This is a genomic window from Halomonas sp. AOP13-D3-9 (assembly GCF_052379125.1).
Taxonomy (GTDB): domain Bacteria; phylum Pseudomonadota; class Gammaproteobacteria; order Pseudomonadales; family Halomonadaceae; genus Vreelandella.
The window spans coordinates 56655-171997 of the sequence record NZ_JBQSYH010000004.1 but is presented as its reverse complement, the minus strand read 5'-3'; the positions used below and the strand labels follow the sequence as shown (position 1 = coordinate 171997).

Genomic DNA, 115343 nt, shown 5'->3' with positions numbered 1-115343 from the left:
GTGCGCGACCGGCTGGATAACGACGCCCTGGGCCGTGCAGTTAACGCCCTGGCGATGGCCAACCGGGTTGAGTTCTACGGCTTTGGTGCCTCTGGTGCTGTAGCCTTTGATGCCCAGCACAAGTTTTTCCGCCTGCAGATTTCCACCTCCGCCTACGCCGACCCACATATGCAGAATATGTCGGCAGTGACGTTGAATGATGGCGACGTGGTGGTGGCAATTTCACAAACAGGCCGTACCAAAGCATTAGTCGCCAGTGTGCGCCTGGCTCGTGAAGCGGGCGCGACAGTCATTGGCCTGTGCCCCAGCGGCTCACCGCTCGCCGAAGAGGTTAGCCTGCCGCTATATATCGATGTCCATGAAGACACCGAGATTTACACCCCGCTTAGCTCGCGCATTGCCCATCTAGTGTTGATTGACGTACTTGCCGTCGGCGTGGCCAAAACCCGCGGGCCGAAACTCGCCGAGCAGCTCAAAGCAGTTAAAAAGAGCCTTAATACGCTGCGCTTTCCTGAAGAGTCTTAGTCTTTGCCTATAAGTTTTGGATAAACGGGTCGAGGGCAGGTTGAAGCGAGGGTCTTTTGACAGGGATGTCAAAAGTAGCGCCCATGGATGGGTTCACAGCGCCCTCGCGGAAACCTGCCCTCGCACAGAGGCGAGAAGATTGCCGTACCTGTATACACAGCCAGTTCGCTGGCTGTGCTAGACTAGCCGCCTATTTTTTGATCCGGCAGCGGCTACTATGGACGACGTCACGGCGATTCTCGATCAGCTCAACTCCGCCCAGCGCGAAGCAGTGAGCGCCCCTCAAGGTAATCTGTTGGTGCTCGCAGGCGCAGGCTCCGGTAAAACCCGCGTGCTGGTTCATCGCATCGCCTGGCTGATGCAGGCGGAAGGGCTGTCCCCTTATGCCCTGCTGGCAGTGACCTTTACCAACAAAGCCGCCAAAGAGATGCGCACCCGCCTTGAGGCACTGCTTAGCATCTCGATGCGCCATGTATGGGTGGGCACCTTTCACTCCATCGCCCACCGTCTGCTGCGCACCCACTGGCAGGATGCAAGACTCCCTCAGCACTTCCAGATTATCGACTCCGACGACCAACTACGCCTGGTTAAACGGCTGCTGAAAGACTACTCCATCGACGACGAACGCTACCCGCCACGCCAAGTGCAGCACTTTATTTCCGGCTGTAAAGAAGAGGGGCTGCGTCCGCATCAGGTCAATGTCGATGGCGATGCCTACATGGGCCAGATGGTCGAGCTCTACGAGCGCTACCAGCTCACCTGTGAGCGCGGCGGCCTGGTCGATTTCGGTGAACTGCTGCTGAGAAGCCTGGAACTACTGCGCGACAACCCCGCGTTGCTAAAACACTACCAAGAGCGCTTTGGCCACGTGCTAGTGGATGAATTTCAGGATACCAATACCCTGCAATACGCCTGGCTAAAGCTGCTTACCGGCATGAAGACGCCGATGACCGCGGTGGGTGATGACGACCAGTCGATCTACGGCTGGCGCGGTGCCAAAGTAGAGAACATCAGCCGCTTTGAGCAGGAGTTCCCGCAGACCCATACCGTGCGGCTTGAGCAGAACTATCGCTCCACCAGCGCCATTCTGGAAGCCGCCAATACGCTGATCAGCCACAACAGCGAGCGGATGGGTAAAAACCTGTGGACCGACGGCATCGAAGGCGAGCCGATCTCGATTTACGCAGGGTTTAACGACCTGGAAGAAGCGCGCTATATCGTCGACACCATCAAGGAGAAGGTCGACGAAGGCTTTAACCGCCGCGATATCGCCATTCTTTACCGCTCAAACGCCCAGTCCCGGCTGATGGAAGAGACGCTGATTCGCCAAGGCATGCCCTACCGTATTTACGGCGGTCACCGCTTCTACGAGCGCCTGGAAATTAAAAATGCCCTGGCCTACCTGCGCCTGATGCTCAACCGCGATGATGACGCCTCGCTGGAGCGGGTGATCAATGTGCCCACCCGTGGCATCGGCACCCGCACCGTGGAGATTGTTCGCCTGCGCGCCCGTGAACAAGGCATTCAGCTGTGGCAGGCGCTCCACGATGCGATTAACGATGGCACCTTGAAAGGCCGCGCGGCCAATGCGGTGCAAACCTTTGCCAACCTGATTGAGCAGCTCGATAACGATGCTTCCGGCATGGCGCTGCACGAGATTATCGATCACGTTACCGTGCATACCGGCTTGATAGAGCACCACAAGAGTGAGCGCGGCGAGAAAGGCCAGGCGCGGGTGGAAAACCTGGAAGAGCTGGTCACTGCTGCCCGCGCCTTTACCCAGGGCGATGTGTTTGAAGCCCCCGAAGCGGGCGAAGGCATGGCAGCGCTGGAAGCGTTTCTCTCAGAAGCCGCGCTTAACGCTGGCGACCACGAGGCCGAAGAGTTTGAGGACAGTGTACAGCTAATGACGCTGCACTCCGCCAAAGGTCTGGAGTTCCCCGTGGTGTTTATTGCCGGTGTCGAAGAGGGGCTGTTTCCTCATAAGATGTCCATTGAGGAACCGGGCAGGCTCGAAGAGGAACGCAGACTGTGTTACGTCGGTGTGACCCGCGCCATGCAGAAGCTCTACCTGACCCACGCCGAAACCCGCCGCCTGCACGGTAAAGAGGTGTTTCCACGTCCATCGCGCTTTTTGCGCGAGCTGCCGCCGCACCTGCTGGAAGAAGTCCGCCTTCGCGGGCATATTTCCCGCCCGGTTACCGCCTCGCGTACCTCCTTTGCTCAGCAAAGCGTCGAGAGTAGCGGCGATATGCCTAGCCTACACGTCGGCCAAGGCGTTGAGCACCCGGTGTTCGGCGAAGGGATTATCCTTAACGCGGAAGGCGAAGGCGCGCGTGCCCGGGTTCAGGTCAGCTTTGAAGGCGAAGGCGTCAAATGGCTAGTGCTTGGTTTTGCTAAGTTGACGCCGCTTTAAGCCCAACGCTGTCACTCAACAGGTAGATGATCATGAAACAACGCTTAAAACGCCTATTCCCCGAAGTTAGTAACGGCTGGCAGACACTCAGTGGTTACCAGCGTTTTGAACGCTTGGTATCGATGGTGCTGACGCTCGCCATTGGCGGCGCTGTGCTCGTCGCCATGTATTATCTGGTCATTCATGTGGTGCAACTGCTGTTCATTCAAAGCCGCGACCCGTTTGACTACCGGGTGTTTCAAGCTTTATTCGACATGATTCTTACCGTCTTGATTGCAATGGAATTCAACAACTCCATCATCCGCACGATGACCAGTGGTAAAGGTTTCATTCACGTTGAGATCGTCGTACTCATTGCCATTATGGCGCTGGTGCGTAAGTTTATGGTGTTGGATATGGAAGTCATCGACCCCTGGCAAATTGGCGCGCTTTCGATGGCGGTCTTAGCGTTAGGCGGCTGCTATTGGCTGGTACGCCATGGCAACAGCATGAAAGACGCAGCAGATGATTAATCAAGCTTGCGGGCTAAATTCGCTATACAGCATACTAACTAGCGGATACCGCGCACTCGGCGCCAGATAACAACGCACTCAGCGCCCTATAACAACACTATTTTTAACTCTGGAGTTTCGCTCACTATGCAACGCCGTAACTTTCTTAAATCCGTCGGCCTGGGTGCCGCCGGTGTCGCTGCAGCCCCTTTTGTCACTACCTCTAGCGCACGCGCTCAAGAGACCTATACCTGGGACATGGTCACCTCGTGGCCGAAAAACTTCCCTGCCCTGGGCACTGGTGCGAATGATTTCGCCCGCCGGGTAGAGCAGCTTTCCAATGGCCGCATGCAGATTCGCGTCCACGGTGCGGGTGAATTGGTTCCCGCCCTGGAAGTGTTCGACGCGGTGGCTGCTGGCACCGCTGAAATGGGCCACTCTGCCTCTTACTACTGGCGCGGCAAAGTGGCTGCCTCGCAGTTCTTTACCGCCGTGCCGTTCGGCATGACCACCACCGAAATGAACGCCTGGTTGTACCATGGTGGCGGTCAGGAGCTGTGGGATGAGATCTACGCCAATCACAACCTGAAACCGTTTGCCGTGGGCAATACCGGCACCCAAATGGCGGGCTGGTTCAAGAAAGAGATCAACTCGCTAGACGATATGCAGGGGCTGAAACTTCGCTTGCCTGGCTTGGCCGGTGAAGCGATGAATGGAATCGGCGTCAGTACCGTGAATATGCCGGGTTCGGAAATCTTTACCTCGCTGCAAACCGGTGCGCTGGATGCCGCTGACTGGGTAGGGCCCTATAACGACTTGGCGTTTGGTTTGCACCAGGTGGCTGACTACTATTACACCTCGGCGTGGAACGAGCCCTCTGCCGTACTGGAAGGTACGATCAACCTGGATGCCTGGAACGCGCTACCGGAAGACCTGCAAGACGTAATCCGCGAGGCTGCACGGGCATCTAACATAGCCATGATCAGCGAATTTGCCTTCCGCAACGCCCAGGCACTGGAAGCGCTGGTCGATGAACATGGCGTTCAGTTGCGTACTTTCCCCGAGGACGTGATGGCAGCGCTTTACACTTCATCGCTGGAAGCGATTCAGCGTCAGGTCGATAGCGACGAAGAGTCACGCCGTGTGTACGAATCTTATTCTGCTTTCCAGAAGCTGCTACGCCCGTTCAGCGATGTGGGTGAATTCGCCTACCTCAAGAACCGCGATAACGTCGATGGCTAAAGCGCTAGGCTAAACGACAAGCACGGCAAAAGGGCGCACTAAGCGCCCTTTTGCTATTCGCGGCAGGATCTTGATGGATAAACTAGTCGCTATGCACCGCACGAATGCGTCCGTTATCGTCCAGGGCGACCATCACAAAACGTGCTTCAGTCACTTTTTGTCGCTCCTCTATGCGCTGCCCATGGGGCGGGCGCACCCAGACTTCTACGTCAATTTTGATTGAGCTATGGCCAATCTCTTGTACCTGGGTGTAAACGCTGACCATCGAGCCCACGCGTACCGGGCTTAGAAAGTCCATGGCTTCAATCGCCACGGTCGCCGTGCGGCCACCCGCTTCACGACCGGCCGCCAGCTCGGCCGCTTGATCCATTTGATTAACCAGCCATCCCCCAGGTATATCACCATAAAAATTGGTATCTTGGCGGGAAGCCAGTAATTTTAAAGTAAGCTGCCCTTGTGGGGCCGGTGCGTCGTCCAAATCGGTTTCCAGAAGAGTCATGAGTTCGTCGCTTAGTCAGTTTATTGTTGTAAACGTTGCAGGGCGCCACGTTGCGAATGTGTGTTGCTGCATCGCAACACCAGAGAATGGATTCAGTTAACCATAAGAGGACGCTTGTTTGAATACTCCTTTGCATACTCTTTCAACTCACAGGGGCGCCTCTTTACCGCTACAGCGCCTCTTATTGCGCTGGGCAATGGTCATTCTGGTGCTGGTAGCACCCCTGGCCTGGGGACAACCTGCCGCGATTAGTGGCACCTTGGGTGCGGTGGGCTCCGATACCATGGCGGGGCTAATGCTGCGCTGGGGCGAAACCCTCACCACCCGCTACCCCGAGGTAAAGCTGCAATTTCAAGCCAGCGGCTCGGCCAGTGCGCCAACAGCCCTGGTGGCAGGGACCTCCCGGCTTGGCCCGATGTCTCGCCCGATGACGGCTGACGAGCGTGATAACTTTATTGAGCGCTATGGTTACCCGCCGCTGGAATTAAAGGTCGCCCGTGACGCGCTTATCGTTGTCGTACACCGCCATAACCCACTGCGTGCGCTAACCCGCCAGCAGGTCGATGCCATCTTCTCCACCTCCCGCGCCTGCGGTGGCGAAACAGCGATCAGGCGCTGGGAGCAACTGCCAGCAACCCGTGACTGGTCATTTGGCCGTATCGCGCTGCATGGGCGTAACCTTGCCTCGGGTACCCACGGACTATTTCAAGAGCGGGCATTATGCGACGGTCAATTTCGCAACGATATCAGCGAACACCCAGGCTCATCGGCGGTGGTCGCCGCTGTCGGAGAATCTGCCAATGCGATGGGCTACGCCGGGTTTAACCACCTCACCCCAGCCGTGCACGCGGTGAGCCTCTATAACGATGACGGCACCGCCATACCGCCCGATGAAGCGGCGATTCAAAGCGGTGATTACCCGCTGTCGCGCTACCTTTATCTCTACGTAAACCTGCCGCCGGGCGAGGCATTGCCGCCACCCGAGCGGGCACTCTTGACGCTGATTCTATCCGAGGAAGGTCAGCAGATTGCTCGTGCGTCCGGCTTTGTTCCGTTAACTCAGAAGGTACTTCGCGAGCAGCAACAGCGCCCTTAACGCTCAACAAAAGGTGGGAATCCACTGTCATCTAACTGACACATAATTGTCTTAGGGTAGGGGGTCATCTATGCACTGTTTTCAAGGCGCTTTTTTTTCACAACTGGCTTTTTCACGACTCGCTTTTTCACGCCACACTCGTTCAATACCTATAGACTCATTCTGTGATCACCTCGGTTTTGCCATGATATCGACATGACCCTACCTCGGTTCAACTCTTCTCGCCAGCCGCTACGGCTGCTGCAGGATCGCGTGGCTACCGGTTTAATTACCGCGGGCGGCGTGGGCGTGCTGCTGGCAATTCTGGCAATCGGCATCTTTTTGGTGTGGGAAACCCTACCGCTGCTGGCGATTGGCGATACCTTCGCCCTGGCTAAGCTCTCGCCCCTGGCCTGGGGCACGCTCAAAGCCGCCCTAGCTGCGCTGTTATTCGCCATTCCCGTGGCCTTAGGGGCGGCGATCTACTCCGCACTATTTATGTCAGCGCGCCTACGCTCGCGCATCAAACCCGCGCTCGAAATGATGGAAGCTGTGCCCGGCGTGGTGGTGGGTTTTATTGCCGGGCTTATTTTGGCACCTTGGGTCGAGCGTCATCTCGCCAGCGCTTTGGTGCTGGTCATTTGGCTGCCGCTCAGTGCTGGTTTGGCAGGTTTATTCTGGCAACTGGCTAAAACACGCCTGCAGCGCCGCTTACCGCTTTCCTGGGCGGGCCTGTGGTTAGTGCCCTGGCTTGTCATAATGGTGGTGTTAGCGCTATGGCTCGCCCCCTGGATAGAGCAGTGGTTAGGCGGTGATCTACGCCAATTACTCGATCAGCGCTACGGCATGGATTACGCCACCCGTAACGCGCTGATTGTCGGTATTGCCATGGGCTTTGCCGTTATCCCCAGCATCTACTCACTGGCAGAAGACGCGCTGGCAGATGTGCCCCCTACCCTAATAGAGGGCGCCCAGGCGTTGGGAGCCAGCCGCTGGCAGGCACTGTGGAGAGTGGCGCTGGTGGCGGCGGGCCCAGGTATTTTCTCGGCGGTAATGATTGGTGCTGGCCGGGCGGTGGGCGAAACCATGATCGTGCTGATGGCCAGCGGCAATACCGCCCTGTTTAGCGCCAGCCCCTTCGAAGGTATGCGCTCCATGGCCGCGGCTATCGCCATTGAGTTGCCCGAAGCGTCACCCGGTGGCCAGACCTACCACCTGCTGATTTTGGCCGCACTGGTGCTGTTCATTTTCACCTTTCTGGTTAACACCCTCGCCGAGATGGTTCGCCAGCGCTTGCGCCGACGCTACCGCCAGATAGGAGGCACATTATGACCCCTGCCTCACACAACACCGTTTCTCCCCGCACTCGTTTTAGCCGGATCAATGAGCTATGGCCCTGGCTATGTGCAGCCAGCGTAGCACTTTCCCTACTGATGCTGGGCGCCCTATTAACGCTCCTACTGGTGCGCGGGCTTGGGCACTTCTGGCCCGCCACGCTGGAAGAGGTCACCCTTAGCTCGGGTGAATCCTTTGCTGGTCAACCCGTGCGCGAGGTCGCATTGCCCCAGCAGACCGGGGATGAACGTCTCTATTTCACCGGCAACCAGGATATCGATGGCGTTCGCTGGCGCTGGGTGGCGATTGATGACATTGTCGAGCGCACCCAGCCAGCCGACTTGATTCGTCTTGATCGCAGCCCTTGGGGGGATTTTATCGGCCGTTTGGTGGCCATTGAGCAAGGCGACCAGCGCTGGGCGGGCGATGCTGCTTGGCAGCAGCTGACGGCTCTCTTGGCGCTTCCCGCTGACCAGCACCAGGAGAGTCAACTACTGCTCACCACCGTGGATGGCCAAACCCTGCGTCAACCACTGGCCAGCGTGGTGAGCGCTCAGGCCCCCAATGCCATGAGCGGTTGGCAGAAGATGCTCGCCTGGGGGGATGCGGCTTGGCGGTTTTTGAGCGAGGGTCCAAGGGCAGCCAATACCGGCGGCGGCGTCTGGCCAGCGATATTTGGCACGGTGCTGATGGTGATTTTAATGTCAGTGATCGTCACGCCATTTGGCGTGTTAGCCGCCATTTATCTTAATGAAATCGCCCATCAGGGGCGACTGACTCGCTTGGTACGCATTGGCGTGCGCAATCTGGCTGGCGTTCCGTCGATTGTGTATGGGGTATTTGGTTTGGGGGTGTTCGTTTACGGCATCGGCGGCTCGCTGGATGAGTGGTTTTTCAGCGATACGCTGCCCTCGCCTACTTTTGGTACCGGCGGCCTGCTATGGGCGTCACTCACCCTGGCGCTGCTGACCCTGCCGGTGGTGATTGTGGCAACCGAGGAGGGGCTGGCGCGCATCCCCGATGCTCAACGGGAAGGTGCTGTAGCGCTCGGCGCAACGCGCCTAGAGATGCTCACCCGCATCGTACTGCCCATGGCCACCCCCGCCATGCTGACAGGGGTGATTTTAGCGGTCGCTCGCGCGGCCGGGGAAGTGGCGCCATTGATGCTCGTGGGGGTCGCCAAGCTAGCGCCTCAAATGCCCATCGATGATGAGTTTCCTTACCTGCATTTAGAGCGCAAGTTCATGCACCTTGGCTATCATTTATTTGATACCGCCTTTCACGGCGAAGATGTGCAGGCCGCCATACCACTGGTTTATGCCACGGCGCTACTTTTAGTGTTAATTGTGCTGGTGCTTAACCTAACTGCCATATTTCTACGTCATTATCTTAGGCGTCAACGGGGAAACGAATGCTAGCGTCATTACATTCAGCCAATGCTTCTCAGGCACCAGTGGCGCATTTTTCGTCTGAACACAGCTGCCTGAGTATCGATCACTTTAGCCTCGCCTACGCGGGGAAAGAGGCGTTGCGCGACTTAACCCTGAGCGTTCCGCGTCATCGTGTGACCGCCTTCATTGGCCCGTCGGGTTGCGGTAAGTCTACGCTATTACGAGCGATTAACCGGTTGCACGATCTTAATGAGTCGGTCACCCATAGCGGTCAGGTAACGCTGGAAGGGCAAGATATTCATGACCCGCAAATGAATGTAACCGAGCTGCGGCGGCGTGTCGGAATGGTGTTTCAGACGCCCAACCCCTTCCCCATGTCGATTTATGAAAACGTAGCCTTTGGCCTGCGGCTGCAGCAGCGCCTTCCCAAGCGCAAAAGGGACGACATTATTGAGTGGGCGTTAACCTCCGCCGCGTTATGGGATGAAGTAAAGGATCGCCTGCACCGCTCCGCCTGGCAGCTTTCTGGTGGTCAGCAGCAGCGCCTAGTGATCGCCCGCACCTTAGCCGTACAGCCCGATGTGCTGCTGCTAGATGAACCTGCGTCAGCGCTCGACCCCATATCAACACTCAAAATTGAGGAGTTGATCCGTAACCTCAAGTCGGAGCTGACGCTGGTATTGGTCACCCACAATATGCAGCAGGCGGCGCGTGTATCGGATTACACCGCCTTTTTGCATCAAGGTGAGCTGGTTGAATACGGGCCTACCGATCAGGTTTTCACCAATCCCCGTTTGCAACGCACCGAAAACTACATCACCGGCCGCATCACTTAGGCCTTAGCGACTGAACCGTCAGGAGTGCTCCATGGATATTACTAGCGACTCTCACAGCCAGCATATCTCTCGCCAGTTCAACCAAGAGCTGGAAGAGCTGAAAACCCACCTGATGGCCATGGGCGGTCTGGTGGAAAAGCAAGTGCAGGACGCCGTCTTTGCCCTACTGGAAGGCGACACCCGCTTGGCCGAGCAGGTGCGTGACAATGATCGTCAGGTCAACGACCTGCAGCTGCAAATCGACGATGAATGTACCCGCGTATTGGCGCGCCGCCAGCCTGCAGCATCCGATCTGCGCCTGGTACTGGCCGTCATTCGCGCCACTTCAGACCTTGAGCGCATTGGCGATGAAGCCAGCAAAATCGCCCGCAACGCGCTGCTACTCAGCGAAAATTCCAGCACCATTCGCGGCTTGGTGGAAGTACGTCATATCAGCGAGCATGTGCGTAAAATGCTGCGCGATGCGCTAACCGCCTTTGCCCGCTTCGATACCGACCTGGCGATGCAGGTTGTGCGCGAAGACGAGCTGGTGGATGACGAGTACAGCAGCGCTATGCGCTCATTAATGACCTTTATGATGGAAGACTCGCGCTCTATTACCTCGGTACTCAGCATCATGTGGGTACTGCGCGCGCTGGAGCGGGTGGGTGATCACGCCGATAACCTCGCGGAGTACGTGGTTTATCTCGTCAAAGGCCTGGATATTCGCCATAGCGACACCGACGAACTGGATCCGAAGGTACTAAAAAAGTCTTGACCTGATAGGGGTTTCCTCTTGCAATACGTCCAGGCTGCTAAGCAGCCTGGACGTTTGAATCACAAGGAGTTCACCCCACATGCTGGATGCTGTCACTGCGCTTAGCCGAGGTACACGCTGTGTGTATCAGCCGGGTATGCGTCGCTATGTTTTTCTGCCTATTCTGGTCAATCTGATTGTTTACGTAAGCATGTTCAGCTTTGTGCTCAACCGCTTCGATGGCTGGTTAGCTCATTGGATGAGCATGGTACCTGCCTGGCTTGATTGGCTGGCGTGGCTAATCTGGCCCCTGTTTGTGATTTGCCTGCTCGTCGTGGTGTTTTTTACCTTCACGCTGGTGACCAGCTTAATCGCAGCCCCTTTTTACGGCTTCTTAGCCGCGAAAGTTGAAATTCAAGCCACTGGTCGTGAGCCCCTGGATGACCGAAATCTGACCAAAACAGCCATTGATGCCCTGGGTCGCGAATTTGTTAAGCTCGCTTATATTCTGCCCCGTGCTGCGGGCCTGTTTGTGATCAGTTGGATTCCAGGCGTGAATTTAGCGGCCCCGCTACTCTGGGCGCTGTTTTCCGCCTGGGTGATGGCCATCACCTATTTGGATTACCCCATGGATAACAACAAGGTGACGTTTGCCGATATGCGGCAACGACTCGCTAAGCGCTGGTGGCAAAGCCTCAGTTTTGGGGGGCTTGTCACGCTAATCACCTGGATTCCGCTCGCCAATCTATTTCTGATTCCCGGCGCTGTAGCAGGTGCCGTACTGCTTTGGGATGACCACTATAGGGACGGCATGTAATGACGGCATGTAAAGACGCATGTAATGACGCACGTGGCATCACGCCGCAGTAGGTGCTTCTTACCCAGGCTATGCCGCTTTGCTACCTTTACGCTTTGGCTATATTTCCCTTCATTCAATAAACAATAAGGAATAAACGCATGTTAAAACCGATGGCTTGGCTGAGTGGCGTGCTCGTGATTGGCGTCATGTCTATTTCAATGGCGTCTGGGGCACTCGCCCACGACGTCAAAACAGACGCTCTGCGCATTGCGCACCCTTTCGCCACACCCACCCCACCGGGTGCTGAAAACGGCGCTGCCTATGTAGATATCACCGCCTTTTCAGACGCCGTTACCCTGATTGGCGCCAGCAGCCCGGCAAGCAGCAGCGTTGAGCTACACGACATGCAAATGGACGGCGATATGATGCAGATGCGGCATGTGGATGAGATTCGTGTCGAGGCTGGGGAAACCTATAGCATGCGTCCTGGCGGCGGCTTTCACTTAATGCTGCTGGGTTTAACCGAACCACTAAAAGAGGGCGAGCGGTTTCCCCTCACGCTGACTTTTGCTGAACAAGGCGATGTAGAGATTGAGGCCTGGATCCAAAACGCTCAAGAAGGCAGCGAAGCAGCTGATGGACACCACCACTGATAACAGTTGCTTCTAATCACATAGCAAAAACCCCGCCGAAGCGGGGTTTTTTTAACGCGGAACGGCTAAATTAGCAGTTACACTTATTTTATCGGTTACCAGTCAGTGCTATCGCCTTCATCTCGGGTCAGATCTTCTGGGCTGATATTAGCACCACGCTGCACTCTTTCCCCTTGATCAGAAGCACTGCTAGATGGCGAGAAATCCAGGCTATCGCCCTCATCACGGTTCAATTCGTCAGCCGATACGTGAGCTGCATGTGACGTTGCATGCGTTTCAGGCTTGTCGATGACACCTTGACCAGCAGAACGGTCTTGGTTCAATTCAATGGACGAGTTCGCCATTGCCAGCGGGCTCGCGGCTAGACCAAAAGCAGCCGCTACGATAGCAACTTTCTTGCTCATTTCTTTCAATAACATGACGTGCTCCTCAATATTTTTGAATACCGCTCAATAACAATAAGAACGGTCATTACCGCTTTAACAACGCATACTAAATGCCAAAGCTCATATATAAATAATAAGCACATAAAAATCAGACACATAAAAAATAAAGTTGTGCACAAAAAAAAGCAGCGCTAGCTTATTTTGCAAAATATAATTGTGCAATAATTACACATGTGACGATTTATTTATAGCCAATACGGCTGGCTCAGACATGCCTTCCGGCGAGCTGATGGAAAAGCTGATGGAAAAATAGCGACGCTGTTGGAGATAGGAGCCGTTAGCAAACAGCACCCAAACGAAGAAGATAGTAGCTTAAGAACGTTTTGAGTGTCACAAAAAATCAGACCCCGCATCAGCAGGGTCTAAGGACACAAGATTCTGACAATGGCTAGCGCTAGCATCCTTTCCGTTTGCGGGACTCCAACCTTGGAATTTAACCCTGACCAGCGCTCTGATTGTCGTTTGATTCATTCCTTGAATCGACGTGCATCCCTATCGGTGTGACACGCTTTTACGTGTTTAGCTCACACCCTAATCGTAATATATTTTATCGAAATTGCAAATTTTTGTTACCAACCGTTTCCATCGCCTACGTCTTGGGTCAAATCTTTAGCGGTGTAGTCCGCTTGAACACTAGTGCGATGAGACTCTGCCTTAATGACATTAGGGTGGTCGCCTTCGTCGTACATCAGATCAGATGGGCTAAAATCCGCTTGGCCGGATGTGTGATGAGACTGCGCCTTGATGGGCTCGTCATCAACCGTGAAGTCTTGATTGGCATCAATGGAGATATGGGCAAAGGCTAGCGGGCTTGCCAGTAAACCAAATGAAAGACCTACAACGGCTGCTTTTTTAACAAATACGTTAAACATACTATTTACTCCTGGTGACTATTTGATACCGCTGAAGTGAAGTGAGAGGAGCACTGTGGCTGATATCTCACTGCGGTTAGCTTCACTGCCTTGAGATTGCATATGCAATGCCAACTCCATAAATTAAAAATTTAATAACCAAAAATCAAATACTTAAACAATTTAAATTGCGCGCAATAATATGCTACAAAAAACAAAAGCACGCTAATTACATGTGCAATAATGACACATGCGCAAAATTGTCTGTGCCTTTATGGCACTTATTTCACCTCATTTTCGCTTTCCAGCTATGACTTTTATAGAGTTATGAAGCCCATTTAGCTCGTAATCGGCTCTAGAGAACCCGTCTGACCGTTAGGTAGCTCAATCGATTCACACGTGCCAGCGTCAACATAAGCCCAGGCATTACCTTGATAATCTTCAGTCGAAGTGCCTTGGCAGCTCGTGCCCGGGCCTGCTGCGCAATCATTCTGCCCTGCCAGTGATATGCCATAGCACCGTTCCTTCTCGGCACCGGGATCCTGCGCCATAGCAAAAGACGAGAGTGCAACTGAGACTGCACCGACCAGAATAGAGGTGCTGAGAGTAGTTTTTACTGACATTGAGTTTCTCCTGTTAAGGTTTTATCAGCGTGTCGAATATCGATACGCTATTAGGTAATACGTCCCGATGACTTCGGGTGTTACACCTTAATTTAAAAATTGGATCGACGACGCCGGAAACCCTGCCCGGCCCCCTGCTGCGTCAGCGCGAAGCATTTTCGCCCTGAGCCCGAGGAGTGCTCCTGCGTTTAGGCGGAAGCAGAAACACAAACCCAGCGCAAGCGATGACCGCCGCTATACCGCCAATGAAGGCAGGGTCGTTCCATTGCGGTTTCAGCACCATCAGGACGACAACCATCAAGACGACCGCATAGTCGAATTTCGAGACGCGGATCAAGGCAAGCGCTTCTTGGACAGCCTCGTGTTCGCGGCCTTCAGTCTGCAGCGCGAAAACCTTCTCGCCGCGGACTCTCAAGATGAAATGTCCGGTCAGGAATGTCACCGCGAAACCGGCAAGGCTTAGGACGATCCATGCCTGCGTCCAAAGGCCCCCGAGCAACGCCATTAGAAGACCGGACAGCAACGTAAGCGCGCTGCTGGGAAGAAACCAGCGCAGGGCGAGCAAGCCCATGTTTCGCGTCACTTCCAGAACCTCGCGCGGGCCGGCCTCCCTGATTCTGAAGATGGCTTGAGCAATAAGCGTCAAGCCTCCGCCAACCCAGGCCGTGGCAGCAATGACATGCACAAGCTTGAAGCTGCTGTAGAGATCCATTTTCTTCCCCACGTTGAAGCGCGCGCCCTGCAGCGACAGGACGAGCGGCTGATTGATTAGGATTGCTGTGTCTGGAACATTGCCGCTGCATCCTGCAGCACCACACTCCGACGTTGTCAGATCCGATTTACGACCTTGCTGCCTTACAATTCGTAGAAATGCAGGCAGATGTTACAAAGGATCTTCGTTTATTTTGCAGCCTGGTTCATTTGGGAAAGCCCACCGTGGTCAGGCCAACATCAAGCATAGCGGCCCGGGCTTCACCAGAACGTCAGCATCAAGCCGTCGCGGCCTGACTGCGGCCTACATCGGATGGTTATGAAAGATATGGTACGAAAGATATGAAGCTGGCCCGTTCTCGAATAACCGTGGATCGCAGCCGTTGCATTCTAGATCATTCGCTCTAAAATCTATCCGTAGCGAGATGGATGCGCGCCCCGATTCGATCAATTTCCTGCGCGGCGTTAGATCCTGGCAAGAACCAAGCCGGAGCATGAACTCCTAGAGGGGTTGGTACGCCCTGTACTTTCTCTACTCTAGCCAGACAATGAACCGAAACTGGAACTCCTGGCCTGATCAGTTTGACGACAGGGGCTAACACGGAATCTCAATAGATGGCAGCAAATAAAGCGACGGCGACCGGTAACAATACGCGCGGAGGTTACGTAGTAGGAGATACTGGATGAACAATCCGGTACGTGAAGAGGAATGGGCTGCTTGGATGCGCTCCGCCATTGAGGGCGATAGCTACGCTTATCACAAGTTCCTGACCGCCGTCACACCTCATCTACGGGCAATAGCGCGGAGACGCTGTGACCAGTTTGGTGCGTCGGCAAGTGAAGCTGAGGAAGTGGTGCAGGAAGTATTGCTTACAATCCATCTTAAGCGAGGGACTTGGGATTCGTCTCGGCCATTGGGCCCGTGGATATCGGCAATCGTACGCAACAAGGTGGTCGACAGCCTTCGGCGCCGTGGTAGGCAAGTCGTCGTGCCGCTTGAAGATGTCGTCGATACACTCGAATCGCATGAAGGAATTGCGGTCTCTGATCAGATCGATATCAAACACATTCTGGAAAAGCTCAAGGATCCGCAGCGGACCATCGTTCAATCGATATCGATCGAAGGGGCAAGTATCCGAGAAACCGCCGATCAACTGGAAATGACTGAGGTGGCGGTACGTGTTGCTCTTCATAGAGCCTTGAAAAGGTTGGCTACCCTCTATTCAGAGCACGCAACATGAAGACCAACAAGTTAATCGAACTTCTCGTCCAGAAGGATAACTCCAAGATGATTCTTAAAACATATTCTCGAACGATTTGGATCATACGTTGCTGACACTGCAGCGACTTCATGGGCGTGAACCACATCTGCGTTTTCGCCTTGGAGAATGGGATCTAGCCGGCATCGGCGACGGCGACATGTTTATCGTGGCAGGCTCAGACGAAAGCCTTGCGCCGATCCGCGACAGTTACGGGCCGGTCATCGTTTCCGATCTTGATGCCATGCAGAAGGAATTGCTCGCGGCTGAAGCGGTCATCACGCGACCGATTGTTGCCGTCCCCACCGGGCGCATGCTCTTCGCCCGTCACGCCGATGAGCTTCATGTCGAGTATATTGAATGGACTGACGAATTAGTGGAGCGTTTCATCCGCGCCCCACAGCGGGCTGGCCGACTTTCATCTGAGTTGTAACGGTTGGCATACAAGACAGAAACCATGACGACACAACATCTGGTCGCGCCGGAAGCACGCGAGCTGCCGACATGGGACATTCCTTAACCCTCAATCGCGCATGAACAGGCGCTATGTGAATTATCCCTGGGGCTTTAGAAGCGTGAGAACAGACCTGACGATCCCGTTAAACAATGTCTCGTCAGGTTGAACGCGTGCTAGCACCCGCAAACCCATCAAAACTCCGAGTAAGTGGTGCCCGAGGGATTCTGCGGAAAGCGTGCTGTTGATGGTGCCGTCTTTTTGACCGACGTCGACTTGCTGTCGAAAAAAGGTTCCGATTTTAGCCAGCTCCGCCTGGACGACGCTTTGTAGCTCCGGGTTCTGTGGGGTGATTTCCAGCGCTGCATTGACCAGCATACAACCTTTGCAATCGGGATCATTCAGCGAACGTTGAATGATCTCGGAGAAAAAGGTTTCAATCGCCTCGACTGCTGGCAGCTTTTCACAGCGATGTATCCTGTCATGCACGCTGTTGGCGAGGTAACGTCCTAACACGCGTTGATAGAGTGCACGCTTGTTGCCAAACGCATTGTACAAGCTGGCACCTGTCAAGCCTGTCTCGGTAACCAATTCTCGCAGGGATGTCGCGTTGAATCCGCGTGACCAGAAGCACCGCATGGCGGCATCAAGGACTTCCTCTTCATTGAATAATCTTGGTCTGGCCATCTTCTCTACGATAAAAAAGGGAAAGCCTTCATTATGTCAGCTTGATGGTGCCGATGCATTTGATATTGGTCGATTCAGAATCGTGTGGCACGAGATTGCCGACGCTTTTGTCACTCGGACGAGTTGTGCTTTCTTCCTTCCTTGCGCAAAACCGAACAGGTGAGCGCTAGTCTGTCTGTGCTGCCTTGGAAGTGATTACTGTCATGGCAGAGAGATTGATCTTGAGCGTAGCGTCCTGGAAATCAAGTGATCGAGAGACACTACGCCAGGCCCCCAAGCCATGATGCCAAGCGCCATAGCTGCCCACGTCAGATGCAATGGCCACCCTGCAGGAATTGTCAGTTGAATCGCAATTGTCATCAACAGTAGTGCCGTTGCAGCAAAGCGTGTTCCTAATCCCAGAAAGAGTAATGCAGGGAATAGTACTTCCCCAACACCTGAGAGAAAGGCGGTGACTGGAGGAAAGGGAAATGGGAAAGGGCCTCCGGGAAGATGCAACATAAAATCATCGCTGAATAGATAAATCGTGGTACTACTTAATTGGAATAATCCATCCCATTTAAGGATACCTGATTTCCAGAAAGGAATAGCCAATGCAAAACGCATGACAAGTGAAACAAGAGCTGGATGAGAAATTGATTCGATGATTTTAGACAACTTTTCGAACAGCGTCATGTTTAGGGATTGTTTCTTGGAAGCCAGAGAGCCCTTGATTTTGTTATCTATATTCATGGTAATTTTCCGTCGTGAATAGATGTAAATACACCCGCCTTTAATATTTCTCGTAGATTCAGCGAAAGATCAAAATCTGGATATTGCGAGAGTGCCAAAGTAACGGCCTCTTCCAGGTTCTTCCCTGCCAAGAGTTGTTCAATGAACAATGCTCCGTCGGAGGGTAGGTGTCGGACAATCACTTGCTGTTCCGGTCTGGTGATGAGTGCATTTTCGGCATGAGAAGCATCCAGCTTCTCAGTGCTTGTTGAAGCTCCCCTATTTTCTGAAAAGATACTCACTGCTGAATAGCGTGATCGAACAATACGAGTCGCTGGATGCGCCATAAACACGAGTCTCCTTAATTTTTCAGGTAGTACCGACTCAAGTGCTTTGGGATCCAGAGAACGAGCATCCCGGGCATGATAAGCATCTAGCCAGGCTCTTTCGACTCTCGCTGTATCTCCAAGCCAAGGTAAGGAGCGTGCATGCTGATACTCGTCGATAAACTTGGGGAAATCGTAGCCGTATTCAAATAATAAAGGAGACGTGGGCGGAGTCTCACGTATATGAAAACGTGCCATAGCCCTGAAAAAATCATTGCCAACGAGACGTTCCACTGCCGGAAATATCGATGCTAATCCATTGATGAGACTTACCGTGACGTTGTTGCGATAGACGTTGTATCGTTTGTCAGCCAATTTTCCATTCGGACCACAAATGCCGAGTGGTGTTTTCAGGTATGGGTCGGTTAATGCTGACGAAAAGCACGATGCATGGAATGTTTTCGACATACCGTGATGAGGAGACCTTTCATGCAGCATGGTATTGCCCCGGTATTGATGCAACCGCACGTCGATCCAAAACGGCCTGAGCCAAACGCGCTTCGGCTTCTAGGACTGGCCATGCGGGAATGTTGCTATCCCACTCGACAAGTGTGGGTATCGAGCCATATTTATCGATAATAATTTCAAATAACTTCCATACGGCATCTGAGACTGGGCCGTCATGACTGTCGATCAGGAGCAGGTCGCCCTCATCGTCAAATTGTTCGGCATGTGCTGCCAAATGAATTTCAGCTACACGATCCAGGGGAAAACTTCGCAAATAGTCGAGAGCGGAGAAACCCTGATTCTTCGAAGAAACGAATACATTGTTGATGTCTAACAGCAATCCACATCCCGTACGTCGTGAGATATTTTTTATAAAATCGACTTCGTCATAAGTTGAGTCGGTAAATGCCACATAGGTTGACGGGTTTTCCAGAAGAATAGGACGTCGAATGGCTTCCTGAACTTGGTCGATATGCTCACACACTCTTGAGAGTGTGGCTTCAGTGTAAGGAAGCGGTAAAAGATCATTGAAGAACGTGCCGCCATGTGTGGACCAAGCGAGATGCTCAGATACCAGTGCCGGTTCATAGCGTTCCACCAATGATTGAAATCGTCTGAGGTGCTGTGTATCGAGAGGTTGCATACCACCAATGGACATGGCTACCCCATGAAGGGAGACAGGGTATTCTTTACGAATGTCTTCCAGCATGCGATGAGGCGGCCCCCCTGCACCCATGTAATTCTCTGCATGTATCTCGAAGAACCCTTTATAAGATGACGCGGCACCCAGTATTTCTTCAATATGTTCTTGCTTAAAGCTGGTTCCCGATAATCCTGCAATAGGATGTGCCGGAAAGCGATGAGCTGATTCCGTTAGTGCGTCGATTGTTTCGAGTGTCATACTTACTTCACCTCCTTTTCGCTTTCCGGCTATGGACTTTTATAGGGTTACGAAGCCATTTAGCTCTCAATCGGCTCTAGAGAACCCGTCTGACCGTTAGGTAGCTCAATGGATTCACACGTGCCAGCGTCAACGTAAGTCCAGGCATTGCCTTGATAATCTTCAGTCGAAGTGCCTTGGCAGCTCGTGCCCGGACCTGCTGCGCAATCATTCTGTCCTGCCAGGGATACGCCATAGCATCGTTCCTTCTCGGCACCGGAATCGGAATCCTGCGCCATAGCAAAAGACGAGAGTGCAACTGAGACTGCACCGACCAGAATAGAGGTGCTGAGAGTAGTTTTTACTGACATTGAGCTTCTCCTGTAAAGGTTTTGTCAGCGTGTCGAATATCGATACGCTATTGAGTAATACGTCCCGATGGCTTCGGGTGTTACACCTTAATTTGAAAATGGGATCGACGACGTCGTTGTTAGACACTACTAGCTATGATTGTTTTTTTATTAATAAATTGATTTTGAAGGGAAAACCCTCTGCATTTCCGATGGATTGTTTTTTATCGTATGCTATAAAATCTTTGTAGTGCCAAGCGTTCAAAGGGATTGGGCTAGGTAAAGTAAGCCCTTTTATAGTAATAGAAAGGCCGCTACGGGGAGAGGAGTATTGGAGGAGCAATCAAGAGAACAAAAATGGGCAAGCCTCATGCGTGCTGGCCTCGCTGGACAAGAGTCGGCCTATCGTAGTTTCCTTGAGTTGGTAACCCCCCATTTGAGAGCGACAGTGTCAAGCCGATGCCGGAATTTTCGTGCCTCAGAGGGAGATGTCGAAGACATTGTTCAGGAAGTGTTGATAACACTTCATTTGAAGCGTCATACTTGGGATACATCCCGGCCTATTAGTCCGTGGCTCAATGCTATCGCTCATAACAAGATGATTGATGCTTTCAGAAGGCGGTATCGTCAAGACCATATTCCTCTGGATGATGTCGCTGAAGGTCTTTTTTTTGAAGAGACTGGTAATGCTTATGCTGGACAAGATATTGAAAAGATGTTGGAAAAACTGAAAGAAAATGAGCGTGTTATTGTGCGGTCAATTTCACTGGATGGGTTCAGTGTCAGGGAGGTTGCGATCAAGTTGAAAATGAGTGACGGAGCCATTCGTGTTGCACTCCATAGAGCATTGAAGCAACTTGCAAAACACTATCGGTATAACGAGCTATGAAGACAGACGACTTAATTGAACTTCTTTCGCAAGATCAGACGAGTCATTGGAGTTTGGGTAGAACATTTGCTCTGGCTTTGTTGGGTGGTGTTTTGATCTCATCAGCCTTATTCGTGATGGCTGTCGGTGTTCGCTCTGACATTAATGCCGCCATCGAAACGATCCGCGTTATTTTGAAGTTTGTTTTTTCCTTGGCGCTGGCCGTCTGTTCTTTCAAGGCGGTGAAGCATCTGGCTCGTCCGGGCACCTATCCCGTTAATTGGTTATGGGGAGCATTGTCAGCGTATTTGCTTTTGATCCTGGCTGCCGGATTCGAGCTGATGGTTGTGCCGAGAGACTTGTGGGGCGAGCGATTAGTCGGCAATAATGCGCTTGATTGCTTGATGTGGATTCCTGCTCTCTCTCTTGCCCCGCTTATCGCCATCATGATGGCGATTCGCAAGGGGGCGACTACTCGCCCTGGTTTGACAGGGGCTTTGGCCGGTTTTTCCGCTAGCGGTATCGCCACCGTCCTGTACGCCTTGCATTGCCCGGACGATAGCCCTTTGTTTGTGATGACTTGGTATTCCATTGCTACTGTCAGTGTCGCCTGTGTCGGATACTTCGGGGGGCGGTTTTGTCTGAAGTGGTGAAGCTCGACGATTTAGAGATATATGAGGAAAAGTACCCAGTAGAAAGGCAGGGGGGAGGCAAGATAGAGAGAGAAAAGTAGCCAGCAAAAAATTAGGCCCTGCTAGCGCAGAGCCCGATATCAGAATAGGTTATAGGTAATGACTAACGCTAGCTTCCACTCCTTGTGCGGGATTCCAACCCTGGAATTTACCCTGACTAACGTATTGATTTCCTATTGATTCATCCTTGAATCCGAAACACATCCTTATCTGTATAACATCCTGTTGATCACTTCCTCATCCTATGAAAAAGCATTCAGTGATATCTAAAAAATCATCAATAATTAGCTACCGCTATTTTCTTCAATAAGTTCATCTTCATCATATTCAGCGTCATCTGAGTGACTGCTTGATTGGGGTTCCATGTCGCTGGCACCATCGCCTTCGTCATGGGTTAAATCATTAGTCGTGTCTGTTATGCCACTGCCTTCTGAGCTTCCGGTTCCTTGGGAATCCATCGGTTGCTCGTCAGCCGTAATACCTTGATTCTCATCAATCGATGAATTTTCATCAGTTTGAGCAAAAGCTAATGGGCTTGCCATCAGACCAAACGAAACACCTAAAATGCCAGCTTTCTTGAGTAAATCCTTGGACATCATATTCCACCTCCGATAGCTGTTTAATGCTACTTCATTAAGAAAGAAAGGCTTACTAGAAGCCAGCATCTCCTGCGGTCATCTTCCTTAACTTACGAATTGCAGAAGATATGCCAAAAACCGAAATAAAAAATTAAAATCAATTAAATCAATTATTTAATTAATCATCAGCCATACCAAAACGACATTACCGAAGCCATTACCCAACGCTTTAAGCTGTATAAAAATGGCACATGGGTAAGGTTTTACCAACCTTGCATGCCAATATTGCACGCTTCTGAAAATATTGTGCGATGGAGTGGCCTTGCTAGTTTAAACAAGCCGCGAAGAAGGGAAGGCGCAGCGAAACAGCGCGCCCTTGCCAGGGAGGGACTCAATTTGCAGTTGAGCATCGTGGCGTAACAGCACGTGCTTAACAATCGCCAAGCCTAAACCTGTGCCACCGGTCGCCGTGCTGCGCCCCTTATCGACACGGTAAAAGCGCTCGGTTAAGCGGGGAATATGAACGGGATCAATCCCTTCACCATTGTCTTCAACATCTATATAGCCACCGCCATTAGCGCTTGCTTTCCAGCGTAGCGTGATTTGGCTGCCTGCTGGCGTGTAACGCACCGCATTAAAGGCCAGGTTAGAGACGGCGCTACGAATTTCCTGTTCGCTACCTAACAGCCGCGCATCGCTTTCAAGCGCCACGGTGATGGTATGCCGCTGATGCGACAGGGCTAGCGCGTCAGCACAAACGCTTTGCAGCAAAGGCTCAAGTGACAGCGGGTGATGATCTTTACCGCCCTGATCAATCTCCAGGCGCGAGAGCAGCAATAAATCATTGACCAAATTCTGCATACGTTGGGTCTGTTCCTGCATCTGCTGGATACTGCGACCCAAGCGCGGTGGAAGCTGATCGGCGATATCGCTGTAGGTTTCCAAATAGCCGGAGAGAACGGTAAGCGGGGTACGCAGCTCATGGGAGACATTGGCGACAAAGTCGCGCCGCATTTGCTCAAGCCGATGCAAGCGTGTGATATCGCGCGCCATCACCAAGCGTTCGTCGTCGCCATACAGGGTAATTTGATACTGCAGGATTCGCCGTTCATCAATCGGCGAGGTGAGCGTTAACGGCTCACTGTAGTTACGCGCATTAAAGTAGCTGATAAAGCTTGGATCGCGCAGCAGATTGGTAATGTGCTGACCACGGTCATGGGCGGTTTGTAGCCCTAGCATGGCGGTGGCAGCGCTGTTCCACCACTCCAGGTCACCGTGACGGTCAAGCATGACCACGCTGTCGCGCATCGCTTCAGACGACTCTTGAATACGCGCTAAGGTAGCGCGCAGGCGGCTTTGGGTAATACGCTGGCTTTTTTGATAGCGGTATAAGCGGTCAAATAACTCGCCCCACATCCCGCGGGCAGCAGGTGGCTCATCATGTGGGTGAAGGGTGAGCCACTGGTAGAGCTCGCGCAACTGTCGTAAATGGTAAAACAGGCATACCGCGAGCCCTGCCGAAAGTCCTAGCCCAGCCGAGCCCAATAGCCAACCTAAGCAAGTACCCAGCGTGGACAGCCACGCTATTCGCCACAGTTCACGACTCCATAAACGCACATTTACACCCGGGCAGAGAAACGGTAACCGGTACCCCGAACCGTTTGAATCAGGTTTTGATGCACGTCGCCCAGCGCTTTGCGCAAGCGGCGAATATGCACATCGACCGTGCGTTCTTCGACGTAGACGTTGCCGCCCCACACTTGGTCAAGCAGTTGGCTGCGCGTGTAAGCGCGCTCTTGATGGGTCATAAAAAACTGCAGCAAACGGTACTCGGTAGGCCCCATTTCCAGCGCCTTGCCGTGGGCGCTGACCCGGTGGCTCACCGGATCAAGTAGCAAACCGTTAATCTCTATCGGGTCTTCAACCCCACGCGGGGTCGCACGGCGCAGTACCGCCTTTAACCGAGCCACCAGCTCCCGGGGTGAAAAAGGCTTGGTGATATAGTCATCAGCACCGGCTTCGAGCCCTTGAATTTTATTATCCTCTTCGCCTTTAGCGGTAAGCATAATAATGGGAATTTCGGCGGTGGCTTCTTCACGCTTCAAGCGCCTTGCCAGCTCAATTCCGCTAGTGCCGGGCATCATCCAGTCCAGCAACAGTAAATCGGGTTGGTGGTCAACCACCATAGCATGAGCATCTTGGGCATTATCCGCTTCGAGCACGCGATAGTCAGCCATTTCCAGCGCTACCGCGATCATCTCGCGAATCGACGCCTCATCATCGACAATCAGAACGGTCTTGGCGGTCATACCAGAGCCTCACGGTGTTCAAAAAAAACGCTCAAAGAAAACTAGTTTAAAGATAAACAGTTCAATGACATGTCAGTGACGATAACACCATGACTTGATGACAATTATATGACATTCAAAAAAATTAGCCCGCCGTAGGCCACCAACTTAGCGCGATACCGGCAAAAACCAGTAAGCCCGACCAGTGATTGTTGAGAAACGCCTGAAAGCAGGCACCCCGCTCCTGGTAGCGAATTAAGCGCTGCTGATGTAGGAAAGTCGCCGCCATTGCCGCAAGTCCTAACCAGAAGAATCCACCTAAACCGACCCGCCAGCCTACCCATGCCAGCAACCCCAGGGTGGCTAGCTGGAGTAGGCCGATAATCAAACGATCGGCATTTCCAAACAGCACCGCCGTCGATTTAATGCCAATTTTTAAATCGTCGTCACGGTCGACCATGGCGTACTGGGTATCGTAGGCCACTGTCCACAGCACGTTGGCACAAAAAAGCCCCCAGGCTTCCAGCGGCACGTGGCCCAACACGGCGCCAAAGGCCATCGGAATCGCCCAGGAAAACGCCGCCCCCAGGACCACCTGGGGAAAGTGGGTATAGCGCTTCATAAAGGGATAAATAATCGCCAGCAGCACCCCGCCCAGCGAGAGCAGCACCGTAAACCAGTTGGTCAGTAATACCAGAATAAACGCAGCGGCTACCAATGCGATAAACAGTAGCTGGGCTTCAGTTTCGCTGATACGGCCTGTGGCTAGGGGACGATGCTTTGTGCGCTTCACATGGCCATCAAAGTGACGATCCGCGTAATCGTTGACCACGCAGCCCGCGGCGCGCATCACGTAAACGCCAGCCACAAAAATCAGCAGCACACTTCGCCCTGGGACACCTTCCGCAGCTATCCAAAGTGCCCACAGCGTCGGCCACATTAACAGCCAGGTGCCTATCGGCCGATTCAGGCGCATCAGTTGTAAGAAATCTGCCACGCGAATCCATCCCTTTGGCCGCAACAGTGAACGATCCATGCTTACCTCACGAAGAATAAGATGCAGGCGCTAGCCTAGCGCGAAGGCAGGCCAAGATCATCCGCCATCGCACCCAAAAAATACTCTTGAACTAATAACGACAGAGAGCCGTGCTTACCGCCGTAATAAAAAACAGAGCGACGGCCCCAAGCAGAGTTTCCTTGTATACCGCTCTCGCTAGCGAAACTCGGCGCTTGCGTCGTCGCCTCTAATGACCCACGGATTAAACCCGGCTGACGAAATAGCCAACTGCCTAGCGAGCGCTCACCCAGGCGTTCCAACCGCTGCCCCTTTAGCTGCGTGAGCGGGGCGACCGAGCGTGCTACCACCCAAGGCGTTTCATCCAAGCACAGCGCCACTTCCCGCAGCCAGGCGTAGCGCTTGGCGCCAAGGCCCAGCGCTTGAGCCTCATCCTGACGCGGCCAACCGATGCCCTGGCGCAGCAGCCGTACGCGAAACGGTTTATCTCCACCCGCAGCGATTAAGCGTGCGGTTAACGAGTCGGTGGAGGCAACCCACTGCCACCAGGAAGCACTCATCGCCGGGCGCGCCGCATCAATCGGGCGCCAGCGGGAAAATAGAGGAGTTTGCCGAAAAGCAGCAGCCGTCACCGAGTTCTCCAGGGCAATTAACGGGTTGGCTAGTGTAACATGGGCACTGAAAGGCTTTTGTTTCAGCGACTTTTTTAACGACTCGATTTAGCGTCTCTTTATTCGCAACCCTTTTTAGCAACTTTTTTGGTGTCTGCATGCCCGCAACCCAAACACAGAAAACATCTTCGCACGCTGAGCTAGTGATTATTGGCACTGGCATGGCAGGCATTGGCCTAGCCCGGGCCTTGCGCCGCCAGGGGGATCAACGCTCAATCATACTGGTGAGCGCCGACAGCGGCGATGACTACAGCAAGCCGTTGCTCTCCACCGGCTTCGCCAAGGGCCTGGAGCCCGAACAATTAGCCCAGCGCAGCGCCACTGGCCTGGGCGACGAGCTAAATGCCCAAATAGTTATCCACAACCAGGTAACCGCACTGGATGTGGATAACCAAACAATGCTTCTTGAAGACGGCATGGTGCTCGGCTACGAAGCACTAGTGCTGGCCACTGGCGCTGCACCACGGGTACCCTTCAATATCGACGCCAGCGTGGCGTCACGCTGCTTTACGATCAACGACCTAGACGACTACCGCCGCTTTCATACCGCGTTAGGCCACGGCCTCGCACGGGTAGCGATTATTGGCGGGGGGCTAGTGGGCTGTGAGTTTGCCAATGATCTTCACGCTGGCGGTCACCACGTCAGCATCGTCGCTCCCGAGGGAACCCTACTTCCTCGCTTACTGCCACCGCCCTTAGGGAACGCCCTGGGTGATGCCTTTAGCGAAGCGGGTATCCATCTTCACCTTGGCCGCTCAATTGAGTCTATAGCGCTCAGCAGCGATGAAAGTACTGTTCTGCGGTTGGATAGCGGCGACGCCGTCAACGCTGATCTCGTGCTGATGGCCACCGGCCTTGCACCCCGGACAGCGCTTGCCGAGGCTGCTGGTTTAAGCGTGTCGCCTAGCGGTATAGAGGTTGATCGTCAGTTGCGGACTTCGCACCCCAATATTTACGCCCTGGGCGATGTGGCCTGCGTGGACGGGGTTAATGCCATGTACGTACAGCCTCTGCAAGCCAGTGCTAAAGCGCTGGCGGCAACCCTTACGGGCACACCCACCCCGGTTAGCTTTGGCGCTTGGCCGGTGGTGGTTAAAACGCCGCTGCTGCCAGTGGTTGCCTACCCTCCGGCGTCCCCTCCCGAGCGCTGGCGAATTGAAGGTGAAGGCGGTGATATCAGTGCTTTGGCGGAAAATAAAGACGGACGTTTGATTGGTTTTGCGTTGACAGGCGGCTGCGTGAGAAGGAAAGTGGAGCTTTCCAGAGCAGCACCTACGCTGCTAGGCTGATTTTCGTCGCGTTCACGACTAGGCTAGAAAAGCTAACCTAATCGGCTACGCACCCAACAACATGCATTTGTTTGATTTTTTCAAAAGGGGAGATTCCTTATGCGCAAACCTGAACTCGCTGCAGCCATCGCTGAAAATGCCGACCTGACCAAAGATAAAGCTGGCCAGGTACTGAATGTCATTCTAGATGAGATCACCAACAGTTGTGCCAAGGGCGAAGATGTCGCGCTGATTGGTTTTGGCACCTTCACCGTACGTGAGCGCGCAGCGCGTACCGGCAAAAATCCGCAGACCGGTGCCCCTCTGCAGATTCCGGCCAGCAAAAACGTTGCCTTTAAGCCTGGCAAAGCACTTAAGGACGCCGTTTCCTAATGAAGCTCAAGCTGACGCTGTGGCTGCTGGGCGTAATGCTCAAACGCGCCCTGCGCCGCAAACCGCGCTTTCGTGAACAGTTAGAACGCATGCGCGGCCTGGACTGGGGGATTGCCACAGAAGATCTTAGTGTTGCCCGCCACTACCGGATGACGCCGAAAAGTGTCAGTACCGGCAAAGGGCTGCCCGTCGACTTAGATCTAGAGCTACGTTTCCGTGATCAGGATACCGCCCTGAAAGTACTCAAAAAGCCCACTCAACAGGCCTTTCTCGACGGCATGATGGACGGCAGCGTGCGCTTGGTGGGTGACTCCGCCGATATGAATAAGCTGCAAAAGCTACTCAAGTACTTGTAGCGCTTCACTATCGATGGACATACCTCATCAGCGCCTTGTGTACTTTCGCGTTACCCTTGAATCTGGCTCAGTGCGCCGTGCAGCGGCGCGCTTGGACATTGCTCCCTCGGCAGTGAGCAGGCAAATTACGCTGCTGGAAGAAGCCTTGGGAGCGACGCTTATGGAGCGTCAGCGCGATGGCATTTCGCCTACCCCGGTAGGCGAAATGCTACTTGAGTACTGCGAACGGCGCGGTGCCCTTGATGAAGGCTTTATTGCGTCGCTTGAATCCTACCAACGCTTGGAAACCGGCAGAATATCGCTCACCGTAGGCGAAGGGTTTGTCAGTGATTTAGTGGCGTCCCCGCTGCATGAATTCACCCAGCTTTATGCGGGCATCCAGCTCGATATTCATATCGCTGGCACCTCGGGCATTATTGAAGCCGTGGTCGATGATCACAGCCATATCGGTCTAATGTTCCACGAAAGAACCCACCCTCAACTGCGTTTCTGGGCTTCCAGCCCACAGCCATTGATGGCCATCCTGTCACCGCAGCATGCCTTGGCCAACCAGCCTACGCCGCTCTCTCTCGATCAACTGAGCGCCGAGCCCATGGCTATGTGGGATACCAGCCACGGGGTTCGCCAAATGGTCGATCAAGCCTTTCAACAGGCGCGGATTGCCCCGCGCCCGGCAATGAACACTAACTCCATGGTGGTGCTGGCACAGTACGTGCGCAGTGGCATGGGCATTACCCTGCTGCCCGCCTTTGCCGTCGCCCACGATTTAGAGCTCGGCACACTGGTAGCACGCCCGGTGGACAACCCGCTCTTTCAGCGTTCCCATGCACATATGGTCACCCGCGTAGGCCGCCAGCAGCCCAAGGCCTGCATACTGCTACTACGCCATTTACAGCGCTGGATGCAGGCCTTCCGGGAACCGGGCTCGGCGGTAGGCGATCAGCCAACACCGCTACCGTAACCAAACGCGACGCTTGCCTCTGGCGCGGTTTCCACCCAGACGCTTTGCGGCACCGTGTATTCACGCAGGCCATCCAAACCGCTGGAGCGGCCAAAGCCGCTGTCGCCAAATCCGCCAAACGGTGACATCACGCTGATCGCCTTGTAGCTATTGATCCATACCGTTCCTGCCCGTAACTGCCCCGCGACACGATGCGCACGCGCCACGTCCTGGCTCCATACTGCACCGGCCAAACCAAAGCGAGTTTCGTTGGCGAGTTGAATGGCCTGGGCTTCATCATCAAAAGCCATGGCCACCAATACCGGTCCAAACACTTCTTGCTGAGCGATCTCCGTCTCCGGCGTGACATCGACCAGCACGGTAGGGGCGATAAAATACCCTTGGGCTTCGTCAGGCAAGCCTTCAGGACGTTTGCCCCCCGTTAACACTCTCGCGCCTGCCGCTTCGGCGGCCTCAATCATGCGGGTCACCTGCTCAAATTGGCGGCGATTCTGCAGCGGCCCCATGCGGGTTGCCTCATCGCTGGGTAGACCAACCGCAATCTGTTCCGCAGCACGCGCCAAGCGGGTGGTGACCTGCTCAAACACTGAGCGCTCAATCAATAAACGCGAGCCTGCCACACAGCTTTGGCCCGCGGCGGCAAAAATCGCCGCCTGGGCTCCTGCAACAGCCTCATCCAGCTTGGCATCGGCGAACACAATATTGGCCGATTTGCCGCCCAGTTCTAGCACGCTGGGTACCAACCGTCGCGCGCCCGCTTCGGCAATCATACGCCCACTTTGGGGCGAGCCGACAAACACCAGCTTGCTGATGGTGGGGTGATCGGTCAGCGCTGCGCCGGTCGTTTTGCCCAGCCCGTTGACGATATTGATCAGCCCTTTAGGCAGACCTTGAGACGCTTGTCTGCCCCCCTCTTCCAACAGCTTGGCAATCACCACCGAGGTGAACGGCGTTAACTCAGAGGGCTTCAATACGGCGGCGTTGCCTGCGGCAATGGCCGGGGCCAACTGCCAAGCGCAGGTAAACATCGGCGCGTTCCAGGGAGTAATCTGCCCCACTACGCCGTAAGGTACATGGCGCACATAGTTAAGATGCGAGGTGGGTACCGGAATCACTTCGCCGTGCTGCTTGTCGCACCAGCCTGCATAGTATTCAAACATCTCGCGCACTTTGCCCACTTCAGCCCGGCAGTCACGAATCGGCTTACCCGCGACGACACTTTCCAGCTGCGCCAGCGCCTCTTCATGGCCCTCAATACCGCGAAGTGCCGCATTCATGCGTCGCCCTCGCTCGCTGGCGGTTAACGCCATCCATTCACGTTGGCCTCGCTGTGCAGCTTGAGTAGCTCGCTCAATCAACGCAGCGCCCGCGTCGCGGTAGTTCACCAGCGTTTCGCCCGTTGCCGGATTAGTCAGGGTGATAGTTTCACCTTCTCCGGCGACTAATTCACCATCAATCCAGTTGCTAAACAGCGTGGTGGCCGTTAATCCAAAACCGTCGAGCAGCGTGGCAAGGTGACCTTGGGCATGTTGGCTAAGTGCGTTCATTCGTTGCCCTCCACTTGGCTGGCATGCGCTAAAATCGGCGTGGTGATATGGTTAAAGTCATCGCTGTCGGTGGGCTGCTCGGGGCTTTCGTGCCAAGCATCCACCACGGCTTGTAGCAGAGGCAGCGGAATATCCAACTGTTCAGCCGCGTCCCGCGCCAAGCGCAGATCCTTACGCATCAAGCCGGTGGTAAAGCCTGAATCAAAACGCTCGCTCAATATCCACTCGGGGAAATTCACCTCGCTTATCGCGCTGCGCCCCGAGCCGCTATTGATGCCCGCCAAACAGGCAGCGGGATCAACGCCTGCCCTGGCTGCCATAGCAACGGCTTCGGCGGTGGTCAGCAAGTGCGCCGCACACAGGTAATTATTGGCGAGTTTGACCACATGGCCACTGCCTGGGCCGCCCACATGGGTGCGCTTGGCTGACATCGCCTCTAGCATCGGCATCACCCGATCAATAGTGGCCTCATCGCCCCCTAACAGCATGCCCAGCTTGCCGCTGGTAGCCCCTTTCGGGCCGCCGCTTACCGGCGCGTCTAGCCATTGAAGGCCCGCTGCGGATACTCTTTCGGCCAGTTCTCGACTAACCTGAGGATCACTTGTCGACGTATCGACAATCACACTGCCTTTCGGCGCTAGGCTGAGTAAGCCCGGTGATTGCTCGATCACCTCGCGCACATGGGCGGAAGTAGGCAGCGACAGAAGGTACACATCGCTTGCAGGCAGTTCTTCGGGCTGCACTACGGGTAAACCTTGGGCAGCGAGGCGCGACCGTGCCTGCTCAAATAGATCGCTACCCGTTACTTCAAACCCTGCCGCTTTGAGTGTGAGCGCCATATTGCCACCCATCTGCCCCAGCCCGATGACTGTAATGGTTAAAGACATCCTAAAACTCCCTACAGCGCCTTTTGGGTAACGAGACGCCGTGTTCGGTGTTGATCTTTGGCGTAGACGCTCTCCTACCCGTTGGGCATCAGAGAGCGACTAACGCTTGTAGCTAAGAAAACGGTGATGGTTCAGACGAGCAGTGCGCTTACCAGCTCCACCCAGTAGCGTGCGCCTAGCGGCAATAGTGCATCGTTAAAGTCATAGCGCGGGTTGTGCAACGACGCGGACTCCTCGCCGTTGCCCATCCAGATATAAGCGCCTGGGCGCTCGGCAAGTAGAAACGAGAAATCTTCCGAGGCCATACTCGGCGGTGGATTACGCCGCACGTTATCGCTACCGAGTAAGCCTTCCAGCACCGTGGCGCAGTGCTGAGCATGTTCCGGCGTATTGATAGTGGCGGGGTAGCAACGCTGGTAGTCCAGCTCAACGGTTAAGCCGTGGAACTCAGCTAAGCTGGCAATCGCCTGCTTAAAGCGCGCCTCTAAGTGCTCTTTTAGCGCCATATCAAAGCAGCGCAGCGTGCCACGTAACGCCACCTGCTCGGGAATCACATTAAACGTATCCCCTGCGTTAATGCTGGTAAAACTCAGCACCGCTGATTTATCCGGGGGCGTTTCGCGGCTCACTAACCCTTGCAGTTGGCTGATCAATTGACAGCTTGCCAGCACCGTATCAATGCCCAAATGCGGCATCGCCGCGTGGCAGCCTTTACCGGTTAACGTCAGGCTGAAAATATCAAACGCGGCCATCACATCGGTATCGTGTACCGCCGCGACACCCACCGGCAGCCCAGGCCAGTTATGCAGCCCGTACACGGCATCCATCGGGAAGCGCTCAAACAGGCCCTCTTCGACCATCACCCGCCCGCCACCGGCGTTCTCTTCGGCAGGTTGAAAGATAAACACCACACGCCCTTTAAAATCCGGCTGCTGCTTTAGCGCCCAGGCAGCGCCTAACAGCATCGTGGTATGGCCATCATGGCCACAGGCGTGCATTTTTCCAGGCGTTTGCGAAGCGTAGGCAAGCGCCGTCTCTTCGCGGATATCCAGCGCGTCGATATCGGCCCGCAGGCCGATGGTTTTACCTTCACCCTGCTGGCCATCCAAGGCGGCAACCACTCCTGTGCCCGCGATGCCCGTGGTCACCTCAAAGCCCCACTCTGTCAGTAACGCTGCAATACGCGCGCTAGTGCGGTGCTCCTCGAAGGCCGTTTCAGGATGCTGGTGGAAATCGTGGCGCCAGTCGGCGAGCTCAGCGTTGTCCGGTAACTTAACTGAAGCAGTCATCGTCCTATCCTTAAAGCATTATGTGAGCGACAACGGCAGAGCCGATAAAGGTACCGGTGAAGACCAGCAGGGCAACAATCACCAGCTTCCAGCCGGTTTGCTTGAACATGGCAAACTCGCGCCCGGTAAGCGCTAGCCCTGCATAGGCCAACACGGGGGTTACCACAGCCAGGAAATCCACCTCGGCTAATCGCGCAATGATCCAGCCGTTGCCTGGAAAAAACGGCAGCGTGGCGATAATGCTAATCAGCGACACCCACGCCACGCTGGGCAAATAAAAGGGGCAAAAACGCCCGATTACCAAGCCGATGATGACCATGACATACAGAATCAGCATGCCGGGCAGTGCGTCTAACAAGGGCGAACCGTTGACTACGTTACTGAACCACGCCGACACGCACACTGCCGCTAGCACCAAGGCCGTTTTGCCGAGTTGGTTTTCTGGGCGCAGCTCTTTTAAGGCTTCAGCATCAAACTGATCAACGCTGCTTTCATGGGTTTTCATGACGAACCTCCTGACGCGAGCCTTTTAAGCGCTTGTACATCCACTCGGTAACCGGTAGCGCGATAAATAGTGAGATATATAGTCCTGTGGCATAGGTGAGCAGATTACTTGCCCCTGCAAAGGCCAGTAGTTCATCACGGGAACCCGGGACTGCTTCTGCTAACGCCGCCGAACATGCCGCTACCATGCTTCCACTACCCACTCCGCAGGCCATGGCCAGAGCACGAATATCGAGAATATCCAGTGAAGCGATATAGCCCGCCATCAAGGCAAAATAGAGCGTACCGAACATGGTGCCTACCACGTAGACGCCCATAATGCCGATGCCTTCAGGGCTTCGGAGCCCGTAACGGTCTGAGATAATGGCAATATTAGGTTCGCGAGCAATGGAATAGGTCGCGCCAATCGCTTCCCGGCCCATTTTGAGGACCAATACGGCAAAGGGCAGCGCGATCAGCATGGTGCCGAGATTGCCCAGCTCCTGAAGTATCAGCGCAGGGCCTGCGGCAATGATCTGCTCAATGGCGGGGCCAATGGTAGAACCGAACTTGGCAATAAAGGGCAGTATGGCGATGAGAATGATCGGGCCAGCCGCATTGCTGACCGGCTTGGGTATGACCTTACCCATTGCCGAGAAAAGGTGGGGGTTGAAGAGTACGCCAATGATAAAGGCGTAAATTAGAGGTAATAGCAGCAGTGTTCCCGGTCCGAGTGGAATGCGCACAATGCCTATCCACTCGGCAAACATTGACGTCACGATCACCATTAGGTGCAGACGCCAGTCCAGCAGTAGTTTGAGATCCATTGGAGTGTTCCTGTTTTTTTTAGTGTCACTCCGAGTATCGAAAAAGTTAGCGTTCCAATCATAGGGCTTTAGTGCGCTATTTTTTAGAACACGTATGCATCAAACATCGTGTATTGCTCGCCATACTGGCTGGAAGTGGCTAAACGCTTACCTCAAGTGGCGATGAAGAGACTCCACGGTCAAAGCACAGCAACCATACCACCACGGCTACGCCTGCGACGCCGGCAAGCGCTAAAAACGCCGCCTCATAGCTCAACCAACTCGCCACAATGCCCGCAAAACTAGCGCTGAGTGCCGCCCCGACGCCTTGCAGGGTCATTACTGCGCCTAACCCCATGTTCACCCGCCCCGTGCCACGCAGAATTTGTGCAACGATGCCGGGGGTAGCCACGCCTAATAACCCCGCGCCAATACCATCAAGGATTTGCACCGGAACAACGCTCCAAAGACCCGGAATAGTCGCGGCCATGACGCCACGGACAGGGAGCACAAGTAGCGCCACCAAAAACAGTAGCCAATAACCGTTTTTATGGGAGTACCAAGCCGCCAGAAGAGCCATAGGAATCATCGTTGCCTGGGCAATCACAACAGTACCGGCGGTATAGACGGCGGGATTCATCAGTTCGTTAGTCGCCACTCGCTGCCCCAGCAGCGGCAGCATGGCGGCGTTGCCTAGGTGAAATAGCAAGAGCGTAAACCCCACGACGAATAGCATGGGATGGCGACGGAACACCTCGGTAATACCTTCAAACTGGTGAGTATGTTTGCCCTGCCCACGAGCTTCTTTATAGTCGATCTCTTGCGGGTTGATATTTAACACCAAAAACACGGTAATGATGGCCATCAACGCCATCAAGTAAAACACCGCTTCAACGCCATAAAAATAGCCCGTCAATGCCGCCAGAACGGCTGCTGTGGCATTACCTGCATGGTTATAGGCTTGGTTTTGGCCTAATTGATGGGCAAGCCCTGCCTGACCCACCAAACCTAGTGTAAGGCTTAATATCGCGGGACCAATCGCAGCGGCGGCAATACCAGTCGCCACCTGCGAAAAGGTGATAAACCACGTCTGTGGCCATACCAGCAGCACTAAATTCACCACCGCCACAAGTAGCGCGCACCCCACCACCAATAAGCGCTTAAAGCGGGTGGCATCTGCCAACATGCCGGCAGGCGTGGTTGCCAACAGGCTCGCAAACCCGGCAACGGTCATTACAAAACCGATTTCATCCGGCGCCCAGCCAAGCGCCACTAAATAAATACCTAAAAAGGGGCCTAGGCCATCGCGGACATCGGCTAATGAAAAGTTCAAAATCGATAGCATCCGAGCCGAGCGATTAGAGTCAGGCCGTGCATTGTTCATGGAGATGTCCTATCACGTAAAAGCTGTTCAGGATGAGTGGACTAATTAGCCATACAGGCGTGCCGCTGGTAGGTTTTGATTAATATAAAGCTTATAACAAGCGCTTACGTGGATATGACAACAAGCTTTCAACGATGGAGAATGCTTAAAGCATAGTAACTGCTCACATCACCATTTATACTAAAGTCTAACAACCACCCATAAGAGTCTCTATGCCGATTACTTTGCCGCTACGGCGCCTTTGGACGCTGGATAAATTCGCCTATAGCCTGCGCGTTTTTATAGCGTTCAGCGGAGCTCTGTTGTTCAGCGGCTTGATGGGCGATGTAGCGCTAGTGATTCCACTTTTCCTGGGCATTATTGCCTGCGCGCTGTCTGAAACTGACGACAGCTGGCAAGGCCGCTTGCAAGCCCTGTTGGTAACGCTGGTATGTTTTACCTCGGCATCATTTATTGTCCAGTGGCTGTTTCCCTGGCCGTGGCTGTTTGTAGTCGGGCTGGGCCTTTCGACCTTTACCCTGATTATGCTCGGCGCTATCGGCCAGCGGTACGCCACTATTGCCTCTGGCACGCTGATACTGTCGATCTACTCAATGATCAATATCGAGCAGCACGGCGGGGTCGATGAAGACGTGGCGGCACGCCAGCTGCTGCTATTGGCGGGTGCGGCGTGGTACGGGCTAATTTCGGTGGTGTGGTGCGCGCTGTTCTCACGCCAGCCGGTCAAGCAGAGCATGGCGCGGGTGTACAAAGCGCTGGGTGAGTTTCTGATACTCAAATCGGCGCTGTTTGAACCGGTACGCGGTGTGGATGTAGAAGCCCGCCGGGTGGCCCTGGCGCGCCAGAACGGTAAAGTCGTTGATGCGCTCAACCAAGCTAAAGAAATGATTTTCAGGCGTTTAGAGGGCCAGCGCGGCGACCAGAAACTCAACCGCTACCTGCGTATCTACTTTATCGCCCAGGATATTCACGAGCGCGCCAGCTCCACCCACTACCCCTACAGCGCGCTCAGCAAAGCATTCTTTCACCACGATGTACTGTTTCGCTGTCAGCGGCTGCTGGATCAGCAGGGGCGCTCCTGCCGTCAACTGGCCAAATCACTGCTGCTCAACCGACCGTTCGACCACCAGCAGAGCGAAGAGGCGCTGGCTGACTTACACGCTTCCATTGAGAACTTGCGCGACCGGGGCAAGCCCGAATGGCGCCCGCTGCTGTACCCCCTAAGCGCCCTAGCTGACAACCTGGCCACGCTGGAAAACCAGCTCGCCAGCGCCCACAACCCTGGCGTCAGCGATGAACGCCGGGACAGCTCGCTGTTTGATCGCTCGCCGTCGAGCTTGCTGGAAGCGTGGAAGCGAGTGCGCTTGAACTTTACCCTTGGCTCGCCCACCTTTCGTCACGCGGTGCGGCTCTCTATCGCCCTCACTACTGGCTACGGGCTAATGCAGTGGATCGACCCTGAGCAAGGTTTTTGGATTCTGCTCACCACGCTGTTTGTCTGTCGGCCCAATTTTGCGACCACCCGGCGGTTCTTATCCCAGCGGATTATCGGCACGGTACTGGGTTTGGTGGTGGGATGGGCGTCGATCAGCCTCTTTCCGCACCCGCTAGTACAAAGCATAATCGCCGTGGCCGCCGGGGTTTCGTTTTTCGCCAACCGCGAAAAACACTACGTGATTGCCACGGCGTCCATCACCCTGCTGGTGCTGTGCAGCTTCAACCAAGTGGGCGACGGCTATAATCTCATCCTGCCGCGCCTACTCGATACCCTGCTGGGCTCGCTGATTGCGGGCTTGGCGGTGTTTTTTATCCTGCCCGACTGGCAGGGCCGGAGACTTTACCGGGAGGCCGCCAACGCGCTGACCAATCACCGCCGCTATCTGGACGAGATCATCCACCAGTACGAGGAGGGCAAACAGGATGACTTGGCCTATCGCCTAGCGCGGCGCAATGCTCATAACGCCGATGCAGCGCTCTCCACCCTGCTCACTAATATGCTCCATGAGCCGGGGCACTACCGCAAGCTGGACGCGGACAACGGGCTGCGCTTCCTGGTACTCTCCAACACCCTGCTTAGCCACCTCTCTGCGCTGGGCGCCCATCGCCACCAGTTGGCAGACGATGAAGACGACGCCACCCTGGTGCCGGTAGCAAAACGTATCGGTGAGCTGTTGGGCCAGATTGCGGAACGGTTACGCCAGCGCCAGCCGGTTGAGGCGCTAACGGATCAAGCCGCTGAACTGTTAGCCCAGTTAGAAGAGCAGAAAGCGGTAGCAGCAGACGAACAAGCGGTCACCCTCTACCGCCCTATCCAGAGCCAGCTACGTTTTATTACCGAACAACTGGCCCCGCTGGGCGAAGCCGCTAATCGATTGGTGGGAAGCGGCAATGAAGATCACACGCCAACCAGCGCCACCGCTAACGCCTAAACCTGCCCATAACGCCCTGCCGCTTCGCCCAACCAACGGCGCACCAGCACAGCAGTGATGTCTGCGTTGCCCTGTAGCGTTTGAGCGAGCGCTGTGACTCGCTCTAACAAATCGGCATCGCGCTCCAGGTCGGCAATTTTCATCTGTGCCAAACCGGTCTGGCGGGTGCCGAGCACTTCGCCGGGACCGCGAATTTCCAGGTCTTTCTCGGCGATGCGGAAACCATCGGTGGTTTCGCGCATCACCGCTAAGCGCTGGCGGGAGCTTTTCGACAGCGGTGGATGGTAGAGCAGTACGCAGAAGCTTTCTGTGCTGCCACGCCCAACCCGGCCGCGTAGCTGGTGAAGCTGGGAAAGCCCCAGCCGCTCGGGGTTTTCGATAATCATCAGGCTGGCGTTGGGGACATCTACCCCTACCTCAATCACCGTGGTGGCCACCAATAAGTCTAGCTCGCCCGCTTTGAAGGCGGTCATGACTTCGGCTTTCTCGCTTGATTTCATGCGCCCGTGAACCAACCCCACCGCCAGCTCAGGCAAGGCAACAGTTAGCTCGTCGCGGGTGACCTCGGCGGCCTGGCACTGCAACACCTCGGATTCATCAATCAAGGTACACACCCAGTAGGCCTGGCGGCCTTCGCTGCAGGCTAACTGTATGCGTTTCACGACTTCAGGGCGGCGCTCGTCGGGCACTACCACGGTTTTCACCGGTGTACGGCCGGGGGGTAGCTCATCGATCACCGAAACATCCAGATCCGCGTAGGCACTCATGGCCAGAGTGCGGGGGATCGGCGTGGCGGTCATAATCAACTGGTGCGGCGTCAGCCCACCCGCCTCGCCCTTCTCGCGTAGCGCTAAACGCTGATGCACGCCAAAGCGGTGCTGCTCATCAATAATCGCCAGCCCCAAACACTGGAAGTGCACATCGTCTTGAAACAGCGCGTGGGTACCCACCACCATGCGCGCGCGGCCATCGGCGATCGCCGCCTTGGCATCTAGCCGTGCTTTGCCTTTGAGCTTGCCCGCCAGCCACGCCACTTCGATGCCCAGCGGCTCAAACCAGGCTTTAAACGAGCGGTAGTGCTGCTCTGCGAGGATTTCCGTCGGCGCCATGATCGCCGCTTGGCAATTGCCCGCCAGGGCGCTCAGCGCGGCCATGGCGGCCACCACGGTCTTGCCCGAGCCGACATCGCCTTGAATCAGCCGCAACATCGGCGCCGGGCGGCTTAAATCGTGGCCGATCTCTTCCAGCACGCGGCGCTGGGCACCGGTTAAAGCAAAGGGCAACTGGGACAAAAAGCGTGCCTGCAGACTGCGTCCGGAAGGTAGTGTCGGCGCACCGTCCGCCTGAATACGTAGACGCACTTCGCGCAGACTGAGTTGGTGGGCGAGCAACTCTTCCAGCGCCAACCTGCGCGTAGCCGGGTGCTGACCGAAGGTTAACTGTTCGATATTCACATCAGGTGGTGGCTGGTGTAGTAAATGCAGGCTGGCGTGGAGGCCCGGTAGCTGAAAGCGCTGAAGTAGGGCATCGGGTATTACATCGGGCAAAGCTTCAGGGGCGTTGTCCAGTAAACCCAGCGCCTGCTGCGCCAGGGCACGTAGCCGCGGTTGGTTCAAGCCTTCGGTGGTGGGGTAAATGGGGGTGAAATACTCTTCCACCGGGGTTTCACTACCACTCAGACGATACTCGGGATGGTAGATCTCTAAACCGGTCGCCCCGGCCCGCGCTTCACCAAACGCCCGCACCGTGGCGCCGGGGCGCAGCTGTTGCTGCTGAGCGGGGGAGAAGTGAAAAAAGCGCAGGCTCAAAATACCGCTGGCATCGCGCAGGCGCACCAGCAGGCTGCGGCGGCGCCCTTTGACTACGTCGCAGGCGGTCACTTCGCCCTCTATCACCGCCTCCTGACCTGCACGCAGTAGGCCAATCGGTGTCAGCCGCGTGCGATCCTGATAGCGCAGCGGCAGGTGAAACAGTAGATCGCTCACCCGCTCGATCCCCAGCCGGCCCAGCTTCAGCGCCAGCGCTTCGCCCACGCCCTTCAGCGCGGTTATCGGCGCGGAGAGGGCGCTCATGGGGCGCTTTTCACGGCTTTGGTAGGTTGACGACAATGGCTGATCGCCTGAATCAGCGCCTCAATGGCTTTGGGCCGGGGAAAGCTCGCCCGCCAGGCGATCGCCACGGTACGTGACGGCGCTGGGTCAACAAACGGTCGACTCACCAGCATGGCATTTTCATACTGGTCGGTGCCCAGCGCTGACTGCGGCAGCACCGTGATACCCAAACGAGAGGCCACCATATGGCGAATAGTTTCCAACGAGCCGCCTTCGGCGATCAGCGTATTGTTGGGACTATTGAGCTTTTGGGTAATCGCCGGGCAGGCTTCCAAAATTTGATCGCGGAAGCAGTGACCTTCGCCAAGCAGCAGCAGCCGTTCTTCAAGCAAGTCCTCTTTGTTGATCGCTTCCCGCTCGACCCAGGGGTGGTTGGCGGGAATTAATACTTCAAAGGCTTCGTCGTAGATCGGTTTGGTTACCACATCGGTTTCGGTAAACGGCAGCGCGACAATAATCACATCCAGCTCGCCGCTTCTCAGCTTGGCGCGCAGCGTACCGGTCATACCCTCTTCAATATACAGCGGCATTTGCGGTGCTGCGTTAGCCAGGGCTGGCACCAGATGGGGAAACAGATAGGGCCCAATGGTGTAAATCGCGCCAATGCGCAGCGGGTTGGCCAGCTGATCTTTACCTGCGCTTGCGAGCTCAAAAATCAGGCTGCTCTGCTCCAGCACACGCTGGGCCTGGGCAACGATTTTTTCACCCAGCGGGGTAACCTGTACAGTGGACTTGGAGCGCTCAAATAGCGGCGTTTCGAGCTCTTCTTCCAGCTTTTTCACCGCCACCGAGAGCGTGGGCTGCGAAACGTGGCAGCGTTCTGCCGCCCGGCCAAAGTGACGCTCCTGGGCAAGGGTTACGATGTAGCGAAGTTCTGTTAAAGTCATAGCGGTGCCAGTGGCATCCTCTCGTAGCAGCTCGTGACTAGGGTTTGTATAAAATAGGATGTGTATGCAAGACCTAGCATCATGACCGTCAGCGGGATGGAAAAGGACAAGCAAGCTCTGCCGCCGGTTTTCATATCCGACAATCTCATATTTGGTAGAGACTTTGCATCTAATAGGGAATATTAATCAAGAGGAGTAAGCACGGTGAAGCTAACCGTACTGATTATCGGCTGTGGCGATATTGGGATCAACCTTGGGCGCGAACTGCTTGAGGAAGGACACCAGGTGATTGGCTTACGTCGCAACGTAGAAGCTTTACAAGGCACCGGGATTAAACCGCTAGCGTTAGACCTGGAGAGCCTTGAAGACGCCGATGCCAAGAGCTTGCCCCAAGCTGATTATGTGGTGTATACCGTCAGCGCTGACCGTTTCGAAGAGAGCGCCTATCAAAGCGCTTATCCTGACGGCTTAAAGCGCGTGTTGAGCGTGATGGAGCAGCACAAAACGCCGCCGCGTCGGGTGTTTTTTGTCTCATCAACCAGCGTACACGGCCAGCAGGAAGGCGAAGTGGTCAACGAAGAGACCCCGCCCGATTCGACCAGCTTCTCTGGCACGCTAATGTGCGAAGCCGAACAGGCGCTGATCAATCATGCGCTACCCGGTACGGTGGTGCGCTTTTCCGGCATTTACGGCCCAGGCCGCGACCGACTGATTCATCAGGTGGCTGAAGGTCGTGTGGCTGCAATCACGCCGGTGGTCTACTCCAACCGCATCCACCGCGACGACTGCACCGGCATTCTTGCCCACCTGATTCGCTATCAGGAGAGTGGTGAGACGCTGGCAGATATCTACCTAGGCAGCGACTGCGAACCGGTCACCATGCATAACGTCATGATGTGGCTGGCCGAGCAGCTTAAAGTAGAGGCTACTGAGACCATGCAGTCACCTTTACGCCGGCGAACTAGCAAGCGCTGCGATAACCAGCGCCTATTGAGCACTGGCTATCAGTTCCGTTTCCCCAGCTACCGCGAAGGTTATGCCCAGGTGCTGAAAGAGGGTGGTTTTCTAGAGCTCAATAAGGCTTAAGAAGCAACCTTAATCACCGATGACCATGACCGCTTCTGCTTCCACCTGGCTGCCTTTGGGCAGCGCTTTCACGCCGACCGCGGCACGGGCGGGGAAAGGAGCGGTGAAGAACTCTTCCATCACTTGGTTAACAATCGCAAAGTTATCCAAGTCCACCAGATACAGGTTCAGCTTGACGATATCGCTGAGTGAGCCCGCCGCTTCTTCACATACCGCTTGCAGGTTGGTGAAGACTTGGCGCGCCTGGGCTTCAAAATCCTCAGAGACAATCGCCATGGTGGCCGGATCCAGCGGAATTTGGCCGGAAAGATACACCGTGTTGCCCGCTTTAATGGCCTGGGAGTAAGGGCCGATAGCCGCAGGGGCTTTGCTGGTGTTGATAACAGCCTTATTGCTCATACGTTGGTTCGCTCCTGTAGTAGATAATGCTTAATTATTTGATACTGAAAAATAGCGATCGCTGCCGATTTTTATCGGCATATCGTGATAGTCGCCGTTAATTGGCGAGTCGGGTTATCTTGCCAACGTTGGGAAGATTACGGATGCGTTTAATGATGCGTGCCAAGTGCACGCGGCCTTTCACCGAAAGCGTCAGGTTAACGGTGGAAAGGTGGGCATCGCGTTCTTCAATGCCAATCCGTTCAATGTTGGCATCGGCATCGGTAACCAGCCCGGCAAGCTCTGCGACCAGCCCTCTCCGGCTCTCAATTTCTATGCGCAGCGCAACCGGGAAGTCTTCATCAATGGTATCCGACCACGCCAGCGCGAACAGCTTATCGGGGTCGTTTTTATCGGCAAAGTTCTTATCAATCACATTTTTACACTCGGCGCGATGCACCACCAAGCCTTTACCCGTAGAGAGATGGCCGACCACCGGGTCGCCCGGCAGCGGATGGCAGCAGCGGGCAAAGTTGACCACCATGCCTTCACTGCCGCTGATCATCACGGCTTTGCTGCCTTCAACGTCCACTGAATGCTCGTAAGTATCGCCGTGAGCGGCAGCCACTAGCCGCCGTGCCACCACATGGGTCATGCGGTTACCTAGCCCCAGCGACTCCAAGAGTGACTCTTCGGAAGAGACATCCAGCTCTTTGAAGGCCCGCTTAAGGGCGCTCTCATCCAGCTCTTCCAGGCTGGTATCAAACGGCGCCAGGGCTTTGTTGAGCAAGCGCCGCCCTAACATGACCGCTTCGGTCTGCTGCTGATACTTCAGCGCGTGGCGTATCGCCGAACGCGCCTTTGCGGTGGTCACAAAGTTCAACCAGGCAAGATTGGGCTTGGCACCGGGGGCGGTGATAATTTCCAACGTCTGGCCGCTCTCTAAGCGCGTCGAGAGCGGCGCCAAATGGCGGTCAATACGGCAAGCGATGCAGTTATTACCGATATCCGTGTGCACCGTGTAGGCGAAGTCGATCACGGTCGCGCCCTGGGGCAACTCCATAATGTCGCCTTTAGGCGTGAACACGTAGATATCATCGGGGAACAGGTCGTTTTTAACGTGTTCGATAAATTCCAATGAATCCCCGGCGTGGCGCTGCATTTCCAGCAGCCCTTTTACCCAAGCGCGGGCCCGGGCGTGGCTGCCTTCGGCAATCGGATGCGAGGTCTGACCCGCCTTGTAAAGCCAGTGGGCGGCGATGCCGTTATTGGCCATGGCTTCCATTTCGCGGGTACGTATCTGCACTTCAATGGGCATACCGCGGGAGCCAAATAGGGTGGTGTGCAGACTCTGGTAGCCGTTGGCTTTGGGAATCGCGATATAGTCTTTAAAGCGCCCGGGCACTGGCTTATAAAGGTTATGCACCACGCCCAAAATACGGTAGCAGCTGGCCACATCTTCGGTAATGATGCGAAACCCAAACACGTCCATGATTTCCGTAAAGGGCTTACGCTGGTCGCGCATCTTTTTATAGATCGACAGCAGATGCTTCTGGCGCCCAATTACCGTGCCATTAAGCGCGTCGTCGTCGAGGCTTTTTTGCAGCGACGACTGAATCTCACGCATGGCACTGCGCCGGTTCCCCCGCGCTTTAGCGACAGCGCGCTTAATGCGCTCGGAACGCATGGGGTGGATCGCTTGAAAGGAGAGATCCTCAAGCTCAACGCGAATAGTGTTAATACCCAGCCGCCCGGCAATACGGGCATATATTTCCAGGGTTTCACGGGCAATTCGGCGCTTCTTATCCGGGCGTAGGGCGCCCAGGGTGCGCATATTGTGCAGCCGGTCGGCCAGCTTAACGATGATGACGCGAATATCCCGCGACATCGCCAGCACCATCTTTTGGAAGTTTTCCGCCTGAGCAACGGCTTTGTCTTCAAAGGTGATTTGGGTAAGTTTAGATACCCCATCCACCAATTCGGCTACCGGTTTGCCAAACTGTGACTCCAGGGCTTTTTTGGAAACGCCGGTGTCTTCGATAACATCGTGCAGCATGGCGGCCATCAGGCTTTGATGATCCATGTGCATATTGGCAAGAATATTCGCCACCGCCAGCGGGTGGGTAACATAAGGCTCACCGGAACGGCGCCGCTGGCCGTCGTGAGCCTGCTCAGCGTAGTAAAAGGCGCGTTTGACCTGCTGGATTTCATCCGAGGGTAAATAGCCGCCGAGTCGATCGGCCAGGTCATCAATGGTGAACATCTACCGCGCCTCTATCGGTGTCGTTGAAAACGTTAGTCGTCGATATGAGTAGGCGCCATAGCCGGGCGCGGACGAACAGCGGCTTCAACGGGCTCGTCGAGCACGGTGTGATCGACCAGACCTGCGGCAATTTCACGCAGTGCCATCACTGTGGGTTTATCGTTTTCCCAAGGTAGCAGGGCATCGCGGGAGCCGCGCGCCAGCTGGCGAGCACGCTGGGTGGAAATCATTACCAGCTTGAAACGGTTTTCAACATTTTCAAGACAATCTTCAACGGTTACGCGAGCCATGGGAGCCTTCCTGTTATGACGGAACCGGGCCGACACCGTTTAAGCGTTGAAAACGGCGTCGACCCAGCGAAAAAAAAGATGTAGAACCAGATAGATTACTCGACCGTAGGCGCCTGTGACAAGAGCGCAGCCAACAGCGGCGCGTGTCGCTCGCTCATTACCGGTCGACTCAAACGGCGACTGATCACCAGCGACTGTAACTCCTGCAGCGCCGTGGTGAAGTCATCGTTAACAACGAGGTAATCATATTCGTGGTAATGGGACATTTCACTAACCGCATCGCGCATGCGACGAGCAATCACTGCATGCTCATCGGTACCGCGGCTAGCAAGGCGTCGCTCAAGCTCGTTGCGCGACGGCGGCAGAATAAAAATCGATACCGCATCCGGCATTTGCTCGCGCACCTGATGAGCGCCCTGCCAGTCGATTTCCAGAATCACATCCTGCCCTGCCGCCAGCAATACCTCTACCGCCTGGCGTGAGGTGCCGTAGTAATTATCAAATACTTTGGCATACTCAAAGAACTCACCCCGCGCGATCATCGCTTCAAACTCGGCCACATTGGTGAAATGGTAATTCACGCCATCCACCTCACCCTCGCGCTTGGCACGCGTAGTGTGCGACACCGACACTTGAATCCCATCCAGGCTTTCGATTAGCTCACGCACCAAGCTAGTCTTGCCAGCACCCGACGGGGCAGAAACGATAAACAGCGTACCTTGGGACATGAAGTACTTTCCCTTCAGTTAGCGAAAATAAGCAGCGGAAAACGTAGTAAACGCTAGTAAAGTGACTGCAGCAGAGCAGCAAGGCTGCGCAGTATCGCACACCCAGCGCGACGACTGTAGCGTTGGCGGTGACATACAGGGAGGTAGACATGCGCAGTACGCTATTTATATTAGGCCTAATTGCACTGGGCGTAGCCCTGCAAAAAGGCCTTATAGAGATTCCCCGCCACTGGGCGCCCTGGGCACCGCTGCATATTGATGACCCTATCACCCCGGTGACTAAACTTAAGCTAAGCCGCCTAGCGGATGACCGAGAGGGCTGTTTAGCGGCATTAGATACCGTTCCTGATGGCGAACTTAGCTACATGCCGTTAGCAGATTACTCCCCTACGGCAAGCTGCCCGCTTACCAATGTCGTGCGCATGCAATCCAGCGACGTTTCTTTTAACCAGAGTTTTGTGGCGACCTGCCCCTTGGCGCTGGCCTGGGTCATGTATGAGCACCATGCGTTACAGCCTGCAGCGGAAGAGATTATGGGTAGCCGGGTAAGCCAGGTTAACCACGTGGGTAGTTTTGCCTGCCGTAATGTTTACGGGCGTGAAACCGGCCGACGCAGCGAACACGCCACCGCCGAAGCGCTGGATGTAACGGGGTTTCAATTTGAGAATGGGCAGCGCATTACGCTGATCAACCATTGGGATGATGAAGGCGAGGTGGGGGAGTTCTTACGGGCCGCCCGAGATGGGGCCTGCGATGCCTTTGGCAACGTGCTAGGGCCTGACTACAACGCCGCACATGCCGACCACTTTCATATGGGCATGCGCGGATTTAGGCTGTGTCGCTAATGGATCAACACCTACTTATTCCAGGTTGATGTCATCAGCATCTGTGGCGGCACCCGTTGCAGCACCAACGCCACCGCCGATAACGGCGCCTTGAACGACGCTACCACCGGTGACGGCGGCGGCACCCGCGCCAACGGCCGCACCAATACCGGCACCGCTAGAGGCACGCTCTCCGGTAGTGGTACCGCAGCCGGCCAGGCCAATGGTTAACGCCATTACCGCGCCGAGTGTCGCTATACGTGTCGAATTCAATACCTGAATCTGCATGGTCATCTCCTTATGGGTTACTGCTCTTACACATTAGAGAGAATTCGACTTTTTAGCCATGTTAATTATCACTGTTCGATAACCATGCAGCGTCAGGCACGCTGGGTCACGGCGCCATAGGTACGCTTTTCCAGCCAGCGCCCAGCGACAAAAATCACCAGCCCGCAGAGCGCCAAGCTAGCGCCCACTAAGCCAGTGCTTGACCAGCTAAAGCCCGCACTGATGGCCAACCCCGCCAGCCATGCACCTAACGCATTGGCGCCGTTAAAGGCCGCGTGGTTAAGCGAGGCCGCCATGGTTTGGGCGTCTTCAGCCACATCCATTAAGCGGGTTTGCAGCGAGGGCGCCAGCGCCATACTGGTGCCTACCAAGCCGACGAATAGCAGCCCTGTCCAAACGTTATTAGCGGCAAAGTAAAACAGCCCCTGAACCACCCCACACCAGAGCAGGATGGTCGGAATCGCACGCATCAGGTTTTTATCTGCCATGCGCCCGCCGATTAAATTACCGGCAATCGAGCCCAGGCCGAAGATCACCAGTACCAACGGCCCCAGGGCTTCGCTCATACCAGCTTGCTGGGTCAATGTCGGCATCACATAGCTAAAAATAGCGAACATGCCGCCGCAGCCAATGCAGGCGAGCGCCAGCGTGACCAAAACGCGCTGCTTAAGCAGCGCTGTCAGCTCACGTACCGGGCTTGCAAGATCATCAACAGGCTGCACCGGTACATATAGGCGAATCAACACGGCGGTAAGCAACGCAATGCCCCCAACGCCTGCAAAGGCGATCTGCCAGCCAAACAGATTGCCCGTCCAGGTGCCTAGCGGTGCGCCAATCAAAATCGCTACGGTTAAACCCATCATCACCCGAGAAATAGCCCGCGCCCGTTGGTCAACCGGTACCGCCCCCGCCGCCACTAGCGCCGCGATGCCAAAATAGGCGCCGTGGGGCAAGCCCGCCAGAAAACGCAGGCCGACAAATGACCAAAAACCCGGCGCCATGGCACTGGCAATATTGCCCGCTGCAAACACCAGCATCAGGATAATCAATAGCAGCCGTCTTGGCGCGCGCGCGGCCAGCGCCGAAATCAGCGGCGCGCCGACCACCACGCCCAGGGCGTAGCTGCTTATTGCATAACCCACTTGAGGCACGGTGACGGCTAAATCACCCGCGACACGGTTCATCAAGCCCATAATGACGAACTCGCTGGTGCCAATCCCAAAGCCACCCAGCGCCAACACAAACTCGGCCAAACGCGGGTTACGCGCTAGCCCTTGAGACGACGGTGCTGTCGAATTCTGCATGCTTATCTCCTTGGGATACCGCCCTGTTGGTATCTCGATTAGCGCTAAATGATCGCAGGATTAGACGAAAGTAGAAACACGCTGCATTTAAAAAGTTAGCGGGCAAAGAAGATAATTGAGAAGGCACCCGAGTCGTTAGTCGTCAAGGTTTCACGCTTTCACTCGCGCTTTGCTAGTGTGAAGCTTTTACCAAGACGCGTGAGGTAATAATGACGCCCGAAACAATCGATCAAGCCATGCAAGCGTTGGCTAAGGCAGATCCAGATATCGCACGCGCATACCCCCTGGTAGGTGCACCGGGCCCACGCCAGCGTGACCCGGGTTTTGCGACGTTTTTCAGTACTATCGTCAGCCAGCAACTTTCCACCGAGGCCGCACGTGCGATTATGGGCCGCGTCAATACGTTGCTGCCCGAGCTGCACGCTAAAGCGGTCATGGAGATAGAGGGCCAAGCGCTGCGCGATGCCGGGCTCTCCTGGCGTAAGATTGAGTACGCCAAGGGCCTAGCAGAAGCGGAGCTGGCCGGCACATTTAGCGCTGATGGGCTTGAGCAGCTAAGCGACGACGAGGCGATTGCCGCGATTACTGAGCTGCGCGGCTTTGGCCGCTGGAGCGCCGAAATCTACCTGATGTTCTCGCTGAAACGCCCGGATATCTTTCCCGCCGACGATCTTGCCCTGCGGGTAGCCTTGGGCCGTTTAAAAGGCATGGACGACAAGCCCACGCCCAAGCAAGCCCGCCAGTTGGTGGAAGCTTGGGCTCCCTGGCGCACGGTGGGGTCACTGTTTTTGTGGCACTACTACCGCGGCGAGCCGCTGTAGCGACTGCTTTAAACAGTTTTAGGCGTCGAGCCCACCAAATTTGCCGTTTTGATAATCCTCCACCGCCTGCACAATCTCTTCGCGGGTAGTCATCACAAAGGGGCCGTGGGAATACACAGGTTCGTCGATTACTTCCCCATGGCCAAACAGCAGGCGTGCGTCTCTGCTGGCTTCGATTTCGAGGCTGTCGCCATCACGGTCTACTTCGATCAAATGGTGAGCCTTAACGGGTTCACCACCTATCTCGACGTCACCACTAACTACGTAAAGAAACACCTGCCGCCTAGGTGAGACGGGCAGATGCGTGTACGCGCCCGCAGGCAGCCGCAAGGTTGACATAAATACGCCGGTTAGCGTGTCAATTGGCCCAACGCTTTCCTGCCACTGCCCGGCAATCAGGTTCAGCTCACCGCCACTCGGTAGTGCAATAGCGGGGATGGATGCTTCCTGCAGTCCCACGTAGCGCGGCTCACTCATCTTCAAACGCGCCGGTAGATTGACCCACAGCTGAAGAATCTCCAACGGGCCACCGTCGCGCAAAAACTCCTCCGGCGAAATTTCCGCATGCACGATACCGCTGCCTGCGGTCATCCATTGCACGCCGCCCGCGTTGATCACGCTTTGGTGCTTGGCGCTATCCGCATGGGCAAGCGAGCCTTCCAAAATAAACGTCACCGTTTCAAACCCACGATGCGGGTGCGGGCCAAACGGCAGACCACGGTTGTTGGCCGGATACGTTTGCGGGCCGTGGTGATTCAAAAACAGAAACGGGTCGAGCTGTTCCAAACCAGGCCCTGGCAGCGGCCGACGAGTAGTTAAATCACCGATATCATCGCGCTTGGCCGGGTGCTGGGCGATCACCCGACGCACTGACTGGGTAGTGTCTATTGTCATCATTTACTCCTTATCAATACTGTATAGCGTAAAACCTACAGCCGCGGATAAGGAGCGAATAATTTGCCACGTTTCATTGCAGGAAATTGTTATTAAACGGCTCAGCGGTTTCCTTAAAATTTGGTCACCACCGTTACACCCGCTCCTTCAAATTTATCCATGTTCATCAGCGCATCAATCGACTGCTCAAGGGTGATTCGTCTGCCGATAAGCTGCTCAGGCGCCAGCTTTCCAGACTGAATCATCGCCAGCATGGCGTCATAACGATGCGCCTGCATGCCATGGCTGCCGAGTATTTCAAGCTCGTCGGCAATCACCTTACTCATGGGAATAGCCGGTGTACTGTTCTCAGCCAACATCAACCCGACCTGAATATGCTTGCCGCGTTTACGCAGATTGCTGATCGAGTTAAAGCAGGTCGTCGGGTGCCCTAGCGCATCCAACGATACGTGAGCACCACCTCGGGTTATTTCCGCAACGGCTTCAACCACATTGGCCACCTTGGCGGCATTCACAGTGGCAACGGCGCCCAGTTGACGGGCCAGAGTAAGCGCCTCTTCCGAAATATCGATGGCAACGACGTTGGCACCGATGGCGTTGGCAATCATTACGGCGGATAGACCAACACCTCCGCAGCCGTGAATGGCCACCCACTGCCCAGCCGATGTTTGGCCCTGATCGACGACCGCCCGAAAGGAAGTGACAAACCGACACCCCAGGCTGGCCGCCGTCGCGAAGTCGAGTGTCTCTGGCAGCGAGACCAAATTCACATCGGCGTAGTGAATACCCACATACTCGGCAAAGGAGCCCCAGTGGGTGAAACCGGGCTGAAACTGACTATCGCAAACCTGATGGTTGCCCGAGTGACACTCAGGGCAAGTGCCACAGCCACCCACGAACGGCACCGTGACGCGGTCGCCAACGCGCCATTGTTTTACGTCTTTACCCACGGCTTCCACAACGCCAGCCAGCTCATGCCCTGGTACATGGGGAAGCTGGATATCGGTATCATGTCCCACCCAGCCATGCCAATCGCTACGGCACACCCCGTTAGCCATCACTTTCACCACTACGCCGTGAGGTTCAGGCGTCGGATCGGGCAACTGCTGGATACTCGGCGGGGCGGAAAACTGCTCAAAAACAACGGCCTTCATCAAGGTCTCCTAAACCGTATTGCTGTTTTTACTTTATAACTGTTTAAAGGGTTAAGAAGCGAATTAGTCACCGCTAACGTTTAACCGCCCCACTACTTGAAACGAATTATCCGTGGGACGCACCACAATCATCTCGCCAGAGCCTACGCCGCTGCCCACCAACGCGGTGATATTCACCTGATGGGTAACCAGCAGCAAATTGCCCGGCCCCTGCCATGCAGCGATCTGCTGCTGGGCGTTTTGGGTGATTTGCGCTTGATCACCGCGCCCGCGAAAGAACGAATCTAGCCACGCTACAGACTCTACACTGCCCAGTGCCATTAGCTCAGCGGTATCCAACGCCCGGCACCAGCTTGACGAATACACCGCCGCAATGGGGATATCCCGTTCACGAAACGCGCGACCAGCAGCTTCTGCCTGAGTACGCCCAGCCGCACAAAGATTGCGCTGAGTCTCGCAGCGGCCACGTTCAAATCCCGGCGGGTCACCAATGCCCGGTGCCAGCGAATGACGCATTAGAATCACCAAGCCGCCTTCTTGTAGTGCTTGCCAGGTGGCGTCGTTTGCCTGGGTACTGATGGGTAGCGCACCCAGTATAGCGAGCAGAAGGATTAACGTGAGGTAGCGTAGGGTGGGCATAAAATTGTCCTTTTTCATCAAGAAGTATTAAAAGAACCAAAGGCGATATGTATGTCACAACCACCCATTTTCCCAATTCGAGACACAGCGTGTCTCGAATTGGGAAAGAATATAAACAGATACAGTTGTATCCAAAACAACCCTAAAAGAGATAAAATAGCTATTATAGTGTCCACAATAGGAATGCTGTCGAATGCACCGTTTTCTTCTATTAGACGATACTGATGTCCAGCACGCCTTTGTTGCCCACTTGCGCCACTTACGCGAAAAGGCCAAGTTATCCCGTGCGGCGCTGGCGGAGCGCAGCAACGTGCCCGCCCCCACGATCAAAAAATTTGAGCTCACCGGGCAAATATCGTTTCGCCAACTGCTGTTGCTATGGCAAAGCCTAGACGACTTGGCCCGGCTATATTCGCTGACCCAACAAGACGCATTCAACGCAAAGACACCTTCCTCTATCGATGAGGTGCTCAAAGATGGCCTTTAAACCAACGCAGCGGCTGAACGTAACGCGCACGCTATCAACCGGCGAACAGGTCGCTGCAGGCGTATTAGCGCAAAACCGCCAAGGGGTATTTTTTCAGTACGCGGAAGGCTATGAGAAACGACATGGCAACCTATCGCCCTTTACGTTACAGCATGGCCTCGCGCTTCAGCCCGCCCCAAAAACACCCCATCAAGGGCTGCACGGCGTATTCGGCGACTGTTTACCCGATGGCTGGGGACTGCTGCTACAAGACCGAGTATTCCGTCAACATGGTATAGCGCCTATGCAGCTTACGGCGATGGATCGACTGGCATTTGTTGGTCAGCGCGGCATAGGCGCACTGGCCTTTGAGCCAGAATCAGAGGCTGCGCCGCCACAAAGCGATAACGAAGACTTAGCGACACTCGGGCTTCAAGCACAGGCCGTTTTCGATGGTCAAACCGAGGACGTACTGAGTGCCCTAGTCGCCGCGGGTAGCTCCGGTGGGGCAAGACCAAAAGCACAGCTTTTTATGCCGCCTGGGCAATTCAGCAAGTGCCGAACCTATGCCCAGCCAGCGGATGACGCGTGGCTGGTCAAGTTTACCTCCCAACATTTGTCCCTGGGTCACGAAGAAGGCCTATGCGAAGCGGCATACCTGGAGTTAGCTAAAAAGGCTGGCCTTGAGCCGCCGGAATGGCAGTTGCTGCACATACCCACACCGCAAGGTGAGCGAGCCTGGTTGGCCATCAAACGATTCGATTGGATTAATCAAAACCCTGCGGGGCGTCTGCATATGCATAGCGCCTGTGGGCTGCTGGACGCCGACTTTCGAACTCCTAGCCTGGATTACGCAGACCTTATCAAAGCCAGCCGCCAGCTGTGCCGTTCTCCCGCCGTCGGCCAACTGCAATTTCGACGCGCGCTGTTTAATCTATTTGCCTGCAACCAGGACGATCACAGTAAAAACTGGGCATTCTTGCAGGATGATACAGGCCAATGGAGCCCAGCACCGTTCTATGATGTGACCTTTAGCCCCCACCCTTTTGCAGAGCACGCGACTGCTTATACAGGCTACGGTAAACAGCCGCCTCTAAAAGCCATTCAGCAGCTAGCCACCCATGCAGGCTTTGCCAATTGGAAACAGGCTCAGCCGTACGTTCAAGAGATCGTTGACGTTATCAGTACCTTTCCTGGCGTGGCAAAGAACCTCGGCGTGAAAGCCAGCACCATCGAATTGATCACCCAGCGAGTGAATCAAGCGTGGCAGGAAAACAAGGGGCTATTGCTCGCCTGAGCAGCAGGGATCACCACAGTAGATCGTTGCCGTGACCGCTTTAGCCCCAGGTGTTCGGTAAACTCCGAGCCATTATCCTGGGTGGTGGCCAAAGACCTGGATGACTCCAGCCGCTTCATTAAAACGATGCTGTGCCAGTTGCCACGGGTGTCGGGTACCTTTTTCCATCTTGCGCTTCGGGACGTCAAAGCGTTACTAAAGCTTTAGTACTGTTATTTGCGATAATTCGAGACGCGACGCGTCTCGAATTGGATTAACGCTGCAAATCGCACTAAACGTGGGCTGACGGAGCCGTGATCATTTGCATAAGGCTATCCAGATAGTCCGAATCCGACATAAACAACACATGCTTGGCACGTAGTTCCTCAGCCGTTACTCCCCAATGGTTGTTAACCCACGCGCTTGTCGTACTGGAAGGGGCCAAAATAAAGCTTTCAAGCTCCACTCGCTCATCCTTCAAGCGTCGCTGGACATCTTTGATGCGCTCAGCGAATTCGATCTTTTCATCTTTAGACCCGGTGTGCCGGACGCCGTGTGGATCCACGAAGACGATACGCTGCTTGTCCTGCTGAACATGCCAGAGGATGAAGTCTGGATAGAAGCCTCCTGCTTCAAAGAACCCTATCCCTTGCTTAACCAGATTCCGAAGCAAATAAATCTGTTCGCCTCGCTCAGCGATTAACTGCTGGTTCCTTTCAAGCCAAGCTCTTAAATCTTCAACAAAGCGGTATTCACTGTCATTAAGAGCAACAGGCTCAACACGGATCCGGCTATCCTTGCCTAGGTGTAACAATGGATTATAGAGATGCACACCGAGCTGCAGGGCGCTAATACCATTTGCTTTAGATGAGCGATAAGCTGCCTGCTGTTGCTGCTCAATGGCCACTTTCATTTGTTTGATATCGTCAATAAGCGCTGACTCACTGCCATCAACCACCAACTGATACTCACTGGTGGCAGGCAAATTACCGCTCGCTTCCTCAAGTGCTACCAGCTCCATACGTGGCTCTAGGTAAGCACGCCGGTGATAGTTGAAAACACGATCTAACAGCAACGATAGCAGCTCTAACGCCATACTCTGGTAACGCTGGAAGTTATCAGCACGTAGCTTCCACTGGTCATCGGGTACTAACAAGGTGTACCAAATTTGGCTTTTCAGTAGCGCTGGCAAACGATGCGCATCGATTAACACATTCGCGTACCCACGATTACGCCGGTAACGCTCCAAGTCACGTGCCAACGCTGCCATATCGACGAACAAAAGCCGGTCATTATCGAAATAGCGCGACTGCTGCTTCGCCAAGCCGGGCTTAGCCATGACTTCTTTCACACCCGACGCTTGAATGCTATCCACCCTGGGATAGCGGTCTACCTCGACCCGGCGCTCCTTTAGGACGATATCGGGTGTTAGACCCAACGCATTCTGAAAGTCACCACTTAATACAGGATGGCCAAAACTTACTAATGGGCCATCACGATGAAAGCTGTAGGCCTGCCGTGTATCCTGGCGTACTTTAGGCCGCAGCATCTTCAATGACTTGCCCACATCCTCCATGACATTGAGCTTTAGAGTATGCACTTCCGGGTTATCGTTACCCGGCAAACCTTCGTCTTCCAGAAAGTCACGGAAGGTGGCCATAAAGTCGGCGCCAACGCCAAACACATTCAGCGTTTCCAACAAGTAAAGGTATTTTGGAGCAAGAATCGGATCAAGTCGGCTTGAGCGCATCAAGCTCATGTCACGCCCCTTAAGGCGTACCCCACGGCCGAAGAGCTGAATAATCTGCGAGCCCTCTTTCTTACCGGTATTCATCAGCCCCATGCTGGAAACCCGCCAGCAGTTCCACCCCTCAACAAATTTCTTGGAACCAATCAGTAGATTGACAGGCGAGCTATCACGAGTAACCTCGGCAAAAATAGGGTTCGCCAGCTCAGACTTACGAACCTGCAGGTGCTTTATATCATGGCTATCCAGGTGCTCAGCTAAACCTAAGGCGTCGCCCACATTAATCAGACCAAAGGGCTTTTCAGCCTCACCAACCTTTAACAGCAGCTCGCCTGAATCACCGGTAATCCGGTCAACGTTGAGCGTACCGCCTCCTGCTGCGTGAAAAGTAAGCGTAAGAATATCCCGATAGAGAGCTTCTACGGTTAGTTGCTGCTCTTTAAGCCAAGGAAAGCTTCCAGAGAAAATTTCATTGCCTTGCTTATCAATCAGGCCCGCACTTGCTGCATCACCTTGGTATACAGCACTGAGCGCCTGCTTAGCTTGCTCTTTTTCGCCCAAAAACCACGCTAGAAAACCCAACACCTGTGCGATATCGGAAGCACGCTCATTGTAATTTTTGGCGCTCTCTTTACTGCCATCGTCTTTTACCACGCTGGCACCCACAAACACCCAGAGTGGCACGGCAAGGTTCCACTGGCTTAGCTGTCGGTGCTCTTCGTGGAAATATCGCTGCTGCTGGTAAAAAGCCAATAGCGCCGCTGTCAGATAAGTGTAACGCTGCCGCGTTTCTTTCTCGGGCAAATTAAAGATGCGGTAATCCTTGCCGTAGCCATCTTCATAGAAATAGCGGTACCCATAATCGAAAAGGATATTCTTGGCGTAAGACTCCTCAACCCCATTATCCCCAGCGGCCACTACCGCTTCTTTAAAGGTGGCCGAGTACTCAAAGGTGAAGCCACGTCCCGCCAGCTTGTTACGATGCGAAAGCCAGCCTTTCTCCTCACTGGCAGAGCCCAACCCACGATGCCCTTCGTCAACCAGCAGCAAATTGCCATCACCAAAGCTGTCGACGGCCATTTTCTTTTTACCCTGCTCAGTGCCGAGCTTGGTAATCTCACTAATCGCGACGCGGCTGAGTGACTTGCGCTCACCGCTGAACAGATCTCCTCCGTCTTGACTAAGGCGCTCCGCCTCTAAGCTAGACTCACGGCACTCAAGTAAATGCTGATCGCTGAGGCGTTCATTGGGCGTGATTAAGATAATCTGGCCATAGTCACCAATGCGTTGGTGTTGACGGGCATAGTGACGAAATTGCCGCACGTTGGTGTGCATTAGCAGCGTTTTACCGGAGCCGGTAGCATTTTGCAGGCAGAGCTTATTAAGGTCTTCGTCCTGGTAGCGGCCAATGCCTGTTTGGTACCCCTGCCCTTGCCAAAAAGCGTTAAATCTATCCACCTGGGCGTTAAGGCCCTCTTTCAGCGCCTCACGGTCACGAAAATATTCGAATAGGTAAATTTCCACGAATAGCAGCGTCAGCCACTGGAAATACTTCCACTCGACTTCCACCTCACGCTGCTGGTTCAAGGCATCCGTGTGCTCAATGATATTGGCATCAAAACGCTTTAAATCCTCTTCGCTATATTGCCAGCTTGACTGATACCCACCCAGCAATGCGTGCAGGTAGTGATGATGTCGATCCCCTGTTAGCCCTGGCTGACTCTCTTTGAGGTTTTTATTCAGTAGCGTGATTGGGCGCACTTGGCTGCCCTTGTCACGGTACTGCTCAAGCGGGTCGATACCAAAGCGCGTCATCACCCACTGGTTGAGCACCAGTTTTTTGAGAAAGTCATTCTTAGCGCTGAGTGCTCTGATTTTGGCTTGGCGTGGCTTACCTGCCATTAATGCGACTCCCGATCCTGTAGATTCTGCTCATCACTCTGTTGGGTAGGCGCATCATCACCTATGAGGACTGGCCTATCGTTCTCCCAGACCACAGCATACTGACCAAGGCGGCGTTTACGCTCGAGCGTTTCAGCAACAGCCGAACGCAAGCTTTCTAGCATCTCGTGAGTATCGGGGGTCAACTGAGTCATGACTGAGACTCCTTAAGGAGTAAAGTGTAGTAACGCTCATCAAGCACCTGGCGCTGCGCACCCGCTTGCTCAAAAACCGGCGCAGGGGCTCCTCCCGCGTTCATAAAACAGCGTGCACGGGTAACGCTTGGCGCGTAGAGCATCAATAGGTTGTTCAGGCTGCGGGGGAAGCGGCGCTGGATATCTTTCAGCGGAATATGGTGGCCACCGTGAGAGACACGCTCAGCCACACGCAGACGCGACATCTCAAGCGAAGGCAGCGCCAAATAGACGAGTTCGACCCGCCACCCCGATTCCATCAGACGTTTTATCAGGCTGAGATACCCCCGCCCTGAGAGCGTTGTCTCAAAAGCAAAGTCTTCGCCTTCATTAATCGCGTCCTCGATTTCCTTGAGAAAAATACGGCTGGCAGAGAGCAGCTCACGCTCAGGCGCTAAAGGGGACAGCCCGGCAGCAATTAAGTCGGCATTGATAAAACGTGCACACTTAGCCACCTGCGGCAAATAATGCAGGGCAAAGGTGGTCTTGCCAGCCCCATTGGGGCCAGCAACGATCCAACACGTCGGCATGGCAGGTTTAGAGCTCATCATCACACCCTTCCCACATGCGGGCATGGAAGGTTTCTTCCAGGCTATGAACACGATCACGGGCACGGCCCGTCAAATTCAGGCCATGGGGGCCATTGATATAAATGGTGTCGAACTCGCTGTCCGTGGTGCCGATCTTATATTTTTCGAGCAGCGCCTCTAGCACAGCGGCATCTTTCTCAGGGTCATCCGTGAGCTTGCGCCACACCACCAACACTTTCGCCAAGTCCTCATCACTACCGGGAATACGGCGCACGTGGCCTTCCACTTGGCGAATCCAGTAAGCGCCATCTTCATTTTCACGCAGGCTTACTGCCTTAAGCCGCGTGTTCTGATCTTCCGGCAGCTCGGGGTCGGTCTCGCGCTCGAAGCGGGCCACGTAGGTACGCGGCTTGTCCAAATGCGATACATGCAGGCCAATCAGCCAGTTAAAGGTCTCGACCAGATCCACAGCGGTTTTACGGCTTTCATCACTGCCGGGCTGTTTCACCTTCAGCATGTAGCTTTCAGGATCACGGAACCACTCGGTATTCAGCAGGCTAGACGAACCACGGGTTTCTACATCCAGCAGGTACTTAAGCGTGTAGTCGTGGCGTAACTCCGGATGTTGCTCCATTAACGCGTCGAGCTTGGGATCTTCGCCTAGCTCTAAGTTATTGAGCGTGTCATCGTAGCTTTCGAGGCGTAAGTACTTAAAAAAGTGAGAAACACCATTTAACCCTTGATTTTTTATTTCCTTAGGAGCTCCATCTTTCCAATCTGAAGCATAAACACTTTTTATAACTCTCGGCTTAAGAATTTCGTCAAAATGAGCCCCAACTTCAACTAATAAGTACTTTCTTATAGAATCTCTCGACCGAGATTCATTAATTACAGCACTTGCCAGAGATCCAGATCCTGCAAAAAAATCGAACGCCCATTCTCCATTATTGCTGGATATAGTAACAATTCTACTGAGCATTGAAGTTGGTTTTGGAGTATCAAAAAAAGCTTTTACTCCGAATAGCTTTTCACCTTCGTTAGAAGCATGCTGGTTATAACCAACATCGTCCCAAACTGTTGGTGTTGCCATACCCTGCCTGGCCTCTATTTTATAAAGCTTCCGCATAGGAGTCTTAGCAGTACCAGACACTCCCCAATAAAGCCTATTATCATTTTGCAGCCTTTCCATCTCAATCTTATTATGACGCCAACATGTCCCTTTTCTTGGAAAGACCTCTTCGCCAGTAAATGGGTTTCTTATTGGATAATAAAGGCTTTCAACATATCTACCGCCCTTTGCATTAGCAGTAGTATCAATCTTTCTAAACTCTCCTTTAGGATCCTTTCCATTTGGATCTTCAAAATTTCTATATTGGGAATCAGCTTTTTCAGTTCTAGGCATCAAGTTAAAGTTATCTTCCGCAACAGTCTGCCGAGATCCTATGACTGCTTTTTTCGACCATGCAAAAATATGCTCATTAATAGAACCAACTTTCCTATCATTTGGAGCACCATCCCGCTTTTTCCATATAAAATCTGCTATGAAACACTCCCTACCAAAAATCTCATCTCCAACAAGCTTAAAATAATGCCCTTCCGTATCATCTGAAGATACCCAAAAGCTACCATTATCGGCAATATGACCTAATGATTCTTTTACTTTTTCATAGGCCATAGATAGCCAGCTGGAGTGCTGATAGCTGTCTTTATAAGCAAACCCATCTTTCCCTGTATTATATGGTGGATCTATGTAAGCAAATTTAACAGACTTCTCAAATTTTTTTCTAGTAAGGTTTATAGCCTGTGAGTTTTCTGAGTGAATGCAAATTCCGAGTAATAATGAATCTAACCCATTAATTACCGAGAGTAGACTTTCTTTTAAATCTTTACTAACAAGTGCAGTATCCACCATCAGAAATCTATATATTTCTAAATTAATTAAATCTTGAGGCGGATTGGACAAGAGATCTTGATCAAGTTTACCCAGATCAAGAGAACAAAGGTCTTCCCATTGTTCTCTTTGTTTTTTTTCTTTAAAAATAGAACTTAAAATATCAGGAAAACCCTCAAGATGATCTAGAGTAATGCAGTAATCAGTTTCTGTAACAAATTTTTTCTTCAACCAAAGTTTCTTCTGAAAATTTTCCAACTGTGCCAGAAAAGCAATAATCTTCTTAGCCAATTTACGCAGCACTTTGATCTTTTTAAGCTGTTGTTCAACGATTAACACATCCACATCGTCGATATCATCAAGCCGCAGAATTTCATTTTTAATATAGAAATCCAACTCGCGGGAAAGAAAACCGCCCAGGTCTTTGTGGATAAAATAATCCATGGTGTTGCGGGCCGTGTACTGCTGCAAGTACTTGCCCAGCAATGTGCGTTCTTTCTGCTTGTCAGTGGGCGCACGGGTGGCCAAGTTTTCACGGTAGGCGACGACACCATCGGTGGCACGCAGCGCCTCCATGATGCTCTCTTCTGCTTCGACCAACCGCCTCTTTTGCCAGGTGCCACTCTGCCCGGTCTTTTCGGGATCCGGTCGGTATTCAAACTGCAGCACGAGATCGGCGCCATCCAAGCGAATAGGTTCATCGTGATGGATGATAAAGAAGCGTTCGGTGCTCTCTTTTACATCGTTGTGTTCACCTTCGGTAGCATCCACCACGCGGCAGTGTACTTTGAGGGCAGCGTCTGTCGAATCAAATGCCAACCCTGCTTGGGCCGCGGAGCCTTGCAGCGTCTTTAACGCTTCGTTTAGGTTGAAGGTAAAATTGGCTAAGGTTTCGGAAGATTTTACGTAGTACTGATCTTTGTTGGCCCAGTGGAGATAAACCTCACGGCCATCGTAGGGCACGGCGTAAGGGGCCGCACGGCTGTCATTCTCCGCCACATGGTGGCGGCGGCTCATAAAATCGCCTTTATCGTAGTAGCGTGAAAAGAAGCGGTAGAGATGGTCGTAGATATCTACCGAGGCACTCTGCTCTTGCTTGGCCACATGGTAAGCCGCCCTTGCCTGCTTCACGGCAGGGGCGCTATCCGGGTCTGGAGCACCTAATTCTTCAGCTTGTTTACGCTTCTGCTCAATGTCATTACGCATGGCTGACAGTTGCTGCTCGCCCTGCTCGGCGAAGGCATCTTCAATCGCTTGCGCTAGGTCTTCACGAATAAAGCGGGAGAGCTGGTCGCTTTTGGCATGCATGATGCGGTACAGCCCGAAATCCAACTCTGGCTTATCAAGCTGGAACAGCTCATGCAGCAGCTTGATAAAGCGTTCCTTGTGAGTCTCGGCAATTGCTACAACCATTGATCTTTCCCATTAGCTACGTGCGCAAGACGTTTTGAAACAGCCTTTTGCAACAGTAAATTACGCACAAACGGGGCTGAACATGCTGTTCAGCCCTCAATATTAAGTTGCACAGATGATACCGACCCTCGCGGCTTACGTCATGCGATGGTGGTTAGCGTTTACGCCAGTTCCCAGCGAACCCGGAACAGCCGGTGGGTCTGGCTTTTACGATGCATCTGTCGCTCCAGAGCATCAATGAGCGCGTCGCGTTTCTCTTCAATCTCATCTTGCACATCGAAAATTAACTGTCGATCCCGCCGCTGTTGTCGTTCAAACGACTTAAGCACCTCTTGGGCGGCTTTTTGCTCTTCCAAGGACTCGGCGATCCGCGAACGTCGCTTGGCGTCTTTGATCTTAGCCCGCGTATCTTCCAGTTGTGCTTCGCTAGAGGTAACTTGGTCTTCGGCCCAAGCCTCTAGTTTGTCACGTTCGCGCTGAAAATAGCCGTGGTTCTCTTCTAGAACGCGACTAAGGGTGGCATCCAACTGTCTTTTAGCCAGCGGAGCCAAATCTGCTGGAGGTTCAGGCGCTTGCTTCTCCACCAAAGCTGAAATATTGAACAGCCGTTCACATGCTTCTTGATCAAGACGTGTGCCATCGTCGGCGAGGCCAGTGAATACCAAGTGTTCTTCATGTTGGAAGCTATCGAGTTCAAGCAGGTTTAGCTCCAACCAGCCGCTTTGGGTCGGCAGTTGTTCAAGTACGGATATGCGAAGTGGGTGATCTGCCAGCTGAAAGCGAAGCGTAACCGTAGGTGTCTCCTGGCGGCGCCCATGATCCAATACATGCTCACCCAGTGGATGGGTGAGCCGATAGATGTGGGCATGTTCAGGTGGCTTAATGCCCTTCTCTTTGCGAATCAACCAGTATTCACCCGTTGGTACACTACTTAGTGGCGATTCTTTTAGCTGAAAGGTTAGGTGACGGTCACTGAAGACGGCCTGATTGGCTAAGCTGTGCCGGGTGAGTTTCCAAAAAAGTTTACCGGTGCGATCAAGCTGAGCCTCAGCTTTGTCGCGTTGGATTCGTAACAAATCGTGAATCTGCTCGTCGAAGTGCTCAAGTAACTTGCTCTCGGTCTCACGCATGCGGACATCAATATCGGCCTCTAATTTCTCACGTAGCGCTACAAAGGCCGCCTCAATAGCATTAGGTGTGCGGCAGGTAGCATAGATTTCAGCAATGCGTTTCTCGATGTCCACCCCGGATTCCAATCGGCCAAGAATGTCATCGGAAGCGCCGAACAATCCATCGAACAGCTGGAACTTCTCGCTTAATAGCTCTAAAACGCGTTTATCAGCCTCATTACGCTGATTTAAGAAGTTAACGACCACCACATCAAACTGCTGCCCGTAACGGTGGCAGCGACCAATACGTTGTTCTACCCGCTGAGGATTCCAGGGAAGATCGTAGTTGACCACTAGATTACAGAATTGGAGGTTGACCCCTTCGGCGGCAGCCTCAGTCGCCACTAAAATCTGCGCACTATCACGGAAATGGTCAATGATGGCAGAGCGCCGGTCGATAGCAGGACTGCCTGTAATGTGATCGCTGCCTGAATGCTCAGTTAGCCAACGCTGGTAAATTCCCGTTATCCCCGGGCTGTTGTTGGTGCCGCTAAAAGTGACTACTTGATCAGCAAAGCCATGGAGTTCGAGGAAGCGACTTAAATACTCAAGCGTACGCCGCGATTCGGTGAAAATCACCGCTTTGCGTGGTGCTCCCATCTCATCCATACGGGCGAAACCCGTTTCAAGGGCGGTAACTAACGCATGGGATTTAGCATCTTCATGGATGCCTTTAGCCAAGCTCAGATACTGCTCTATTTCAGCGATTTCGCCCTGTAACCGGGTTGGATTGATCTCCTGCTCTATCAAATACTGCGCATTAACTTCTCCAACCTCGTCGGTATCGGCTGATTCCAACAGCTCTTCATCAAGTGATTCACCGGCTAGCAACGTTGCAAGCCAGTCTTGCTCAACTTGATGCTGATTGTGGAGCGATTCTAAACGCTCCTTTAGTGTTTCTAGGGTCTGGATAATGGCGGTGGTGGATGATGCTAGCAATTTTCGAATGACCAGCGAGACCAAGTGACGCTGGCGGGATGGCACGCCATAGCTGTCTTCGCGTGCCAGATAACCTGATACCAAGTGATAGAGCCGCTGCTCATCAGGTGAGGGGGTAAATGGAATCGTTAGTGCCTTTCGGTGAGTATACTGGACGTACTCTAATACCTGACGCCTTAGAGTACGCTTGGCAAACTCGTCAAGGCGACGGCGCAGCCCCTCAATGTCGTTACCATTACGCATGAATTGACGTCGAAAACTGATTGCATCCCCGAACAGCTGTTCATCAATTACGGTCGATAGACCATATAGCTCAATCAATGAGTTTTGAAGCGGGGTCGCCGTGAGTAACAGCTTACGGCAACCTGCAAACGTTCGCTTAATAGCCTGTCCGGTGCGATGACTTTCACGGTGGGCATTGCGCAGTTTGTGAGCTTCGTCAATGACGACGAGATCCCACGGTATGGTGCGCAGCTGGGGCTCCATTTTGGCAGCAAAATGGTATGACATCACACTGATGACATCTTGATCTAAAGGATCGTATATCCCTTGGTCACGCTGCTGCTTGTAGGTACGAGCATCAAGCACCTGGGTAGGCAGGTGGAACTTCTCGGATAGTTCATTCGCCCACTGTTTTCGTAGCGCGGCTGGCGCAATCACTAATAAACGACGCCGACGCTCTGCCCAGTACTGGCATATAACCAGGGCTGCCTCAATGGTTTTACCAAGACCCACTTCATCCGCCAGTAAAACGCCTTTTGATAACGGATTTTGTAACGCAAAGAGGGCGGCATCAATTTGATGGGGATTAAGGTCGACGGAAGCATCAAATAGAGATGTTGCCAATCTATCGACATCACCACCTCGCCGCTGGCGAGTTAGCTCATAAGCAAAGTACTTGGCATGGTAGTTCGTGATGTTCTCAGTCGTCACCCTATTCCCCTACCCGTTGCAATAAGACAGATCTTACTTTCCCTTGCCGCAACATAATGTGCAAGGCTGGGCACCGCGCATCATAAACTTGCTATGCTCGAAAGTGAGGGCATCACCGAGACTACCGAAACTTTCCAGCACGACTGTAAGTTGCGCTATCGCGCCGAAAAGCATCGTGACACTTGCACATTATGAAACTATAATTTCATAATTAACTTTAAAATGAAGATATAGCTTTATGCCATCTCGTTCAGCTGTTGTGTTCCCCAAGGATCTCAGGGTGTTAAAAGCGCTGGGCGAGAACATCTTGCTTGCCATGAAGCGCCGTAAAATCACCCAAACCCAGCTATCAGAGCGCACGGGGCTCTCTATGCCGACGCTGCGCAATATTCTGCGTGGCGAGCCTAGCGTCTCAATGGGCCATTACCTAGTGGTGTTATCGTCACTTGGGCTTGCTAGCGATTTAGCGAACGTAGCATTAGACGATGAGTTTGGGCGCAAACTGCAAGATATTGCGCTGCTTAAAACGTCTAATAAGACCTCTATTAAGTCGAAAAACGCTAGCTCTGTGGTTTATCGCCCTACCACTGAAGGCAGGCGTTAATCATGAGTAAATCGATATGGGTCTATGCTGATTGGCTTGCTACGCAGCCGCCTGAGCTAGTTGGGAGACTAGAAGTCGACCTTGTTCGGGGCAGCGAAGTCTACCGCTTCGCGTATGCGCAGGCATGGCTCGACTCTCCGCTTGCTGTACAGATTGACCCTGAGTTGCAGTTGTTTTCGGGTGATCAGTTCAATAATGACGCGCGCAATTTCCGTGTATTTTTAGATTCTTGCCCGGATAGATGGGGGCGCCTGCTCATGCAGCGGCGTGAAGCGGTTGTGGCTAGGCAAGAGGGTAGGCGTTTAGTAAACCTCAACGAATCTGACTATCTCCTGGGTGTGCACGATACGTTTCGCATGGGCGGGCTGCGCTTTAAGTTACAAGAAGACGGATCTTTTCTCGATAACCATCAACAGTTTGCTGCACCGCCATTATCTAGCTTGAGAGAACTGGAGTTTGCGGTTAGCCAAATAGAACTACAGCCTGATTTGGATAGCCCCGACTATCTAAAGTGGTTGTATATGCTCGTTTCGCCCGGTTCGTCGCTGGGCGGGGCGAGACCAAAAGCCTGTGTCATGGATGGCGATGATCTCTGGCTAGCAAAATTTCCCAGCCGGTATGACGATTACGATATAGCCGCATGGGAATACTTGCTTTATCGCATGGCAGTGGATGCGGGCATCGAAATGGCGCCTTGCCGACTTCAGCGGTTCAATAGTCCCCACCACACCTTTCTAACCCAACGCTTTGACCGTGTTGGCAGCTTACGTCGGCACTTTAGTTCAGCGATGACTCAGCTGGGTTATTACGATGGCGATGCGGGCGCTAGCTATCTTGAGCTAGCCCAGTTTCTTATCGAGCAAGGAGCCCATACTCAGCAGGATCTGCACCAGCTTTGGCGCAGAATGGTGTTCAACATACTTGTCTCAAACGCTGATGATCATCTGCGCAACCATGGTTTCTTGTTGGCAGAAAATAATAGCGGCTGGCGACTATCGCCCGCCTACGATATCAATATCTCGCTAGGGGCTGTAGGGCTGCATTTAAATATCGACGAGCACTCCAATGCGTTAGATTTGGAGTTAGCGCTGGATGTTTCGCCCTATTTTCAGCTCTCACCAAGTGAGGCACGGCTAATCCTTGAACAGCTCCAAAAAGTAACAAGCCGCTGGCATCACTATGCCAATGAAATAGGTATACATCGGCAAGAGCAACAGCTAATCGCATCCGCGATTATTTGAAACTATATATACAAAAATTAGAATATTTAGAAAATATAGCTTTAGTCTCTATCACTCAATATTTTGAATCTGCTCCCTCATCTGCTCGATCAATACCTTCAGCTCTACCGCACAGCGGGTAGTTTCGGCGACCACCGATTTTGACGAGAGCGTGTTGGCTTCGCGGTTGAGTTCCTGCATCAGGAAATCCAGGCGGCGGCCTTTGGGGCCTTTTTGAGCGAGCTGGTGGCTCACTTCTTCTATATGCGCGGTCAGGCGGTCTAGTTCTTCATCCACATCAGCTTTTTGCGCTACCAGAACCAGTTCGGCTTCCAGGCGTTGCGGGTCGAGTTCGGTTTTGGCGACTTCCAAGCGCTCCAGCAGTTGGGCGCGTTGGCGCTCCAGAATCTGCGGGAGCAGGCTGCGCACGGTAGCGACCTGCTCGCTTACTGCCGCCAAGCGGGTGGTGATCATCTCGGAGAGCTTGTCGCCTTCACGGGCGCGGGCGTCAATTAACTCATCCAAGGCTTGGTCAAACAGCGCTTTGGCGGCGGCTTTGATGGCGTCTTGATCCAGGTGCTGGGTTTCCATTACGCCGGGCTGATTGAGAAGCGCGAGCGTGGTGGGCGGCACGGCGCTGGGCACCTGCTGCTGAATGGCGGCTAGGGCGTCGGCAATCTCTTTTAACCGCTGGGCGTTCACCGCAGGCGCTTGAGCGGTGTCGGCGCTCTCGAACCGCACGCCGCACTCCACTTTGCCACGGGCCAAGCGAGTACGCAGCGCTTCGCGCAGCACCGGTTCTAAATCCCGTAGGCTTTCATGTAGGCGAAAATGTGGCTCTAAGTAGCGCTGATTCACCGAGCGAATTTCGACCTGCAGGGTGCCAAAGGGGGCGGCCTGCTCGGTGCGGGCGAAGGCGGTCATGCTGTGCGTCATGGAAAAACCTGTAGAGAGATTAGCGTGTTGGAAGTGTAGAGCATTCGCTAACACTCTTGTTTGAATTGAGGCGTCTATTTATTCGATACGTTGAATAGTGAGCCAAAGTACGGAAATCAAACACCCATGATGTCTGGCTGCACCTCAATAAGCAGACCGGCATCCGGCGATGGCGTATCCATCACCTCGAAGACGCGGTCGATCATCTCGCCCACGTTTTGGCGTGCCATTATCAGGTGAGGGTGAAACGCAGCGGCCAGCGGGTCCCAGTCAAAGCAGCCAACAATCATATCGTCAAGCTGGTAGCCGCCCCGCTGTAGCCAGCGCACGATCCCCTCAAGCGAAATCGTTGAGTTGACGAACATCGCGCTGGGAAGCGTAGCGCGGTGGCGCATATACGCCTCTAGCGCGACCTGGGCCTTATCGGCGGCATAGTCGCAGGGAATGATGTCTGCCTCCGAGGTGGAAAGCCCGCGTTCAGCGCGAGCCTGGGTGAATCCGGCAATCCGCTCGCGGGTATTGTGATCCTCCGCACGGCCACCAATAAACAGGATGGCGTTGTCACTCGGCGCTTGGCTGGCTAGCTGATCGAGAATGGCGTGGGTCAGCTTTTGCGCGCCCTCCCGGTTATTGGAAATAATCGAGGGGGCCTTACCGCCGGGCAAATCCAGGTTAATACTCGCCACTCCGCTCTCATCGCACATCGCTGAAATCGTGTCGGGATCAGTGGCCCCGGTACTGACTAAACACTCGACCCGGTAGGCGAGCATCATGCGCGCCGCCTCGCGCTCTTGGGTCGGGTCGCGGTTGGTACAAGCGACAATCGCAAACAGCCCACGGCGCCTCGCCTGGGCTTCGAAATGTTGGGCAATCGAGCTGAAATAGCGGTTGTCGTAGAGCGGCAGAATCATGCCAATAATCCCCGAACGCTCCCGGCGCAGCGCACGGGCCTGCATGTTGGCTGAATAGCCTTCCGCTTGGGCGAGGGAAAGAATTTTGCTAGCCAGTTTTTTACTGATGCGACGGCGCTGCCAAGTGCCGTTGAGCACGGCACTGACGGTACTAGGCGATGTTTCTGCCAACCTCGCCAGGTCGTAAATAGTCAGCCGCTTGGATGAAGAGTCGCTAACCACGGGGCAGCTCCTTGCGATTAGATAAAAGTAGCATTGACGTGATGAAGGAATAGATCAATCCTACATAGTGCACAACCGATTGTGCACGCTCGATTAAATGACAACAACGATAGCGATGACGCATCGCTTCAGTACCACTTAACGTATCCAGCACTGTGTAAAGTTTCTGTGCATTAAATTCCTATGCATTGTGAGGCTCGGGAGCGTCTGCGTCATTTCATTTGACCCTGGCGCAACGTACAGCAGCACTATTAAAGCGCTTCAATGCACGCTATTCCACTGACTGGGTTAGCCAACAGCAAGCAGGAAATCACAATGAAATACAAAGCACTTCTTACCGCGGCTACGCTAACAGGCATTATCGGAAGCACCAGCACCATGGCTCAGGAGTCTCCTACTATCGCCGTGGTTGCCAAGGTGGGTGGCATCCCCTGGTTCAATGCCATGGAGATGGGCATTGAGCAGATGGGAGAAGAGCTGGGCGTCGAGGCCTATATGGTGGGCCCCACCAGCGCAGACCCGGCCCTGCAGGTACGCGCGATTGAAGATCTGATCAGCCGCGGTGTCGATGTCATCGGCGTGGTGCCCAACGACCGTGAAGTACTCGAGCCGGTGCTTGAGCGCGCGCGTGAGCAGGGCATTATTGTGCTGACCCACGAAAGCCCCGAGTCAGAGAATATCGATTACGACTTTGAAATGATTTCGTCGCAGCAGCTCGGCGAAGAGCACGCCAAACTGCTTGCTGAGACCACGGGCTGTGAAGGCTCCTACGCCGTCTATGTGGGCGGACTGAGCGTGCCCGCACACAACGCCTGGGCGGATGCGGCGGTGAACTGGCTGGATGAAAACTGCGCAGGCTTGACCCAAGCGGCGGAACGTTTTGGTGTGGCTGAGAGTGTCGACGATAGCCGTAATACCACCCTTGATCTGCTGCGCGCTCATAAAGACCTGGCCGGCATTATGTCGTTTGGCAGCCAAGGCACCATCGGTGCCGCTCGTGCGGTTAAAGAGCGTGGCTTAGAGGGCGATGTCGCCGTAATGGGGCTTTTCTCACCGGGTCAGGGGCGTCGTTTGGTGCATGAAGGAGTCATTACGGGTGGTTTCCAATGGAGCCCGCTGGAAGCAGGTAAAGCGTTCGTCGCCCTCGGTGAGATGCTCTATAACGGCGAAGAGATTACCGATGGGGCTGAGCTTCCGGTGCTCGGCGAAATCACCCTGGACGGCCACACAATCTTTGCCTCCCAGCCACTGGAGCTCAATAAAGAGACCGTGGATGAGCTGGCAGAGCTCGGCCTGTAAAACCACGCTTATTCATTTGGTGTAAACGCTGCCGCGCTCAATGAGCGCGGCAGTTATGTTAAGAGAGCCGTCATGTCTAGAGAGGAGCCGCCGATGAGCGAGATCGCGATTCGCGCGCGTCATGTTAGCAAGGTATTCGGGCAAAGCCGGGTGCTGGATGATGTCGAATTCGAACTTCGCCGCGGTGAGGTTATGTGCCTGGCGGGCGAAAACGGCTGCGGCAAAAGTACCCTCATTAAAATTATCAACGGCGTTTACAAGCCCGAGCCGGGTGTTGAGTTCACCTTTGGTGATGAAACCCTCTCTGCCATTAGCCCGCTGGAGGCGCGCGGCCGAGGCATTCACGTCATCTGGCAGGATCTAGCGCTCTTTCCACACCTCACTGTCGCGGAAAATATCGTCTTTGATGACTACGTTTCTAAGCCGTGGCGGCCCATTTCGTATAACAAGGCGCTGCAGCAATCGCGCGAGATTATTCAGCAGTTTGGTTTGAAACTGGATCCCACGGCCCGTGTTGAAGACCTTTCGATTGCCCGCCGCCAGTTGGTCGCCATTTGCCGCGTGCTGCGCGCAGGGGCCAGCATTATTTTTATGGATGAGCCCACCGCCTCGCTCACCTACAAAGAGGTGCAGGCGCTGTTGGCGATTACCCGCTCGCTAGCAGAAAAGGGCATTTCTATTGTGCTGGTCAGCCACCGCTTGGCGGAAGTGCTGGAAGTGTGCCAGCGGGTAACCGTACTGCGTAACGGCCAACTGGTGGGCACCTACCCCACCGAGGGAATGACCCAGGCGCGGCTCTCCACGCTGATGACCGGTCTTGAGCTGAAGTTCACCCCCCGGGCTGAAACGCATACAGGCGCAACGGTACTGGAGCTTAAGCAACTGACTCGTGAAGGCGAGTTTGCAGATATCTCGTTTACCCTGCACCGCGGGGAAATTCTCGGCTTAACCGGCTTGCTGGGTGCGGGGCGCACCGAAATCGCCCACACCCTTTTTGGCATGACAAAGCCCACATCGGGCGAGATTCACAAGGATGGCAAGCCGCTCAAGCTGCGCTCCAACCGCGACGCCGTGCGCCATAAGATCGCTTACCTCTCGGAAGACCGGCTCCATCTTGGCCTAGTGCAAAATCAGTCGATCAATATGAATACCGCTGTAACGGTGCTACCGACGCTTGAGAAACCGCGCTTTTTTCTCTCTCCCCAGCGCATTAAGGCGCTCACCGCGCACTGGATAGAGCGGCTTAAAACCAAGGTAAGTGATGCTGAACTGGCTGTCTCGTCGCTCTCTGGCGGCAACCAACAGCGCATTGCGCTTGCCAAGTGGCTGGCGACCGAGCCCGATGTGCTGATTCTCGACTGCCCAACGATTGGCGTCGATGTGGGGGCTAAAGCGGGGATCTTCGAGATCATCCGCGGTCTTGCCGACCAGGGCGTGGCGATTATTTTGATCTCCGACGAAGCGGGGGAAATCTGGATGAATACTGACCGCGCGCTGGTGCTGCGCGAGGGGCGTATCGCGACCGAGGTGATCCCCTCTGAAACCACGGAAGAAGCGCTGGAGGCGATCATCAATGCGTAACCTGTTATCACGCCAACGTATCAGCACTGAAGGGGTGCTGCTAGGCATCATTTTGGCGCTTTCGGTGGTGCTGGCACTGATCACCGACAGTTTTTTAACTGTTCAGAACCTGTTTGACCTGCTTAACAATCAGTCGGTCAATATCATTTTTGCCGTGGGGCTGGTGGTCGTGCTCATCGCGGGGGGCATCGATATCTCCTTCGCGGTGGCGGCTTCGGTGGTGCAGTACGTGGTGATGACGCTGCTTATTGACACCCTGGGCGGCGGCAGCTGGCCGCTAGGCATCTTACTCTCAATGCTGGTGGGCACCCTACTGGGGCTGTTTAATGCGCTGCTCATCCACCGTTTTCGTATTGTCTCGATTATCGTCACCATCGGCACCTTTAACCTGTTTTTCGGGCTATTGATGTACTTCACTGGCGGGGTATCGATCTACGCTATTCCCGACTGGCTCTACTACTCGATTCCTCTGCTCGACCTACCCGCCGAGCGCGGTTCGGCCACGCTCTACTTCCCCGCTGCGGTCATGGCAGTAATGGTCTTACTCACTTGGTTCATTCTGGCTCGCACTGGCTTCGGGCGTGCGGTGTATGGCTTTGGCTCAAGCCCCGAGGCCGCGCGCCGTTCGGGCGTAAGTGTGTGGAAAATCCACGCCTTCGCTTACGGCTGGCTGGGGCTATGCGCAGGCGTGGCAGGCCTTATGCAGGCGCATATTGTGCAAGAGGTGGTGCCCAACGCCTTGATCGGCCAGGAACTGCCAATTTTAGCCGCGGTAGTGCTCGGCGGGGCAACGCTAGGCGGTGGGCGCGGTTCGGTGCTGGGTGCGGTGCTCGGCGTGCTGCTGCTCGCCGTGGTGCAAAACGGCCTTAACCTGCTGGGCGTAACGCCCTACGCTTTCCGCATGATTGTCGGGTTAATTATTTTGATCGCGATCACGACCAGTAATCTGGGCAACCTGTTGCCCCGCTCAACCAGGGCGCAAAACGTATGAATAAGCCGCTGAACACGCCATCCAGTGCTGGCATGCGCCTGGGTGGAGATAGCATAGAAGTGATGGCCATGACGGCCCTTTTGATCATCAGCATCGTGTTTTTCTCGCTGCTGGCCCCGGGGTTTCTCTCCGCGACTAATTTCCGTTCCATGTCGATGCAGTTGCCAGAGCTTGGGCTACTGTCGCTGGCAATGCTGGTACCGATTATTTCCGGCGGGCTCAACCTCTCGGTTACCTTTACCGCCAATATTGCCGGGCTCACCACCGCCTGGCTGGTGCAGGGGCTGCTGGCGGGGTTGGGCATACTCAGTGTTCCCATGGCGATTATGGTCGGGCTCGTCGTGGGCGCTGCCGCCGGCTTTTTAATCGGCGTTATCGTCGCCTATGTGGGCGCGCATCCCATTCTGGTGTCGCTAGGTGCGATGATTTTTCTCCAGGGTGTGGGCGAGTTTTTAACTCGCGGCGGCGGTATTTCAGGTATGCCTGAGGTATTTCAAACCATCGGTAGCGGAAGCTTTCTGGGCGTGCCCATTCCCATGCTGATCTTTCTCGCCGCCGCCGCTGGGCTGATGTACGTGATGCACTTTACCCGCACCGGGTTCTCGATTTATATGCTCGGCTCCAATCCCCGCGCTACCGAGTACTCGGGCATTAACGTCAAGCGTGTGCTGATCACCGTCTACACGATTTCCGGTCTGCTCGCTGGCCTCGCAGGTATGGTGATGCTCGCCCGCTTTAACTCCGTACGTGTAGGCCACGGCGAGAGCTACCTACTGATTACCGTGCTGGCCTGTTTTCTGGCCGGGGCGAACCCCTTTGGCGGCTTTGGCCGCGTACTCCCCCTGGTGCTGGGTTTGATGAGCCTGCAGGTAATCGCCTCGGGTATGAACCTGATGGGCGCCAGCCAGCATCTGGCCACCGCGGTATGGGGGGCTTTTCTAATTATTGTAATGGCACTGCGTATGCCATTTATTAAACAGTCGTGAGTAAGGTTTTCCCATGAGTCATCAAGAACATGTTCTAGGCATCGATATCGGCACTGGCAGCGCCCGAGCAGGCATTTTCACGCCGGATGGCGTGATGCTTGCCGAAGCGAAAACACCGATTGCAATGCATCGCCCTGCCGAGCATCACGTGGAGCAGAGCTCCACGGATATCTGGCGCGCGGTATGCAGCGCGACCCGGCGCGCCCGCGAGGCTGCCGGTGTAGCGCCCGATTCCATCACCAGCATGTCGGTAAGCGCCACCTGCTCGCTCGTCCTTCTGGATCAGCAGGGTCAACCGCTTGAGCTCTCACCCGGTGATGAAGCGTGGAATATCATTGTCTGGATGGATCACCGTGCAACCGCCGAAGCCGCTGAGTGCACGGCCACCCACGCCGCGCCACTGGCTAACTTGGGTGGCGTCATGTCCCCCGAGATGCAGATGCCCAAACTGATGTGGCTCAAGCGCCACCGCCCAGAACTTTATGCCCAGATTGGCTACGCCGGTGATCTTGGCGACTGGCTGGGCTTTAAATGCACGGATTCCACCGAGCGTTCGGTGTGCATGCTCGCCTGCAAGTGGACGTTTGATCCTCGCCCTGGTCATGGCTGGGATAAAGATTTTCTAGCTCAGATAGAGATGCAGGATGTTCTTGAGCGCGCACGGCTGCCTGACCAAGCGCGGCCCGTTGGGGTAACACTGGGGCAATTGACAGAAGCGGCGGCGGCAGAGCTGGGCCTAACCACCGGCTGCACCTTTGCAGTGGGCATGATTGATGCCTATGCCGGAGCGCTCGGCACGTTAGGAAGAAGCCTTTCTGATGCTCCCGAGCGTCGTCTTGCCGTGATAGGCGGCACCTCCACCTGCCATATCGGCGCCCAGCCCGAACGGCGCGAGGTGCCCGGCGTGTGGGGCCCTTATCCCGGCGCGTTGTGCAGCGGTTTTGTCGCCAACGAAGGCGGGCAGAGTATCACCGGCGCGCTGCTGGATCACTTAGTCGCGATGTTCGCCGCGGGCAGCGAATTTGGCGAAGATGTGCACTGCACGCTCTCCGAGTTGCTGCTTGAGCGCCTGGAAAACGGCGACCCTGCGCCGCATACCCACGTCTGCCCCGATTTCATCGGTAACCGCTCTCCACTAGCAGACCCGGAAATTCGCGGCGCGATTACCGGGCTCACGCTAGATACGCCGCGGGAGAGCTTTATTAAGGTCTACTGGGCTGCCGCCACCGCGCTGGTGTATGGCACCCGTGCGATTATCGAGCGGCTGAACGCGCATGGTTACGCCATTGATACCTTGCACTTAAGCGGTGGTCATGGCCGCTCGGCATTGCTACGCAAGCTCTATGCCGACGGTACCGGCTGCCGAGTTATCCTTTCTGATGCGCCCGAACCCGTGCTGCTTGGGGCAGCCGTGGCGGCGATGGCGGCAAAGACCGATGGCGACGTCTTGAGCGTTGCGAACGACCTATCCCCGGGCGAGCAGGTATTAGAGCCTGATTCAGGTGCATATGAACTGCATGCGGCTCGCTATACTGCCTTCAAAGCGCTCTACACTGGACGCCTCAATTGACATAAATAAAGTAATGCCTTGACGCTAGCTGGTCGTTAAGCCAATCAGCGCACCCTCAGACGTGTACAATGGAGGGCTTTTCCTAGTTGTGCGTTTATTGAGAGGTACTATTTGTGAGCAGTGCTAAGCGTCCTGATGTTGTGCGCCCCAGCGGCCGCGAGGCCGACCAGCTCCGCGACATTCGCTTAACCCGCGACTACACCCGCCATGCGGAAGGCTCGGTGCTGGTGGAGTTTGGTGATACCAAAGTGCTGTGCAATGCCAGCGTAGAAGCCACTGTACCGCGCTGGCTGCGCGGCAAGAATCAGGGCTGGGTAACCGCTGAGTACGGCATGCTGCCCCGCGCGACGCACTCGCGCAGCAACCGCGAAGCGACTCAGGGTAAGCAAGGCGGCCGCACGCTGGAAATTCAGCGATTGATTGGTCGCAGCCTGCGCGCCGCGGTGAATTTGAAGAAGCTCGGTGAGTTCACCATTACCGTAGATTGTGATGTAATCCAGGCCGATGGCGGTACCCGCACCGCGGCGATTACTGGTGGCTGCGTGGCGCTGATGGATGCCGTTCGCTATCTGCAGCGTGAAAAGAAGATTAAAAGCGACCCCTTCAAGCAGTTGGTCAGCGCCATTTCCGTAGGCATTTATAAAGGCGTGCCGGTGCTGGATCTGGACTACCCGGAAGACAGCAAAGCCGATACCGATTTGAACGTGGTAATGACCGAAAGCGGCGAACTGATCGAAGTGCAGGGTACCGCCGAGGCGGGTGCGTTTACCCGTGCCGAGTTGAACGCGATGCTGGATTTGGCCGAAAAAGCCGGTGATGAGCTGCGCGAGAAGCAGCGCGAAACGCTGGGAATTCGCGGGTAATGAAGGTGAGAAGTAAGGCGTAAAAAAAACAACAGGCCAGCATTTAGCTGACCTGTTGTTTGTCACCCCGGCTAATCAGCAAGGGCGACAGGCGACGCGGGAAAAGTGCGTTGTCTAGCACTTAGAGCGCCAGGTCGTACTCAACGATCAGCGGTGCGAACTCGGAGAAGGTCGCATCGTAATCGATCCACGCGTCAACCACGTGGCGACGGAAGTTGGGGCCGACTAACTGATAGTCGATCCGCCAGCCTTCCTGGCGCTCACGGGGCACGTCTTGGTCAAGCTTCGGCCACCAGGTGTATTCACCTGCATCGCGGTTAATTTCGCGGAAGGTGTCGATAAACCCGGTGGGGCCAAGCACCTGATCCATCCAGGCGCGCTCTTCCGGGCGAAAGCCTGAGGTCAGTTGGTTATCCGACCAGTTGGCCAAATCGACGGTTTTATGGGCAATATGCCAGGTACCACAGAGGATGTATTCGCGGCGTTTGCGCGACATCTTCGTCAGGTACTCCTGGTACTGCTCCATAAACGCCTGTTTGGCTTTTTGGTCACTTCCATCCGGCATCAGGAAAGAGACGATACTGAAGCGTTCATAATCCGCCTGCAGAAAACGTCCTTCATGATCGCACTGAGGAAACCCAAGGCCATACATAATCGCCTTGGGAATTTTGCGGCAATAGAGTGCCACACCGGAGAAACCATCCTCCTCGGCATCCAGGAAGTAGCCTTCGTAGCCTTCCGGATAGAGAATGTGGTCACCCAGTTCAAAACTTTTTGCCTTGATGTTCTGCACGCAGACTACGTCGACATCCTGCTGAGCCAGCCAGTCCAGGAAGCCACGATCGACGGCATCACGAATACCATTGACATTGATGCTGGCAATTTTCATAAATCGTCCCTTTTGCGTCGCTGCTGTATGATACCCGACGTTTAGACGTTTGGGTAAAGGCAGCAGCTAAAACTTGCCATTTACCCTACTTTTATTGTTGCTTTCGTGCCGATTTAAACCTACCGCCTAGTGAGGAACGCCGTGGCTACCACTCTACAACCCTACCAGCGCGATTTCATTGCCTTTGCCATTGAGCAGGGCGTGCTTAAGTTTGGCGAGTTTACGCTTAAATCCGGCCGAGTTAGCCCCTACTTTTTCAACGCCGGCTTGTTTCAGACCGGCCGTGCGCTGGCCAAGCTGGGGCGTTTTTACGCTCAGGCGATTGTCGATAGCGATTTAAACGCCGATGTGCTGTTTGGCCCGGCCTATAAGGGTATTCCGCTGGCGGCCGTTACAGCGGCGGCCTTGGCCGATCATCACGATCTGGATATGCCCTACTCCTTCAACCGTAAAGAAGCCAAAACCCACGGTGAAGGCGGCAATATCGTTGGCGCACCTTTAGCAGGCGATATTTTAATCATTGATGATGTGATTACCGCAGGCACCGCGATTCGTGAAGTGATGACGTTGATTGAGCAGAGCGGTGCCCGCGCCGCTGGCGTTATCATCGCGCTTGATCGCCAGGAGCGCGGTCAGGGCGAACAGAGTGCTATTCAGGAAGTCCAGGCTCAGTACGGCATGCCAGTAGTGAGTATCGTCACCTTAGAGCAAGTACTCACTTACCTTGAAGAGCACGCTGGTGGAGAAATGCTTGCCTACGCCGAAGCGATTAGAGCGTATCGCGACCGCTACGGCATTACTCGCTGATTAGGCTTGCCCTGCGCCAGTAAAGCCTTGCTGGCGCCACGCTTCGTAGCTCACAATAGCCACGGCGTTGGAGAGGTTCAGGCTACGGTTATTAGGCTGCATGGGCAGACGCAGCTTGTGCTCAGCGTCTAGCGCTTCGTGCACCTGGGATGAAAGTCCGCCGGTTTCCGAGCCGAATAGCAGCACATCGCCAGGGGTAAAGTCGGCATCGCTGTAGCTGCGCGTACCTTTGGTAGTGATCGCCCAGATGCGCCGCCCCTGCATCGCTGCTTGGAAGGCGCTAAAATCCGCATGGCGAGTGACGTTGTCGAGATCACGATAATCCAGCCCGGCGCGACGCAGCTTTTTCTCTTCCAGGTCGAAGCCCAGCGGCTCAATCAGGTGTAACCGGCAACCATTATTGGCCACCAAGCGCATGATATTGCCCGTATTGGGCGCCATACGCGGTTCAAAAAGCGCTACTTCAAACATCTCCACCTGCCTGTTTATCATGCATTTGCCGATTGTAATCGAAAACGCCTAGCAACACTCGTAGAGGACCACCGACGCCATGACGCCTGCCACGCCCAAGAGCATTCTTAGCCGCATCAAAGGGCTAAACCCGCGCCAGCAGGAAGCCGTGCGCTACATTGATGGCCCTTGCCTGGTGTTGGCGGGTGCAGGTTCCGGTAAAACCAGCGTGATCACCACTAAAATTGCCTATTTGGTGCAAGAGTGTGGGATGAGCGCGCGCAGGATCGCGGCGGTGACCTTTACCAACAAAGCCGCCCGGGAGATGAAAGAGCGTGTGGGTCAAATGCTCCATGGCAAAGAGGGCCACGGGCTAACGGTCTCCACCTTCCACACCCTGGGGCTGAACATTATCCGCGGCGAGCTGAAAACCCTGGGCTACAAACCGGGCTTTTCGCTGTTTGATCCAGAAGACGCCAAAGCGCTGCTGCGCGATTTGATGAACAAAGATGCCCAGGTGGATGCCGAACAGATCAACGCCGTGCAGAGCAAAATTTCCACCTGGAAGAACGACTTGGTGCTGCCCAGCGATGCGCTCTCGTTTGCGGCTGATGACGATGAGCACTTTGCCGCACGGGTGTATGAAGCCTACGTACGCCATTTAAAAGCTTACAACGCAGTGGATTTCGACGACCTGATTCTGCTGCCGGTGGTATTGCTCAAGAACGATCCGGAAGCGCTCGAGCGCTGGCGGCGCAAAATCCATTACATGCTGGTGGATGAGTACCAGGACACCAACGTCTCCCAGTACCTGTTGGTGAAGCTCCTTATGGCGGAGCGCTCCACCTTTACCGTAGTAGGCGACGATGACCAGTCGATTTACGCCTGGCGCGGCGCACGGCCTGAGAACCTGATTACCCTAGGGGAAGATTTCCCGCGCCTGAAAGTCATCAAACTGGAGCAGAACTACCGCTCTACCGCCACCATACTGCGCGCCGCCAACACGCTGATCGCCAATAACCCCCACGTTTACGAAAAGACCCTGTGGTCCGATATGGGTGACGGCGCGGCTATTCGGGTGATCGTGAATCGCCATGAAGAGGCTGAATCTGAGCGGGTCGCCAGCGAAATGCTCACCCGGCGTATCAAAGAGAAAGCCGAGTGGCGCGACTTTGCGGTGCTGTATCGCGGTAACTTCCAGGCGCGGCTGTTGGAACTTAAGCTGCAGCACTACCAGATTCCTTACAAGCTCTCCGGCGGTACGTCGTTTTTCTCGCGCAACGAGATTAAAGACACCATGGCTTACCTGCGCCTGCTGATTAATCCCGCCGACGACAACGCCTTTTTGCGCATTGTGAACGTGCCGCGCCGCGAAGTGGGCCCTGGCACCGTCGAGAAGCTTGCCAATTACGCCACTGAACGCTCGATTTCGCTGTTTGCCGCCTGCCATGAGCTGGGATTAGAGCAAGTACTACCGACCCGAGCTACGGAGCGCTTAAGCCGTTTTACCCACTTTATTGATGGCGTGCGTAAGCGCATGGACCAGGGCGATGCGATTGCCGCCATTCGCGACATGCTGCGGGATATGGATTACGAGGCGTGGCTGTATCAAAACGCCAGTGCACCCACCGTGGCGGAACGGCGCATGTCCAACGTATGGATTTTGATCGATCAGTTAGAGAAGTCGCTTAACCGCGATCCGGAAGACGATACTGACTCCACCGATACGGAAACTGACGGCGTGGAAGCGGCGATTTCACGCCTGGTACTGCGCGATATTCTGGAGCAGCAGGCGGAAGAGGATGACTCCGATCGCGTGCAGCTACTCACTATGCACGCCTCTAAAGGGCTGGAGTTCCCCCACGTTTATTTGATGGGACTCGAGGAAGACCTACTGCCCCACCGTAACGCCATTGAGGTGGGCACCGTAGAGGAGGAGCGGCGGCTCGCCTATGTGGGCATCACCCGAGCACGGCGTACGCTAACCTTGACGCTTGCCCGCCAGCGCAAAGCCTACGGTGAGCTGATGGACTGTGCGCCCAGCCGCTTTTTAGACGAGCTGCCTGGAGAGGATTTGGAGTGGGAAGGGCGTGCCGATAAAGAAGACCCAGAGAAAAAACAGGCTCGCGGCAAAGATGCCATTGCCGGGCTGCGCTCGCTGCTAGGCTGATCAAGCGGGAGCTATAAAAATACCCACAGGGCGGTGACGAAAACACCCTGTGGATAAGATGGCTAAGCTATGAATCTGCTGTGCTGTGTGCCGTTACTGAGCTTCTGACATCATATAATCGACAACGGCCATCACTTCTTCATCAGAAAGGTTGGGGTTGCCACCTTTAGCGGGCATAGCACCAATGCCGTTAATCGCGCTGGCGTAGAGCTCGTCAGCGCCCTTCTCCAACCGCGCTGCCCAAGCTTCAGAATCGCCCAACATCGGCGAACCAGCTACCCCGGATGCGTGGCAAGCCACACAGCCAGAGCTTGCATACAGTGCTTCACCATCTAAATCGCTACCGCCACTCGCCTCTTCAGAAGCGGCCGCGTCCTCTTCACTCGCTGCGTCGTCATTTGAAGCCATTACTTCTTCGGTTGCCGCTTCTTCACCTTCAGCAGCGGCGGTCTCTTCTGCAGCGGCACCTTCGTCGTTAGAGGCTTCGCCGTCTTCTGCAGCAGCTTCGTCTCCACTACTCAACTCGGGCACTTCCATAACCGGCTCAACCATATAGGCGACCGCCGCTTCTACTTCCTCATCGGAAAGGTTGGGATTACCACCTTTCGCTGGCATGGCGCCAATACCGTTGATAGCGTGGTCTAACAACGTAGCAAAGCCTTGTTCAGTGCGTTCGGCCCATGCCTCTTCATCGCCACGGATAGGGGCACCCGCAGCACCGGATTCGTGGCAGGCACTACACACATTGCCGTAGATACCTTCACCGTCGATATCACCGCCACTGCTAGCGGCTGCCGCCGGTGCCGCTGCGGTGCCACAGTCTTGGCCTTGTAAACAGAGTTGCCCTACCGGCGCCAAACGCTCGGCAATCGCATCACGTGCGGCGTCTTGAGCGTAAGCACCTGATGTGCCCGCCATGACGCCGAGGGCCGCCAGCCCGCTCATGATCAGCTTAGCTTTCACTCTCACCACCTCTTGAGTATTGTCATAAATCGTTTTTTTCTTAATCTCTGTCTCAAGCTATCTCAAACGCTCTCTCAAACACTGTCTCAAACACTGTCTCAAACACTGTCTCAAACCCTATGTGTGGCAGCGCCAACATCAACGATGCACCGCAGAGACGCCAAGACGTGCGTATAGAACTAGTATACCGGCAACGTAAAGCGCAAGAAAATGCTACTAAGCGCGCTTATATGATCCATAGGTACTATCTAGGCTTTATTTTGGCGCTTCGCCCCTCTCGCCACCCCCTTTCCACGCTAATAAACGCTGTTGTGCGTAGCGCACAAAACCGGCCTGCTGGTAGAGACGTTTGGCCGGTAAATTGACGTTATCGACTGCCAGCATAACCGCCTGCACACCTGCCTGCTGGGCAAGTTCGAGGGCTTTATTTAATAGCGAACGGCCCAAACCTTGGCCACGCCAATCCGGTATTAGTCCCATGAGCATTAGCTCCCAACGGCCTAGCGCCGGGCGCGGCGCCAGCAATAGCACGCCCACCACACCGCCTTGATAACCAACGGCGTACCAATGCTGCGGTGCCTGGGGATCCTGCTGATAAAACCCCGCCAGTAGCTCCTTAATGGAGAGTACGTCGCGCAGGGGTCGGCTATCCAGTGAATCCTGCCCCACCGCGGCCAGCAGGGCCAACTGTTCTGGTTCTGAAAGTTCGCCAAACGGCTGCAAAGACAGCGGCATCGCTTCATTCATCGCTAAGCGGCGGTGACTGCTGCCGGTTAAATGCTCCAAGCAGGTCAAACGCAGCATGCCATGCTCAACTAACAGCGCTTCTGATATGCCTGCCTGGGGTGGCAGCTCCAAGTGGCACAGGCGAATATTGTGCGTTTTTACCCATGCGTGGGCGGCACTTAACAGCGCGTGGATTTGCTCTGTTTCCACACCGGGCAACGGTAACCACAGCTGCGCCATGTTTTCTGGCAAAAGCTGTACCCAGATCGCGCCTTTTATTTGCGCTTCCTGATAGTTTACCAATAGTCCCTGCCACTCTTCGCCTGAGGCAGTCGACATACTCTTTAAAGCAGTGCTGAGCACTGCCTGCTGCTCGGGGTCATGAGCAGCAGCCAACTGCAGTAGTGCTTCGCGTCGCTTATCGGGTGGGCAAAGCATTACCTCCGGGGTGCTTGAGGTGGAATGCGTCATGGCTGATCAATCAAAGGCTGAACTCCGAAGGAGGTGTAAAGCGTGCTACGTTATTAGCCTACAATTTATAACCTCATCCTGACTGCCTAAGCCTTTGCACGCCACCCTTGTCAGTGCTTATTTCAAGGTTTCATGGGGGCGATTGTTTTGAAGGAGTAACCAACCCACCATGCGTATTTTGCTGGTAGAAGACGATCCGAGCTTAGCCTCGGGCATTCGCTTGGCATTAAAGCCCGAGAATTTCACCGTGGATCACCTTAGCGATGGCGTTACCGCCCTGGCCACATTAAAGGAAGGCGAACCCTTTGATGCGGTCATTCTCGACCTGGGGCTGCCACGCATGGATGGTATGCAGGTACTGGAAGCCGTGCGGCGGCAGGGCAATCGCGTCCCCATTTTGGTGTTAACCGCCCGGGACGCCGTTGACGAACGCATCGCGGGGTTAGATGCGGGTGCCGATGACTATTTAACCAAGCCGTTTGAAGTCGCTGAATTAAAAGCCCGCCTGCGCGCCCTGTTGCGGCGTAGCAGCGACCAAGTCAACAGTGCCTTGGAGTGCCGAGGTATTCGCCTGGACCCTTTGACCATGCAGGTTAGCTACCAAGGGAAGCTTGTGCTGTTATCACGGCGTGAATTGACTCTACTACAAGAATTTATGAGCCATCCTGGACGCGTGTTCACCCGCGATACGCTAACCCGCTTGGTCTATGGCTGGGATGAAGATGTAGAGAGCAACGCGATTGAAGTCCATGTGCACCATCTGCGGCGTAAATTCTTTCCTCATCTGATTCGCACCCTGCGCGGCATTGGTTACGTCATGGATAAAGCCGATCAGGACGACTCCCCATGAGCTCTATTCGCCAACGTACCCTGGGGCTAGCGCTGCTGGTGTTTGGTATTAGCATGCTGGCGATTGGCTTTATCAGCTACCGCTACGCTGCCCATGAAATTGAAGCGTTGTACGACGCCAGTCTTGAGCAAGACGCGCGCTTATTAGCAGGTTTGCTGCAAACCTCACTGCCGGAAGAAGCGCGCGGCGAGCTGCTGAGCAGCCTAGAAAATGCCCTCGGGGGTGCGGCGAGATCTAATCGGCGCTTTGCAGGATACCGTGCGGATAGCCAGTTGGGCTTTCAACTCTGGGAAGAGGGTCGTCTCCTGCTACGCTCGGCCAATGCCCCCGAGTCGCCGCTGGCCGATATCCCCTCGGGTTTCACCAGTCGCTCTATCGATGAGGTGGAATGGCGCATCTATGGACTTGAAATATCCAACGCCAACCAGCAGATTGTGGTGAGTGAGCGGGAAGACGTACGCGGCGAACTGATCAGGGCGGTAGCGTTACGCACCCTATTACCCGACTTGATTGGCCTGCCGCTGCTCACCGCCCTGCTGTGGTGGTCGATTGGCTGGGGCTTAGCACCACTATCGCGCATGGCCGAGCAGATTCGCAGTCGCGATCCGCATAATTTGCAGCCCTTAACGCTTAGCCCTCTACCCCAAGAGTTAGATACCATCGCCGGAGCACTTAATCGCCTGTTAGAACGAATCCGCGTCATGCGCGTACGCGAAAAGCGTTTTATTGCCGATGCAGCCCACGAGCTACGAACGCCCTTAGCGGTACTCGACCTACACGCTCAGAACGCCCTGACTACCGACAGCCGCGAAGACCGACAGGAGGCACTCAACCACCTGCGCGATGGCGTCGCAAGAACCACCCGGTTGGTTACCCAGCTATTGACCCTGGCTCGCCTGGAGCCTGAAGAGGAGGCACGCCCCGAGTACCGCACTAGCCACCTACTTAGCGAGGTGCGTGAGAGCCTGGCCAAACTTTCGCCACTGGCCGCAGAGCGCGGACAGCAGTTGCTGCTTAACGCCAATGAGCAGGCGGATTGGTCAATGCTAGAAGAACCGGGCGCCATTGAAACGCTGGTGCAGAATTTGGTCGGTAATGCCATCCAGCACTCGCCTAACCAGAGTGTGATAAGCATCACCCTTACGACGACGCCATCGGGCTTTGTATTAATAGTGGATGATCAGGGAACCGGTATACCCATCAATGAGCGTAAAAAAGTCGTTGAGCGTTTTCAGCGCGCAGGCCCCAGCGCTGGTTCAGGGTTAGGGCTTTCCATCGTTGAGCGATTGGTTACGCGTCACGGCGGCACCCTACAGTTGGATGAGGCTCCCAGCGGAGGATTGCGCGTAAAGATTGAGCTACCGCCTCTCAGTCAGTAACCGTAGCTGCTGTCGGCATGATAACGCTATTTATGGGTCTCTTAAGGTTGCGATAAGAATTGCGTGCAACTGTGGAGTTGCATGGTGAGCCAGATACCAACGGCTCCCCCTTTTCTCCATATGGAGGTACCCTGATGAACCAAGTCACTTTTTCTGCTAAACCCTTAATTCAACTAGGCTCAGCGCCACTGCTGACCCAGCCTGCAGCGCGTAGACTACTGCCCACTAGCCCCGCCATGACCGTGCTGACCGATTTTTCCCAAGTGGCGCCTCAATCGGTTGACGCCGATACCCCCATCGACGAGGCTCACCTCAAGATGCGTTATAGCGGTGTAAGACTGCTATTTGTTATGGATCACCAAGCACACTGTATCGGCATTATTACCTCAAAAGAGATGATTGGCACTCGACGTATTAATTTAGCCATGCAGCAGCGCAATCTCTCGCGTGAAGATATAACGGCAGAAATGATTATGACCCCGTGGCACAAGCTTAGCGCCATGCCCGTCGCCCAACTGGGCTCACTGACAATCGAAGATCTGGTGATGTCGATGGAAGCCTTCACCGAGCAACACCTGTTAATCACCGAACAAAACGACAAACATGAACTTAGAATCCGCGGCATTATTTCAGCCAGCAATATACAGAGTGCGGTGGATAAAGAGATTAACCCAGTACCCAGGGCCAAGAGCTTTGCGGAGATTTGCCAGGTCATTACCGGCCATGACCTCTAACGTATCACCGCTGACCGTTTTAGGTTAACCGCCTTTAATGACTGGATGCATACAACACAACGCCCTTCACCGATTCCTCGGTGAAGGGCGTTTTAGGTTGTGCACAACGACTGCTGTTTGGAGCAGACCGACTAGGGTCTGCTCTTATGAAACATTATTTTCTAGAACATTGTTTTTTAAAACAGTGTTTTCTAAAACAAGGAGGCATTGATCCATAGATGCACGACGATGCTAGCAGCATAGCCTAATACAATAGCGGGCACCCAACGCAGGTGAACGGCAAAGGTATAGATGCCGCGTGCCTGGCCCATAAGGGCAACCCCCGCAGCGGAGCCCATCGAAAGCAGACTCCCCCCCACACCGGCGGTAAGGGTAATCAACAGCCAGTTACCCTCCGTCATATCCGGCGCCATGGAAAGTACCGCAAACATGACCGGTATGTTATCGACTACCGCTGAGATAAGCCCCAGCACCACGTTGGCCCAGACCGGGTCCCAACTGCCGTAGAGCGTTTCGGAAAGCAGGCTGAGATAGCCCATAAAGCCAAGGCCACCGACACACATCACCACCCCATAGAAAAACAGCAGCGTATCCCACTCGGAGCGCGCAATACGGCTAAAAATATCAAAGGGAACCACGCTGCCGAGCTGCTCCAGCTTCTTCCAATCACCCCGGCGGGAGTAGCGCTCGCGCTTGCGCTCAAGGGAACGTGGCAAACTGCGGCGCAGGTAGTAGCCGAAGAACTGCAGTAGGCCCAAACCAAACATCATGCCCATGGCCGGCGGTAAATGTAGCACCGAGTGACATAATACTGAGATGGCCACGGTGATTAAAAACAGCACGATAATGCGCCGCGCGCCACGCTTAAGCCAGACATTCTCTTTTAGCGAGGCAGGCTGACGATTGACGATAAAGAAATTCATGATGACCGCAGGCACCATGAAATTAACCACCGCGGGAAGCAGCAGTGCGAAGAAGCCTTCGAACGGTACTTGTCCGGCCTGCCACACCATTAGCGTAGTGATATCACCGAACGGACTGAAGGCACCACCCGCATTAGAGGCGACCACCACGTTGACACAGCAAAGGCCGATAAACTTATCATCACCCTCGGCCACTTTGAGTACCACGGCGCACATCAGCATAGCGGTGGTCATATTGTTGGCGATCGCCGAAATACCGAATGCCATAACACCGGTGATCCAGAACAGCGTGCGGTAACTGAAGCCTTTACGCACTAGCCAGGAACGCAGCGCATCAAATACCCGGCGCTCTTCCATGGCGTTGATATAGGTCATCGCGACCAGCAAAAACAGCAGCAGTTCGGCGTACTCAAGCAGCGTTTCACGGAAGGCGGTTTCCGCCTCTTCCGGCATCCCCGCTTGTACATAGACCCAAGCCACTAGCGCCCAGATAAGCCCGGCTGCGACCAGTACCGGCTTAGATTTACGCATATGCAGTAGCTCTTCACTCATCACCAACGCGTAGGCGAGCACGAAGATCACGACAGAAGAGATACCGGCAAGCGAGAGAGTAAGATCAAGGGGCCCGGCGGCGGCATAAGAGAGGGAAGGAAAGGCAAAAAGCGTGCAGGCGAGCAACAGCCAAGCGACCCGGCTAGCATAATGCCGGGTTACGAGGACGTTTGGTGGTTTCATAGCAATGTTATCCAATCAGAAGGGAGGAAAGACCGCCACGATCATAAGCACCCTAACCACATGCTGCAACGCAACGGCGACGCATAAGATGCGACTGATTGCCGCATCTTGTAAAGCGTTTTTATGGGTTTAACTCAATCGAAAGTCTGACGTCTCAATCACTCCACCGTGACACTTTTGGCTAGGTTGCGGGGTTGGTCAACATCGGTGCCTTTGAGAACCGCGACGTGGTAACTCAACAGCTGTAGCGGCAGGGTATACAGCAGCGGCGCTAGCGCTTCGTGCACGTGGGGCAGGGTCAGTACACGAATATCTTCCTGAGTATCGATACCCACGCTCTCATCGGCAAATACAAACAGCTGGCCACCGCGGGCGCGGACTTCCTGAAGATTGGATTTTAACTTTTCCAGCAGATCATCGTTGGGGGCGACTGAAATCACCGGCATTTCGCTGTCCACCAGCGCCAGCGGGCCATGCTTTAGCTCCCCGGCCGGATACGCTTCGGCATGAATGTAAGAGATCTCTTTGAGCTTAAGCGCGCCTTCCAGGGCGATAGGGTAGTGGGCACCGCGCCCTAAGAAGAGCGCATGATGTTTTTCAGCAAACGCCTGGGAAAGCGTTTCAATCTGGTTATCCAGCGCCAGTACCCGCTGACAAACTTCGGGCAGCGTGCGCAGCGCGGCGATAATATCCGGGTATTCAGCCTGGTCTTTAGCTTTACTGACCGAAAGCGTCAGCAGCATTAGCGCTACCAGCTGAGTGGTAAAGGCTTTGGTGGAGGCCACGCCAATTTCAGGGCCCGCACGGGTCATAAGGGTAATATCAGACTCACGCACCAGCGAACTACCGGGAACGTTACAGATCGCCAGCGTGCCGATGTAATCGAGGGTTTTGGCAAAGCGCAGCGCAGCCAGCGTATCTGCCGTCTCTCCCGACTGGGAGAGTGTGACAAACAGCGTGCCTTCGGGTACCACCGGGTGGCGGTAGCGGTACTCAGAGGCCACTTCTACCTGCACCGGCACGCCCGCGTAGCGCTCTAACCAATAACGCGCCACCATCCCCGCATGATAGCTGGTGCCGCAGGCAATGATATGTACCTGGCGAGTGCGCTGGAAAAGCGCCTGGGCATCCGGACCAAAGCTCTCCACCAACACGCTATTTGCGCTCAACCGTCCCTCTAACGCTGCCTCGATCACCTTTGGCTGCTCAAAAATTTCCTTAAGCATATAGTGACGGTACTCGCCCTTACTGGCCGCGCCATCGCCGTGTTCAAAGGTATGAATAGGGCGCTCAACGTCGTTACCCTGGCGATCTACAATGCGAATCGCGCCCTGCTCACGAAGCTCAACCAAGTCGCCCTCTTCAAGGTAAATAAAGCGATCCGTCACCGGCAGTAACGCTAGTGGGTCAGAAGCTAAAAAGGCCTCATTAATCCCCACACCAACCACTAGCGGGCTACCCTGACGTGCGCCCACCACGACCCCAGGCTCTTTAACGCTCATTACTCCCAGCGCGTAGGCGCCGCCCAAGCCGTTAACAATCTGCTGAGTAGCATCAAACAGTGTAAGCCCATCAGCCAGCTTTTCAGAGAGTAAGTGAGCAATCACTTCGGTATCGGTTTCGGAGCTAAACGTATAACCGCTACGCTGGAGACTCTCTTTTATAGCCTCGTAGTTTTCAATAATGCCGTTGTGAACCACGGCAACCTGATCACTGCTGTGATGCGGGTGCGCATTGGCCTCAGAGGGTTTACCGTGGGTGGCCCAGCGGGTGTGGGCAATACCCGAAAAACCCGGTAGTGAGGCAGTATCCAACCGTGCCGCAAGCGCCGCCACTTTACCAAGCGCACGATGACGGGTTAATACACCCTCACTCAACACCGTCATACCCGCCGAATCGTAGCCGCGATACTCCAGGCGTTTTAGTCCTTCTAATAGAATTTCTTGGACGTTGCGCTGGGCAACGGCGGCCACAATGCCACACATAATGAATCTCCTGAGTTTTTTACGAACCTATAAAACGCCTAAAACGGTATTACCCCGACGGTGAGATAGGAATACGGCTTTTTAATGCTTCTTGGCACGATGTTTAGAACTATATTTAGCGCTATGTATCCTCAGAGCTCTGTTTAAAGCTATGGTTCTATGCGTTTACTGGGCCGTAGCCAATCAATTTTTTCTAACTGGCGGCCACGGGTAACTGCCAAGGCGTAATCGGTGACATCCTTGGCAATCGTGGACCCTGCCCCGACAGTGGCGCCTTTACCTACCGTTACCGGCGCTACCAAGGCGGTATTCGAGCCGATGAAGGCGTTATCACCAATTTCTGTGAAGTGCTTGTTAGCCCCGTCGTAATTGCAGGTAATGGTGCCTGCTCCCACATTCACGTCACGCCCTAAGCGTGCATCACCAACATAGCTTAGGTGATTAATTTTGCTGCCTTCCCCCACATCAGCATTTTTGGTTTCAACAAAGTTGCCCACCTTGGCTTTTACCGCCAGCCGCGTGCCGGGACGTAACCGCGCAAAGGGACCAATCTGGTTAAGGCCCGCCGCCACGGTGCGCTCTATCACACTATGGGTATCGACGACGCTTTCTGCCCCAATGGTGCTGTTTTTAATCACGCAGTAAGGGCCAACCCGCACGCCTTCACCTAGCTCAACCTCGCCTTCAAATACGCAGCCCACATCAATAAACACATCGTGACCGCAAGTCAGGCGCCCACGCACATCGAGCCGTTCAGGGTCGGCAAGTGCCACTCCCTGTGCCATTAACTTATCAGCCAATTGGCGCTGATAAACACGCTCCAAGCGGGCCATTTGCGCCCGATTATTGACGCCTTCCACTTCAACAGCGCTGGCTGGCTGGGCAGTGCATACCTTGGTACCTTCCGCCGCTGCCATGGCAATCACATCGGTCAGGTAATACTCTCCCTGGGCATTATTGGATGAGAGCTGTGGTAACCAGCGTTTTAGCTGGGCGCTGGTCATGGCCATAATGCCGGTATTGCATTCGGTGATGGCAAGCTGGGCACTGCTGGCATCTTTTTGCTCAACAATTGCCACGGCATCGCCTACGTCATTGCGCTCAATCCGCCCATAGCCGGTGGGATCAGCTAGCGTCACCGTTAATAGCCCCATGTGCTGTTCATCCACGTAGGCTAACAGTTCGCTCAGCGATTCCCGCTGCAGCAAGGGGACATCGCCGTAAAGGATTAATACCTTGCCGCTCCCCAGCTGCTCCAGCGCTTGAGCTACCGCGTGCCCGGTGCCCTTCTGTTCAGTCTGCACGGCAAACTTTACGGGCTGTTCTCCCAGCGCTTCGCGCAATTGGTCAGCGCCATGGCCAATCACCACATGGGTTCGTTCAGGCTGTAACCCAGAGGCTGTGTCCAGCACATGCTGCACCATAGGCTTGCCCGCCAGGGGGTGGAGCACCTTGGGAATTTGCGAATGCATCCGCGTGCCTTTACCCGCGGCGAGAATGACAATATCCAGTTCTTGCATGTTATTCACCTATTTCCGGTTGGACGGCAGGCGCTGTCTCGGTGGCTGATAATGAAGGGGATGAAAATTGTTCAATGCCCAGTTCATCAACCAGTGTTTCACCGAAATAGTTAACAAATTCAGGACTAGCAATGCTGCGCCACTGCTCTCCATCACGCACCAGCAGGAGTACCTTGAGGTCGTTCTCGATGGCCATCTTCATAGCGTCCTGTTCGCCTACTACCAGTAGCGCTGTTGCCCAGGCATCCGCCCAGGCATTGGATGGATGAAACACCGATACCGATGCAAGCTGATGGGTTACTGGCCGCCCTGTACGCGGATCAATGGTGTGAGAGTAGCGCTGGCCGTCGACTTCAAAATAGTTGCGGTAATCGCCGGAGGTAGCCACCGACATGCTCTCTAGCGGAATAATATGCTGGGCACGCTGCTGACCATCTTCAGGTACCTCAATGCCAATTCGCCAAGGTGTCTGTTCATCCTCATCGCGAACTCCGCGGGCAATCACTTCACCGCCAATATTGACTAAGTAGTGCTCTATGCCCTGCTGATTCAGGTAAGCGGCTACCCGGTCAGTACCATGGCCTTTGGCCACCCCAGACAGGTCGACAAACACATCGCGGGTACGCCGTGCCTGCATATTTTGCGTATCGACCTCCACCGCATCAAAACCTATCTGGGCAAGCTTATCGGCCAGGACATCATCGGCGGGCACCTTTTCAGGTCGTGCGCCAGGGCCAAAGCTCCACAAATTAACCAGATTGCCGACGGTAATATCAAAAGCGCCGTGGCTGGCTTCGGCCACCGACTGGCTGATCGCCAACACCTCAATGAGTTCATTGGAGAGCGGCTGCCACTCCTCCAACGGGGCCTCGTTAAACGCGATCAGCTCAGAGTCATCCCGGTAGGTGGACATCGCCTGGTCAACGCTCTCCAGCTCGGCTTTGAAACCCGCTTCCAACTCAAGGGATTCGCCTTGTGTAAGCGGATCCATAATGGTCACCTGATAGAAGGTGCCAAAAATATTGCCTTCAAAGCGTACCGGAGGTTCCAGCGGGCGATCGCTCTCTGAGCAACCGGCCACGCTGATCACTAAGCCCAACAGAAGGCCCATCGCGGTTAATGTACGTCGCCACCTTGCACTGCGTTCACCAGCCAATTTCTGTTTAATGTTTTTCATCGTTGCCTTGCCTAAAAATGAAGCACTTAAAAATGAAGCACTTAAAAGTGAAAGAACCACAGCAGCCAGGCGCCGAACAGCACGCGGTAAATCACAAAGGGCTGCATTCCCAATTTTTTTATAATTACCAGGAAGTAGTGGATGCACAAGTAGGCGCTTACTCCTGATAGTAGCGTACCCACTAGCATGGCGACCCAATCGATAGACTGCGGCGCGTTAACCAGGCCGATGGCTTCCAAACCACCGGCCAACACAATCACCGGAATCGACAACAAGAAAGAGAAACGCGCAGCGCCTTCCCGGCTCATGCCCACCATTAGCGCCGCCGTAATAGTAATCCCCGAGCGCGACGTACCAGGGATCAACGCCAACGCTTGAGCGCCGCCAATAATCAGCACATCCTTTAAACGCAGCTGGTACTCGCTGCGCGTACCCTGCTTACGCCAGTCGGCATACCCCAACAATAGACCGAAGCCAATTAAACTGACGCCGATAATCAGCGTAGAGCGCATATAGTGAGAAATAACATCGTGCAGCAGTAAACCAATAATACCCACGGGGATAGTGGCCAATGTCACCCAGAAGGCGAGCCGCGCATCCTCGTTGACGCCTTTCCCCCCAATGGCGGCCAGGCTGCTGGTGATCATTTGCCAGATTTCGTGCCTGAAATAGATGATGACCGCGGAGAGACTGCCTAAATGCAGTGCCACATCAAAGGCTAAACCTTGGTCTTCCCAATCTGTAAGAACGGGTACCAAAATCAGGTGGGCAGAGCTTGATACGGGTAAAAATTCTGAAATCCCCTGAACAATCGCTAATACCACCACCTGAAGCCAATCCATAAAAAACACCCTGTGTATAAAAACAATTTGATGGTTTGCAATGGCGCTTAAGGATACACATCCGCTAATTCGTTGTCCGCCACTGCTTTTGCTGACACGCTTTTACTGACACTCTTTTACTGACACTATCCGCCACTGGCACTCAAAAATGCCGTTTCACGGCTTGAACGCAGAGGAGGCTATAGAGGATATAAGGAGTGCGCTACAATAGGCGTCTATTGAATGCGTGCGTCCTTGCAAGGTACCCATGACTCAGACCATCGAAACGCCAGTGGTTCACGACCAAGCGCAACTTAGCCAAGAGGCCAAGCGTGTTACCTACATTGGCGCGTGGCTGGATGCTCTGCTCAGCATCGTCAAAGTCACCATCGGCTTTTTGGTCGGCTCCGCAGCATTGATCGCCGACGGCATTCACTCTCTGTCTGATTTAGTCACCGACGGTTTTGTCCTGGCAGCGATCCATTACGGCCGCCAGGAGCCCGATAAAGACCACCACTACGGTCACGGCCGAATTGAAACCCTGACGACCCTATTACTGGGAAGCGTGCTGATTTTCGTGGCGGGCGCGATTGCCTGGTCGAGCCTGGATCGCTTGTTTAGCGGTGCCGACGTTAACGCTCCTGGCGCGGTGGCGATCGTGATTACCGTCATTGCACTGTTTAGCAAAGAGTGGATTTTTCGCTACACCATGCGGGTCGCCAAGCGGGTAAAGTCGAAATTACTCGAAGCCAATGCCTGGCATTCACGCAGCGATGCGTTATCCACCGCCGTGGTGTTGGTGGCATTGGTGGGCGCCCAGTTTGGTTTGGGATGGTTGGACGCCGTGGCCGCCATTATCGTGGGCTTATTGGTCGGTAAGGTCGGTTTGGACTTGCTGTGGGAGTCGGCGCGGGAGCTGGTGGATACTGCGCTACCGGTGGATGTACAAAATCAGATGCACGATGTGGCCTGCAGCGTGCCGGGTGTGGATAGCGTGCACGACCTGCGCACGCGCCAATCGGCAGGCTGGGTAATGGTCGATCTGCACGTGGTGGTGGGGCCTAAAATCACCGTCTCGGAAGCCCATGAAATTGGTAATGAAGTGAGCCGCCGACTACGCCATGAATTCCCTGCGCTGACCGACGTTATCTTCCACGTTGACCCAGAGGATGATGCCGGGGCAGGCGACCCCAGCCGCCTGCCTGGGCTACCGCTGCGCCCTGAAGTGGAGGCCGCACTGGATGCCCGCTGGTACAAACACCCGGTATGGCGAACCCTGAACGAGCTGCAGTTACACTATCTGGACGATAAGGTCTCGGTATCGTTGATCATTGATGACGCGGTGCATCAGCCGCCCCAGTGCCTCGCTAGCCAGCTAAAAGCACTGGCTAGCGATATAGAGTGGCTCGGTCATGTAGAAGTACTGTTTATTACCCGCGCCGCCAGCAGCTCAATGCGCTAGGTTTCACCGCTTGTTCACAGACCAGATAACATAAAGGTGGCGATACTGAAGTAGATCACCACCCCAGAGGCATCAATCAGCGTTGTCACCAGCGGTGCCGAGGCCGTAGCCGGGTCGACCTTAAAGCGCTCCAATACAAACGGCAGGCACATACCCAGTAGGCTACCAAACAGCACGATGGTGACCATGCTCAAAGCAACGACCATCGCTAGCGCCTCACCGCCGCGCATGATCCCGATAGGTGTGACGGCAATGGCCATCGTAATACCCAAAGCACCCGCCACTAATAGCTCACGGCCCAGTAATTTACCCCAATCTTTGACGCCTACATCGCCCGTTGCCATACCACGCACCATTAGCGTGGCCGCCTGAGCACCAGCATTACCGCCACTACCGATCAGTAGCGGTAAAAAGAACACCAGTGCCACTTGGGCGGCAATGGTCTCTTCGAAATAGGCAATCCCGGCGCCCGAAAACAGGTTGGCAAAGACCAGCAGTACCAGCCAAAACACTCGCTTACGGTAGAGGCTCCAAAGCTTAACTCGGCTCACGCCATCTTCCAGCTGGCCGATCGACATCCCCTTGTGGAAATCCTCGGTGGCCTCGGATTCGGCTACGTCCATGGCGTCATCGTGGGTCACGATCCCGACCATTCGGTCATCGGCATCGATCACCGGCAGCGCTAACAGGTCGTACTTCGCCACAATACGCGCGACATCTTCCTGGGCTTTATCGACGCGAGCGCTGATAACATCTTTAATCATAATGTCATCAACAATGGCGCCGGGACGCGCCACCATTAGTTGGCGCAGTGACATGGTGCCAATCAGTTGGCCATCGCTATCGAGGATATACAGCTGGTAGACCGTTTCCGCATCCGGAGCAGTTTGGCGTACCCGCATCATCGCTTGCGACACCGTCATGCCACTGGCTATGGAGACATAGTCAGAGGTCATGATGGCGCCTGCGGTGCCCTCTTCATAGCTGGCAAGCCGCTTTAGATCTTCACGCTCGCGGTGGGCCATACGACGCAGCAGCGCTTCACGGCGATCTTCATTGAGTAGATTAAACAGATCGGCGCGTTCGTCCGAGCCCATCTCTTCTAGAAACTTCAGTACCTGGCTGTCATCCAGTTGACCGACTACCTCAAGCTGGCTCTCACCGGGCAAGTAGCCCAGTACATTCGCGGCACGCTCGGCAGACAGAATATCCAGCAGCGAGAGCGCCGCAGGCAGCTCTTCGTCGTCTTCAATCATCTCTTCAAGCACTTCACCGATATCCGCAGAGCGGGTTTCGGCCAAACGCAAGGAGAGCAACGTTTTACTCGGTACTTCCTTGGCCAACTCGTCGAGCAGCTCGGCTTTTAATTCCTGTAGGCTTTCATCATTCAGTGCCATAGCTCTCCCCTTCACGCAAACTGATGTCGTACTGCCGACTTAATTCTACCTACTAACTAATTCCATATACTTACTTATCATACTGACAAACAAAAAAACGCCCCTTAAACCCTGGTACGGGTTCAAGGGGCGTTGGACACACGCCAAACGCGTGGGTATTAGCCTTTACCCGCCTTTTTACGCAGTTGCTGAATCGTTCGCAGCTGTGCAACGGCTTCGGCAAGTTCAGCGGCAGCGCGAGTATAATCGAGCTCCGATGACTTCTCATTAAAGGCTTTCAGCGCCTGTTGACGCGCTTCTTCGGCAGCGGCCTCGTTGAGGTCGCTGGCACGTGATGCAGAGTCGGCCAGAATCGTCACGACATCCGGCTGGACTTCCATGAAGCCCCCCGAGACAAAGAAGTTCTCTTCCTTGCCGCCATCGTGAATCACGCGTACCGGACCCGGCTGAAGCTCGGTCAGCAGCGGGGCGTGACCCGGCAAAACACCCAGGTCACCCATCATCCCGGAAGCAATCACCTGCTCAACGGTACCTGAGAAGATCGATGCTTCAGCGCTGACGATATTGCAAGTAAAGCTATTCGCCATAGCGAATCCCCCTAATGGACGGGATTACTTCTTCATCTGGTTGGCTTTCTCGACGGCTTCGTCGATGGAGCCGACCATATAGAAGGCCTGTTCCGGCATATCGTCGTATTCGCCAGCGAGAATGCCCTGGAAGCCACTGATGGTGTCTTTCAGTGAGACATACTTACCTGGTGAACCGGTAAATACTTCGGCCACGAAGAACGGCTGCGACAAGAAGCGCTGGATTTTACGCGCCCGGGAAACGGCCAACTTGTCTTCGTCAGACAGCTCGTCCATACCCAGAATGGCGATAATATCCTTAAGCTCTTTGTAGCGTTGAAGAACGTTCTGCACACCGCGGGCGGTGGCGTAGTGTTCTTCACCGACGACCAGCGGATCCAACTGACGTGAGGTGGAGTCCAGCGGGTCGATCGCCGGATAGATACCCAGTTCGGCGATAGAACGTGCCAATACCACGGTAGCATCCAGGTGCGAGAAGGTGGTCGCCGGCGACGGGTCGGTCAAGTCATCAGCAGGTACGTAAACGGCCTGTACCGAGGTGATTGAACCGGTTTTCGTCGAGGTAATACGCTCCTGCAGAACGCCCATCTCTTCAGCCAGCGTAGGCTGATAACCGACCGCTGACGGCATACGACCCAACAGTGCCGATACTTCGGTACCTGCCAGGGTGTAGCGGTAGATGTTATCGACGAACAGTAGAACGTCGCGGCCTTCATCACGGAATTTCTCAGCGATGGTCAGGCCAGTCAGCGCTACGCGCAGACGGTTACCCGGAGGCTCGTTCATCTGACCGTAAACCAGCGATACCTTATCGATAACGTTGGATTCCGTCATTTCGTGATAGAAGTCGTTACCCTCACGCGTACGCTCACCCACACCGGCGAATACAGAGTAGCCGCTGTGCTCGGTGGCGATGTTGCGGATAAGCTCCATCATGTTGACGGTTTTACCCACACCGGCGCCGCCGAACAGGCCAACTTTACCACCCTTAGCGAACGGGCAGACCAAGTCGATAACCTTGATACCGGTTTCCAGCAGCTCGTTAGAAGCCGCTTGGTCGGCATAGCCCGGTGCTTTACGGTGGATCGGCATCCGCTCTTGCTCGCCGATCGGCCCCGCTTCGTCAATCGGCTCGCCGAGTACGTTCATAATACGGCCCAGCGTTTCCTTACCTACCGGTACGGAAATCGCGGCACCTGTGCTGGTCACATCCATGCCACGCTTCAAGCCCTCAGTGGAGCCCATGGCGATGGTGCGCACCACGCCGTCGCCCAGCTGCTGCTGGACTTCGAGGATGGTCTCAACATCGGAGACCTTCAGCGCGTCGTAGACCTTGGGCACAGAGTCCCGCGGAAACTCTACGTCAATCACCGCGCCGATGATTTGTACGATACGTCCGCTCATCTTGGTTCCTCTCTAAAACCTGCAAATGAAACCTGTCTGCCGGGAGCCGCTTAAATAGTCGGCTCCCTAGGCGTTATACGGCAGCAGCGCCGCCGACGATCTCAGAAATTTCCTGGGTGATGGCGGCCTGACGGGCCTTGTTGTAGACCATCTCCAGATCGTCGATAAGGCCGCCTGCGTTGTCAGTGGCACTTTTCATAGCGATCATTCGGGCGGCTTGTTCACAAGCGCCGTTTTCCACTACCGCCTGATACACCTGCGATTCGATGAAACGAACCAGCAGGCTATCGAGCAACGCCTTGGCATCCGGTTCATACAGGTAGTCCCAGCTTCCGGGACGGGCGTTTTTGTCGTCCTGCTCAGCGTCTGCGCCCATATCAGGCGACAGGGGAAGAAGCTGACGAACAACAGGCTTTTGCGTCATGGTGTTAACAAACTCGTTGTGCACCACGTAAAGCCGGTCGAGACGTCCTTCATCGTACGCTTCGAGCATGACCTTAATACTGCCAATCAAGCCTTCGACGGTCGGGGCTTCGCCTAAACCACTCTTCGCCGCCACCAAATTGCCACCGTAGTTGCGGAAAAAAGTGCTGGCCTTGGCGCCCAGAGCACAAAAATCCTGCTCTGCGCCCTGCTTTTTCCACTCACTGGCCTGTTTGAGTAAGGCTTTGAAGAGGTTGTGGTTCAAGCCACCGCACAGACCTCGGTCTGTGGAGACCACAATATAACCAACGCGCTTAACCTCGCTACGCTCGACCATGTAGTCGTGCCTGTACTCGGGGTTGGCGTCGGCAATGTGGCCGACCACATTACGGATCTGCTTAGCGTAAGGCTGACTGGCTCTCATCAGATCTTGCGCTTTACGCATTTTCGATGCAGCCACCATTTCCATGGCGCTGGTAATCTTCTGCGTATTTTTAATGCTCCCGATCTGGGTGCGTATCTCTTTTGCAGCTGCCATAGCGATCTACCCTTCGTTCGTGGCTCTCAGAAAGCATGCAAACCCGCCCATCACAGACGGGCTAGACATTACCAGCTCTGAGTCGCCTTGAACTTCTCGAGACCCGACTTCAAGCTGTCTTGAATCTCACCATTGTAGTCGCCGCTCTGGTTGATCTTGTCGAGTAGATCAGCGTGCTCAGACTTCATGTAATCGTGCAAGGCACGCTCGAAGTCCAGCACCTTGTTCACTTCGACATCATCCAGGAAGCCTTCGTTGGCGGCATACAGCGACAGCGCCATTTCAGCGATCGACATCGGCGAGTACTGGTTCTGCTTCATAAGCTCAGTGACACGCTGACCATGCTCAAGCTGCTTACGCGTGGCTTCATCAAGATCAGAGGCAAACTGCGAGAACGCCGCCAGTTCACGGTACTGAGCCAGCGCCAGACGGACACTACCGCCGAGCTTTTTGATGATTTTGGTCTGCGCCGAACCACCGACACGAGAAACCGATAGGCCTGCGTTAATCGCCGGACGAATACCCGAGTTAAACAGGTTGGTTTCCAGGAAGATCTGACCGTCGGTGATCGAAATCACGTTGGTCGGAACGAACGCGGAGACGTCGCCACCCTGGGTTTCGATGATAGGCAGCGCGGTCAAGGAACCGGTTTTGCCTTTCACTTCGCCGTTGGTGAACTTCTCAACGTAGTCGACGTTAACCCGTGCCGCACGCTCAAGTAGACGCGAGTGGAGATAGAAGACATCACCGGGATAGGCTTCACGACCAGGCGGGCGACGCAGCAGCAGCGATACCTGGCGGTAGGCGACGGCCTGCTTGGAGAGATCGTCATACACAATCAGCGCGTTCTCGCCGCGGTCGCGGAAGTATTCGCCCATGGTGCAGCCAGAGTAGGCGGCCAGGAACTGCATCGGCGCCGGATCCGCAGCGCCAGCGGCGACCACGATGGTGTGCTCCATGGCGCCGTGCTCTTCGAGCTTGCGCACCACGTTGGCAATAGTCGACTGCTTCTGACCAATGGCGACGTAGACACAGGTCACGCCTTTGCCTTTCTGGTTGATGATCGCATCAATGGCAATGGCGGACTTACCAATCTGACGGTCACCGATGATCAGCTCACGCTGACCACGGCCAATCGGCACCATGGCGTCGATCGACTTCAAACCGGTTTGAATCGGCTCATCTACAGATTGACGGGTAATAACGCCCGGCGCCACTTTCTCAACAGCGTCGGTCATTTTGGCGTTGATATCGCCTTTACCATCAATCGGGTTACCCAGCGCATCGACCACGCGACCAATCAGCTCAGGGCCTACCGGCACTTCGAGAATACGACCGGTACACTTGGCGGTCATGCCCTCTTCAAGCTGCAGGTAGTCACCCAGCACCACGGCACCTACGGAGTCGCGCTCCAGGTTCAGTACCATGCCAAAAATGCTGTTGGGGAATTCAATCATTTCACCAAACATCGCGTCTTCGAGGCCGTGAACTTTCACGATACCGTCGGAAACGGTGACGATGGTGCCCTGATTATGGGCTTCGGATGCGACGTCAAGCTTTTCAATTCGCTGCTTGATGATGTCGCTGATCTCGGAAGGATTCAGTTGCTGCATGCCATGTCCCTCAGACTCAAGCGGTTAGTGCATCGGAAAGACGGTTCAATCGACCACGTACGGACCCGTCAATAACGGTATCCCCAGCACGTAGGATGACACCGCCGATAAGCGACTTATCCACCTGAGTAGTAATGGAGATTTCGCGATTCAGACGTTTCTTAAGTGCATTCGCTAGCTTGGTCTTCTGCGCAGCTGTCAGCTTGTAAGCAGACGTAACTGCTACGTCAACGCGCTGCTCGTGTTCGGCACGCAAGTGCTCAAACTGGTCAGCGATTGATGTCAGCACCATCAAACGACCTTGGTCAGCCAGAACAGTCAAAAAACGCTGTAAAGCTTCATCCTGTTGCTCTGGAATCAGCTCGACAAGCAGCGACACTTTTTGGTCACTGGCTAATTTTGGACTGTTTAAACGATGGCGAACGCTGTCGTCTGCTACCGCAACACTTAAAAAACTCAGCGCTTGTGACCAGCTATCAAGCGCCTCATGATCACGCGCGTATTCAAACGCTGCCTTAGCGTAAGGACGAGCGACGGTCAGTAATTCCGCCATGATTCACCTCCTTACAGTTCAGCAGCCAGCTCATCGAGTAACTTGCGATGGGCTTGTTCGTCGACCGACGCTTCAAGAACACGCTCGGCACCCATAACGGCGAGATAAGAGACCTGAGCACGAAGTTCGTCTTTTGCACGATTCACTTCTTGCTCAATCTCGGCACGTGCACTGGCTACAAGGCGTTCGCCTTCGGCGCGGGCCTGTTCGCGGGCTTCTTCAACTATCTGGGCAGAGCGCTTGTTGGCCTGCTCAAGAATTTGCGAAGCTTGCTCCTTGCTTTCACGCAGCGTCTGCTCTGCCCGTTCTTGAGCAAGCTCAAGATCACGGTTAGCACGGCTGGCTGCGTCCAAGCCATCAGCAATTTTCTTCTGACGCTCATGAAGCGCGTTGCTGATCGGAGGCCACACATACTTTGTGCAAAACCAGACAAAGATCGCGAAGGCGATCGTCTGCCCGATTAGCGTCATGTTGATATTCACAGGAATGTACCTCTGACAAGTTCGTGGCGACCGGAGTGAAACAAAACCGAGCGTTTAACGCTCGGCTGAGCTGTCATTAACCGGCAACAACGAAGATCAGGTACATTGCGATACCAACACCGATCATCGGAACGGCATCCAACAGACCTGCCATTAGGAAGGTTTTCGTTTGCAGTTGGTCACCCAGCTCAGGCTGACGTGCGGTAGATTCCAACAGCTTGCCACCCAAAATGGCGAAGCCAATGCCGGTACCTAGCGCGCCGAGACCGATCATGATGGAAGCGGCAATGTAGATAAGTTCCATGGTAATGCTCCTAGTTTTTCAAGTTAAAGGTCGAGGGTTGAGGTTAAGGGTTAATGTGTTTCAAGCATTGCTCGGGTTAGTGATGCTCGTGTGCAGCGCTCAGATACACCACGGACAACACTGTAAAGATGAAAGCTTGGAGTACGACGATCAAAATATGGAAAATGGCCCATGGCACATCCAGCACCCAGATAGCCCAGAACGGCAGCATGGCGATCAAGATAAAGATCACTTCCCCGGCAAACATATTGCCGAACAGACGCATCGCCAAACTAAACGGTTTAACCAGCAAAGCGACGATTTCCAACACAAGGTTGAAGGGAATCAGTGCCCAATGATTAAACGGCGTCAGTGACAGCTCTTTGGCGAAACCACCCACGCCTTTAACCTTAAAGCTGTAGTAGAGAATCAGTCCAAACACCCCTAACGCCAAACCTAGCGTAGCGTTGACATCAGTGGTGGGGACAATTTTCATGTAGTCCACGCCCAACTTGCTAAACAGCACAGGGAAGTAGTCGACCGGAATAATTTTGAGCGTGTTCATGAACAGAATCCACACGAACAGCGTCAAGGCCAAGGGGGCAATGATCGGGTTATGCCCTTTAAATGTTCCTTGGATCATGTTTTCAACAAATTCAAACACCATTTCAACCGCATTTTGCAGTCCAGAAGGCACACCGGTAGTGGCCATTTTGCCCGCTTTGCGGAAAATCCAGATAAACAGCAGCCCCATCGCGATGGACCAGCCCATGGTATCCAGATGAATGGCCCAAAAGCCCATTTCACTTGCTTCTTCTGCGGAGTGAGCCAGTGACCAGCCATTTTCAGGGTGGTTACCAAAAGTCAGGTTCTGCAAGTGGTGCTGGATATAGTAAGTCGTTGAGACTTCGTTTCCTGCGGCCATGAATGTGTCACCTCAATCAGTTGTGCAATTTTCTAGACATCAGCGTTTTTTGGCATTAACCAAGGCGTAAGCCAATGCGTTAGAACAACCGCAACATAAGCATAAAAAAAGAAAGCTGGGTTTGAGGGAGGCACTGCCACGAGCACTGCTACAAAAAGTGCCACCGTCAAACCAAACTTGCCTGCTTCGGCGCGAAATAGGCGCATCGCTGCCTTTGAAGGGCTACTCGCGCGCAAAACACCCATTCGCTTGATAAAAAAAGCATGGGGTAATAAAGCTACCAAGGCTCCTTTAAAAACTGATGACATCCCTTCCACATCTGCGACCAGATAGGCCACCAGCATGCCCAATAGCGTAATTGTCAGCTGCACGATAGTGAGTCGAACGATATAGGTTTTTCGCCGCTGGGTTTCGTATCGCTGCATACCGGCCCAGCCTCACTGATAAAAAACCAATACCTCGAAAAACTAATATCTAGACAAACCGAGGCAACCTGCACAAATCTTGCGCGATTATAGGGAAGCACTACCACACCTTCAACCGAAGTCGCACCGATTTTGCCCGCTTAAGGGCTGATTTGCGACCAAAGGGGGAAAACGTGTCCACTTCTTACGCGATATTGAATAGCCTGCTATTTAATATGATTTAAGATGCCATCCAACTCTTCAAGACTTGTATAACGTATTGTTAATTTACCTTTACCCTTTTGACCATGATCAATAGAGACAGGGGCGCCAAGCAGTTCGCCCAGATGTGTTTCAAGCTTAGCTACGTCAGGCTGCTTGGTTTGGCGATTAGGTGTTTTGGTGGGCACTTGGCTGGTTTGGACTTTTTTTACCAGCGCTTCAGTGGCGCGCACGGTCATGTCGTTGTTGACTACTTCATGGGCGACTTGGCGCTGTTGGCTGCTGTTCAGCGTTAACAGCGCCCGCGCGTGGCCCATATCCAGATCGCCACGTTCGAGCAGGGTTTGTACTTCAGGGTCCAGCGCTAGCAGGCGCAATAGATTAGCCACCTGTGTGCGCGATTTACCCACCGCGTCGGCAATTTGCTGCTGGGTAAGCTCAAACTCTTCGCCCAGGCGCTTGAGCGCCATGGCTTCTTCGATGGCGTTGAGGTTTTCGCGCTGAATATTTTCGATTAACGCCAGTGCCAAGGCGACTTCATCGCTGACTTCGCGGATCACTGCCGGGATAACATCCAGCTCAGCGAGCTGAGCGGCCCGCCAGCGGCGTTCACCGGCAATGATTTCGTAGCGATCTACGCCAATGGGGCGCACAACGATGGGCTGCATCACGCCCTGGGCGCGAATGGAGTCCGCCAGCTCTTCTAATGCCTCAGGCTGAATATCCCGGCGCGGCTGATATTTACCGCGGGTTAGTTGCCCCAACGGCAGACGCTCAAGACGATCTTCTGTCACTTCGTCGACAGCGCCACGCGCAGCATCATTAAGCTCCAAAGGGGTGCCGCTACCGGCAAGTTCTAAGCTGTCACGGCGACGGGCACCGGCACCAATCAGGGCATCCAGGCCACGTCCCAGCGCGGGTTTACGCGTCATTCGCTTTCCCTCATATTTTCAGCGCCCCTTTTTTGAATTGATGAGTTGAAGTGAAGAGTGGTTACAGTGAAAGACGACGAATCATCTCTTTTGCCAGCACGCGATAAGCCTGGCTACCCCGGGAGAACCGGGCATATTGCGTAACGGGCAACCCATGGCTTGGCGCTTCGGCAACTTTTACGTTACGCGGAATGGTCGTTTTCAACAGCATGTCGCCAAAATAGTCACGCAACTGCTTATCCACTTCCCGGGTTAGGCTGGTGCGCTTGTCGTACATGGTGCGCAGAATACCGGCAATCGCCAGATCAGGATTCACATTTTGCTTAATCTGCTCAACCGTATCGAGCAGTGCCGATAACCCCTCTAGCGCATAAAACTCGCATTGAAGCGGGATTAGCACGCTGTCAGAAGCGGTTAATGCATTCACGGTCAGCATGTTCAATGAGGGTGGGCAGTCGATCAGCACCACATCATACTCACTGGAGACCGACGCAAGCGCGGTAGTCAGGCAGCTCTCGCTTTTATCACGATCTAAAAGTTCGACCTCTGCGGCGGTAAGATCTCCGTTGCCGGGCAGTACATCATATTTTACCGCTAGCTTTTTAACGATGGTTTCAGCTGCGGTTGCTTCACCTAGCAGGACATCGAGCACGCTTTTATTAAGCTCATATTTATCAATGCCGCTTCCCATGCTGGCATGGCCTTGGGGGTCAAGATCCACCAACAGTACGCGACGATCGAGCGTTGCGAGACTGGCCGCCAGGTTTACGGCTGAGGTGGTCTTGCCCACGCCGCCTTTTTGGTTGGTCAGGGCAATGATCTGGCTCACTTACTCAACTCCTTCCTGGGGTGAGAATCAACGTTCAGAATCAATAGCTGTCGCTGGGCCGTTTCAAAAGGTACTTCCAGCAGGTGACGTTGGTGTAGACGAATACCGGGAGGGAGGTCGCGCAATTCATCGTCTGCTCCCGGGCCTTTCATGGCTAGCCACTGGCCATCGACGGTGGGTAGCTGGTGAGTTAACGTGACGAAATCCACCAAGCTAGCAAATGCTCTAGAAATCACCTGATCGAAAGCGGCGGCCTCAAACTGTTCCACCCGCGCCTGGACGGGGTTTACGTTTTTCAGGCCAAGCTCCATCACCGCTTGGCGCTGAAAACGGACTTTTTTGCCATTACTATCCAACAGCGTCACATCAAGCTCGGGCGCTAAAATGGCCAGCACTATACCCGGCAGCCCTGGGCCTGCGCCCACATCCAGCAGCCGCGGCCCTTGTACATAAGGCATTACCGCAGCGCTATCCAGAACGTGGCGCGACACCATAGTTTCCACATCACGCACCGCTGTGAGGTTATAAGCCCGGTTCCACTTGTGCAATAGTGCTAATAAGCCTAGCAGTTGTTCGCGCTGGCGGTCATCAACGCTGATGGACAACTGACTCAACCCTTGATCGAGACGCGGGGCAACGCTGGCAGGGAGAGTCTTCAACAATGGGTTCAGCGAACTCATCCGTTAACGACCTCTGCCGCTGCCACCAAGCGGCGCTTTTTCAAATGCACCAGCAAAATAGACACAGCCGCTGGGGTGACCCCAGAAATACGTGCCGCATGAGCTAACGTTTCCGGTCGTGCTTCCGCCAACTTCTGGCGAATTTCGTTAGACAAGCCTTCCACTTTTAAATAGTCCAACTCTGCTGGCAGTGGCGTGGCTTCATGGCGTTTGAGCTTGTCGATCTCATGCTGTTGGCGGTCAATATAGCCTTGATACTTGGCCTGAATTTGCACCTGCTCAGCCACCGCGGGATCGGTAACCAGAGTGCCCTCGATACCGGGCAGATTAGCTAAATCGCTATAGTTCAGCTCGGGCCGTTTAAGTAGATCACTCAGGCAATATTCTCGCGACAGCGGAGCACCGGTTTTTTCGGCTACTTGTTTAGCCGCCGGGCTGCCCGGCTGAATCCAAAGTGTGCTCAGCCTTGCGGTTTCTTGCTCAATGGCTTCGCGTTTTTGACTAAACGCGGCCCAGCGGGTGTCGTTAACCAGACCCAGCTCACGGCCGGTTTCGGTCAAGCGCAAATCGGCGTTGTCTTCCCGTAGCAGCAAGCGGTACTCCGCACGGGAAGTAAACATGCGGTAAGGCTCTTTGGTACCCATGGTAATCAGGTCGTCGACCAGTACACCAAGATAGGCTTCGTCGCGGCGGGGATACCAGGCGTCCAACTCCTGGGCACGGCGAGCGGCATTCAAGCCTGCTAGTAAACCTTGAGCACCGGCTTCTTCGTAGCCGGTAGTGCCGTTAATTTGACCGGCAAAAAACAGGTTGTGGATAAATTTGGTTTCCAACGAGTGTTTTAAGTCCCGTGGATCAAAAAAATCATACTCAATGGCGTAGCCAGGCCGGGTGATATGGGCGTTTTCCAGGCCTTTGATGGAACGCACCACCTGAATCTGCACGTCAAACGGCAGCGAGGTCGATATGCCATTGGGATACAGCTCATGGGTATCCAAACCTTCCGGTTCGATAAACACCTGATGGCTGGATTTATCAGCGAAGCGATGCACCTTGTCTTCGATCGATGGGCAGTAACGCGGCCCAATACCTTCGATTACGCCAGAGTACATCGGTGAGCGATCGAGGTTCGCCAGAATCAAATCGTGGGTCTGCTGATTGGTGTGAGCAATATGACAGCTCACCTGCTGCGGGTGCATTCCCCGTGATCCCAAGTAAGACATCACCGGGGTAGGGCTGTCACCGGGTTGCTCTTCCAGCTGAGAAAAATCCACTGTCTTGGCATCAATCCGCGGTGGTGTACCGGTTTTCAGACGATCAACGCGAAATGGCAGTGCGCGTAGCCGTTCGGCCAGCGCATTGGAAGGCGGATCTCCGGCGCGGCCGCCCTTGCTTTGATCCAAACCAATGTGAATCACGCCACCCAAAAACGTTCCGGTACACAGCACGACGCTGTCGGCATGAAAACGGATACCGGTTTCCGTGACGACTCCGCGGACGGTGTCGTTATCCACAATCAGATCACCAGCGGCCTGCTGAAAAATCGTCAAGTTGGGCTGGTTTTCCAGCATTCCGCGGATAGCTGATTTGTAGCGGATACGGTCAGCCTGGGCACGGGTTGCCCGAACGGCGGGCCCTTTGCTGGCATTGAGCACGCGAAACTGGATGCCACCTAAATCCGTGGCAAGCCCCATAGCGCCGCCCAATGCATCAATTTCCTTGACCAAATGGCTTTTGCCAATGCCGCCAATCGCAGGATTACACGACATTTGGCCCAGGGTTTCGATGTTGTGGGTGAGCAGCAGGGTCTGACAGCCCATGCGAGCAGAGGCCAATGCGGCTTCGGTTCCCGCATGGCCACCGCCGATGACAATCACGTCAAAGCGGTCGGGGTAATTCAAGAGACACCTCGTCTTGTGCCCATCGGCACGGATGATGTGGCCAGTGCAGTCGGTTTAGACGCAGCCACCTTAGATCAATGAGGCGGCAAGTATAAACCCCCTGTGGGTAACCGTCAGGTTTTTCCACATCCCAATTCACCAAGCAACCTCTATTAATAACAACATAAATATAAAATAAGAGAAGTTCTGTAAATGTTGTAACTACTAGTGTGGACAATTTCTGTGCATAAGCGACTTATCGTTATTATTTTCAGTAACTTAAATTGTTGACTTCTACATGTTTTAAGGCGGGAGTGCCTGGGCAGAAAGGGTGTTAAGCCTGTGGATGAAATAGCGCTTTATCCACAGATATGATTGACCACTGTTTATCCACCGGCCAGTACCTGGGTTGTTACCGCACCTGTGAACAACCCCAATGTGGTGTGGAGCTAACGCTAAGAGGCGCACATGACAGACCTTACAGAGGTAACGCTGACCAAAATAAAAAAAGTTTATCCACAGGCAAAAAAATGGCCTGTCATGGTGACAGGCCAGTAAAAAAGCGTAATTTAGCTTGAGTAGGTGAGCTATATTGGAGCCAAGCAGAGGTCTCCGCGGAAGTATTGGGTGGTTAGATTAATGTTTAAGCACCCGCGCCAGAAAGGATTGGGTACGCTCGTGTTGCGGTGAATCGAACAGTTTTTCTGGGTGTCCCTGCTCAGTAATCTCACCTTTGTGGATAAAAATAACCCGGTCGGCAACCTCGCGGGCGAAGCCCATTTCATGGGTCACAATCACCATGGTCATACCCTCTTTGGCCAGTTCACGCATGGCATCGAGCACTTCACCGATCATTTCCGGGTCAAGCGCCGATGTGGGCTCGTCAAATAGCATCAGCCGGGGTTCCATGGCCAAGGCACGAGCGAGCGCCACACGCTGCTGCTGGCCGCCTGAGAGCTGGCTGGGGTACTTATCGGCCTGGTCGGCGATACCTACCCGGTCAAGCAGGCGCTTGGCATTGCTGACCGCGTCGCCTTGGCTTAAACCACGCACTTTGATCGGTGCCAGAGTGATGTTATCGATCACGCTAAGATGGGGGAAAAGATTGAACTGCTGAAAGACCATGCCCACTTCGGTGCGGATAGTTTGCAGCGCTTGGGTGCTCTTGCCATGAGGCAGGAGTTCGTTGTTGTCGACCACCAGACTGCCAGACTGAAACTCTTCCAAGCCATTAATGCAGCGAATAAGCGTTGATTTTCCTGAGCCGCTGGCACCGATAATCACCACCACTTCACCGGGCACAATGGTCAGTTCAATATCTTTGAGCACGTGCAGGCTGCCAAAGTGTTTATTGAGCTGCTGCATACGCACAATTGGTTGCGTTGGGCTGTTCATTGTATCGCTCATGCGCGTGTCCTTATTGTCCGGCCAAGCCTCTGATCTCAAGTTGGCGCAGGATGATGGATAGGGTCCAGGTGATCGCCAAATACATCAGCGCGACCATAAAGTAGACCTCAAGGGCCGTGAAGGTGGTGGCGATATAGATCTGCCCCTGGCGCACCAGTTCGCCGACGCCAATCACTGAGAATAGGGAGGTGTCTTTGATGCTGATAATGCCCTGGTTGCCGAGAGGTGGAATCATGCGCCGAAACGCCTGGGGCCAGATAACGTAGCGAAACGCCTGGGTGCGGGAGAGTCCTAGGGAGAGAGAAGCTTCACCTTGGCCGCGTTCAATCGACTGGACGCCGCCGCGGACGATTTCTGAGATGTAGGCGCCAGAGTTGACCGCAATGGCGGCAATCCCGGCGACCAGGGCATTAATGGGGCTACCTAAAAGTTGCGGCAAGCCGTAAAAAATAAATAGCACTTGCACCAGAATAGGTGTGCCGCGGAATACCTCAACGTAAACGATGGCCGGCCAGCGTAGCCAGCGGAAACGGCTAATGCGTAGCAGGCCGAAGAATATGCCGATAAAGAAACCGATAGCCAGGCCGCCAAACGAAATAAGTAGCGTCCAGGGAATACCCGGCAGCAGATAAGGGATAGACCCAAACGCCGCCGACCAATCAAATTGAAAATTGACGTCCACGCGTAGACTCCTGAAACAGAAAACAGCTGACAAAAAGCAGGTAAGAAACGCAGCAGGGCCGGGGGCTGTGGCCACCCGACCCTGTAACGGCGTTACGTTATTTTTGAGTGTTTACATTCACTCTTCGCTGGGTGCTTCACCAAACCACTTGGTGTATATCTCATCGTAAGTGCCGTCTTCTTTCATTGCGGCGAGTGCTTCGTTGGTGGGTTCTACCCATTCACTGCCCTTGTGGAAGACGATGCCGTACTGTTGGCCTTCATAGAGTGGGCCGACAACCTTGGTACGACCTTCACCGCGGGTTTGCGAGAAGTAGGCGACGTTAGGGGCGTCGTAAAGCACAGCGTCAACGTTGCGGCCTAACAGCGCCATATACATGTCGGCAGTGCCCGGGAAGGGGGTGATTTCCGCATCTTCACCAAGCTCTTGTTGCAGGTAGTCGTAGCTGGTGGAACCAATTTTGGTGCCGACGGCGAGGTCTTGAAGGTCTTCGAGTGTATCGACGTTGTCATTATCGGCGCGAACGATAATGCGCAGACCTGAATCGTAGTAGGGGTCAGAAAAATCGACGACTTCCGCACGCTCTTCGGTAATGGTGGTACCGGCGATGGCGATCTCTTGGCTGCCGGTTTGCACAGCGGGAATAATGCCAGAGAACTCCATGGTGGTGAGGTTGACTTCAAAACCTGCACGTTCGGCAACTTCGTTGATGATATCCATATCAAAGCCGACCATTTCGCCGGTCTCTTGATCCATCATTTCAAACGGCACAAAGCTTGGGTCAGTGGCCACGTTCACCGATGGCGTCTGGGCCATGGCGGCAGTGGCGCTGCCCAATCCCAGTGCAAGAGCCAGTGTGGTTTTGGTAAGGCTGAGTGGTAGTACTACTTTCATAAGTTTCCCCGTGCTTTATGTGGCTTTTTGAGAGTTTCAAAGCGATATACGCAGTTGAAAAAGTCTTAAAGCCGTTATTGACCTATCAACCTTGGCGAGAAACCGTCAGGGCGTCAAGTCACGGGGAGCGCTGCGGGCCAACGCTGTTTAGACCATAAAGGAGGCGCCGCAGCCGCAGGTGGTGGTGGCATTGGGGTTTTGCACGCGAAAACGCGCGCCCGCCAAGCCCTCTTCGTAGTCGACGGTGGAGCCTACTAAATATTGGTAAGAGAGCGGATCCACCACTAAGGCAGCGTTGCCGAATTCAATCACGGTGTCATCGTCGGCGACGTTATCAGCAAAGTCGAAACCGTACTGAAAACCTGAACAGCCGCCACCGGTCACGTAGACCCGCAGTTTAAGGGATGGGTTATTTTCTTCTGCAATCAGCGCATTAATACGTTTGCGTGCGCTATCAGAGAGCAGTAGTGGAGTAGGAACAAAGGCTTCTGCACCGCTCATGGGTACCTCCCGCGAGCTTTAAGAACGAATAAATCGGCATTGGGGGGTGATTATGGGTAATTCCCAGCAAATTGGTCAACTATTGCTGGGAATTACTGAAACGTTAAGGCATCAAGGCCGGGGCAGTGAGTCCAGTATTTTCTTCAAAGCCAAACATCAGGTTGAGGTTTTGAATCGCCTGACCCGAAGCACCTTTGACCAGGTTATCGATCACCGACAGCACGACCACCGTGTTGCCATTGTTAGGCCGGTGCACTGCCAAGCGGCAGGTATTGATGCCTTTGACACTGCGCGTTTCAGGATGGCTCCCCGCGGGCATCACATCGACAAAGGGCTCGTGAGCGTAGCGCTGCTCAAACAGTGCCTGCAGATCGCCGGGGTCAGCGGTTAGCTGGCCGTAAAGGGTGGAATGAATGCCGCGAATCATCGGCGTTAAGTGGGGCACAAAGGTTAAACCCACCGTGGATTGCTGGATATCCCTAAGCCCTTGGCTGATTTCCGGCAGGTGGCGGTGGCCCGAGGCGCCGTAGGCCTTCATGGACTCGCTGGCTTCAGCGAGCAGCGAGCCCACCTTAGCGCCACGGCCTGCGCCGGTTACGCCGGATTTGCAGTCAGCAATGAGTTGGCCTGGGTCGATCAAACCTGCTTCCAAAAGCGGCAGGTAGCCCAACTGAACGCTGGTGGGGTAGCAGCCGGGGACCGCAATCAAGCGTGCGGTTTTGATTTTCTCCCGGTGCATTTCCGGCAGCCCGTAGACCGCCTCTTGCAACAGTTCCGGGGCGCCGTGGGCCTGGCCGTACCAGCGACTCCACTCGTCGGCATCACGCAGCCTGAAGTCAGCCGACAGATCAATCACCCGAGTGCCATTTTCGAGTAGTTCCCCCGCCAGAGCGTGGGCAACGCCGTGAGGGGTGGCAAAAAACACCGCATCCATGGCGCCCAGCTGTTTGGCATCCGGCTCGCTAAACGCCAGGGTGTCGTAATGGCCGCGTAGGTTGGGGTACATATCGCACACCTTTACGCCGGTTTCCGAGCGCGAGGTAATCATGGCGACGTTGACCTGGGGGTGTTGGGCGAGTAGCCGCAGTAATTCAACGCCGGTGTAACCGGTACCGCCAACAATGCCGACCTTAATCACAAATCACTCCTTGCGGGTTACGCAGAACGTTTTTCACATCAGCTTCAGTTATTACAGCCTAAGCGGATTGCTGCGCGCTGTCGAAGCTTAGCGGTCTATGATACACAAGGGAGTGGAGAGATAAGAACACTAGAACTAATAACCAGGAAGGTCGCTGTGGCGCGTTTTTCCCGATCGGACTTTACCTTAGAGAGTTTTCGTCGCCAGTTGGCCAACGTCGACGCCCTTCCGCAGCTGTGTGTGCTGGGGCTTGTCTCGGGCGTTATTACCGGCGCTGTGATGGTGGCGTTTCGGCTGCTTTTGGAAGCGGGCGCCGCGCTCTATATGACGAATGGCGACCCCGAGGCGTTTGAAAGCATGGCGCCTTGGCTGCGCGCGCTGCTACCGATGCTGGCGGTTACGTTAGTGGGTGTTCTGCTGTATCGGCAAAAACCGGCAACTCGCAAGCTGGGTGTTGGCCATGTCATTGAGCGGCTGACCTACCATCAAGGCCGTTTTCCGTTACGTAACTGGCTGAATCAGTGGTGGGTTGGGGTCTTCGTGGTGCTGGGTGGTCTCTCCGCGGGGCGTGAAGGCCCGGCGATTCACTTGGGAGCAGCGGCGTCCAGCGGACTCGGCCAACAAATGCGGTTACCCAATAATAGCCTGAGAGTTCTCGTGGCGTGCGGTACCGCAGCCGCTATCTCAGCCTCTTTTAATACCCCCATTGCGGGTGTCATCTTCGCTATGGAAGTAGTGATGATGGAGTACACCTTGATGAGCTTTATGCCCGTCATCTTGGCTTCTACCATGGGTGCGTTGGTGGCGCAGTTGGCCTACGGCAATGAACCCGCCTTTCGTATACCCGAAGTGGCACTGGGGTCGTTGGTCAACTTGCCCTGGATTGTGATCACGGGGCTGGTGATTGGTTTACTCGCCGGTCTGTTTATCCATATTTCACGTAGTCAGCGGATTATGCAGTGGCCGCTTTGGTTGCGACTTGGATTAGTGGGGGTGGCAACGGGCGCGATGGCCTGGTGGTTCCCCCAAATTCAAGGCATCGGCTATGACAGCGTGGCGGCAGCACTCAATAATCAGTTGGAAATTAAAGTATTGCTGGCGCTGATGATTGCCAAACTGCTGATTACCGCGTTAACCGTTGCCGGGGGCGTTCCCATCGGTATTATTGGCCCGGTGTTGGTAGTGGGGGCTGCCACGGGGGCGCTGTTTGGTTTGCTGGGTGGCTGGCTCTGGCCCGCTAAAGCCGCCGACCCAGGTATATACGCGATGCTAGGCATGGCCGCGATGATGGGGGCGGTGCTACAAGCGCCCCTGGCTGCGCTGATGGCGCTTTTGGAGTTAACCCATACGCCGAGTATCATGCTGCCTGGGATGTTGGCGGTGGTGGTGGCGTGTTTAACCTCGCGTCAATTGACCGGCTGTGAAGGGTTTTTTATCAGCACGGTGCGTTACGGGTTGCACCCGCTTCAGCAGCCGTTAATGCAGGCACTCTCACGAGTTTCGGTGCCGGCGGTGATGGAGCGCCAACTGGTGCGCACCGAGCGAATGATCACCCCTGAAAAGGCCCGGCAGCTACTCGACACTAACCCTGTATGGCTGGTGATTGAACGCTCGAGCGAACAAAAACCGGTGCTGGGGCTCAAAGCTGCTGAGTTGGCGCGCTGGCTGCTTGAACACGATGAGGCGCTCCAGGGAGAAGAGCCGCCTGCGGATGAGCTGATTGACCTACTGGAAATCCCTGGGCAGCGTTTGGAGCTGGCGCCGATTGGTTTACAGGCGACGCTTTCTGAAGCGTTTCTAAAACTTCAGGATGGCTCCCTGGGAGCGCTCTACGTTGTGCACGGTTATCGCCCAAAGCAGCGGCGCATTTCAGGTATTATCACCCGTGGCGCCATTGAGCGTTATTATCACTACACTGATCCCCGAGAAAATGACCCACGCGAGAAGGATTCATAACATTAAGGAGCGACAATGTATCTATGGGTGAAGGCTATTCACTTAATGGCCGTAGTGACCTGGTTCGCCGCGCTGTTCTATTTACCCCGGCTGTATGTGTATCACGCCACCGCACGGGATAACGGCGATGAACAGGCTATTAGCTATTTCAAAACCATGGAACGTAAGCTCTACCGTGGCATCATGACGCCATCGATGATTGCGGTACTGATTTTCGGCGGCTGGATGCTCTATCTGGTGCCTGAATGGTTTAGCCAGGGCTGGATGCACGCCAAACTGGCGCTAGTGGTGTTGCTGATCGCCTATCATCACGTTTGTTTGATCTATTTGAAGCAGTTTGCCCAGGATCGCTGTACCAAAGGCCATGTGTTTTTCCGCTGGTTTAACGAAGCGCCGGTGATTGCGCTGGTGGCAATTATTCTGCTTGCCGTTGTGAAGCCCTTTTGATGCGCCAACCGCTTCCTCCCGTGGTGTTGGTACTCGCCGGGCATGACCCGACTGGTGGCGCAGGGTTAATTGCCGACAGTGAAGCCATTGCGGCCTGTGGTGGTTGGGCGGTAACAATTCCCACTGCGCTGACGGTACAGAATTGTCATAATGTGACCCGCGTGATTCCTGCTGAGCCGACCGCGATGCGCCAAATGGCCGAGGCAATTAGCGAGATGCAGATCGCGGCGATTAAGATTGGTCTACTCGCTGACGAAGATACTCTGCGCGCTGCGGAGCAAATCATTCGCCGTTTTCCAGGTATTCCCGTGGTGGCCGATCCGGTCTTTAAGGCCGGTGGCGGAACTGAGTTATCCACACCCGCTTTGCGTCAATTGTTTATTGATCGCTTGCTACCGCTTGTGGATATCTTAACCCCCAATCGCGCTGAGTTGGCCCAGCTTACCCCCGATATCATTACTCCTTTTGATGATACCGCGCGCGCGGTGGTACTGATGTCACAGGGGTGCCAAGCAATCCTGGTAACCGCTACAGATGAGCCGCTGCCCGGTAACGATCAGCAGGTAGTGCACACCCTGCACTCGCCCGATACCACTCGCCAGTGGCAGTGGCCACGTTTGCCCGAACGCTTTCATGGTTCTGGCTGCACGCTGGCATCGGCGCTTACTGCACGTCTTGCAGTTGGTGAGCGCTTACCAACTGCTTGTGAGCAGGCGCAGCACTTTACTTGGCAAAGTTTGTCTCACGGCTTTCAACCGCCCAGTGGGCAGTGTTTGCCGCATCGTTTATCACGGGCTGTCCGTTTTTAATCCTATCTTCTGTATGCCATTGACCGAGAGGATGCCATGACTACATCAGCTGAACTGTTTGATCTTGCCAGTCGCCATATACCGGGCGGGGTGAACTCACCTGTCCGAGCGTTTAAAGGGTTACACCGTCCGCCGGTCTTTATGGAGCGCGCCCAGGGTGCCTTTCTGTTTGACGTGGAAGGCAATCGTTACGTGGATTATGTCGGTTCCTGGGGCCCCATGATCACTGGGCATGCTGATCAGGACGTACTGGCAGCCGTACGGGCGCGATTAGATAACGGTCTGTCTTTTGGTACCCCTACCGCTGTCGAAACCACCATGGCGGATTTGATCTGTGAGATGATCCCCTCCATGGATATGGTACGCATGACCAGTTCTGGCACCGAAGCCACCATGTCGGCTATACGCCTGGCACGGGGTACCACCGGCCGGGATAAGATCGTTAAATTTGAAGGCAACTACCACGGCCACTCCGATTCATTGCTGGTAAAAGCGGGGTCTGGCGCCCTCACCCACGGCGAGCCCAGCTCACCGGGTGTACCCGCCTCGCTGGCTGAACACACCATTACCCTGTCGTTTAACGACCCTGAAGGGGTAGAGGCGTGTTTTAGTGAGATTGGCGACCAAATTGCCTGCATCATCGTTGAGCCGGTGGCGGGCAATATGAACTGTATTCCCCCTCAGCCTGGTTTTTTGGAAACCCTGCGCCGGGTATGTAACGAGCACGGTAGCGTGCTGATTTTTGACGAAGTGATGACCGGTTTTCGAGTGGCATTGGGCGGTGCTCAAGCTCACTACGGTATAGTGCCTGATCTAACCTGCCTGGGAAAAATTGTCGGCGGTGGCATGCCAGTGGGCGCCTTCGGCGGCAAGCGCGAGATAATGCAAAATATTTCGCCCCTGGGGCCGGTTTATCAAGCGGGCACATTGTCGGGTAATCCGCTGGCCATGGCGGCGGGTGTGGCGTTGCTGACCAAGCTGCAGGTACCAGGCTTTCACGATGCGCTCACTCAGCGGGTTAATACGCTTTGCACGGGCCTTCAGGAACGTGCCAATGCGGCACGGGTGCCGATGATGACGCAGTCGGCGGGCGGCATGTTTGGTGTCTTCTTCACCTCGCAAAGCCGTGTGGATAACTTTGCTCAAGCCACCGCCTGTAACCCGGATGCCTTCCGGCGCTTTTTTGGCGCGATGCTTGATCATGGCGTTTACTTGGCGCCTTCTGCCT

At 54.5% G+C, this 115343-nt stretch carries 110 protein-coding genes (2 of these 110 cut by a window edge); 43 read left to right on the top strand and 67 right to left on the bottom strand.

Features of this window, described 5'->3' with window-relative positions; translation table 11 throughout:
• The 4 genes from hexR to ACT3UM_RS05970 form a co-directional block, all read left to right on the top strand.
• Positions 1 to 525, top strand: partial view of a transcriptional regulator HexR gene (gene hexR, locus ACT3UM_RS05985; RefSeq protein ID WP_022521119.1) — the 3' portion only. The gene continues 330 nt to the left of window position 1, outside the view; only the last 525 of its 855 coding nucleotides appear in the window; its start codon lies off the left edge, out of view; the stop codon is at positions 523 to 525.
• A gap of 217 nt (positions 526 to 742) precedes the next feature.
• A complete protein-coding gene (gene uvrD / locus ACT3UM_RS05980; RefSeq protein WP_498896995.1) occupies positions 743 to 2941 on the top strand; it encodes a DNA helicase II in 2199 nt (732 codons plus the stop codon).
• Between the two features lie 32 nt (positions 2942 to 2973).
• Entirely contained in the window at positions 2974 to 3453 is a 480-nt protein-coding gene (locus ACT3UM_RS05975; RefSeq protein WP_035582211.1) for a phosphate-starvation-inducible PsiE family protein, read from the top strand.
• Between the two features lie 126 nt (positions 3454 to 3579).
• Entirely contained in the window at positions 3580 to 4674 is a 1095-nt protein-coding gene (locus tag ACT3UM_RS05970; RefSeq protein ID WP_498896993.1) for a TRAP transporter substrate-binding protein, read from the top strand.
• An 82-nt stretch (positions 4675 to 4756) separates the two neighbouring features.
• Here ACT3UM_RS05970 and ACT3UM_RS05965 read toward each other — a convergent pair whose 3' ends face one another.
• Entirely contained in the window at positions 4757 to 5173 is a 417-nt protein-coding gene (locus ACT3UM_RS05965) for an acyl-CoA thioesterase (protein ID WP_035582212.1), read from the bottom strand.
• Between the two features lie 196 nt (positions 5174 to 5369).
• On the opposite strand from ACT3UM_RS05965, the gene ACT3UM_RS05960 reads away from it, so the two are divergent.
• The 7 genes from ACT3UM_RS05960 to ACT3UM_RS05930 all read left to right on the top strand — a co-directional run bounded on the left by ACT3UM_RS05960 (position 5370) and on the right by ACT3UM_RS05930 (position 11998).
• The gene (locus ACT3UM_RS05960) at positions 5370 to 6269 is read left to right on the top strand and encodes a PstS family phosphate ABC transporter substrate-binding protein (RefSeq protein ID WP_498896990.1); all 900 of its coding nucleotides are present in this window, start codon (positions 5370 to 5372) and stop codon (positions 6267 to 6269) included.
• Positions 6270 to 6464: 195 nt separating this feature from the next.
• Entirely contained in the window at positions 6465 to 7580 is a 1116-nt protein-coding gene (locus ACT3UM_RS05955) for an ABC transporter permease subunit (protein WP_498896988.1), read from the top strand.
• On the top strand, positions 7577 to 9001 hold the full coding sequence (pstA, locus tag ACT3UM_RS05950; protein ID WP_498896986.1) for a phosphate ABC transporter permease PstA: 1425 nt from the start codon (positions 7577 to 7579) through the stop codon (positions 8999 to 9001). The genes ACT3UM_RS05955 and pstA overlap by 4 nt, the downstream gene beginning before the upstream one ends.
• Positions 8995 to 9810 carry a phosphate ABC transporter ATP-binding protein PstB gene (gene pstB / locus ACT3UM_RS05945; protein WP_498896984.1) on the top strand — a complete coding sequence of 272 codons (816 nt, stop codon included), beginning with the start codon at positions 8995 to 8997 and terminating at the stop codon, positions 9808 to 9810. The genes pstA and pstB overlap by 7 nt, the downstream gene beginning before the upstream one ends.
• 31 nt (positions 9811 to 9841) lie before the next feature.
• A complete protein-coding gene (gene phoU, locus ACT3UM_RS05940) occupies positions 9842 to 10567 on the top strand; it encodes a phosphate signaling complex protein PhoU (protein ID WP_498896982.1) in 726 nt (241 codons plus the stop codon).
• Positions 10568 to 10646: 79 nt separating this feature from the next.
• The gene (gene cysZ, locus ACT3UM_RS05935; RefSeq protein WP_498896980.1) at positions 10647 to 11363 is read left to right on the top strand and encodes a sulfate transporter CysZ; all 717 of its coding nucleotides are present in this window, start codon (positions 10647 to 10649) and stop codon (positions 11361 to 11363) included.
• 140 nt (positions 11364 to 11503) lie between these two features.
• Positions 11504 to 11998, top strand: a complete 495-nt coding sequence (locus ACT3UM_RS05930) for a copper chaperone PCu(A)C (RefSeq protein ID WP_498896978.1) — start codon at positions 11504 to 11506, stop codon at positions 11996 to 11998.
• A gap of 95 nt (positions 11999 to 12093) precedes the next feature.
• On the opposite strand, the gene ACT3UM_RS05925 is transcribed toward ACT3UM_RS05930, so the two are convergent.
• The 4 genes from ACT3UM_RS05925 to ACT3UM_RS05910 form a co-directional block, all read right to left on the bottom strand.
• Positions 12094 to 12417 carry a hypothetical protein gene (locus ACT3UM_RS05925; RefSeq protein WP_498896976.1) on the bottom strand — a complete coding sequence of 108 codons (324 nt, stop codon included), beginning with the start codon at positions 12415 to 12417 and terminating at the stop codon, positions 12094 to 12096.
• A 596-nt stretch (positions 12418 to 13013) separates the two neighbouring features.
• Positions 13014 to 13316 carry a hypothetical protein gene (locus ACT3UM_RS05920; RefSeq protein ID WP_498896974.1) on the bottom strand — a complete coding sequence of 101 codons (303 nt, stop codon included), beginning with the start codon at positions 13314 to 13316 and terminating at the stop codon, positions 13014 to 13016.
• A 317-nt stretch (positions 13317 to 13633) separates the two neighbouring features.
• Positions 13634 to 13918 carry a BufA1 family periplasmic bufferin-type metallophore gene (locus tag ACT3UM_RS05915; RefSeq protein ID WP_498896972.1) on the bottom strand — a complete coding sequence of 95 codons (285 nt, stop codon included), beginning with the start codon at positions 13916 to 13918 and terminating at the stop codon, positions 13634 to 13636.
• A 142-nt stretch (positions 13919 to 14060) separates the two neighbouring features.
• Positions 14061 to 14630 carry a DUF2269 family protein gene (locus ACT3UM_RS05910; RefSeq protein WP_498896970.1) on the bottom strand — a complete coding sequence of 190 codons (570 nt, stop codon included), beginning with the start codon at positions 14628 to 14630 and terminating at the stop codon, positions 14061 to 14063.
• A gap of 682 nt (positions 14631 to 15312) precedes the next feature.
• On the opposite strand from ACT3UM_RS05910, the gene ACT3UM_RS05905 reads away from it, so the two are divergent.
• Positions 15313 to 15870, top strand: coding sequence for a sigma-70 family RNA polymerase sigma factor (locus tag ACT3UM_RS05905; RefSeq protein WP_144810027.1), 558 nt, complete (start codon positions 15313 to 15315; stop codon positions 15868 to 15870).
• Between the two features lie 88 nt (positions 15871 to 15958).
• Positions 15959 to 16321 (top strand): hypothetical protein, encoded by a 363-nt coding sequence (locus tag ACT3UM_RS05900; protein WP_498896968.1) that lies wholly within the window; start codon positions 15959 to 15961, stop codon positions 16319 to 16321.
• A gap of 120 nt (positions 16322 to 16441) precedes the next feature.
• Here ACT3UM_RS05900 and ACT3UM_RS05895 read toward each other — a convergent pair whose 3' ends face one another.
• The 5 genes from ACT3UM_RS05895 to ACT3UM_RS05875 form a co-directional block, all read right to left on the bottom strand.
• A complete protein-coding gene (locus tag ACT3UM_RS05895) occupies positions 16442 to 17029 on the bottom strand; it encodes a TetR/AcrR family transcriptional regulator (RefSeq protein ID WP_498896966.1) in 588 nt (195 codons plus the stop codon).
• Between the two features lie 201 nt (positions 17030 to 17230).
• A complete protein-coding gene (locus tag ACT3UM_RS05890; RefSeq protein ID WP_498896964.1) occupies positions 17231 to 17761 on the bottom strand; it encodes a DoxX family protein in 531 nt (176 codons plus the stop codon).
• A complete protein-coding gene (locus ACT3UM_RS05885; protein WP_498896963.1) occupies positions 17758 to 18564 on the bottom strand; it encodes an HvfC/BufC family peptide modification chaperone in 807 nt (268 codons plus the stop codon). Before ACT3UM_RS05885 ends, ACT3UM_RS05890 begins: the two co-directional genes overlap by 4 nt.
• Positions 18554 to 19474 carry an MNIO family bufferin maturase gene (gene bufB / locus ACT3UM_RS05880; RefSeq protein WP_498896961.1) on the bottom strand — a complete coding sequence of 307 codons (921 nt, stop codon included), beginning with the start codon at positions 19472 to 19474 and terminating at the stop codon, positions 18554 to 18556. The genes ACT3UM_RS05885 and bufB overlap by 11 nt, the downstream gene beginning before the upstream one ends.
• A gap of 59 nt (positions 19475 to 19533) precedes the next feature.
• A complete protein-coding gene (locus tag ACT3UM_RS05875; RefSeq protein ID WP_498896959.1) occupies positions 19534 to 19824 on the bottom strand; it encodes a BufA1 family periplasmic bufferin-type metallophore in 291 nt (96 codons plus the stop codon).
• Positions 19825 to 20134: 310 nt separating this feature from the next.
• On the opposite strand from ACT3UM_RS05875, the gene ACT3UM_RS05870 reads away from it, so the two are divergent.
• A complete protein-coding gene (locus tag ACT3UM_RS05870; protein ID WP_498896957.1) occupies positions 20135 to 20692 on the top strand; it encodes a sigma-70 family RNA polymerase sigma factor in 558 nt (185 codons plus the stop codon).
• Complete coding sequence (locus ACT3UM_RS05865) at positions 20689 to 21324, top strand: NrsF family protein (protein WP_498896955.1); 636 nt, start codon at positions 20689 to 20691, stop codon at positions 21322 to 21324. Before ACT3UM_RS05870 ends, ACT3UM_RS05865 begins: the two co-directional genes overlap by 4 nt.
• 323 nt (positions 21325 to 21647) lie before the next feature.
• On the opposite strand, the gene ACT3UM_RS05860 is transcribed toward ACT3UM_RS05865, so the two are convergent.
• The 5 genes from ACT3UM_RS05860 to ACT3UM_RS05840 form a co-directional block, all read right to left on the bottom strand.
• Entirely contained in the window at positions 21648 to 21962 is a 315-nt protein-coding gene (locus tag ACT3UM_RS05860; protein WP_498896953.1) for a hypothetical protein, read from the bottom strand.
• Between the two features lie 309 nt (positions 21963 to 22271).
• Positions 22272 to 23558 carry a phosphate regulon sensor histidine kinase PhoR gene (phoR, locus tag ACT3UM_RS05855; RefSeq protein ID WP_498896951.1) on the bottom strand — a complete coding sequence of 429 codons (1287 nt, stop codon included), beginning with the start codon at positions 23556 to 23558 and terminating at the stop codon, positions 22272 to 22274.
• 2 nt (positions 23559 to 23560) lie between these two features.
• Positions 23561 to 24250: a phosphate regulon transcriptional regulator PhoB gene (gene phoB, locus ACT3UM_RS05850; RefSeq protein ID WP_007112280.1), complete on the bottom strand. Its 690-nt coding sequence runs from the start codon at positions 24248 to 24250 to the stop codon at positions 23561 to 23563.
• Positions 24251 to 24374: 124 nt separating this feature from the next.
• Complete coding sequence (gene ubiA / locus ACT3UM_RS05845) at positions 24375 to 25265, bottom strand: 4-hydroxybenzoate octaprenyltransferase (protein ID WP_498896949.1); 891 nt, start codon at positions 25263 to 25265, stop codon at positions 24375 to 24377.
• A gap of 35 nt (positions 25266 to 25300) precedes the next feature.
• A complete protein-coding gene (locus tag ACT3UM_RS05840; protein ID WP_498896947.1) occupies positions 25301 to 25876 on the bottom strand; it encodes a chorismate--pyruvate lyase family protein in 576 nt (191 codons plus the stop codon).
• A gap of 137 nt (positions 25877 to 26013) precedes the next feature.
• Here ACT3UM_RS05840 and ACT3UM_RS05835 point away from each other — a divergent pair, with 137 nt between their 5' ends.
• The 4 genes from ACT3UM_RS05835 to ACT3UM_RS05820 all read left to right on the top strand — a co-directional run bounded on the left by ACT3UM_RS05835 (position 26014) and on the right by ACT3UM_RS05820 (position 28893).
• Positions 26014 to 27204: an NAD(P)/FAD-dependent oxidoreductase gene (locus tag ACT3UM_RS05835; RefSeq protein WP_498896945.1), complete on the top strand. Its 1191-nt coding sequence runs from the start codon at positions 26014 to 26016 to the stop codon at positions 27202 to 27204.
• 99 nt (positions 27205 to 27303) lie between these two features.
• Positions 27304 to 27576: an HU family DNA-binding protein gene (locus tag ACT3UM_RS05830; RefSeq protein ID WP_498896943.1), complete on the top strand. Its 273-nt coding sequence runs from the start codon at positions 27304 to 27306 to the stop codon at positions 27574 to 27576.
• Positions 27576 to 27932 carry a hypothetical protein gene (locus ACT3UM_RS05825; protein WP_498896941.1) on the top strand — a complete coding sequence of 119 codons (357 nt, stop codon included), beginning with the start codon at positions 27576 to 27578 and terminating at the stop codon, positions 27930 to 27932. The genes ACT3UM_RS05830 and ACT3UM_RS05825 overlap by 1 nt, the downstream gene beginning before the upstream one ends.
• 13 nt (positions 27933 to 27945) lie before the next feature.
• Positions 27946 to 28893 carry a LysR family transcriptional regulator gene (locus ACT3UM_RS05820; protein WP_498896939.1) on the top strand — a complete coding sequence of 316 codons (948 nt, stop codon included), beginning with the start codon at positions 27946 to 27948 and terminating at the stop codon, positions 28891 to 28893.
• On the opposite strand, the gene ACT3UM_RS05815 is transcribed toward ACT3UM_RS05820, so the two are convergent.
• From ACT3UM_RS05815 to ACT3UM_RS05790, 6 genes are all read right to left on the bottom strand, one after another.
• Entirely contained in the window at positions 28872 to 30440 is a 1569-nt protein-coding gene (locus ACT3UM_RS05815; RefSeq protein WP_498896937.1) for an aldehyde dehydrogenase family protein, read from the bottom strand. The genes ACT3UM_RS05820 and ACT3UM_RS05815 overlap by 22 nt on opposite strands.
• Positions 30437 to 31327 carry an NAD(P)-dependent oxidoreductase gene (locus ACT3UM_RS05810; protein WP_498896935.1) on the bottom strand — a complete coding sequence of 297 codons (891 nt, stop codon included), beginning with the start codon at positions 31325 to 31327 and terminating at the stop codon, positions 30437 to 30439. The genes ACT3UM_RS05815 and ACT3UM_RS05810 overlap by 4 nt, the downstream gene beginning before the upstream one ends.
• A 131-nt stretch (positions 31328 to 31458) precedes the next feature.
• On the bottom strand, positions 31459 to 32616 hold the full coding sequence (locus tag ACT3UM_RS05805) for a M20 aminoacylase family protein (RefSeq protein WP_498896933.1): 1158 nt from the start codon (positions 32614 to 32616) through the stop codon (positions 31459 to 31461).
• A 10-nt stretch (positions 32617 to 32626) separates the two neighbouring features.
• Positions 32627 to 33121, bottom strand: a complete 495-nt coding sequence (locus ACT3UM_RS05800; RefSeq protein WP_498896931.1) for a hypothetical protein — start codon at positions 33119 to 33121, stop codon at positions 32627 to 32629.
• Positions 33108 to 33926 (bottom strand): DUF3100 domain-containing protein, encoded by an 819-nt coding sequence (locus ACT3UM_RS05795; RefSeq protein WP_498896929.1) that lies wholly within the window; start codon positions 33924 to 33926, stop codon positions 33108 to 33110. The genes ACT3UM_RS05800 and ACT3UM_RS05795 overlap by 14 nt, the downstream gene beginning before the upstream one ends.
• A gap of 139 nt (positions 33927 to 34065) precedes the next feature.
• Entirely contained in the window at positions 34066 to 35289 is a 1224-nt protein-coding gene (locus ACT3UM_RS05790; RefSeq protein WP_498896927.1) for an MFS transporter, read from the bottom strand.
• Between the two features lie 212 nt (positions 35290 to 35501).
• Here ACT3UM_RS05790 and yccS point away from each other — a divergent pair, with 212 nt between their 5' ends.
• Positions 35502 to 37718, top strand: coding sequence for a YccS family putative transporter (gene yccS, locus ACT3UM_RS05785; protein ID WP_498896925.1), 2217 nt, complete (start codon positions 35502 to 35504; stop codon positions 37716 to 37718).
• On the opposite strand, the gene recG is transcribed toward yccS, so the two are convergent.
• Positions 37715 to 39790: an ATP-dependent DNA helicase RecG gene (gene recG, locus ACT3UM_RS05780; protein ID WP_498897223.1), complete on the bottom strand. Its 2076-nt coding sequence runs from the start codon at positions 39788 to 39790 to the stop codon at positions 37715 to 37717. The genes yccS and recG overlap by 4 nt on opposite strands.
• Entirely contained in the window at positions 39787 to 40716 is a 930-nt protein-coding gene (locus ACT3UM_RS05775; protein WP_035582267.1) for a hydrogen peroxide-inducible genes activator, read from the bottom strand. The genes recG and ACT3UM_RS05775 overlap by 4 nt, the downstream gene beginning before the upstream one ends.
• A 204-nt stretch (positions 40717 to 40920) precedes the next feature.
• Here ACT3UM_RS05775 and ACT3UM_RS05770 point away from each other — a divergent pair, with 204 nt between their 5' ends.
• Positions 40921 to 41802 (top strand): SDR family oxidoreductase, encoded by an 882-nt coding sequence (locus ACT3UM_RS05770; protein ID WP_498896923.1) that lies wholly within the window; start codon positions 40921 to 40923, stop codon positions 41800 to 41802.
• Positions 41803 to 41811: 9 nt separating this feature from the next.
• Here the strand turns inward: ACT3UM_RS05770 and ACT3UM_RS05765 are convergent, their stop codons facing one another.
• The 4 genes from ACT3UM_RS05765 to gmk all read right to left on the bottom strand — a co-directional run bounded on the left by ACT3UM_RS05765 (position 41812) and on the right by gmk (position 45461).
• On the bottom strand, positions 41812 to 42201 hold the full coding sequence (locus ACT3UM_RS05765) for a RidA family protein (RefSeq protein ID WP_022521094.1): 390 nt from the start codon (positions 42199 to 42201) through the stop codon (positions 41812 to 41814).
• Between the two features lie 97 nt (positions 42202 to 42298).
• Positions 42299 to 44443, bottom strand: a complete 2145-nt coding sequence (locus ACT3UM_RS05760; protein WP_498896920.1) for a RelA/SpoT family protein — start codon at positions 44441 to 44443, stop codon at positions 42299 to 42301.
• A gap of 32 nt (positions 44444 to 44475) precedes the next feature.
• A complete protein-coding gene (rpoZ, locus tag ACT3UM_RS05755; protein WP_007112267.1) occupies positions 44476 to 44733 on the bottom strand; it encodes a DNA-directed RNA polymerase subunit omega in 258 nt (85 codons plus the stop codon).
• Between the two features lie 95 nt (positions 44734 to 44828).
• Positions 44829 to 45461 carry a guanylate kinase gene (gene gmk, locus ACT3UM_RS05750; protein ID WP_035582274.1) on the bottom strand — a complete coding sequence of 211 codons (633 nt, stop codon included), beginning with the start codon at positions 45459 to 45461 and terminating at the stop codon, positions 44829 to 44831.
• Positions 45462 to 45610: 149 nt separating this feature from the next.
• Here gmk and ACT3UM_RS05745 point away from each other — a divergent pair, with 149 nt between their 5' ends.
• Positions 45611 to 46306, top strand: coding sequence for an extensin-like domain-containing protein (locus tag ACT3UM_RS05745; protein WP_498896918.1), 696 nt, complete (start codon positions 45611 to 45613; stop codon positions 46304 to 46306).
• 15 nt (positions 46307 to 46321) lie between these two features.
• On the opposite strand, the gene ACT3UM_RS05740 is transcribed toward ACT3UM_RS05745, so the two are convergent.
• The gene (locus ACT3UM_RS05740) at positions 46322 to 46573 is read right to left on the bottom strand and encodes a YMGG-like glycine zipper-containing protein (protein WP_498896916.1); all 252 of its coding nucleotides are present in this window, start codon (positions 46571 to 46573) and stop codon (positions 46322 to 46324) included.
• A 92-nt stretch (positions 46574 to 46665) separates the two neighbouring features.
• Entirely contained in the window at positions 46666 to 47877 is a 1212-nt protein-coding gene (locus ACT3UM_RS05735; RefSeq protein WP_498896913.1) for an MFS transporter, read from the bottom strand.
• 209 nt (positions 47878 to 48086) lie between these two features.
• Here ACT3UM_RS05735 and ACT3UM_RS05730 point away from each other — a divergent pair, with 209 nt between their 5' ends.
• The gene (locus ACT3UM_RS05730) at positions 48087 to 48698 is read left to right on the top strand and encodes a DNA-3-methyladenine glycosylase family protein (protein WP_498896911.1); all 612 of its coding nucleotides are present in this window, start codon (positions 48087 to 48089) and stop codon (positions 48696 to 48698) included.
• 18 nt (positions 48699 to 48716) lie between these two features.
• Here the strand turns inward: ACT3UM_RS05730 and ACT3UM_RS05725 are convergent, their stop codons facing one another.
• The 3 genes from ACT3UM_RS05725 to ACT3UM_RS05715 form a co-directional block, all read right to left on the bottom strand.
• Complete coding sequence (locus tag ACT3UM_RS05725; RefSeq protein ID WP_498896909.1) at positions 48717 to 49592, bottom strand: pirin family protein; 876 nt, start codon at positions 49590 to 49592, stop codon at positions 48717 to 48719.
• Positions 49593 to 49705: 113 nt separating this feature from the next.
• On the bottom strand, positions 49706 to 50746 hold the full coding sequence (locus tag ACT3UM_RS05720; protein WP_498896908.1) for a zinc-dependent alcohol dehydrogenase family protein: 1041 nt from the start codon (positions 50744 to 50746) through the stop codon (positions 49706 to 49708).
• Between the two features lie 63 nt (positions 50747 to 50809).
• The gene (locus ACT3UM_RS05715) at positions 50810 to 51385 is read right to left on the bottom strand and encodes a histidine phosphatase family protein (RefSeq protein WP_498896906.1); all 576 of its coding nucleotides are present in this window, start codon (positions 51383 to 51385) and stop codon (positions 50810 to 50812) included.
• 193 nt (positions 51386 to 51578) lie between these two features.
• Between ACT3UM_RS05715 and ACT3UM_RS05710 the strand changes: the two genes are divergently transcribed.
• Together ACT3UM_RS05710 and ACT3UM_RS05705 are read left to right on the top strand one after the other, a co-directional pair.
• Positions 51579 to 51872, top strand: coding sequence for a helix-turn-helix domain-containing protein (locus tag ACT3UM_RS05710; RefSeq protein WP_498896904.1), 294 nt, complete (start codon positions 51579 to 51581; stop codon positions 51870 to 51872).
• Positions 51862 to 53148 (top strand): type II toxin-antitoxin system HipA family toxin, encoded by a 1287-nt coding sequence (locus tag ACT3UM_RS05705; RefSeq protein WP_498896902.1) that lies wholly within the window; start codon positions 51862 to 51864, stop codon positions 53146 to 53148. Before ACT3UM_RS05710 ends, ACT3UM_RS05705 begins: the two co-directional genes overlap by 11 nt.
• A gap of 271 nt (positions 53149 to 53419) precedes the next feature.
• Here the strand turns inward: ACT3UM_RS05705 and ACT3UM_RS05700 are convergent, their stop codons facing one another.
• The 5 genes from ACT3UM_RS05700 to ACT3UM_RS05680 form a co-directional block, all read right to left on the bottom strand.
• Positions 53420 to 56776: a DEAD/DEAH box helicase family protein gene (locus ACT3UM_RS05700; protein WP_498896900.1), complete on the bottom strand. Its 3357-nt coding sequence runs from the start codon at positions 56774 to 56776 to the stop codon at positions 53420 to 53422.
• Entirely contained in the window at positions 56776 to 56970 is a 195-nt protein-coding gene (locus ACT3UM_RS05695; protein ID WP_498896898.1) for a hypothetical protein, read from the bottom strand. Before ACT3UM_RS05695 ends, ACT3UM_RS05700 begins: the two co-directional genes overlap by 1 nt.
• Positions 56967 to 57560 (bottom strand): ATPase, encoded by a 594-nt coding sequence (locus ACT3UM_RS05690; RefSeq protein WP_498896896.1) that lies wholly within the window; start codon positions 57558 to 57560, stop codon positions 56967 to 56969. Before ACT3UM_RS05690 ends, ACT3UM_RS05695 begins: the two co-directional genes overlap by 4 nt.
• Positions 57547 to 60843: a site-specific DNA-methyltransferase gene (locus ACT3UM_RS05685; RefSeq protein WP_498896894.1), complete on the bottom strand. Its 3297-nt coding sequence runs from the start codon at positions 60841 to 60843 to the stop codon at positions 57547 to 57549. Before ACT3UM_RS05685 ends, ACT3UM_RS05690 begins: the two co-directional genes overlap by 14 nt.
• A gap of 161 nt (positions 60844 to 61004) precedes the next feature.
• Entirely contained in the window at positions 61005 to 63884 is a 2880-nt protein-coding gene (locus ACT3UM_RS05680; protein WP_498896892.1) for an SNF2-related protein, read from the bottom strand.
• A 238-nt stretch (positions 63885 to 64122) separates the two neighbouring features.
• Between ACT3UM_RS05680 and ACT3UM_RS05675 the strand changes: the two genes are divergently transcribed.
• Together ACT3UM_RS05675 and ACT3UM_RS05670 are read left to right on the top strand one after the other, a co-directional pair.
• Positions 64123 to 64488 carry a helix-turn-helix domain-containing protein gene (locus ACT3UM_RS05675; protein ID WP_498896890.1) on the top strand — a complete coding sequence of 122 codons (366 nt, stop codon included), beginning with the start codon at positions 64123 to 64125 and terminating at the stop codon, positions 64486 to 64488.
• A 2-nt stretch (positions 64489 to 64490) separates the two neighbouring features.
• On the top strand, positions 64491 to 65729 hold the full coding sequence (locus ACT3UM_RS05670; protein ID WP_498896888.1) for a type II toxin-antitoxin system HipA family toxin: 1239 nt from the start codon (positions 64491 to 64493) through the stop codon (positions 65727 to 65729).
• A gap of 51 nt (positions 65730 to 65780) precedes the next feature.
• Here ACT3UM_RS05670 and ACT3UM_RS05665 read toward each other — a convergent pair whose 3' ends face one another.
• Complete coding sequence (locus ACT3UM_RS05665; protein WP_498896886.1) at positions 65781 to 66644, bottom strand: YicC/YloC family endoribonuclease; 864 nt, start codon at positions 66642 to 66644, stop codon at positions 65781 to 65783.
• Between the two features lie 116 nt (positions 66645 to 66760).
• Positions 66761 to 67777 (bottom strand): substrate-binding domain-containing protein, encoded by a 1017-nt coding sequence (locus ACT3UM_RS05660; protein WP_498896884.1) that lies wholly within the window; start codon positions 67775 to 67777, stop codon positions 66761 to 66763.
• A gap of 315 nt (positions 67778 to 68092) precedes the next feature.
• Between ACT3UM_RS05660 and ACT3UM_RS05655 the strand changes: the two genes are divergently transcribed.
• From ACT3UM_RS05655 to rph, 6 genes are all read left to right on the top strand, one after another.
• The gene (locus tag ACT3UM_RS05655; RefSeq protein ID WP_498896882.1) at positions 68093 to 69076 is read left to right on the top strand and encodes a substrate-binding domain-containing protein; all 984 of its coding nucleotides are present in this window, start codon (positions 68093 to 68095) and stop codon (positions 69074 to 69076) included.
• A 93-nt stretch (positions 69077 to 69169) separates the two neighbouring features.
• Positions 69170 to 70657, top strand: a complete 1488-nt coding sequence (locus tag ACT3UM_RS05650; protein WP_498896880.1) for a sugar ABC transporter ATP-binding protein — start codon at positions 69170 to 69172, stop codon at positions 70655 to 70657.
• Complete coding sequence (locus ACT3UM_RS05645) at positions 70650 to 71648, top strand: ABC transporter permease (protein ID WP_498896878.1); 999 nt, start codon at positions 70650 to 70652, stop codon at positions 71646 to 71648. Before ACT3UM_RS05650 ends, ACT3UM_RS05645 begins: the two co-directional genes overlap by 8 nt.
• On the top strand, positions 71645 to 72634 hold the full coding sequence (locus tag ACT3UM_RS05640) for an ABC transporter permease (RefSeq protein WP_498896876.1): 990 nt from the start codon (positions 71645 to 71647) through the stop codon (positions 72632 to 72634). Before ACT3UM_RS05645 ends, ACT3UM_RS05640 begins: the two co-directional genes overlap by 4 nt.
• 13 nt (positions 72635 to 72647) lie before the next feature.
• On the top strand, positions 72648 to 74204 hold the full coding sequence (locus tag ACT3UM_RS05635; RefSeq protein WP_498896874.1) for an FGGY family pentulose kinase: 1557 nt from the start codon (positions 72648 to 72650) through the stop codon (positions 74202 to 74204).
• Positions 74205 to 74344: 140 nt separating this feature from the next.
• Positions 74345 to 75067 (top strand): ribonuclease PH, encoded by a 723-nt coding sequence (gene rph / locus ACT3UM_RS05630; RefSeq protein ID WP_498897221.1) that lies wholly within the window; start codon positions 74345 to 74347, stop codon positions 75065 to 75067.
• Between the two features lie 121 nt (positions 75068 to 75188).
• Here the strand turns inward: rph and ACT3UM_RS05625 are convergent, their stop codons facing one another.
• Positions 75189 to 75956, bottom strand: a complete 768-nt coding sequence (locus tag ACT3UM_RS05625) for an exodeoxyribonuclease III (RefSeq protein ID WP_009286323.1) — start codon at positions 75954 to 75956, stop codon at positions 75189 to 75191.
• Between the two features lie 141 nt (positions 75957 to 76097).
• On the opposite strand from ACT3UM_RS05625, the gene pyrE reads away from it, so the two are divergent.
• A complete protein-coding gene (gene pyrE, locus ACT3UM_RS05620; RefSeq protein ID WP_498896872.1) occupies positions 76098 to 76763 on the top strand; it encodes an orotate phosphoribosyltransferase in 666 nt (221 codons plus the stop codon).
• Here the strand turns inward: pyrE and ACT3UM_RS05615 are convergent, their stop codons facing one another.
• Positions 76764 to 77234 (bottom strand): tRNA (cytidine(34)-2'-O)-methyltransferase, encoded by a 471-nt coding sequence (locus tag ACT3UM_RS05615; RefSeq protein WP_498896870.1) that lies wholly within the window; start codon positions 77232 to 77234, stop codon positions 76764 to 76766.
• Positions 77235 to 77313: 79 nt separating this feature from the next.
• On the opposite strand from ACT3UM_RS05615, the gene rep reads away from it, so the two are divergent.
• The gene (gene rep, locus ACT3UM_RS05610) at positions 77314 to 79383 is read left to right on the top strand and encodes a DNA helicase Rep (RefSeq protein WP_498896868.1); all 2070 of its coding nucleotides are present in this window, start codon (positions 77314 to 77316) and stop codon (positions 79381 to 79383) included.
• 93 nt (positions 79384 to 79476) lie between these two features.
• Here rep and ACT3UM_RS05605 read toward each other — a convergent pair whose 3' ends face one another.
• Positions 79477 to 80346: a c-type cytochrome gene (locus tag ACT3UM_RS05605; RefSeq protein WP_498896866.1), complete on the bottom strand. Its 870-nt coding sequence runs from the start codon at positions 80344 to 80346 to the stop codon at positions 79477 to 79479.
• A 255-nt stretch (positions 80347 to 80601) separates the two neighbouring features.
• Positions 80602 to 81543: a GNAT family N-acetyltransferase gene (locus ACT3UM_RS05600; RefSeq protein WP_498896864.1), complete on the bottom strand. Its 942-nt coding sequence runs from the start codon at positions 81541 to 81543 to the stop codon at positions 80602 to 80604.
• Between the two features lie 169 nt (positions 81544 to 81712).
• Between ACT3UM_RS05600 and ACT3UM_RS05595 the strand changes: the two genes are divergently transcribed.
• The 3 genes from ACT3UM_RS05595 to ACT3UM_RS05585 all read left to right on the top strand — a co-directional run bounded on the left by ACT3UM_RS05595 (position 81713) and on the right by ACT3UM_RS05585 (position 84506).
• Positions 81713 to 82393, top strand: a complete 681-nt coding sequence (locus ACT3UM_RS05595) for a response regulator transcription factor (protein ID WP_498896862.1) — start codon at positions 81713 to 81715, stop codon at positions 82391 to 82393.
• Entirely contained in the window at positions 82390 to 83772 is a 1383-nt protein-coding gene (locus ACT3UM_RS05590; protein ID WP_498896860.1) for an ATP-binding protein, read from the top strand. The genes ACT3UM_RS05595 and ACT3UM_RS05590 overlap by 4 nt, the downstream gene beginning before the upstream one ends.
• Before the next feature lie 134 nt (positions 83773 to 83906).
• Complete coding sequence (locus tag ACT3UM_RS05585; RefSeq protein WP_498896857.1) at positions 83907 to 84506, top strand: CBS domain-containing protein; 600 nt, start codon at positions 83907 to 83909, stop codon at positions 84504 to 84506.
• A 191-nt stretch (positions 84507 to 84697) separates the two neighbouring features.
• On the opposite strand, the gene nhaD is transcribed toward ACT3UM_RS05585, so the two are convergent.
• The 5 genes from nhaD to ACT3UM_RS05560 all read right to left on the bottom strand — a co-directional run bounded on the left by nhaD (position 84698) and on the right by ACT3UM_RS05560 (position 91688).
• Complete coding sequence (nhaD, locus tag ACT3UM_RS05580) at positions 84698 to 86164, bottom strand: sodium:proton antiporter NhaD (protein ID WP_498896855.1); 1467 nt, start codon at positions 86162 to 86164, stop codon at positions 84698 to 84700.
• Between the two features lie 158 nt (positions 86165 to 86322).
• Positions 86323 to 88149 (bottom strand): glutamine--fructose-6-phosphate transaminase (isomerizing), encoded by a 1827-nt coding sequence (glmS, locus tag ACT3UM_RS05575; RefSeq protein WP_498896853.1) that lies wholly within the window; start codon positions 88147 to 88149, stop codon positions 86323 to 86325.
• A gap of 149 nt (positions 88150 to 88298) precedes the next feature.
• Positions 88299 to 89669, bottom strand: a complete 1371-nt coding sequence (glmU, locus tag ACT3UM_RS05570; RefSeq protein ID WP_498896851.1) for a bifunctional UDP-N-acetylglucosamine diphosphorylase/glucosamine-1-phosphate N-acetyltransferase GlmU — start codon at positions 89667 to 89669, stop codon at positions 88299 to 88301.
• A 1-nt stretch (position 89670) separates the two neighbouring features.
• Positions 89671 to 90780, bottom strand: a complete 1110-nt coding sequence (locus ACT3UM_RS05565; RefSeq protein ID WP_498897219.1) for an FAD:protein FMN transferase — start codon at positions 90778 to 90780, stop codon at positions 89671 to 89673.
• A gap of 107 nt (positions 90781 to 90887) precedes the next feature.
• On the bottom strand, positions 90888 to 91688 hold the full coding sequence (locus ACT3UM_RS05560) for an undecaprenyl-diphosphate phosphatase (RefSeq protein WP_498896849.1): 801 nt from the start codon (positions 91686 to 91688) through the stop codon (positions 90888 to 90890).
• Between the two features lie 247 nt (positions 91689 to 91935).
• Here ACT3UM_RS05560 and ACT3UM_RS05555 point away from each other — a divergent pair, with 247 nt between their 5' ends.
• Positions 91936 to 93129, top strand: a complete 1194-nt coding sequence (locus ACT3UM_RS05555) for a cation diffusion facilitator family transporter (protein WP_498896847.1) — start codon at positions 91936 to 91938, stop codon at positions 93127 to 93129.
• 14 nt (positions 93130 to 93143) lie between these two features.
• Here ACT3UM_RS05555 and mgtE read toward each other — a convergent pair whose 3' ends face one another.
• The 19 genes from mgtE to argC all read right to left on the bottom strand — a co-directional run bounded on the left by mgtE (position 93144) and on the right by argC (position 110903).
• The gene (gene mgtE / locus ACT3UM_RS05550) at positions 93144 to 94526 is read right to left on the bottom strand and encodes a magnesium transporter (protein WP_498896845.1); all 1383 of its coding nucleotides are present in this window, start codon (positions 94524 to 94526) and stop codon (positions 93144 to 93146) included.
• Positions 94527 to 94684: 158 nt separating this feature from the next.
• A complete protein-coding gene (locus tag ACT3UM_RS05545; RefSeq protein ID WP_180090870.1) occupies positions 94685 to 95113 on the bottom strand; it encodes a F0F1 ATP synthase subunit epsilon in 429 nt (142 codons plus the stop codon).
• 24 nt (positions 95114 to 95137) lie between these two features.
• Positions 95138 to 96517, bottom strand: a complete 1380-nt coding sequence (gene atpD / locus ACT3UM_RS05540) for a F0F1 ATP synthase subunit beta (protein ID WP_144810089.1) — start codon at positions 96515 to 96517, stop codon at positions 95138 to 95140.
• 73 nt (positions 96518 to 96590) lie between these two features.
• Entirely contained in the window at positions 96591 to 97478 is an 888-nt protein-coding gene (gene atpG, locus ACT3UM_RS05535) for a F0F1 ATP synthase subunit gamma (RefSeq protein WP_498896843.1), read from the bottom strand.
• 68 nt (positions 97479 to 97546) lie between these two features.
• Positions 97547 to 99091, bottom strand: a complete 1545-nt coding sequence (gene atpA, locus ACT3UM_RS05530) for a F0F1 ATP synthase subunit alpha (protein WP_498896841.1) — start codon at positions 99089 to 99091, stop codon at positions 97547 to 97549.
• Positions 99092 to 99107: 16 nt separating this feature from the next.
• Positions 99108 to 99644 (bottom strand): F0F1 ATP synthase subunit delta, encoded by a 537-nt coding sequence (locus ACT3UM_RS05525; RefSeq protein ID WP_498896839.1) that lies wholly within the window; start codon positions 99642 to 99644, stop codon positions 99108 to 99110.
• Between the two features lie 11 nt (positions 99645 to 99655).
• The gene (locus tag ACT3UM_RS05520; RefSeq protein ID WP_498896837.1) at positions 99656 to 100126 is read right to left on the bottom strand and encodes a F0F1 ATP synthase subunit B; all 471 of its coding nucleotides are present in this window, start codon (positions 100124 to 100126) and stop codon (positions 99656 to 99658) included.
• 76 nt (positions 100127 to 100202) lie between these two features.
• Complete coding sequence (atpE, locus tag ACT3UM_RS05515) at positions 100203 to 100430, bottom strand: F0F1 ATP synthase subunit C (RefSeq protein ID WP_022521051.1); 228 nt, start codon at positions 100428 to 100430, stop codon at positions 100203 to 100205.
• A 76-nt stretch (positions 100431 to 100506) separates the two neighbouring features.
• Entirely contained in the window at positions 100507 to 101334 is an 828-nt protein-coding gene (atpB, locus tag ACT3UM_RS05510) for a F0F1 ATP synthase subunit A (RefSeq protein ID WP_498896834.1), read from the bottom strand.
• Positions 101335 to 101366: 32 nt separating this feature from the next.
• Positions 101367 to 101759: an ATP synthase subunit I gene (locus tag ACT3UM_RS05505; protein ID WP_498896832.1), complete on the bottom strand. Its 393-nt coding sequence runs from the start codon at positions 101757 to 101759 to the stop codon at positions 101367 to 101369.
• Positions 101760 to 101965: 206 nt separating this feature from the next.
• Complete coding sequence (locus tag ACT3UM_RS05500) at positions 101966 to 102892, bottom strand: ParB/RepB/Spo0J family partition protein (RefSeq protein WP_498896830.1); 927 nt, start codon at positions 102890 to 102892, stop codon at positions 101966 to 101968.
• Between the two features lie 61 nt (positions 102893 to 102953).
• Positions 102954 to 103721, bottom strand: a complete 768-nt coding sequence (locus tag ACT3UM_RS05495; protein ID WP_498896828.1) for a ParA family protein — start codon at positions 103719 to 103721, stop codon at positions 102954 to 102956.
• Positions 103718 to 104401, bottom strand: coding sequence for a 16S rRNA (guanine(527)-N(7))-methyltransferase RsmG (rsmG, locus tag ACT3UM_RS05490; RefSeq protein ID WP_498896826.1), 684 nt, complete (start codon positions 104399 to 104401; stop codon positions 103718 to 103720). The genes ACT3UM_RS05495 and rsmG overlap by 4 nt, the downstream gene beginning before the upstream one ends.
• Positions 104398 to 106302, bottom strand: coding sequence for a tRNA uridine-5-carboxymethylaminomethyl(34) synthesis enzyme MnmG (gene mnmG, locus ACT3UM_RS05485; RefSeq protein ID WP_498896824.1), 1905 nt, complete (start codon positions 106300 to 106302; stop codon positions 104398 to 104400). The genes rsmG and mnmG overlap by 4 nt, the downstream gene beginning before the upstream one ends.
• Before the next feature lie 615 nt (positions 106303 to 106917).
• Positions 106918 to 107676, bottom strand: a complete 759-nt coding sequence (locus tag ACT3UM_RS05480; protein ID WP_498897217.1) for an amino acid ABC transporter ATP-binding protein — start codon at positions 107674 to 107676, stop codon at positions 106918 to 106920.
• Between the two features lie 22 nt (positions 107677 to 107698).
• Positions 107699 to 108370 (bottom strand): amino acid ABC transporter permease, encoded by a 672-nt coding sequence (locus tag ACT3UM_RS05475; RefSeq protein ID WP_498896822.1) that lies wholly within the window; start codon positions 108368 to 108370, stop codon positions 107699 to 107701.
• A 117-nt stretch (positions 108371 to 108487) separates the two neighbouring features.
• A complete protein-coding gene (locus tag ACT3UM_RS05470) occupies positions 108488 to 109264 on the bottom strand; it encodes a transporter substrate-binding domain-containing protein (RefSeq protein WP_498896820.1) in 777 nt (258 codons plus the stop codon).
• A gap of 147 nt (positions 109265 to 109411) precedes the next feature.
• Complete coding sequence (erpA, locus tag ACT3UM_RS05465) at positions 109412 to 109765, bottom strand: iron-sulfur cluster insertion protein ErpA (protein ID WP_144810096.1); 354 nt, start codon at positions 109763 to 109765, stop codon at positions 109412 to 109414.
• A gap of 103 nt (positions 109766 to 109868) precedes the next feature.
• Positions 109869 to 110903 (bottom strand): N-acetyl-gamma-glutamyl-phosphate reductase, encoded by a 1035-nt coding sequence (argC, locus tag ACT3UM_RS05460; protein WP_498896817.1) that lies wholly within the window; start codon positions 110901 to 110903, stop codon positions 109869 to 109871.
• A gap of 156 nt (positions 110904 to 111059) precedes the next feature.
• Here argC and ACT3UM_RS05455 point away from each other — a divergent pair, with 156 nt between their 5' ends.
• The 4 genes in view from ACT3UM_RS05455 to hemL are tightly spaced (at most 36 nt apart) and all read left to right on the top strand, a layout consistent with a single transcriptional unit that may run on beyond the window.
• Entirely contained in the window at positions 111060 to 112859 is a 1800-nt protein-coding gene (locus ACT3UM_RS05455) for a chloride channel protein (RefSeq protein ID WP_498896815.1), read from the top strand.
• Positions 112860 to 112874: 15 nt separating this feature from the next.
• Complete coding sequence (gene hemJ, locus ACT3UM_RS05450) at positions 112875 to 113306, top strand: protoporphyrinogen oxidase HemJ (protein WP_022521043.1); 432 nt, start codon at positions 112875 to 112877, stop codon at positions 113304 to 113306.
• A complete protein-coding gene (thiD, locus tag ACT3UM_RS05445; protein ID WP_035582397.1) occupies positions 113306 to 114115 on the top strand; it encodes a bifunctional hydroxymethylpyrimidine kinase/phosphomethylpyrimidine kinase in 810 nt (269 codons plus the stop codon). The genes hemJ and thiD overlap by 1 nt, the downstream gene beginning before the upstream one ends.
• A 36-nt stretch (positions 114116 to 114151) precedes the next feature.
• A protein-coding gene (hemL, locus tag ACT3UM_RS05440; protein WP_498896812.1) for a glutamate-1-semialdehyde 2,1-aminomutase crosses the window boundary here: on the top strand, positions 114152 to 115343 show its 5' portion. It continues 89 nt past the right edge of the window; the window shows 1192 of its 1281 coding nt (coding positions 1-1192); its start codon is at positions 114152 to 114154; its stop codon lies off the right edge, out of view.

Coding starts and splice junctions, on each gene's coding strand:
- uvrD (WP_498896995.1), top strand. CDS start 743: ATGGACGACGTCACGGCGATTCTCGATCAGCTCAACTCCGCCCAGCGC.
- ACT3UM_RS05975 (WP_035582211.1), top strand. CDS start 2,974: ATGAAACAACGCTTAAAACGCCTATTCCCCGAAGTTAGTAACGGCTGG.
- ACT3UM_RS05970 (WP_498896993.1), top strand. CDS start 3,580: ATGCAACGCCGTAACTTTCTTAAATCCGTCGGCCTGGGTGCCGCCGGT.
- ACT3UM_RS05965 (WP_035582212.1), bottom strand. CDS start 5,173: ATGACTCTTCTGGAAACCGATTTGGACGACGCACCGGCCCCACAAGGG.
- ACT3UM_RS05960 (WP_498896990.1), top strand. CDS start 5,370: ATGGTCATTCTGGTGCTGGTAGCACCCCTGGCCTGGGGACAACCTGCC.
- ACT3UM_RS05955 (WP_498896988.1), top strand. CDS start 6,465: ATGACCCTACCTCGGTTCAACTCTTCTCGCCAGCCGCTACGGCTGCTG.
- pstA (WP_498896986.1), top strand. CDS start 7,577: ATGACCCCTGCCTCACACAACACCGTTTCTCCCCGCACTCGTTTTAGC.
- pstB (WP_498896984.1), top strand. CDS start 8,995: ATGCTAGCGTCATTACATTCAGCCAATGCTTCTCAGGCACCAGTGGCG.
- phoU (WP_498896982.1), top strand. CDS start 9,842: ATGGATATTACTAGCGACTCTCACAGCCAGCATATCTCTCGCCAGTTC.
- cysZ (WP_498896980.1), top strand. CDS start 10,647: ATGCTGGATGCTGTCACTGCGCTTAGCCGAGGTACACGCTGTGTGTAT.
- ACT3UM_RS05930 (WP_498896978.1), top strand. CDS start 11,504: ATGTTAAAACCGATGGCTTGGCTGAGTGGCGTGCTCGTGATTGGCGTC.
- ACT3UM_RS05925 (WP_498896976.1), bottom strand. CDS start 12,417: ATGTTATTGAAAGAAATGAGCAAGAAAGTTGCTATCGTAGCGGCTGCT.
- ACT3UM_RS05920 (WP_498896974.1), bottom strand. CDS start 13,316: ATGTTTAACGTATTTGTTAAAAAAGCAGCCGTTGTAGGTCTTTCATTT.
- ACT3UM_RS05915 (WP_498896972.1), bottom strand. CDS start 13,918: ATGTCAGTAAAAACTACTCTCAGCACCTCTATTCTGGTCGGTGCAGTC.
- ACT3UM_RS05910 (WP_498896970.1), bottom strand. CDS start 14,630: ATGGATCTCTACAGCAGCTTCAAGCTTGTGCATGTCATTGCTGCCACG.
- ACT3UM_RS05905 (WP_144810027.1), top strand. CDS start 15,313: ATGAACAATCCGGTACGTGAAGAGGAATGGGCTGCTTGGATGCGCTCC.
- ACT3UM_RS05895 (WP_498896966.1), bottom strand. CDS start 17,029: ATGGCCAGACCAAGATTATTCAATGAAGAGGAAGTCCTTGATGCCGCC.
- ACT3UM_RS05890 (WP_498896964.1), bottom strand. CDS start 17,761: ATGAATATAGATAACAAAATCAAGGGCTCTCTGGCTTCCAAGAAACAA.
- ACT3UM_RS05885 (WP_498896963.1), bottom strand. CDS start 18,564: ATGCTGCATGAAAGGTCTCCTCATCACGGTATGTCGAAAACATTCCAT.
- bufB (WP_498896961.1), bottom strand. CDS start 19,474: ATGACACTCGAAACAATCGACGCACTAACGGAATCAGCTCATCGCTTT.
- ACT3UM_RS05875 (WP_498896959.1), bottom strand. CDS start 19,824: ATGTCAGTAAAAACTACTCTCAGCACCTCTATTCTGGTCGGTGCAGTC.
- ACT3UM_RS05865 (WP_498896955.1), top strand. CDS start 20,689: ATGAAGACAGACGACTTAATTGAACTTCTTTCGCAAGATCAGACGAGT.
- ACT3UM_RS05860 (WP_498896953.1), bottom strand. CDS start 21,962: ATGATGTCCAAGGATTTACTCAAGAAAGCTGGCATTTTAGGTGTTTCG.
- phoB (WP_007112280.1), bottom strand. CDS start 24,250: ATGACCGCCAAGACCGTTCTGATTGTCGATGATGAGGCGTCGATTCGC.
- ubiA (WP_498896949.1), bottom strand. CDS start 25,265: ATGGATCGTTCACTGTTGCGGCCAAAGGGATGGATTCGCGTGGCAGAT.
- ACT3UM_RS05835 (WP_498896945.1), top strand. CDS start 26,014: ATGCCCGCAACCCAAACACAGAAAACATCTTCGCACGCTGAGCTAGTG.
- ACT3UM_RS05830 (WP_498896943.1), top strand. CDS start 27,304: ATGCGCAAACCTGAACTCGCTGCAGCCATCGCTGAAAATGCCGACCTG.
- ACT3UM_RS05825 (WP_498896941.1), top strand. CDS start 27,576: ATGAAGCTCAAGCTGACGCTGTGGCTGCTGGGCGTAATGCTCAAACGC.
- ACT3UM_RS05820 (WP_498896939.1), top strand. CDS start 27,946: ATGGACATACCTCATCAGCGCCTTGTGTACTTTCGCGTTACCCTTGAA.
- ACT3UM_RS05815 (WP_498896937.1), bottom strand. CDS start 30,440: ATGAACGCACTTAGCCAACATGCCCAAGGTCACCTTGCCACGCTGCTC.
- ACT3UM_RS05810 (WP_498896935.1), bottom strand. CDS start 31,327: ATGTCTTTAACCATTACAGTCATCGGGCTGGGGCAGATGGGTGGCAAT.
- ACT3UM_RS05805 (WP_498896933.1), bottom strand. CDS start 32,616: ATGACTGCTTCAGTTAAGTTACCGGACAACGCTGAGCTCGCCGACTGG.
- ACT3UM_RS05800 (WP_498896931.1), bottom strand. CDS start 33,121: ATGAAAACCCATGAAAGCAGCGTTGATCAGTTTGATGCTGAAGCCTTA.
- ACT3UM_RS05795 (WP_498896929.1), bottom strand. CDS start 33,926: ATGGATCTCAAACTACTGCTGGACTGGCGTCTGCACCTAATGGTGATC.
- ACT3UM_RS05790 (WP_498896927.1), bottom strand. CDS start 35,289: ATGAACAATGCACGGCCTGACTCTAATCGCTCGGCTCGGATGCTATCG.
- yccS (WP_498896925.1), top strand. CDS start 35,502: ATGCCGATTACTTTGCCGCTACGGCGCCTTTGGACGCTGGATAAATTC.
- recG (WP_498897223.1), bottom strand. CDS start 39,790: ATGAGCGCCCTCTCCGCGCCGATAACCGCGCTGAAGGGCGTGGGCGAA.
- ACT3UM_RS05775 (WP_035582267.1), bottom strand. CDS start 40,716: ATGACTTTAACAGAACTTCGCTACATCGTAACCCTTGCCCAGGAGCGT.
- ACT3UM_RS05765 (WP_022521094.1), bottom strand. CDS start 42,201: ATGAGCAATAAGGCTGTTATCAACACCAGCAAAGCCCCTGCGGCTATC.
- ACT3UM_RS05760 (WP_498896920.1), bottom strand. CDS start 44,443: ATGTTCACCATTGATGACCTGGCCGATCGACTCGGCGGCTATTTACCC.
- rpoZ (WP_007112267.1), bottom strand. CDS start 44,733: ATGGCTCGCGTAACCGTTGAAGATTGTCTTGAAAATGTTGAAAACCGT.
- gmk (WP_035582274.1), bottom strand. CDS start 45,461: ATGTCCCAAGGTACGCTGTTTATCGTTTCTGCCCCGTCGGGTGCTGGC.
- ACT3UM_RS05745 (WP_498896918.1), top strand. CDS start 45,611: ATGCGCAGTACGCTATTTATATTAGGCCTAATTGCACTGGGCGTAGCC.
- ACT3UM_RS05740 (WP_498896916.1), bottom strand. CDS start 46,573: ATGCAGATTCAGGTATTGAATTCGACACGTATAGCGACACTCGGCGCG.
- ACT3UM_RS05735 (WP_498896913.1), bottom strand. CDS start 47,877: ATGCAGAATTCGACAGCACCGTCGTCTCAAGGGCTAGCGCGTAACCCG.
- ACT3UM_RS05730 (WP_498896911.1), top strand. CDS start 48,087: ATGACGCCCGAAACAATCGATCAAGCCATGCAAGCGTTGGCTAAGGCA.
- ACT3UM_RS05725 (WP_498896909.1), bottom strand. CDS start 49,592: ATGACAATAGACACTACCCAGTCAGTGCGTCGGGTGATCGCCCAGCAC.
- ACT3UM_RS05720 (WP_498896908.1), bottom strand. CDS start 50,746: ATGAAGGCCGTTGTTTTTGAGCAGTTTTCCGCCCCGCCGAGTATCCAG.
- ACT3UM_RS05715 (WP_498896906.1), bottom strand. CDS start 51,385: ATGCCCACCCTACGCTACCTCACGTTAATCCTTCTGCTCGCTATACTG.
- ACT3UM_RS05710 (WP_498896904.1), top strand. CDS start 51,579: ATGCACCGTTTTCTTCTATTAGACGATACTGATGTCCAGCACGCCTTT.
- ACT3UM_RS05705 (WP_498896902.1), top strand. CDS start 51,862: ATGGCCTTTAAACCAACGCAGCGGCTGAACGTAACGCGCACGCTATCA.
- ACT3UM_RS05700 (WP_498896900.1), bottom strand. CDS start 56,776: ATGGCAGGTAAGCCACGCCAAGCCAAAATCAGAGCACTCAGCGCTAAG.
- ACT3UM_RS05695 (WP_498896898.1), bottom strand. CDS start 56,970: ATGACTCAGTTGACCCCCGATACTCACGAGATGCTAGAAAGCTTGCGT.
- ACT3UM_RS05690 (WP_498896896.1), bottom strand. CDS start 57,560: ATGATGAGCTCTAAACCTGCCATGCCGACGTGTTGGATCGTTGCTGGC.
- ACT3UM_RS05685 (WP_498896894.1), bottom strand. CDS start 60,843: ATGGTTGTAGCAATTGCCGAGACTCACAAGGAACGCTTTATCAAGCTG.
- ACT3UM_RS05675 (WP_498896890.1), top strand. CDS start 64,123: ATGCCATCTCGTTCAGCTGTTGTGTTCCCCAAGGATCTCAGGGTGTTA.
- ACT3UM_RS05670 (WP_498896888.1), top strand. CDS start 64,491: ATGAGTAAATCGATATGGGTCTATGCTGATTGGCTTGCTACGCAGCCG.
- ACT3UM_RS05665 (WP_498896886.1), bottom strand. CDS start 66,644: ATGACGCACAGCATGACCGCCTTCGCCCGCACCGAGCAGGCCGCCCCC.
- ACT3UM_RS05655 (WP_498896882.1), top strand. CDS start 68,093: ATGAAATACAAAGCACTTCTTACCGCGGCTACGCTAACAGGCATTATC.
- ACT3UM_RS05650 (WP_498896880.1), top strand. CDS start 69,170: ATGAGCGAGATCGCGATTCGCGCGCGTCATGTTAGCAAGGTATTCGGG.
- ACT3UM_RS05645 (WP_498896878.1), top strand. CDS start 70,650: ATGCGTAACCTGTTATCACGCCAACGTATCAGCACTGAAGGGGTGCTG.
- ACT3UM_RS05640 (WP_498896876.1), top strand. CDS start 71,645: ATGAATAAGCCGCTGAACACGCCATCCAGTGCTGGCATGCGCCTGGGT.
- ACT3UM_RS05635 (WP_498896874.1), top strand. CDS start 72,648: ATGAGTCATCAAGAACATGTTCTAGGCATCGATATCGGCACTGGCAGC.
- ACT3UM_RS05625 (WP_009286323.1), bottom strand. CDS start 75,956: ATGAAAATTGCCAGCATCAATGTCAATGGTATTCGTGATGCCGTCGAT.
- ACT3UM_RS05615 (WP_498896870.1), bottom strand. CDS start 77,234: ATGTTTGAAGTAGCGCTTTTTGAACCGCGTATGGCGCCCAATACGGGC.
- rep (WP_498896868.1), top strand. CDS start 77,314: ATGACGCCTGCCACGCCCAAGAGCATTCTTAGCCGCATCAAAGGGCTA.
- ACT3UM_RS05600 (WP_498896864.1), bottom strand. CDS start 81,543: ATGACGCATTCCACCTCAAGCACCCCGGAGGTAATGCTTTGCCCACCC.
- ACT3UM_RS05595 (WP_498896862.1), top strand. CDS start 81,713: ATGCGTATTTTGCTGGTAGAAGACGATCCGAGCTTAGCCTCGGGCATT.
- ACT3UM_RS05590 (WP_498896860.1), top strand. CDS start 82,390: ATGAGCTCTATTCGCCAACGTACCCTGGGGCTAGCGCTGCTGGTGTTT.
- ACT3UM_RS05585 (WP_498896857.1), top strand. CDS start 83,907: ATGAACCAAGTCACTTTTTCTGCTAAACCCTTAATTCAACTAGGCTCA.
- nhaD (WP_498896855.1), bottom strand. CDS start 86,164: ATGAAACCACCAAACGTCCTCGTAACCCGGCATTATGCTAGCCGGGTC.
- glmS (WP_498896853.1), bottom strand. CDS start 88,149: ATGTGTGGCATTGTGGCCGCCGTTGCCCAGCGCAACGTCCAAGAAATT.
- glmU (WP_498896851.1), bottom strand. CDS start 89,669: ATGCAAGAACTGGATATTGTCATTCTCGCCGCGGGTAAAGGCACGCGG.
- ACT3UM_RS05565 (WP_498897219.1), bottom strand. CDS start 90,780: ATGGGCCTTCTGTTGGGCTTAGTGATCAGCGTGGCCGGTTGCTCAGAG.
- ACT3UM_RS05560 (WP_498896849.1), bottom strand. CDS start 91,688: ATGGATTGGCTTCAGGTGGTGGTATTAGCGATTGTTCAGGGGATTTCA.
- ACT3UM_RS05555 (WP_498896847.1), top strand. CDS start 91,936: ATGACTCAGACCATCGAAACGCCAGTGGTTCACGACCAAGCGCAACTT.
- mgtE (WP_498896845.1), bottom strand. CDS start 94,526: ATGGCACTGAATGATGAAAGCCTACAGGAATTAAAAGCCGAGCTGCTC.
- ACT3UM_RS05545 (WP_180090870.1), bottom strand. CDS start 95,113: ATGGCGAATAGCTTTACTTGCAATATCGTCAGCGCTGAAGCATCGATC.
- atpD (WP_144810089.1), bottom strand. CDS start 96,517: ATGAGCGGACGTATCGTACAAATCATCGGCGCGGTGATTGACGTAGAG.
- atpG (WP_498896843.1), bottom strand. CDS start 97,478: ATGGCAGCTGCAAAAGAGATACGCACCCAGATCGGGAGCATTAAAAAT.
- atpA (WP_498896841.1), bottom strand. CDS start 99,091: ATGCAGCAACTGAATCCTTCCGAGATCAGCGACATCATCAAGCAGCGA.
- ACT3UM_RS05525 (WP_498896839.1), bottom strand. CDS start 99,644: ATGGCGGAATTACTGACCGTCGCTCGTCCTTACGCTAAGGCAGCGTTT.
- atpE (WP_022521051.1), bottom strand. CDS start 100,430: ATGGAACTTATCTACATTGCCGCTTCCATCATGATCGGTCTCGGCGCG.
- atpB (WP_498896834.1), bottom strand. CDS start 101,334: ATGGCCGCAGGAAACGAAGTCTCAACGACTTACTATATCCAGCACCAC.
- ACT3UM_RS05505 (WP_498896832.1), bottom strand. CDS start 101,759: ATGCAGCGATACGAAACCCAGCGGCGAAAAACCTATATCGTTCGACTC.
- ACT3UM_RS05500 (WP_498896830.1), bottom strand. CDS start 102,892: ATGACGCGTAAACCCGCGCTGGGACGTGGCCTGGATGCCCTGATTGGT.
- rsmG (WP_498896826.1), bottom strand. CDS start 104,401: ATGAGTTCGCTGAACCCATTGTTGAAGACTCTCCCTGCCAGCGTTGCC.
- ACT3UM_RS05480 (WP_498897217.1), bottom strand. CDS start 107,676: ATGAACAGCCCAACGCAACCAATTGTGCGTATGCAGCAGCTCAATAAA.
- ACT3UM_RS05470 (WP_498896820.1), bottom strand. CDS start 109,264: ATGAAAGTAGTACTACCACTCAGCCTTACCAAAACCACACTGGCTCTT.
- erpA (WP_144810096.1), bottom strand. CDS start 109,765: ATGAGCGGTGCAGAAGCCTTTGTTCCTACTCCACTACTGCTCTCTGAT.
- hemJ (WP_022521043.1), top strand. CDS start 112,875: ATGTATCTATGGGTGAAGGCTATTCACTTAATGGCCGTAGTGACCTGG.
- thiD (WP_035582397.1), top strand. CDS start 113,306: ATGCGCCAACCGCTTCCTCCCGTGGTGTTGGTACTCGCCGGGCATGAC.